The organism is Vreelandella sp. 2A-K22, from assembly GCF_054065485.1.
Genome location: NZ_JBSUGC010000008.1, coordinates 1 through 115,343, shown reverse-complemented (window position 1 = coordinate 115,343; position 115,343 = coordinate 1). Strand labels below are relative to the sequence as shown.

Below are 115,343 nucleotides of genomic sequence, written 5' to 3'. Positions count from 1 at the left end.
AGCCGAGTTGTTCAGCGACCGATGCCACGCTGCCAATCTTGTGGCCGTCTTCATCCTCAATCAGACGTTGCCGGATAATGCGACCCGGATGTGAGGGGTTATACATCGCCATGGTTTGTTCTCCCATCAGTGATAATCATCATAGTCCAGCAGGTAAACATTACCGTCTCGGAACTCGATGAACAGTCGCCAGTTACCCGACACCTTGATGGCATACTGGCCGTCCAGTTTTCCAGTTTTCCAGTTTTCCAGTTTTCCAGTTAGAGGGTGAAGATCCCAGTTGCCAGCCGCTATATCGTCGAGACTTGTGGCTGCGTCCAGTACGGTCAGGCGATCACGGAGACGGTCGACATGATCGGCACGAACGCCCTTGGTGCTGCCTTTTTCAAAAAGCAGTTTTAGTCCCTTATGCTTGATGCTTTTAATCATCTATCGTACCGGCTTATGCCTAACTGGCTTTTATTTATTGTAGTGTGTCGCGCGAGAGTGTGCAGTTCCGCCGGAACTCGCTCGGACAGCTGCATCAGTACTCGCAATACTTGTTATCAACTTTTGCGCTGTTTGATGGCTTTAGGGGCATAACCGAAGAAGCGCGTGAAGGCAGCGCTGAAGTTACTTGGGTGCCGATAGCCCGTGGCGTAGGCGGCTTGAGCGGCCTGTTGACCGCTCTCCAGCAGCGTATGGGCGCGGCGCATGCGCTGTTGATGAAGAAAGTATTGAGGCGTCGTGCCAAACATGCAACGAAATCCCTGCTTAAGCTTCTGCTCTCCTAATCCCACCCGTGCTCCCAGATAGGCCAGGGTCAAGGGGCGATCCAGTTCGCTGAGAAGTATCTCACGGGCCTGGACGATGCGCTCGGCGTCTGCGCTGGCGATGTTCCGTGTAGGGCTGGGTTCCGGCAGCAGCGTCTCGAGTTGTTCCCCCAATAAGCTCAAGGCGTGAATGTGTTGCTGGAGCCGAGCGCTGCCTGTTTGGAGGCATACCTGGAGCGCCTGCAGATGTGCCCGGCTGACCGGCGACGTAGGCTGAAAAGCCAGCGGTCGAATACCCCCAGAGGCAGGGAGTGCTGCTTGATATCGCTCGCCCAGGTAGCGCGCTAGCCAGCCAGTACTGGCGACAAGGCGTAACTGAAGCACTGTTTCCCCTTCCGGTATATGGCGCTCCCCCTGGCTGTGGTCAAAGGTGGTTACCGTGGTGTGACCGTGACCGAAATCGATGCGCGGCCCCCAGCGCTCTCGGTAATCAGAGTGGCCTTGTAGACCAAAGGTCACAATCACGCCTGCGCCCGTATGGGGTGTGCGGCTCTCTTCGACGAGCGCTTGTTTAGCACGGTAGCGGGTTAACACTACCGAGAGGCCATCATCCAGCACGCAGCATTGAGAACCTTGCAGAGAGTCGCTAATGGGAGGTGAAGCGTCGCTACGCATAAGAAGTGAATCGGTTTGCATATGAATGAGTATGATAATTGCTATCGTTTATAGCTAGCCTACTCCCTTGAATGTTCCCACGCTAGTCGGGGAGCTAGAAACAGCGCTAAGGGGGTGGGCGATGCAGAGCAAGGGGTTAAAAAGAAATGCAGCGGTGGTGCTTCTGCTGGGGGGATGCGGCGTGGGCAGCATCGCTCAAGGGGAAGCACTACCCGTGGTGAAGGTAACGGCTAACAAGGTCGCGCAGGCTGAGCAAGAGGTGCCGGCGAGCCTGGTGGTCATCTCCGGCGAGACGCTGGCGGATGCCGGTGCTTCCAGTATTGGCGACTTGGCGCGCTACGCGCCTGGGTTGAGTTTTCAGCCCTTTGGCCAGTCGGGTACCGCCCTGCCGGTAATGCGTGGGCTGACCTCAGGTGCCACCGCTTTCTCCTCATCAGTACTCATGCTGGTGGATGGGGTGCCCGTCGTGGCTGGCCAAGGGTTTGATCACAACCTGCAGGGCGTGGAACGGGTTGAGGTGCTGCGCGGGCCCCAGTCGACGCTCTATGGCCGCAACGCCGAGGCAGGCGTGGTCAGCCTGCATACTCGTCAGCCGGATGCAGGCCCTTATGCCGAACTGGAGGCTACGCTGGGCAGCCGTGATCTGAACGCGCTACGCCTCGATGCCGCTCAGGCACTCGTACCCGAGCAGCTCTATTTTGGGGTCAGCGGGGAGTGGCGCCAGCAGGATGGTTTCGTGGATAACCTGGCGCGCGCGGGTGAGGCAGATGACCGCGAGCGCAAGAACGGTCGGCTACGTCTGCTCTGGATGCCGACAGCGGAGACGGACGTTACCCTGCGCTATGGGCAGTTACACTACCGCGACGGTGCGGCTCCCTGGGGGCCTGTCGGGTCAAACGGTCACGATACGCGTCGCATTGACTCCCCCAGTCCCGGCAGTAACCGTTCCAGCGGGCGGGATATTTCCCTGGGTGTGCGTCATGCCTTAGCGCCTGATTTGACCCTGCGATCCATCACGGCGCGGCGGGAGATCCGTGATCGCGTCACCCAGGATACCGATTTAACGCCAGCTCAGCGCTTTGCCGTCGGGCGCGACCAGCGTTTGACCACCTTATCCCAGGAACTGCGTCTGGAGCGTCAGGGTGATGAGGGGCAGAGCAGTTGGGTGCTGGGCCTGTACGGTGACCGTGATGATCATCAACTGCAGTTCGAGCAACGCAACCCGATGGGCACCCAGCGCAGTGAGGCGACGCTGGAGGCTGAGAACCTCGCGCTGTTCGGGCAGTGGACGTTGCCGCTGGGCGAGTGTTGGCGCCTAACACCAGGCCTGCGCTTAGAGCAGAGCCGGGTGGCGTTGACGCCCCGAGGAGCCGGGCAGCGCAGCGAGCGCTGGGGGGATGTTACCTCGCAGTTAGCCCTGCAGTACCGCTTGGGTGACGACGACTGGCTGTATGCCCGCTATGCCGAAGGGTTTCGCGCCGGTGGCTTCAACGCCTTCTCTGCTCAGAGTGGCTATCCCGGCTACGAACCTGAGCAAGTGGCTTCCTACGAGCTGGGTATCAAGGGAACAGCGCTTTCGCAACGGCTGCGCTATGGGTTAGCCAGTTACTGGATGACCATTGACGACATGCAAGTCCAGCAAGTTATTCAGCCCGGTAGTGTGCAGATCACCAATGCTGCCGCGGCGCGCTCCCAGGGCATAGAACTGGATATTGATTACCTGCTGGGCGGACATTGGACGCTCCAGGCGGGCCTGGCCCTCAACCGTACCCGATTTCGCGAGTTCAACGATCTTAACGGTGACCACGCCGGCCACCACAATCCCTTTGCGCCCGATATCAGTGGTCGGTTGGGGCTGCGCTACGACTCACCCCAGGGCTGGTATGCCCAGGCCAACCTGAGTGGCATGAGTAAGACCTACCTGGATGCGGCCAACCGCTTCAGTCGTCCCGGTCATGCCCTGCTGGATCTGGCTGGTGGCTATCAACAGGGGCCATGGCAACTGGGGGGCTATGTGAACAACGCCACTGACCGACAATACGATGCAGTGGGCCTGCTCAACGGCACGATACGGGAGTACAGCCCGCCCCGTGAGATTGGCTTGCGTGTGGGGGTATCGTTATGAGCCGGCTCGTGGATGCGCTTCCCCATGCACTGCAGCCCTATTGGGATCTATCGCTGGCCGCTGTACAGGCCGAGGCCCTACAGCTTGCCTTAGCAGAGGATCTATTTGAGACGCTGGCGTCGCCCTGCACCCCCGAGGCCCTGGCACAAATGCATGCATGGCAGCCTGAAGCCACGCGTCACTGGTTGACGCTGTTATGGAGCATGCAACTGCTCGACCGAAGCTGCGATGCGGAGGGTGAGTGGCACTACACCAGCAGCGAGGTGGCGCGGCGCTATCTGGCGTCTTCCTCAGCGTTAGACTGTGGTGATGCTTGGCGTTTTCGGCTTGCTTCACTGCGTGATTTCGGTGCCGGGCTAGCCGATGGCCTGCGCGGACAAAGCCGGCCAGCACCGCTGGCTAACGGTGAGCGCTGGGCCGTGGCAGCGCGCGGCCATCTGGCACGCGAGCAGGCGGCGGTAACGGCGCCTGCTGCCTGTGAATTGGTGGCACAACGGAGGGCGACTGAATCAGCCTGGCGGCTGCTGGATCTAGGCGGTGGCCCGGGGCTGGTCGCCGTCGCCCTGGCGAAGGCGTTTCCACATATGCACGGCGTGGTCTTTGAACTGCCCGAAGCCGCCGATGTCGCCGCGCAACACATCGCCGAGGCTGGTTTGGCATCGCGTCTCGAAGCGCGGGGCGGCGATCTGGCGAGGGATGATATCGGCACAGAGTACGATCTGATTTGGTGCTCCTCGGTACTGCATTTCGTGCCCGAGCTTTCGGCCTGCCTGGCCAAACTGCATGCCGCACTAAAGCCCGGCGGCGAGTTGATCTGCGTGCACGCTGAAATTCCCGAAGAACCCGAGGCGGCCCGCCGCATGCTGTCCTATTACCTGCCGCTGCTGTGGCAGGGGCGTCGGGTGACCCAGGCCGGTGAGCTGCGTCAGGCATTGCTGGCGCAGGGTTTTGAGGTGTGTGAGGCGCAGCCGATTGCGCTTCCCATGGCGCCTGCCACGGCTCTGGTGGCGCGTAGGAGGACGAAATAATGCGTGCTCTGACCGCCCGGCAACTGGCGTTCGGCTGGCTCCACTTTGCTTTGGCGCTGCCCAGTATCTATCTGCTGTTGGGAATGCCGCTGGTACTGCGCGAGCAGGGCTGGAGCGGTACCCAGATTGGCCTACTGCAATTGGCGGGTCTGCCAGCGGTGCTCAAACTGGTGATGGCGGTTCCCGTTGAGCGCTGCCGCCTGGGGGGCGGAGGCTATCGTGCCTGGGCTGGTCTGCTCGGATTGCTGTTGGGCTTGGCGTTGCTAGGGTTAGCGTACGACTTCCCACTAGCGCAGCCGCCGCGTTTCTATGCCTGGGTGCTGCTGATCAGTTGGTTGGCGACTTGGGCTGATGTGCCCGTGAACGCGCTGGCGATTCGCTGCCTGCCCGCCGAAGAGCGACTACGCGCCGGGGGAATTCGTTCGGCGGCGCTGTTTCTGGCTGCGGTGGTGGGCGGTGGCCTATTGCTGGTCGTGCACGAGCGTGCAGGGGGAGCAGTGCCCTTCGTACTGATGGCGTTGCTATTGGCCGTGGGAGGAATCCTATTACGCTGGATATCGTTACCGCCAGAGACCGGCAGGCAATGGTATGTCTCGGCAGCGGAAGCGGTTCAACCTGTGAGCCATAAGGGGGCAATGGGCTTTGTCCGTCAGCCAGCCGCAGGCCTTTGGGTCGCCCTGCTGATGTTACTCTTTCCCTTCGTTGGCGCTGGTTGGGTCTATCTAAAACCGCTGTTGCTCGACCTGGGGATGCCAGCGGAGCAAGTCGCCTGGTGGGTGGGGGTTGGTGGTGGCATAGCGGGCGCCCTGGCGAGTCTGGCGGGGCAACGCATGGCACGGAGTATTGGGCTTGGCCGAGCCCTGCCGCTGTTAGCCGCTTTGGCAACGCTGGCCCTGGCGACTCTGGGGGGAGTGGGTTACATGGCTGCAGGGCATGCCCTGTGGCTGGTGGGCGCAGGACTGTTGGCTTGTGCCATGGGCGCGCTTTCGGGCGTAATGTTCGGCCTGATGATGCACTTCGCCCGGTCTGGGTATCAGGCGCTGGATTACGGTCTACAGGCCAGTCTGTTCACCCTGTCGCGTTTGGCTGTGCCTGTGCTCGCCGGTATTTTGCTAGACCGGCTGGGCTACCCGGCTATGTTTACGGCGTTGGCGCTAGGCATGGCGGCGGTGACAGTGATGGCGCTGCTGGGGGGTAGGATTTTGCAGGGTGTCATATCAAAAAATGGAGAGATTCGTTGAGCACTGTGCATTGACACTGTCTGCGAATTGAAAAAGAATAAGAATCATTTTCGTAGAAGTGGGGCACTTTTTATATGGCGGCGGCACCCCGATCAGCCGAGCCTGCGGCTTACCATACCGGCTGTCGAGACTCCCTCGGTGAGCTGTATCACCACCATCAGCCTTGGTTGCAGCAGTTGCTCAGCCAGCGGTTGGGGTGCAGTGAGTCGGCGGCGGATCTGGCGCAGGATGCGTTTGTGCGATTGATGAAAACGCCCCGCCACCTGGATAGTTTCGAAGGTGCCCGAGCCTATCTCAGCCGTATGGCCAAAGGGTTGTGCGTGGATCATTGGCGCCGCCAGGATATCGAGCGCGCCTGGCAGCAAGCCCTGGCGGCCAGCGCCGAGGCGCATTTGCCCTCTGCCGAACACCAGCAAATTGTCATCGAAACACTGTGCGAAATCGACCGCATGCTGGCGCGGTTGCCCGAGAAAGTCGCTAGCGCCTTTTTGGCCTCCCAACTGCATGGCAAACCCTATCGGCAGATTGCTGAGGAGCTGGGTGTTTCCGAACGCATGGTCAAAAAATATATGGCTCAGGCCATGCTGCAGTGCGCGTTGATCGAAGCGGGCTTTGAGGCGAGTCTCTAAATGGCCTCTGCCGCCAGCTCCGAGGAAGCCGCCAAACGTCGTGCGTTGGCGGAGGCAGCCGAGTGGTTTGCCGAGTGGCAAGCGGAGGAGTTGTCGGCAACAGAGCGTCAACGCTGGCAAGCATGGCGGGATGCCAACGACACCCATCGTTGGGCTTGGCAGCAGGTGGAGGGCGTAAGCCGCCGCTTCACCGAGCATCTAGACGAAGATGAACGCCAAACCGCTGACAGCGTGATTAGCCTGGCGCGCCAGCGACGGCGGGGGCGTCGTCACCTTTTGGGTGGGCTGGCAAGCCTTGCGCTGGTCTCTGTACTCACCGCAGCGCTCTGGCAAAGCACACCACTGCCACGACTAGTACAGCAGTGGGGCGCTGATTATCACACCGCCACCGGCGAAATCACTCACATCGTGCTGGAGGATGGCACTCAGGTCTGGCTGAGTAGCGCCTCGGCGCTGAATGTCGATTACGACCAAGAGCAGCGCCGTTTGGCGCTGGTGACCGGCGAGATACTGATAGAGACCGGCAAAGACACCGAAAGACCGTTTTACCTGGATACCCGCAGTGCGCGACTAACGCCCTTGGGCACGCGTTTTAGCGTGGGTGAGCAGCCATCAGGCGAACTGCTGGCGGTGTTTGACGGTGCCGTGGCCATCCAGACCCTGGGCGATGCTCAGCATGCGAGCCAGCGACAGGTGGTTAATGCGGGGCAGCAGGCCCACTTCGCCGCTGACCGCATCGGGGAACTCACCCCCGCCGAAGGCCGTCGGGAAGCCTGGGCCAACGGCATTCTGCTGGCCGAGAACATGTCGCTTAGAACCTTCGCCGCGGCGCTTAGCCGCCATCACCGTGGCCGCCTTGAAGTCGACCCGACGGTGGCGGATCTCACCCTGCTCGGCGCTTTCCCGCTCAATGACCTAGAGCGCACCCTGAACATGGTCGAGACCACGCTGCCGGTAAAGGTGCGCCGGGTAATGCCCTGGTGGATCAAAGTAGAGGCAGGCGAAGCAAGCTCCAGCGAGGAATAAAAAGAGAAAAAAGTGGTTTTTCTAGTTCCCCTTTTTCGCGCTGGTTCGATTCCCCTTTATAAGCACTTAAAACGTATCTGCAAGGGGAACCGATATGCTCCAACAGCGCACTGCACTTCAACCGCTTACTGCCCAGCACCAACCGACGCTTAACCGCCGCGCCTTGGCGCTGGCGGTTCATTTTGTCGCCGTCGGATTATTGGCCGTGCCGCAGCTATCGCAGCATGCCATGGCCCAGTCCACCCAGCAGCAAGCACGCCACTATGACATTGCCAGCGGCCCGTTAAGCAGCGTCATCAACCGCTTCGCCGCCGAGTCGGGTGTTTTTATCAGCGGCGCTGGCGAGCTGGGGGAAGGACGCCAAAGCCCCGGCCTGCAAGGCCAGTATCTAGTTGATGAAGGGCTTGAGCGGCTATTGGATGGAACGGGGTTAACGGCAGCCCGACAGAGTGATGGTAGTTATCGGTTGGAAGAGCGGGCGGCTGATGTGGCGTTGTCGGTTGTAGCGGTAACCGGTGAGCGCCTTCCCTACGGCATGACCGAGAACAGCAACTCTTACACAAGCGAAAGCGCTAGCATTGGCTTAGTTTCACAATCAATTAAGGAAACGCCTCAATCCGTCAGCGTTGTGACCCGAGAACGCTTGGATGACCAGGGAACTACCTCCTTGTCTGAGGCCATGCGCAACGTCACTGGTATAACCGTGAGTGAGTACGGGCCCAATCAGTACGTGATTAAGGCACGAGGCTATGATATTGACTCCTTTCTCATGGATGGTAGCCCAATTCAGGACACAGGTAGCGCTTGGGAAAGCGCAGGAGTATTCGACACAGCATTGCTCGATCGTATTGAAGTGCTGCGAGGCCCTGCGGGTATCCTTCAAGGTTCTGGTGAACCCAGCGGCACCATCAATCTGGTTCGCAAGCGTGCCTTAACCGAAAGCCAAGCCTCCATCTCTCTTTCTGCGGGTACGGATGATGCCTACCGAAGCGTTGTGGACGTTACCGGCGCACTAGACAGCGAAGGACGAGTGCGGGGGCGTTTAGTTGGCGTCTACGATGATAGAGATTCTTTTATTGACCACGTTTACTCAGAGAACCAAGTCGGCTATGGAACGCTCGAGTTTGACTTGTCTCCCGAAACGACGCTGTCAATGGGCGTTACTGTACAAGATGAAGAGTTCCGACCACACTCTGGATTACCGGCCTACAGTGATGGCGCACTGCCCAATGTTGACCGTTCCACCTATCTCGGATCTAACTGGGACAAGCAGACAGGAGACGCGCAGCGCTATTTCCTGGAACTTGAACATCTACTTACCAACGGTGGCGAGATAACATTTAAAGCGAATCGTCTGGATCGAGACGCTAGTCTGAGAAAAAGCAGTGAAGGGGTTCTTACCGTCGAAAGAGATAGCGGCGATTTTGCGATTCGTCAGATTGCTTGGGATTTGGAGAAGCAGGATGAATATATAGAGACACAGCTTAGTTCCCCATTCCAACTAGCTGGAAAAACTCATGAAGCCGTATTTGGTGCCATCTATCAGAGCAGCGAGCTAAGTAATGAATGGTCTTACGGTGATCCACAATATGTGCCCCAAAACCTGCTTAATCCAAAAAATGACCGCACTGAGTCAAATTTCGACGGTACCCCCGGCAGAACTGAGTTCAACACCGAGCAATATTCCACATACGGCCAGTTGCGCTTCAACATCGCCGATGATTTCACCGCTGCGCTTGGTGGCCGTATCAATTGGTGGGAAACCAATAACTTTCTCGGTGGAGAAGCGTCTAGTGATGATGGCACTGAATTTATCCCTTATGCTGGTTTGATCTATCGGCTCAACGAAGAACTCAATCTATACACCAGTTACACAGGCATATTTCAGCCGCAAACAGCTGTGGGTAAAAATGGTGACCCCATTGATCCGCGAGAGGGCGAGCAGTACGAAGCTGGCATTAAGGGCTCACATGCTCTGGGGGACTTGAACTGGCATGCCGCAGTTTTCCGTATTGAAGACACTAACCGGGCCTATACAGACCCTAATAACCCTGGCTTCTCAATTCCCATCGGCGAAGCAAAGAGTGAGGGTTTCGAGCTTGAAGTCAGCGGTCAGTTACTGCCTCGCTGGGATCTCAGCGCAGGTTACGCCTATACGCAAACTGAGTTCGTAAGAGATCCTAGCTCAGAAGGTCTTACTCTCTCGCCGGACACTCCGGAGCATAGCTTCAATCTGTGGTCTCGTTATCACTTTAGCGACGATCCTAATCAGGGATTGCGCCTTGGTGCTGGCGTGAGTACGGTCAGCAGTGTTTATGCCGAAAGTGCTGATACGCGTATCGAGCAGGGAGGCTATACCACCGTTTCTGCGATGGTCGGCTATCGCGTCAATGAGAACTTAGATATTTCATTAAATGGCAACAATCTGACTGATAAAGAGTATTACTCTACAGTTCAGTCGGAAGCTAAGCATAATTACTACGGCGCACCACGCAACTTTATGATGACGATGAAATATGACTTTTAGAGTTTTTATAGCAATGAACGATATTCGAATCAGTCTCTGTAAGAGGCTGATTTTTATTAAATTAAAATATTAATAATATCTTTATGTTAATTGTTATTTTAAATAATGGCCTGCCTGCTGCTATATCACGGGAGCATCAATATGCGCTTTTTTCAATCGCTGCCTAGATTTTGGCGTACTTTTTTTTTATTTCTAGGACTTTCCTTTACCGCCAGTCCAGTGATGGATGCTAAAGCATCCTCATCCATTGCCGTTTTTGAATGGACTATCGCAGAAGCACTGCTTTCGCTTGACGCTCCATCTGTTCTTATGGGCAATGTTGCTGCTTTCGATAACTGGACAGGCAATGATTACGCCGACGCGGACATCACGGATATTGGTACCCAACTATTTCCTAATATGGAGTTGCTCAGTAGCATTGCCCCCGAACATATATTTCTTGTGCCTCGTCAGACTCGATTGAAAACGGTTCTAGCTGAAATTTCAACGTCTGACATAGTCCAATCTTATCCATATACTAACAGTAGTAACAACGATCTATGGTCAAAATTTGATGCCTTTATTCTGGAGGTGGGTGATCTTTCAGGGCGAAGAGTTGCAGCAGAGCAACTGATTAAAAATACTCAATCTCACTTAGCATCGCTGAAAGATGATTTGGAGCCACAGCCACCCTTATTAGTTGTGCAGTTCATAACTGAAAAATACGTGCGAGTATATGGTGATAGCAGTGTGTTTCAGGGAGTTCTAGACCGGTTAGGCCTTCAAAATGCGTGGAAAAGAGATACTGATACATGGGGGCGCTCACTAGTAAGTATCAGAGAGCTCTTCGATATTCATCTCGAAGACGCGAGACTAGTCGTTATGGAAAGTGCATTCCCCATAGGTATAGAAAACAATATCGAAAATAGCGGTATGTGGCGTTACCTTCCTAGCGTTCAGCGGGGAGACTTTGTGGTTTTGCCATCTACTTTTTGGATTGGTGGCGTTCACCCTTCCGCCCTCCGCTTTGCCGACGCTCTTGTCGAAGCACTTGAGGAGCCAACCACCCCCTAGCACCGATCTGTCATCTGCAGGTGCTTTACATCACCATATTATTTGTAATGATAAGTATTATCACTTATTGTTTGCGTCTGGTTTTGCCCTTTTTTTGGGCAGTTGGCACAGGCACTCAATGGCAACGGGCGATGGTATCGATAAAGCAACAGGGCGGAAGCGAGGTTCCTTTCGACGCCCTCTATCACAATCATCACAGTTGGCTGCGGCGCTGGTTGGGCGCCAAGCTGGGCTGTTCCCATACTGCTGCCGATCTCGCGCACGATACCTACCTGCGCATACTGGCGCGGGGCACTACGCCAGCGCCTGAACAGTCACGGCGTTTTTTGACCCAGATCGCCAAAGGGCTGGTCGTCGATCATTACCGCCGTCGCCGAATTGAAACCGCCTATTTGGAAACCCTCAGCCTGCTTCCAGAGACACACGCGCCTTCTCCCGAGGAGCAAACACTCACTATTGAAGCGCTGGTAGAAATCGATGCGCTGCTCCATGAGCTTCCCGACAAGCCTCGCCGAGCTTTTCTTATGTGTCGCCTGGACGGCCAGAGTTATCAAGACATCGCCGAGGCGCTGAGTGTCTCGGTCTCTTCGGTAGAGAAATATATCGCCCGGGCGCTGCTGGCCTGCCACCGCGCGATAAGCGAATCTCAACCCTGAGTGAATGCCATGAGCTGCAAGCCCGCCGACGCCTTCCATGAGACCATCGATCCTGCCGTTCTAGAGCAGGCCAGCCTGTGGATGGCGCGCCTATGGAGCGACGACATCAGCGAGGCCCAGCGCGAGGCTTGCCTGGCCTGGCGACAAGCGTCGCCGGAACATGAGCGAGCCTGGCAGCAGTTGCAGGCGATTGATGGCCGGTTGGCCGCGCTGCCGCATCACGCTGCCCGTAGCGAGCTATTTTCGTCTTCCCAAGCCGTTTCGCGACGGGGCTTGCTGCAGTGGGGTGGCTTGGCCGTGCTGCTGGGCGGGCTGGGATTTGGACTACCGCGCACGCCCCAGTGGCAGCGTCAGTTCGCTGACTACGCCACCGGTATTGGTGAGAGTCGCGAACTCACGCTGAGCGATGGCACCCATCTGGTGTTGGATACCGATACCGCCATCGACATAAGGTTCGATGCCCACCAACGGCGACTCCACTTGCTACGTGGTGGAGTGTTGATTACTACAGCAAAAACACCGGACACCCGGGCGTTCAGCGTTATGACCCAGGAAGGGCTTTCTTATCCGCTGGGAACCCGCTTCAGCGTGCAGCAGCATACTGACAGCACCCAAGTGGCCGTTTATGAAGGCCGGGTGGCTCTGGAGCGGCGTGGAAGCACCGAACGGACGACGCTGGATGCTGGCCAGCAGGCTGACATGAGCGCCGATGAGGTATCGCCACCTGCGGCCTTGGAACCCGCTGGATTAGCCCGTTTTCAGGGGCGGCTGGTGGCCGAAGGCATGCGAGTTAGTGAGGTGGTCGAGATATTGGCCCGCTATCGCCATGGTGTGGTGCGCTGTGCACCAGAGGTAGCTGACCGGCGGGTGAGCGGGGTGTTTTCGCTGCAAGACACCGATCGCGCCCTGGCCAGCCTTGTCGATGCACTGTCATTAAAGGTGGTCTACCGAACGCCATTTTGGGTCACGGTCATGCCGCGCAGCGACGGCGAAAGCTAGAAAGAAAAAATTTCAGAAAACATTGAGGGATTCTCGTTCTCGTTCGGAATAGAAGATGTAGACATAAAAAATGCATCACTCAACGGGGATCTTCATGACGACGCAGCAAGCGCACTCACGCTTTATCCGAACGCCTTTGGCCCGCGCCATTCAATACAGTCTACTCGCCAGCTGTTTGGCTGGCCTACCCGCAACGGCGCTTGCCCAGCAAGAAGCAGGGCAGAGTGCCGCCGCTCAGCAACGCTATTCCATCGAAGCAGGACGACTCGATACGGCACTAAACCGTTTCGCGGTCAGTGCAGGCATCGAGATTGCCTTCGATGCCACTTTGACCGCTGGCAAGCAAACCGCAGGGCTGCAAGGTAACTATGGAATAAACGAAGGTTTGGAGCGCTTGTTGGCAGATACCGGCCTTGTACCAGTGCGCAGCGCTGAGGGTAGTTATCGGTTGGAAAAGCGGGCGGCTGATGTGGCGTTGACGACGATGCAGGTGCAAGCCGACTGGATACGTGAGACGGCCAGAGGGCCAGTAGAGGGTATTGCCGCCACTCGTAGCGCAACAGGCACCAAGACCGGTACGCCTATCATTGAGACGCCACAGTCCATCTCAGTTGTAAGTAGCGAAGAGTTTCAAAATTATGGTGCTCGAAATTTCAATGAGGCATTGAGTTACACAGCTGGTGTATCAAGGCAGGAAGGTGCTGATCGCACTACTGAATCACTAAGAGTGCGCGGGTTCACCGTTGATAGATCCTATCGTGACGGCAGCAAATACCAAGCTAATCTTTATGATGGTCAGCAAGAGCTTTATGGCCTTGAACGACTGGAGGTGTTAAAGGGCCCATCCTCTATTCTTTATGGGGTAGCTGCCCCCGGAGGCATGATCAACGCCGTCAGTAAACGCCCCACTAGCTCCTCTCTGCGCGAAGTGAATGTTGAGGCGGGCAGTTTCGACCGTCGCCAAATATCTGCTGATTTCTCCGATGCTCTGGATGAGAATGGTGTTTGGTCATATCGCCTGACCATGCTGCATCGGGATAGCGATAGTTTTATCGACCATGTGCCGGATGACCGCACCTATATTGCTCCAGCGTTGAAATGGCAGCCAAATGAGGATACCTCGCTCACTCTGCTGAGCGAGTATCAGCGCGATCAAACAATCTATGTGTATGGGCTACCCTCCAGCGGGACCATTCTTACTAACCCGAATGGTGGCATTCCCCTGGAGCTTTTCACCGGAGAGCCCGGCTATGATGAATACGATAACGAGCGCTATTCGATCGGCTACTTACTCGAGCACGACTTCTCTAACAACCTCCACCTTCGACATAGCCTCCGCACTTTCCGATCCGACCGGACTTACGATTCTATAAGTCTCGGCCAAAGTAGCGATCAGCGGATTTATGCCCGGAGCGCCCAGGATCGCCGTGATGCGTCATCGGCCTTGACCTCAGATACCTCCTTGCAATACGACTGGGAGGCTGGAAATACCACCAACACCAGCTTGATCGGAATAGACTACATACGACAACGCCACGAAACCGAGCGCTACAACCGCACAGCGCCACCGCTTAACCTCTTTGATCCTGTTTACGGCAGTGGAGATTTCGGCGAACCGGTGCCTTTTGCATGGTCATCCAAGCAACGCAGCGAGCAGGTTGGCTTGTATGCTCAAAATCAGATGAAAGTCGCCGACAAGTGGGTTCTCATGTTAGGAGGGCGTCAGGACTGGACTGAATCTGAGACCTCTCCCTACTTTGGCCCCACAGTGTGGAGTAGTGAAACGGATAATGCTTTCACTGGACGTGTAGGGGGTGTCTATCTTGCCGATAACGGTTTGGCGCCCTTCATTAGCTATAGCCAGTCGTTTGAACCTACCAGCGGCACCGACCGTAACGGCAATCAATTCGAGCCCACGCGAGGAGAGCAATATGAACTGGGCGTTCGCTTTCAGCCGGAAGGGTGGGATACCATGCTCACCGCCACCGCCTATGAGCTGACACAGGAAAACGTCAGCGTCACCGATCCGGTGGACACCAGCTTCCAGACACAGATAGGGGAAGTACGTTCACGTGGTGTCGAATTGGAAGCGAAGACGGCACTAGGCCCCAACGCCAACTTGGTAGCAGCCTACACCTACACTGATGCGCGTACAACGAAAAGCAGCCCCGTTACGCCAGATCAGGTGGGCAGGAGAACGGCCAATACACCCTATAACCAATTCTCGCTATGGAGTGATTATCGCTTTGGCGATTTCGGCCTGCCGGGGTTGAAGGTAGGAGGTGGAGTTCGCTACGTAGGCCCAACCCGGGCGACTTGGGTAGAGGGAGAAGTGCCGTCGTTTACACTTGTCGATACGCGAGTGAGTTATGAAACCGGATCTTGGGTGTATGCATTGAATGCCACCAATCTCACTGACAAAACCTATATCGAGTCCTGCACTTATGGATGCTTCTATGGTGAACCGAGAAGCATTGTAGGCTCAGTAAGTTATCAGTGGTAACGTCATTACCAAGAGTGACAATGGCAGGCGGCTTCACCGCCTGTCATTGTTTTATAAGAGCCAAAATAGAAAATATATTGATGATCTATATGGGTAATTTTCTACCATCAGGCCGTATAATTTTTCTCCTAGTTATATTTTTACCGCTACTCGTCTCATTCGCTAACGCTGAAGAGTCCAAAAAGCTGGTCGCTTTTGACTATGCCATTGCAGATACACTTTCTGCTTTGCAACAGCCTCCTTTAGCGATGGCGGGCTTGGCACAATATAGGCGCTTCTACCGAGAGCCCTTACTGCCTGACACCCGGGAGCTCGGGAATAGGTTTCAGCCCAATTTTGAATACCTAGCGTCGTTGGAGCCTGATGCTATTCTAATATCGCCACCGGCCCATTTGAATTTAGAGAATAAACTTTCCAGTATTGCTGATGTAATAAAAATCCCGCTATTTGGAGAAAACTTAAATATTTGGCAGAACCTTGAACAACTTACTAGAAAAGTAGGGGAGCTGAACGATCAGCAACAGCTGGCCCAAGAATTAATTGAGTCTGTCCAAACTAGGCTGGCAGTAATAGCGGCACAGATTGCAAGGCCTGTAGACCCCCTGTTGGTTGTAGAAATTCGAGACGACCGACATGTCCGCATTTATGGGCATGGAAGCCTGGAAGATATGGTTATCACTCAGTTGGGATTGGAAAATGCCTGGCAAGGCCCTACTAACGACTGGGGCTTCAGCACATTAACCATTTCAGAGGCGTTTCAATTAGAAGGTAGGTTCATTCTGCTTCACCCGACTTACTCTCAATACTTAACTGATTCAGCCTTGCCAACGTCGGGGCTATGGCAGCATTGGTTGGATGATACCCCGGTCAATATAGAAGTAAATTATTGGCCATGGGGAGGGTTCCCCTCAGCCCTCCGTTTCGCCGAGTCGCTTGTTGAAGCCTTGGAGGCGCAAGCGCCCCCTAATGCTGCTGGCTAATCGCACTACTAAATCATCATGTATTTAATTCATTCAATGAACCAGCGGCGGGCGTTGTGGTAACAGATATCCGCAATGATCTCATCAAGCATCTTGTGATCATTCGGTGCCAGCCCCTCAGAAACCCAACGCCCGACGATACGGCATAGCAACCTTCGGAAGTATTCATGCCGAGGAAAGGACAAGAAGGAGCGACTGTCCGTTAACATGCCGGTGAAGGTAGACAACAGGCCCATTTGCGCCAGTTGGCTCATCTGGTTTTCCATGCCGTCAAGTTGGTCATTGAACCACCATGCAGTCCCCGCCTGTACCTTGCCTGCTATGCCACCGCTTTGAAAGTTACCCGCCGTGGTGACGATGATGGGGTTTTTACTGGGATCCAGCGCATAAAGAATGGTGCGCGGCAGCTCATTGGTGCTATCCATGCGATCCAGCAATTTGTTTAACGGCTCGGCAATGGGCTTATCTTGAATGGAATCAGCACCTGAGTCGCTACCAGCCGCCGTGAATATTTGCGTACTGTTATTACGCAGTGGCCCTATGTGAAGTTGCATCACCAAATCAGCCCGCGCGTACCCACGGCCAAGTGCTACCAATACGGCCATACGGAAGCTCTCTGCTTCCTTTGGCGCTAAGGCTTTGCCTTGGCGGCCTTTTTCCAGAATGGCATCAAGCTGGCTAGCACTTAGCTCATCGGCCTGTTCTAGCTGCCCAATACCGTGGTCGGCGGCACGGCAGCCGTTGGCAATGAAGTACTCCAGGCGATCCGTGAGTGCGCTTACCAGATGCTCGAAGGTGCTGATGGGTTGTCCGGTCAGGGTCTCCAGTTTTTCAAGGTAGTTATTGAAACCTGCGCCTTCGATTGCCAGCGCGCGATCCGGGCGAAAGGTAGGCACCATGGAAAGCCCACCTTTGTGTGGCGAGGCAGCAAATGCTTGGTGGTGCTCAAGGCTGTCGAGCGGGTCATCGGTGGTGCCAATGAGTTCGACCTTCATCTTTTTTAGCAAGCCCTGGGCGCGGAACTCAGGCTGGCTCAGCATTGCTTGCGTGCTTTGCCAAATCTCCTCTGCGGTATCGCCGTTGATCAACTTGCCTTCATCACCAAAGTAGCGCCACAGTTCTAGGTGACTCCAGTGGTGCATGGGGTTGCCAATTGCCTTAGGCAGAATCTGGGCAAACGCCAGAAACTTCTCTTTATCTGTTGCGCTGCCGGTAATGTGAGATTCAGGGACGCCCGCCCAGCGCATGACACGCCACTTGTAATGGTCATGGCTCAGCCATAGATCGCCCAGGTTGTCCCAGCTGCGATTGTGAGCCACTTCTTCGGGCGGAAGATGGTTGTGGTAGTCAATAATCGGCAAGTCCGCAGCTACATCATGGTAGAGGCGGCGTGCTGTTTCTGTATCCAGCAAGAAATCAGTGTGTAGGTAATTATTCATAGAAAAGCCTTCTGGTTTACCATTTCAGCGATAGCGGCTCGTGCAAAAGCGCCAAAGTAATGTGTTATCGCTGCTCACGACGCTTCTCCCACGGTGATTAGCCCGCCATGCTCTATGACGCGACCACCGTAGTGCAAGGGGCGATTTTCACCTGCTGGTAGCACTATATTGAGCTGTTTAAATGGAAAAGGCATATCCCCAGCCTGGCTGATTTGCAGTTCCAAACTATGCTCATCGCCGGTAAGCAGCAGAGTGGTGATGCAGTGCGGGCCATCTTTGGACTCGCCGTCATCATCGTAAATCAGTGAGGTGCAGGAAAACGATCCAGGCTGTGGAAACAGTGCCAACGTTCGGCCAACTTGCGCCTCCGGCGTTGCTTTTATGGCCTCATTAGCAAGCGGCAGTATTGATCCAGCCTTAACAAACAGCGGCATATCCGCCAATGAAACCGGCTTCTCAAACCATGTTCCCGGGGCATGCAATTGGCCTGTCCAGTAGTCCCACCACCCTGCATGGTTGTCGGGCAGATAGATGCGCCGCTTATCTGCGCCTTGCTCAACTACAGACGCTACGAGTAGGTCTCGACCTAGAAGGAAATCGTCGGTGTCTGCATAGGTCTGTGCGTCATTCTCGTGATCGAGAAAAGTGGGCCGTAGCATGGGTTCATGGTTGTTGACCGCCTGCCAAAGGCAGGTATAAAAATATGGCAACAAGCGGTAACGGAATTGGATAGCGGCACGGATGCCTTCGGTAACGCTGGGGTGCGTCCAAGGCTCGGTCACAGAGCCATCGTTGTTCCAACTGTGAATGGAGAACCGGGGATGAAAGATGCCGTTCTGAACCCAACGGAGTAAAAGCTCGGGGCCAGGTTGGGGGCCAGCAAACCCACCGACATCATGCCCAATGTTGTAGATTCCCGAAAGCGACAGGCCCAGCCCCATGCGGATATTCCAACGCAGGCTCTCCCAACTGGTTTTGTTGTCTCCCGTCCAGGTCTGGGCAAACTGTTGTAGGCCAGCACAGCCTGAGCGGGTCACCACGTATGGGCGATGTTGGGGCGCATGTTGTGACTGCGCCTCCCATGAAGCATGAACCATCAACAGCGAATGCAAGGGCCGTATCAGCCCCACCTCGACCTCTTCACCAAAGCCAACGCAGCGAGCGCCATGATCCCACACTTCAAATTCGTTGTTATCATTCCAAGTGGAAGTGATGCCGAGGTTCAGCAGTTGTTGAGTGACGTTCTCTTTCCACCAACTGAGCGTATCGGGATTGGTGAAGTCGAGATGAGAGCCTTCATCGTCCCAGAAGCTTGAAAGCTCCGGTGTGTCAGATTCACTGTCTTGGATAAATAATTTATTGTTTGCCACTTCTGCGTAGCGCGGGTGGTTCCTTAACAAGCAGGGCTTGATGTTGGCGATCAATCGCACCCCGGAATCATTAAAGGCTTTCGTCAACGTGGTTGGATTGGGCACCTTGTCGTTATTCCAATGAAACACATAACGCTTATCTTCAATGGAGGTGTAACCCGAAGAAAGATGAAAGCTGTCGCAGGGGATGGCCTCGTTCTCCAGCTTTCGCAAAAAGCCGATGAGCTGATCCTGAGCGTCGGGTGCATCGGTATAGGCCATGGTTGACCCGGAATAGCCCAGTGACCAGCGCGGCGGAAATGCCATCCCACCGGTTAACGCCAACTGGCTCTTCACCAGGTCTAGAAGCTGTGGAGACCAGCGGAAGTAGTAATCCAGGTCGCCATCATCGGCCGTAAAGGAGCGATAAGGGGCGTGGTAGTTATCAAGCTCTTGCCCTATGTTCAATACACAGGTGTTCAAGGTGTCGTAGAAGATACTAAAACTACCGGTGGACGCGGTTTGGGTAAGGGTGAACGGCAGGTGTTTATACAGCGGGTCGGTGCGCTCTGCGTCATACCCCATAGCGTCTAAACTGCGCATTTCGAAACGCCGCCCCGTCCGCTCCAACAGCCCGGCTTTTTCGCCCAAGCCATAAACCCGCTCATCGGGGTGCCGACGTAAATAGTGGGCGTGGGCATGGTTCTTAACGCCCAGCATATAAGCGCCGGTGGGTCTGTCTTCAGTTAAATACTTCCAGCCCTCATCCACGAAGGCTTCCCACTTAAAATGCAGCGGCTGAGAGACGATGAGCCGTAAGGCATCGGTCTCGATCTGCAACTGCCCATCCGACCACCCAAGCTTGTACTGGGGACAACTGAACCCCGTCACCGAATCACGTGAGCGGCCCTTTGGTAAGGTGTTGCCATCCGGGTTTACCGTCCATGAGCGGTTAAGGCGCCATGCACCATCTTTTAGCAGCCGCACTCGGAACAATTTGTTGTCTAGAATGTTGATGCAGATTAAATGTCTATCGTGCACTCTCAGTTGCACTGTCGTGTCGTCGTGGTGCTCCAGGCGCCAGTTTTTTAAGGTTTTCATTGTTTATCCTTTGATTCCTGAATTCAGGATTTAACGGTGGTCATCACCTGGAACCAACTCGTTAATAACCTAAAATAAGCTGGGGCAAAAATAAGCTGATTTGTGGAACGAAGGTCACCAGTAGAACAATGGCTATCAAGACTAAATAAAATGGCAGGATGGGTTTCATCACTTGACCAATACTCACGCCACTGATGGAGCAGCCGACAAACAGTGCTGAGCCCACTGGCGGGGTACAGATACCGACGCAGAGATTGATCGTCATGATGATGCCGAAGTGAACCGGGTCTATACCGATATCCTGCATCACTGGCATAAGGATAGGGGTGAAGATAAGCAGTGCTGGTGTCATATCCATAAAAGTACCAATCACCAGCAGTACGGCGGTAATGCACAGTAGAATGATGATCGGATTATCAGATATACCGATCATAAAAGAAGAGATCGTTAAAGGTATGTCGCCGAACGCCATGGCGCGGGACATGGCAATGGAGCAGCCGATTAAAAATAATACGATAGACGTTGTGACGACCGAGTCGATAAAGATCTTGGGAAGATCCGTTACCCCTATTTCTCTGTACCAACATAAAGACAGGAACAGTGAATAAGCAACTGCGATCGCTGAGGCTTCGGTCGCCGTAAATACGCCACTAATAATACCGCCAATCACCACTACAATAAGGCCTAAAGGTAATATCGCCCGGCGTACTGCTGATTTAACTTCAGCAAGGGAGGGTTTCTCCGCGACGGGGTAGCCCTTTCTTTTAGATATGATCCCTGCCACCACCATCAGGGATAAGCCCATGATGATACCGGGGATATAACCCGCCAAAAAAAGCGCGGCTATCGACGTGCCGCCAGTAATCAGCGAGTAAACAATGAGTGTTGTGCTGGGAGGAATCAACAGGCCCGTAGGACAAGAGGTGACGTTAACGGCTGTCGAAAAAGCAGGATCATAACCCTCCCGCTTCTGGATAGGAGCCATTACGCCCCCAACGGCCGCCGCTGACGCAACGGCTGAGCCGGATAAAGCGCCGAACAGCATATTGGAAATGATATTGACGTGGGCAAGCGAGCCAGGAAGCCTTCCGGCAAGCACTTTCGCTAAATCGATAAGGCGAAGTGCGATGCCGCCTCGATTCATAATGTTGCCAGCCAAAATGAAGAAGGGGATGGCTATTAACGTAAAGCTATCAAGCCCCGACGCTATTTGCTGGGCAACAATGCTGAGGGATTGGTCGACGCTCATGAATAGCAGGAAGGTGAGTGTCGCAGATACGCCAATCGCGAACGCAATGGGTATGCCTAAGACCATTAAAAGCGCGAACGACCCAAAAAGCACCAGGACGGTTATATTCATATTAATCTCTCTCTTGTGGAGCAGGTGCTTGTTGCGGATCGATAGTGAAGCCGCCCTCCGACTTAGGGTTAAGCCAAACCCGCCCTAAAAAGATAAAACAGTAAAAAATGATGATTAGCCCGGAAGCTGGAATGGGACCATATACATAGCCCATGGGGAGTCTCAACGTGGGGGTGATTTGGCCCGATGCCAGCGTTCGGGAGACCATTTGCCAACCACCCCAAACCATTACAAAGAAGGCAAAGCCAGCCACGATTAACAGTATGAGTGTATTAAGTAACTGACGTGAGCGGCCGTTTAAGGCAAGAGGCAATATATCAATGGCGAGATGTCGAGCTTGGCCAAAGGTGTAAGCACCTCCAAGTAGCGCTAACCACATGAACAACAAGCGAGCGATTTCACTTGTCGCTGTGCTTGGGGTGCCTAGTACGTACCGGGATAATACTTGCCACGTCACACTGACGACGATGATCAACAGTATTAAAAACACAGACGTGCCAAGCACATAGTCCATTGTGCGTTTCATACGTAAGACCTCTGGTTTTATTTTTGTGTATTGGTGACTAGCTTCTTACTCCCTAGTCATTGTGCAGAGAGTCGCTTCTACTCTAAAAGATGTCAACCAATTTGTTTTATTGGTTGACATGATATAGTCGGTAAGCCATCTTGCATCTGTAACTTAGAAAGTGAGTGCCTCAATGACAGTCGGCTTTCACGACAACAATCACAACAACAAGCATAACAAGCAGGAGAAACAGCTGATGACAACAAAAGCCTTGCGACACACGGCTCTAATCAGTGCGGCGCTGTTCATGTCAGCGGCCTCAGCTCAAGCCCAGACACTGCGGCTGAACCACAATAATCCTGAAGACCATCCTACTCATGTCAGCATGCAGTACATGAGTGAACGTCTTTCAGAGCTCACCGATGGTGAACTGGATATCCGCATTTATGCCAACGCACAGCTTGGCTCGCAGCGTGAATCCATGGAGTTGGTACAAAACTGTACATTGGATATGGCGCGCAGCAATACGGCCGAACTGGAAGCATTCGAGCCAATGTACAGCGCCATGAATTTACCTTTCATTTTTGAAAGCGAAGAGCATTTTGAACGGGTCATTAACGGAGATATTGGCCAAGATATTCTTAACGCGTCACGTGATAAAGGATTCATAGGGGTTGCCTTTTTAACCGAGGGGGCTCGCTCCTTTTATGGTGACCGGGCCATTCAATCGCCAGCAGACCTAGAGGGTCTGAATGTAAGAGTACAACCAAGCCCATCAGCGGTAAGAATGGTTGAGCTGTTGGGAGGTAATCCGACACCTATTGATTGGGGCGAGCTTTACAGTGCGCTGCAGCAAGGGGTGGTCGAGATGGCAGAAAATAACCCAACGGCCCTGACGAACGCGCGTCATGGCGAGGTAGCAAGCCATTTTTCGCTTGATGAACATACCATCATCCCATCCGTGGTCGTCATCTCCAGCTGCGCCTGGGATCGTATGTCGGAGGATCAGCAAGCGGCGATGAGACAGGCGGCATCAGAGGCTCAGGCATTCCATTCCGATTCCTGGAATAAAGCGGCAATGGCAGCATTGGAAACCGCAGAGACTGAGATGGGGGTTGAGATTAATGAAGTAGATAAAGCGCCCTTTATTGAAGCGGTCATGCCTATGCACGATGAAGTGGCCAACCAATCTGCTGAATTGGCCGATCTAATCAGCCGAATCAAGGCAGAGGCTAACTAAAACCGCTGCAGGGGAGGTGGGAGATGCTAGAGCGATCATCCTTGGCTGAGAATGCCCTCACGTCGTTACATGACGAAGAGTACGACGTGCCGTTGAATCTGCAAAATCTGAATCACTCCACCATGGTGTTCACGAAAGGCCGCACGTCAACGTCGCTTAACGGCAGTTGGAATTTTTGCGTGGATTTGCTTGATACAGGTCTGCGTCAAAAATGGTATGAAATGCAGCCGGCCAACCCTGTCGATCGCGTTGAACCCTGGGACTACGACCCATTTATGGGTGAGTCCATCCCGGTGCCCTCAAACTGGGCCATGTTAAAGGAAAAATGGTACTTCTTTGAGGGCAGTGCTTGGTACACCAAAAAGCTGCCCCCAGAGCTTTTTAAAAAGCGAGAGAGTGACGCGGAATCAGACCAACGCTACATCCTTAGGGTCGGTGCGGCTCAGTACGACTGTAAAGTATTTCTTAACGGAAAATTCCTGGGCAATCACTATGGTGGCTCGACTCCCTTCTACGTTGAGCTGACGGATGACCTTGCCGAAGAAACCAATTGGCTGATGCTGTGTGTCAATAATACCCGTACGCTGGATCGCGTACCGATGCGCAATACAGACTGGTTTAATTACGGTGGCGTTTACCGCGAGGTCGAGCTCTTTAGCTTACCCAGAGAATTCATTCGCGATATGTTCATTCGCCTTTCTCAGGATGGAAGGGCGATAGAGGTTGATGTAGTTGTTGATAGAGCTGTTGATGGCCCCAGCATTCACCATGCTCACCTTGAGATACCTGAATTAGGCATTGCTCAAGAGATTAGCATTGAACAGGGCAAAGGTACTTGCCGAATAGCAGCAGAGCCAGAGCGATGGTCGCCTGAAAACCCACGCCTGTATAAAGTGGTGCTGACGGCTGGCGAAGACCGTATTACTGACAATGTCGGCTTCCGCTCCATCGTTCGCCAAGGGGTCGATATTCTCCTAAACGGTGAGCCTATCTGGCTACGTGGCATTTCTGTCCATGAAGACGATGACATCCTCGGGAAAGTGACGTCCGATGAAGACATTCGCAGACGGCTCGCACATGCGAAAGAGCTCGGGTGTAATTTTCTTCGCCTCGCGCACTACCCCCATCATGAACGTGCAGCTGAACTAGCCGATGAGATGGGCTTTTTACTGTGGCAAGAAATTCCCGTTTACTGGGCCATTGACTTTGATAATCACAACACACTTAAAGATGCTAAAAACCAACTCATTGAGTTAATAAAGCGTGACCGCAATAGAGCTAGCGTTATCATTTGGTCGATTGGCAACGAGAATCCAGATACGGATAGCCGTCTCTCTTTTATGCGTGACCTGGCTGAAACTGCACGCCTAAACGACCCCACGCGCTTAGTCGCCGCAGCGTGTCTGATTAATCATGCAAAATTGAAAATTGAGGATCGGTTAGTCGACCATTTAGACGTTATAGGCATTAATGAGTATTACGGTTGGTACGATGAAAACTTCGACGACCTGTACGCCATCGGAAAAAATTCCGACCCTGATCGTCCCGTCGTCATTTCTGAAACAGGGGCGGATGGCGATAACTCATCTCAAGGCCCGTCTGAAGGCCTGTTCAGCGAAAAATATATGGCGGATGTGTACCGGCGGCAGATCGATACGCTGCAAAAATTAGCGTACATCAAAGGCATGTCGCCTTGGATTTTATACGATTTTAGAGTTGAGCGAAGACAAAATATCTTTCAGAGAGGGTTCAACCGGAAAGGGTTGATTGCTGCTGATAAATCTACAAAAAAAGAAGCATTTAATGTTCTAGCTTCTTTTTACCACTCTATAAAAGATTAAAAATGGAAATGAAATCTAATGCATAAAGGTTTACGGCGTTACCAAGAGCTGGCTCGCGACTTAAAGATTTTGATTCAGCAGAAAGGGTATAAAGTCGGCGATCGTATTATGACTGAGCGTCAGATTTCAGAGGCTTTGAACGTGGGCAGATCCGCAGCGCGCGAAGCCATACTCATGCTTGAAATTGAAGAGCTGGTTGAAGTGAGAAAAGGGTCTGGCATCTATTTGCTTTCCGACAGTCGCTCGGTAGCACAGCCTGTTGTGGATGATATAGGACCGTTTGAACTGTTACAGGCAAGGCAGCTTTTGGAAAGCAGCATCGCCGGCTTTGCCGCGGTGTCAGTCACCAAAAACGATATTGTACGCATGCGGGAAGCGCTTGATATGGAGCGCAAGGGCATTGAAGAAAAGAATAACGACTACTCCAGTGATGAGCTATTCCATCGCCTGATAGCAGAGGCGACGCAAAACAGTGTACTGGTCGATATGGTCTCTGAACTGTGGGCCAAAAGAGACCAGAGCTTGATGTGGGCCAGACTGCATGAGCGGATATTTGATACCAACTACCGAGAAAAATGGCTAAAGGATCATCAGGATATTCTCTCTGCACTGCAGCTAAAAGATGCCGAAGGGGCGCGTAAGGCGATGTGGGTTCATTTAGATAACGTCCGAGACACCCTAATGGAGCTTTCCGACGTGGAAGACCCGAATTTTGACGGTTATCTGTTTAACAAGAGCACGATTTAATAAGAGCATTATTTAACACTAATAATACGGGGGAGAAGATTGATGAAACATACATGGCGCTGGTTTGGGCCGGACGATCCAATCAGCTTGTCGGATGTACGACAAGCGGGCTCGACTGGTGTTGTGACGGCTTTGCATCACTTACCGAACGGTTGTGTGTGGCCCTTGAGTGAAATCATGGAGCGTAAAGCTATTATCGAAGCTGCTGGGCTTGAGTGGACAGTAGCAGAAAGCATTCCAATTCATGAGGATATAAAGACTCACGCCCATGGTTGGGAAACACTGGCCGATGCCTGGGCTGAAAGTGCCATTAACCTTGCCGAGGCTGGCATAAAAACCATCTGTTACAACTTTATGCCCGTCCTTGATTGGACCCGGACGTCCTTGCGCCATGAGTTACCTGATGGGGCCTTATGCTTAAGGTATGACGCGCTTAGCGTCGTCGTTTTTGATTTGCTTATACTGCAGCGCCCCGGCGCAGCGTCAGATTATGACGAGAAAACGCAGGAATCAGCCCGGGCTCGCCTATCTGAAATGAACGCAGATCAGGTTGAGGAACTAACGAATACTATTATTGCTGGCCTACCCGGCGCTGAAGAAAGCTACAGTCTCGATAGCTTTAGCGAGCGGCTCGCTGCCTACAAAGACATTACTGCTGAGGTCTTGAGAGAAAACCTCGCTTCGTTTCTCTCAAGAGTCATTCCAAAGATAGCGCATACAGGCGTTCGATTAGCGATTCATCCAGACGATCCACCGTATTCTCTGTTCGGGCTGCCGAGAGTGGTCTCAACCGCTCAGGACTTAAGAGACATTGCGAATATGGTCGATTCGCCGGTAAATGGTTTCACGCTCTGCTCTGGATCACTGGGCGTACGAGCTGATAACGATGTGCCTGCAATATTGCAAGAACAGGCAGATAGAGTGCACTTTTTACACTTACGAAATACTACCTTGGAAGCAGATGGGGCCAGTTTCCACGAAGATGCCCATTTAGAGGGTGATACCGATATGGTTCGCCTGGTCGATATCATTCTGGACATTGAAGCAAAAAGGGGCGAACAACTTCCCTTCCGTCCAGACCATGGTCATGCGATGTTGAGTGATTTGCGCAGCGACTTTAAACCTGGCTACCCGGCAATCGGGCGTTTGCGCGGCATGGCGGAAATTCGTGGTGTTGAGCGTGCGCTTCAGTTCAAACGTTCCAACAAACCATAGCCTTGGAATCAAAATAGATAGGCTGTGTGTAAGAGGGTGAGTATAAGAAAAACTAATACCCCATTAGCAGGATGATTTTTAGCAATCAGCATTCCCGGTTACTTTATTGCCAGATTAATTAACGCGACGCTAATTCCGGCAATGGGGGCAGGGCAATGTGGGAAAGTTATATCACCGGGCTAGTGGTGTGCGGCGGGATTATCATGGCGATTGGGGCGCAAAACGCCTATATCCTAGGGCTGGCTATTCGTCGTGAGTACCACTGGTGGTCGGCAGGGTTGTGCATCAGCGCGGATATTATCCTGCTCACGGCGGGCATGTTTGGGGTGAGTGCTTTTCTGCTGACGATGCCCAACGCATTGGAGGCAATGCGCTGGGTGGGCGTAGTGTTTTTAAGCTGGCTGGCGGCTCAGGCGCTGTTTAGAGCCTTTAGCGGGCGGCAAGGGTTAAGTGCCGAAGCGGGCAAAGCGCGCAGCTTAACCAAAGTGATTTTCGCCACCCTTGCCGTCACCGTGCTTAACCCTCAGGTGTATCTGGATACGCTGCTGCTGATACCCGCCATTGGCGCCCAGCAGGAGAGCGCCGGTGTTTTTGTGGCGGGAGCCTCGACTGCCTCCATCCTCTGGTTCAGCCTGCTGGCCTGGGGCGGCGCTGCGCTTTCGCCTTGGCTTTCAAAACCCATCGCATGGCGCATTATCGATGGCCTGATTGGCTTGATGATGGCAGGCATCGCTGTACATCTTGCTTTAGGGGCGTCATCTCTTAGCTAAACTATTTACTGGTTAATGACGACTCGTTTTTAATGGCGACTAAAATAGGCCTCCATCACCGCGATGACCTTGTCGATATCTGCGTCATCAAGATCACGATGGGTAACGAAACGCGTGGCGTAAAGCAGCTCAATCAAAATGCCGTGCTCTTTTAGCCAGGCGGAGAGTGGCTTTACATGCGCATCGGGAAAATGCGCGAATACCATATTGGTTGCCTGAGCGCTGATCTCGACTCCTGGCAGCTTTGCTAAGCCCGCTGCAAGGCGCTCTGCACGGCGGTGATCGTCGGCTAAGTCTGCCACGTGGTGATCTAACGCATACTGGCAGGCGGCGGCGATAATACCTGATTGGCGCATGCCACCACCCACCACTTTACGCCAGCGCCGAGCGCGGTCGATCAATGCTTGTGGGCCTACCAGTGCCGACCCTATTGGCGTACCCAGGCCTTTTGAGAAGCACAGCGACACGCTATCGAACGGCAGGCACAGCTGCTTGAGCGAGGTGTCGGTTGCGACTGCGGCATTGAATAAGCGCGCGCCGTCTAAATGCGTTGCCAGACCACGCTCGCGGGCAAGCTCAGTGGCTTTTAATACGTACTCTGCGGGCAGCACTTTGCCGCCAATGGTGTTTTCTAATGCCAGCAGCTTAGTACGCGCAAAGTGAAAATCGTCGGCTTTAATCGCGGCACTGATTTTTTCCAGTGGCAGGCTACCGTCGGCGGCGTTTTCAATGGGCTGGGGCTGGATACTGCCCAGCACCGCGGCGCCACCGCCTTCCCAACGATAGGCGTGTGCGGACTGCCCAACAATGTACTCATCGCCGCGCTCGCAGTGGGCCATTAGCGCCACCAGGTTGCTTTGAGTCCCGCTAGGAAACAGCAGCGCCGCTTCTTTACCTGCCTGCTCGGCCAGGTTGGCTTGAAACGCGTTGACCGTTGGGTCATCGCCCCACACATCATCGCCAACCGGGGCGGCCATCATGGTGTCTTTCATGGCAGAGGTCGGACGGGTCACCGTATCACTGCGTAAATCAATCATGTGCATCTCCTTTATTGTGTGGGGCGATCACTCAGAAGCGTTTTCTCAAGCAAGTTCCGGGGAACCATCTATGGTTAACAGCATACTGCAAGTCTCTCAAGCAAAGGCAAACAGATGGATCTGAAAAGTGGTTATCCCTTTTGGGCGGTCAAAAATGGCCTGTTGAAAACCTTTCCTCAATTGACTCGCGATCACCAATGCGAGGTTGTTGTGATTGGTGGCGGTATTACGGGGGCGTTGATTGCTGATGAGCTAAGCCGCAGTGGCCACCATGTGGTGGTGCTTGAACGCCGGGATGTTGGGTGGGGCAGTTCAGCCGCCAGTACTGCTTTACTGCAGTACGAAATTGACACCCATATGACAGAGTTAGCCGAGCGCTACGGGGAAGCCGATGCAGTGCGTGCTTACCGCGCCTGTGCAGAGGCCATTGGTGAGCTTGAGTCCCTGGCGGCAGGGCTGGGCGATGTGGACTTTGAGCGTCAGCAAAGCCTTTACTATGCCAGTAGCGAAGAGGATGTCGCATCGCTTCAGGAGGAATTGGCGCTGCGCCAAAAACACGGTTTTGAAGCCGAGTGGCTTGAGCGCAAGGCTATTTTGGCGGAGTACGGCTTTGAGGCACCCGGCGCTATTCTTACTCAGCTAGCCGCCACTATTGATCCTTATCGCATGGCATATCAGCTGTTTTCCAGAGTGGTCGCGCGTGGGGGAGAAGTATATGACCGCACACAGATGGAGACGATGACGCCGGATGATCAAGGCGTCACGCTCACTCTGGCCAATGGCGCCAAGCTGCGTTGCCAGTACGTAGTGATGGCCGCAGGGTATGAGTCTCAAGCCTGGCTGCCAGAAAAGGTGGCCGTCAATCGCAGTAGCTATGCGCTGATTACCGACCCACTACCGCCAGAGGCATTGGGCAAACTGCGCCACACCATGATGTGGGAATCATCGCGCCCCTACCTGTATATGCGCACTACCTGCGATGGACGACTTCTCGTAGGGGGAGACGACGACGATGAAGATATTCCCAAGCGCCGCGATGCGAGGGTAGAAGAAAAGGCCGAAGGGCTAACAGCTAAAATAGCAACGCTATGGCCTAAGCTCGATATCAACCCAACATTCTCTTGGGGTGGCACCTTTGCTGAAACCGACGACGGTCTACCTTTTTTCGGCCCGCATGACGCCCTAGGCCCACGCGTTCATTTTGCCATGGCCTACGGCGGCAACGGCATTAGCTATAGCATGATAGGCGCCAAACTGCTGCGAGCGCTTATAGAGGGTAGAGAACACCCTTTGGCGGAGCTGTTTTCATTTAGACGCCTGGCCAAAATGGCCTAACCTAAAGGCAAGAACCGAGTGGCGGGCAAGTTTAAAACGAGTATTCTTAACGGATATTCATAAGGAAAGCGGGCAATGGGCCATACACTTTATTTGCGTGCACTGGAGCGCAACGACCTGCGCTTTGTGCATGAGCTAAATAATAACCAGAGCATTATGTCGTACTGGTTTGAAGAGCCTTACGAGTCATTTGATGAGCTGGAGGAGCTGTATAACAAGCATATCCATGACAACGCCGAACGGCGCTTTGTCGCTGAAGATAGCCATGGAAATGCCATCGGTCTGGTAGAACTGATCGAGATCGACTACATCCATCGCAGCGGCGAGTTTCAAATCATTATTACCCCGGAGCATCAGGGCAAAGGGTTTGCGCGCACGTTAATTCGCCAAGCGCTGCATTACTCGTTCACCATTCTAAACCTGCACAAGGTATATCTCATTGTGGCGGTGGATAATGTCAAAGCGATTCATCTTTACGAGGAGAGTGGCTTTATAGAAGAGGGCCACTTGGTGCAGGAGTTCTTTATCAATGGCAAATACCGCGATGTAAAGCGGATGTATATCTTGCAGGGCACTTACCTGACGCAACTGTCCGAACAGCAAGAAGAGGGTGGCGAGTGGGCTTAGTGGGGGTAAGAAAAATCGGTAAACCTAAGCAACCAATACTCCTGCCATTCATTATCAAGACTAACTTGGCAGGAGTACCAGTGCCTGAGCTTTACTGGAACGAAGCTTCTAGGCGCTCTGCACGATCACCCGCTGCTGGGTGGCTGGAGAAGACGCTGCTGTTGTTGCCGTATTTGGCTTCCATTTTGCGTAGAGCTGCAACTGAAGCCTCTGCATTCATGTCGTGGCGCTGCATTAGCTCAATGGCATAGTCATCAGCTGCACTCTCTTGGCTTTGAGAGAACTGAGCATTGATCAGTTTTTCGCCCAGGTCACCAAGCTCAGAGCTTGATAGTGCGGCGGCGGTAGTGCTGCCGCTGGCCGCAGCTGCTTCACGTGCAGCGGAAGCAGCATAGGCAACCTGGAAAGCACGCTTGGAGTGTCCTAACGAGACGTGGCCGATCTCGTGGGCGATAACGTAACGCACTTCATCGTCGGTCATCTCATCCATCAGCCCGCTATGCAGTCGAATGGATCCGTTGGGTACCGCAAAAGCATTCATTTCTTCTATTCGATAAACGTTATAGTCAAGCGTATGGCCGTCGACTGTTTCCCAGCCTTGGGTTAACTCGGCCAAGCGTTTTGCATACTGGCTATCGTCTGCAACAAGGTGGTTCTGGGAGTCAAGCTGGGCGATGGTTTGATCGCCTAGTTGTTGCATTTGCTGATCTGACATCGTGGCAGCGCCGGCTAAGCTGGAGCCCGCAGACATTAAGCCTCCGAGATCAGCGCCTGATTGACAGCCGCTAAGGGCGAGTGTCGCCACTAAACCTAAAGCATAAGATGTTTTGCGAACCAAAAAAGGTGTTTGCATCGTCCGTTCCTTCGTCAATGTGCGTGCATAACAAGAAGAGTCTGCACGTTGAGTATTGCGCCTTTATCAGCCGAATTAATATTAGACTATTTCTTTATATAACTCCATACCCAGCCGTGAAGTAAATGATTTGGGGGGACTATGTATACTGAAGCGTCGAGGTGGTTATCATTAATCCACTAGGTATTGCAATACTATTTGTTTTTTTAAAGAGGTGACAAATATAATTAAGCCTAATGGTAGCGAGCATTAAAGCGGTTCATCTGGTAAGGAGTGCGGGTAAGCAGAAGAGCGTTATCTTATACAGGCGTCTTGTGTCAAGAGACTATGTTGCAGGGTAATGCATGGCTGCGTAAAGCATAGTTATAGCCTGGAGGTCGTATATTTAGACCTGATAGTGATGCTTGTCCATTTAACTAGGTAAAAAAACGCCTCGCTGAAACGAGGCGTTGAGCGGCGTTGAACCAATATGACGTTTGGGGACTTAGCGCAGGTAAGCTTTAATAGCGTCAAGTGCCGCACGTTGTTGGCGGGCACGCTGTGCCCATACTTCCATAACATCTACTTCCAACGCTTGTGTTGGGGTGACTAAGTGTTGCATGGCGTTCACTCCTCTTTCAGGGGACAGGGAATGCGATGAGACCTTGTTGTAAAACTTATGTTGTAAAGCCTTCAAGTTGTAGAAAGCTTATGTTGTACACAGCCTGTGTTGTGCATAGCAGCAATTTAGCTGTGGTCGGATATTAAGAGCTTTTTTTACTCAGGGCTAGTCCTAACGATGTAGGTGATTTGCCATTTTTCGTAAGCCGTGGCTTACAAATATCTGTGTTTGGATATTAGGTCTTTGAATGGAAAAGGTTTTCATAGTCATAAAAAAGCCGGAAAATATTCCGGCTTCGGTGATTAGCTTTTGGTCTAAAGGGCGCAAAAGCACCTGAATTAGCCTAAATAGGCTTTCAGCGCTTCAACTGCGGCACGATGCCATTGAGCATTCAAGCTCCAGAACTCTAGAACTTCATTATCGCGTGCAGGGGGGGTTATTAAAAAAGTCATTGTGCGGTCCTCCTATTGGGACTACATCGTTATTATAGCCTATTTTTGCTGCAATGCAGCATGCCTTGACGTGACACCGATGCCCTGCGACAACGTGTCCTAGGCCGGGTAAGATCGTTTAAATAGGTATTTGTTACGAGGAGCCCTATGCGTCTGCGTATTTTGTCTGACCTGCACCTGGAGTTTTTTGACGGGAACCGCGAGCTGCCTGAGGTGGAGGCAGATGTAGTGGTTCTGGCGGGGGATATTCACCGTAAGTGCGAAGGCCTTGCCTGGGCGCGCCACCAGTTTCCAGACACGCCGATTATCTATGTACCAGGCAACCATGAGTTCTACGGTACCTGCATGCCGCTGCTGCGTGATGAGCTGGCGCTCGAAGCCGAGCGGCTCGACATTGAGCTTCTGGATAATCGTGCTGTCACCTTCAATGGCGTACGCTTTTACGGTACAACGCTATGGACTGACTTTGCGTTGTACGCCGGTGACCCAACGCAAAACCCCGCCGATACTGAGTCTAAGGCGTTGCGCTACATGCCCGACTTTAAAATCGTTCAAACCTCGCCAGGGGAGACATTCACACCTCAGGCAAGCCAGCAGGTGCATGCTGAAGCGCTTGCTTGGCTCGAAAAAGAGCTGTCCCAGCCGTTTGATGGCCCTAAGGTGGTGGTTAGCCATCATGCCCCGCTACACGACTGTATCCCAGGCCAATATCTGGGCGACGCGTTATCCCCCGCGTTTGCCTCCAATTTGCCTCATTTAATGGGCAATATGGATGTATGGGTGCACGGACATGTTCACGAACCCGTGGATATTCTGCGTAACGGCACGCGTATCATTGCCAACCCTGGTGGATACCCTGATGAGTTTACTCCAGCGATATTTAAGCCAGGCTGGGTGGTTGAAGTATAAAAATAAATAAAATCAGTTATTTAATGTCTTTTTTAGGTTGTTAATCACTTGCTGGCAGTCATGTCAGCCAGTGCTACTTTGGTTTAATTTTCACTACTGCTGCTTGCGTCTGAAAGTCATGCTACTTATCTTCTTATTTGTATGATGTATGACATATTGATCCGGATAATTAGATCGCCTATGCCAAGCAGCGAAGAGTGGGTTTGAGTTTAAAAGTCTTTGATTGACCAACAAGGGCTGCGTTTGTCCGCCTTCGTTATTTTAATGCGGCAATGAGCGGGATGCTGATCTGCGCGCTAACACCGCCTAATGGAGAATTGTTTATGTCGAGTCACGACACTCCCACGATAACCGATATGCAGGTCATTCCCGTGGCAGGGCGCGATAGCATGTTACTCAATATCGGTGGAGCGCACTCGCCGTATTTTACCCGCAACCTGGTTATTCTCAAAGATAGCCACGGTAATGTAGGGGTAGGGGAAGCCCCCGGTGGCGAGACGATTCAAACGTCTCTTGAGCAGTCACGAGAGATGGTGGTCGGTCAGTCGATCGGGAAAATGCGCTCCATGATTGCGTCGTTACACAATATCGGACGGAGTGCCGATTTTGAAGATTTCGGCAAAGGCTCCTGGACATTCGAACTGCGCATCAATGCAGTTGCCGCGCTTGAAGCGGCGTTACTTGATTTGATGGGGAAATTTCTGGGAGTGCCGGTGGCAGAGCTCCTAGGCAACGGCAAGCAGCGTGACAGCGTTGACGTGCTGGGGTACTTATTCTTTATCGGTGATGGGCACGCTACGCCGTTGGATTTTCGACGTGGCACCGGGGGCTTGGATCACGACTGGTACCGTTTGCGCGACGAGGCGGCCATGACCCCTCAGCACATTGTTGAGCTAGCTCAGGCGGCGCATGATCGATACGGCTTTAAAGACTTTAAGTTAAAGGGCGGGGCTCTGGCTGGCGAGCAAGAAATAGCGGCCGTCACGGCGCTGCACAATGCGTTTCCGGATGCGCGCACGACCATTGACCCTAACGGTGCTTGGTCGCTAGAAGAGGCGATCCGGCTGTGCAAGGATCTCCACGGTGTGATTGCCTACGCAGAGGATCCTTGCGGGGCAGAGCAGGGCTTTTCCGGTCGCGAGATTTTAGCTGAGTTTCGCCATGCCACCGGGTTGCCTGTCGCCACCAACATGGTAGCCACCAACTGGCGGGAAATGGCCCACGCGCTGATGCTGTGCTCAGTCGATATTCCATTAGCCGACCCGCACTTCTGGACACTTTCCGGTGCTGTACGTGTCTCCCAGCTCTGCCAGGATCATGGTATGACCTGGGGCTCGCACTCCAACAATCATTTCGATATTTCGCTTGCCATGTTCGCCCAGGTGGGGGCCGCCGCCGTGGGGCGCACAACCGCGCTTGATACCCACTGGATATGGCAGGAGGGCGACGCTCGCCTGACTCGCAATCCGCCGGAGATTGTGGGTGGCAAAGTGGCCGTAAACGATGCGCCGGGGCTTGGGGTCGACATCGATATGAAGGCCATAGAGGAGGCTAATAAGCTCTATCTTTCACTGCCTGCTGGCGCTCGGGATGATGCGATGGCAATGCAGTATTTGATAGATGATTGGAAGTTTGATCCGAAAAAGCCAGCGTTAGTGCGCTGAGTGAATACCCTAAACATAACAAAGAAGGACATTACAATGAAAAAGTTAGCGCTAAGCTTATCTGTGGCAACAGCAATGCTGGCCAGTGCTGGTGCATTTGCTGAATATCCTGAGCAAAACATCGATATGATCGTGCCCTTCTCAGCCGGTGGCGGCAACGACACCTTCGTCCGCGCACTACAGCCGCTTCTGGAAGAAAAACTCGATACCAACTTGGTCATTCGCAATATCTCGGGCGGCGGCGGAGCCGTGGGGCTGACACGTGCTCAGGCATCAGATTCAGATGGCTATACCTTAGCTGCCGCCAGTAATGCACTGCTGACCTTGGAGGCGTTGGGTAATGTTGACTTTACCTACGAAGATTTTGATTTTGTCGCCAAGATCCTTGAAGAGCCCTACGTCATCGCTGTTGGTGAAGACAGTGAATACGCCGACTTGGACGCTATGGTCGAGGCTGCGAAGGAAGGCACCTCGGTGCAAGTGGGGGTTTCGGGGGTAGGGTCATCAGCTCACATCGCGGCGGTGGCCTTTGCTGATACCGCTGAAGTCGATTTTAACTTCATTCCCTATCCCGGCGGTTCTGAGACTATCTCCGCTGCTATGGGCGGGCACGTAGATGCCGTGGTGCTAGGTGGAGCGGAACTTCGCTCGGCGCTAGAGTCAGGTCGTCTGAAAGCCTTGGGTATGTCCTACGCAGAGCGTAGCGAGTCGCTGCCCGATGTGCCTACTTTCCAAGAGGAGGGCTACAACCTGTCTCTGACAGTATGGCGCGGCATCGCGGGCCCTGATGGCCTACCGGAAGAGGCTAAGGAAGCGTGGGTCAGCACCATTAAAGAAATTGTAGAAGAAGGATCCTTCGAAGAGACTGCCTCGAATCTGGGCTTGGATATTGTACCGCTGTATGGAGATGAGTTAGAGGCGTTTATCGCCGAATCTGCTGAAGTGATGAAAGACAGTGCTGGCGACTTAGCTGCTAAATAAAATAAGGAGTTAGCGACTGATGGCAAAGGATATAGGTAAACCGATCTTTGATCTGTTTCTTGTGGTGGCATCGGCAATTGGGTTTTATATGGCCACTACGCTGCCAGCCGTCAGCATGGCGGGGGGGCTTTCCCCCGCTTCTTTTCCAAAGTTGATTTCTGGCTTGATTTTTGTGTGTGCTGTGCCCTGCTTAATACGTGATTCTTACGAATGGCTTGCTGCAAGGCGAGTGCGGGAAGACGCAACAGCCCTTAATGCCACTGCTCCGAAGAAAGGCATTTTGCAATGGCTGACCATCGTGGCTTTGATTATTGTTTATATCAATTCTTTCGAGCGGCTGGGGTATATCGCAAGCACAGCGATATTTTGCTTTTTAAATGTCGTTTGCCTTGTCATAACTAGCGGTGAATTTCAAAAATTAAGCAATAGTCGAAAACTTCGAAACCTAGCAGCGTATACAGTTTTTGCGTTCGCTTTATCATTGGTTATCTATTATGTATTTACCGAACTGTTCAATATCCCACTGCCGGATTGAAGAAGGAGAAGTGAGATGCTAACGGGTTATATTGATGGTTTGGGGCTGGTCTTCCAGTTGGGTACATTATTGGCGATTGCCGGTGGGACTTTCCTAGGCATTATCATGGGGGTATTGCCAGGCTTAACATCGGCCATGGCGATAGCCCTATTATTGCCGGTAACCTTTGGAATGCCGCCTGTGATGGGTATTGGTATGCTGCTGGGTACCCTGTGTGGTGCTGGTGCCAGTGGCTCGATACCCGCCATATTGTTGAATATTCCAGGAACGCCATCCTCGGTCGCGACTACGTTCGATGGCTTCCCAATGGCTCAAAAGGGGGAAGCGGGGAGAGCCCTGGGGCTGGCAATTGTTGCCTCTTTCTTTGGCGGTGTAGCAAGTATGGTGGTGTTAAGTCTTCTCGCACCACCCATCGCTGAGTTTGCATTGCGATTTGGTGCTGCGGAGTATTTTTCGCTGAGCATTTTCGGGCTAGTCATTATTGCTTCTGTTGCGGGCAAGTCCCTCCTTAAAGGTTTGATTGCAGGCCTAATAGGTTTCTTTTGCTCTACCATCGGTACAGATCCTATTGCGGGGGTCGACCGTTTTACGTTTGGACAGCTGTCTTTATTGACCGGGATTAACCTTTTACCGGCGCTGATTGGATTATTCGCTGTATCACAAGTGCTGAAAGATGCCTTCGAATATGACCCCTCCAATAAACTTCAGAATAGCCCCCATAAGGTCGATATTGCACGCCCGCGGTTTATTGAAACGCTGCGCAATTGGCGCGCCCTTCTTGTCGGGATTGTGTCTGGTTCTGTCGTGGGCCCAGTGCCTGGCGCTGGGGGCAGTATCGCCTCACTGGTAGCCTATGACCAAGCACGTCGTTTTTCTAAAACACCTGAAAAGTTTGGTAAGGGGCATGGTGCAGGCATTGTCTCCGTTGAGAGCGCGAACAATGCTTTATTAGGTGGGGCGTTAATTCCTACGCTTGCGCTGGGCATCCCCGGCGAGGCCGCGACGGCTGTTCTATTGGGTGGTTTAATGATTCAAGGCGTTACGCCGGGGCCGATGCTATTTGAAAGCCAGAGCGGCATCATTTACGGGATATTTTTAGCGTACTTAGTCGCTAACTTCTTCATGCTTATCATCATGTGTTTAGGTATCAAGCTGTTTGTTCGTGTACTGCTAGTGCCAAGAAAGCAGTTGATATCGGCTATCATTGTTTTCTGTTTCATCGGTGTTTATGGCGTTGATGGGGATGTGTTTAACCTCTACATAATGCTGGCTTTTGGATTGCTCGGCTATTTTCTCAACCGATATGGCTTTGGAACCGCTCCGGTAATACTGGGTTTAATTCTGGGGCCTATAGCGGAATCTAACCTGAGGCGGGGGCTGCAGACCTTCGGTGGTGATTGGACACCGTTTTTCACCCGGCCCATCAGCGTTACCTTTTTAGTCATCGCCTGTGGGTTGCTGGCGCTGACACTGTGGCAGAACTACCGTACTCGTCAACAAGACGCGGCGCCTGACGCTGCTTGAAGTCCATGGCCGCCATTCGAGGCGGCTGGGGTGTTGAAGCCCACTCGCGGAGTGGGCTTTTTTAATGGTGGGAAGTGATGGCTAATATCGATTTTGAGACGTTGCGCAGTACGATTGAGAAATCACTATTGAAGGCGGGGCTAAAGCCCGCTGATGCTGAGACCTGCGCGCAAATCCATGCTGAAAGTACCCGCGACGGCGTACATTCGCATGGTATCGGGCGGGTTCCACGCTTCATTGAGTACGTCGGGAAAGGCTGGGTCGATATCGACGCTAAGCCAAGCCTTGTCCAGCGATTGGGCGCGATTGAGGTGCTTGATGGAGGTTTTGGAATAGGTGTGGTCAATGCACTTCATGCCACAGAGCGTGCCATGGCGTTGGCGCGTGAACATGGTATGGGGCTGGTGGCGTTACGCGATACAACCCACTGGATGCGGGGCGGAAGCTATGGCTGGCATGCGGTTGAACAGGGGTTCGCTACGATTATGTGGACCAATACCGAGTCGTGCATGCCTGCCTGGGGTGGTGCTTCCCAATCGATTGGCAATAACCCGTTGGTGATGGCCGTACCGCATAACACCGGGCCTCTGGTGCTCGATATGGCGATGTCTCAGTTCTCCTATGGGAAGCTGCAGACGACTCAGCTGAAGGCCGAGCATTTGCCCGTTGATGGCGGTTTTGATGAGCGTGGAGAGTTGAGTCGTGATCCTGCGGCGATCGCTGCGACGCGTCGCTTGCTGCCGGCCGGGTACTGGAAAGGCTCTGGGTTGTCGATTCTACTGGATGCGTTAGCAGCACTGCTCGCTCAAGGGCGTCCTAGCCATGCTATTGATAAGGTTCAGCGTGGCAGTGGCGGCGGTTGCAGCCAGGTGTTTATGGTCTTTGACCCTGAACAGCTTGGTGGTCGCGAAGCTTGCGATAGCATTGTTGAAGGCATTCAGTCTCATCTGGCCGCAACCACTCCTGCCGAGCCGGGGCGCACAGTGCGCTGGCCGGGCGAGTCGACCGCTAATCAGCGATATGGAGAGAGGCCGATTGTTGTCGATGACATGCTATGGCGCTCTGTTTGCGAGCTGGCGGATGATTAGTTAAAGGCGTTTTAATCCTCAACAGGTTTACAGGGTATGGCTGCTACTTTGGTTTAAATTTCAATAGTTCTGCTTGCACCCTGCTAGCAGGATACTTATCTTCTAGGTTGTATGATGTATGACATAAGGTTGTTGGCTAGCAAATGATGTCTGCTCATTCAGTGGTCAACACATTTTAAAGAGGGCGCAAAGTGACGTTTTCAAGACAAGAAGTAACAAAAGCCATCGGCGATGGTCTGCTATCGTTCCCGATTACCGATTTCGATAGTCAAGGTCGTTTCGATGAAGCGAGCTACCGCAAGCGGCTTGAGTGGTTCATCAGCCACGAGATCTCGGCGGTCTTCGTCGCGGGTGGCACGGGGGAGTTTTTTAACCTGTCACTTGATGAATACCGCGAGATTGTTCGCGTCGCCGTCGAAGTAATCGACGGTCGCTTGCCCGTTATTGCTAGCGCGGGCTTAAGCGTTGAAGCCGGCAAGGCCTTTGCAAAAGCGGCCGAAGAAGCGGGCGCTGACGGCATTCTACTGATGCCGCCATACCTTACCGAGTGCCCGCAGGATGGCTTGGTGGAGTATGCCCGCCAGATTTGTGATGCCACGTCAGTCAACGTGATTTATTACAACCGCGGTAATGGCATCCTGAATGCTCATTCTGTTCAGCAGCTTGCCGACCATTGCCCTAACTTGGTGGGGCTAAAAGATGGCAAAGGCGATATTCAGGCGCTTAACAAAATCGTCAAAACTGTGGGTGACCGTTTGGTGTATATCGGCGGCGTTCCCACGGCTGAAATTTTTGCCGAGGCCTATGTCTCCATTGGCGTAAATACCTACTCATCGGCTGTTTTCAACTTCGTGCCGGAGATGGCAGTGAAGTTCTACAAGGAGTTGCGCAAAGGTAATAAAGACGTTGTGAAACAGATCACTAACGACTTTTTTATTCCTTTCGTAGACCTCCGGGATCGAAAAGCGGGCTATGCCGTTAGCCTGATCAAAGCAGGCGCAGACATTGTTGGCCGTCCCGCCGGCAGTGTTCGCGCGCCGCTGGCAATGCCAACCCAGGCGGAGTGTCAGGAGCTTAAAAAGCTGATCGATCGGGTTAAATAGTAATAAAGCGCCAACTCATTAAGCCATTAAACCACTGAGCTATAACAATTTAACAACGAGCGAAAGAGGTGAAAGTATGATCGTTTCTAATAAATTAATGACAAGTGTCGGTTCCGCAGCGCTGATGGCAGCATTGAGCGTCAGCGCTGGCGTAGCCATGGCCCAAGATGGCCCATTGCGGGGCAATATTCGTGTGGTTATCGGTTCAACGTCCACCGGCGGGGATACGTATCAAAACTCTACTATTGTGGTGGATCAGCTAGCTGAAAGGCTGGATCTCAACATGAAGGTGGATGCCGTTGGTGCAAGCTCTGCTTTTCGCACACTCGATCGGGACTCTCGTGGCAATACGCTGATGATCTTCCACGATCAGTCCTATCTTGGCCATCTGTATGGGGTTGAGGGCTACGACGATATTTTTGAGAAATATACCGTCGGGCCGACGCTTGCAATCAACCCAGGCAATGCCTACCTGGTGCCTAAAGACTCACCTTACCAAACCCTTGACGACATCATTGCTGCAGTAGGCAATGGTGAGACTGTGCGGGTCGCTATCCAGCCGGGTGGCGTATCGGAGATTGGTTTCAGTGCCCTGAAAAATGCCATCGCTATTGAGCATCCTGGTCAGGAAGACAACCTGGTCGCTGTCAATACCGGTTCTCAATCCGACAAAAACCAGCAGCTTTTTGACGGCCAAGCCGATGTAATTAATGGCACTGTGCAGGCTAACGAGCAGTACACGCGGTTACCTGAAGACGACCAGAAAGCGATGCGTTTTGTCTGGTTGACGGCCCGGCAAGATACCATTGAACAGGCCCCGGAAGAGGGGCTTGGCCAAACGTCTCGTGAGCAACTGCTGGAGTATGTAGAGCCAAACGTGCACGTCACAATGGGCGATGACGAGAGTTTTACATTCGATAAGGAGTTCTTCTTCCTCTACAACAAAGACATGGATCCAGCGATTGTTGAGCAAATCGATGAAGCGCTAACGGATATCTATGCGGAAGGTGAAATACAGGAGACTCAGAAGAACGCCTTCTTTATCCCCAACTTCAAGCCTTCTGATGAAGCCTCTGAGTATCTCGCCGATAAAATGGCTCGCTACGAAGAAATCATCAGCAACATCAAGTAAAGGTATGGCGCCCGCTGCGTGAGCGGCGGCTGCCTCTCCTATGCATGAGCCGCTATAGAACAATAGTAAGCAGGGTATCTGCTGCTAATGCCCGGAGCTGTTATGGAATCAGGTCTTTCAAGTCTGCTTAGTGTCTCCATCGATTTCGAGACCTCCCACCTGTTTTTCCCGAGGATTATTCACTGGATCATGGCGGGACTCTTTGTCTTGATTTTAATGACAAAGGTAGCTCCCTTCATGGCATCAGTGAAACGAGGAGAGCGCACACTGCCCATTGTGGGTGAGGCTCGAGATAATTTCCGTTTTATTGGCACTCTCGTCTTGATCGCGGCGTATTTTTACTTCATGGCCGTGGTGGGCGATATGTTCCCCTACACAGGCTATGGCTTCCTGCTGGTATCGATGGTTTTCGTTCTCCTGATGTCACTGCTCTATCTGCATGACTGGACGAAAAAGGCGCTTACCATCGTCGTGGTCAATGCCATCGTCGCCCCTAGTCTGGCCTGGTTCGTTCTCGCCAAGCTGTTCACTATCACCTTACCGTGACCGGAGCGAGTGCCACCATGGAATTCCTCTCACTTCTCGATATAACCTTCTTTTTACTCGCCGGGTTCGGTGCTCTGGTCGGCATCATCTTCGGCGCGATCCCCGGCATGACCGCCACCATGGCAGTCGCTGTTTGCTTACCGCTCACCTATGCCCTTGGGCTACACCACGGTCTGGCGCTGCTACTGGGGCTGTACGTGGGGGGTATCTCGGGCGGTATGGTGCCCGCCGTTCTGCTCAATATTCCCGGCACTCCCTCTTCCATTACCACCACCTTTGATGGCTACCCGATGGCTCAAAAGGGTGAGGGTGAGAAAGCGCTGAAGATCTGTGTCATCGCTTCAGTCGTCGGCGGGCTTATTAGCGCCGCTATACTGTTCTTGTTTGCGCCTCTGCTGGCCGATTTCTCGATCAAGTTCTCTTATGTAGAGAAGTTTTTGATCATTTTATTAGCGCTGAGTGTCATTGCTTCGCTGTCCAGCAGCATGCTGATTGGCATCTTTAGTGGCGTTATCGGCATCTGGTTGAGCCTGATTGGCGACTACAGCATATCTGATGGCGGAAATGGCAAGACCCGGCTGATGTTCGATTTTATGGAACCCTACTTATTTGAAGGGTTTTCCCTGCTGCCGGTGCTGATCGGTGTCTTTGGTATTTCCACGATTCTGCTTGAGGCGGAAAAGGGGGCAAAGAGCGGGCTAGTCAACGAACGCATAAAGATCAGCAAAGGAGGCGGCTTTTCGCTTTCAATCTTTAATGGACGCCTGACCAATCTGGTGCGTTCGTCGTTTATTGGCACCTTCGTTGGCATGTTGCCAGGGGTCGGTGGCAGCGCTGCCTCCGTGCTGGCGTATACCCAAGAGAAAAACTTAACCCGTGATTCATCGCAAATGGGTAAAGGGGCGCCTCAGGGGCTTATTGCCTCGGAGTCCGCTAATAATGCGTTGACCGGTGGGGCTTTGATTCCACTGCTATCGCTAGGTATTCCTGGCGACTCGACGACGGCGGTACTGATTGGTGCGTTCACCCTGCAGGGCATCCAGGTAGGGCCGCTATTTATTCCTGAGAATACCGAGACCTGGTACGTCATGATGACGGCTTTGGTGTTCGCCAATATCGTGATGTTCTTCTTAATGTTCTATGCCATTAAGTACATCGCCAAAGTGGTGATGGTGCCAAAGCATATTCTCTTCCCCATCATTGTGATGATGTGTGTAGTGGGGGCCTATGCCATCAACTACGGCATTATGTTTGACGTCTGGACGCTGCTTATTTTCGGCATTTTAGGCTACCTGGTGCAGAAAATTGGTTTGGAAGTGGCCCCGCTAATTATTGGCTTTATCTTGGGCAGCCAAGCCGAGGTCTACTTCGTCAAGAGCCTGGAGTCGTTCGGCACTTTCTCGATCTTTTTCACCAAGAGTCCCATCGCCATGGTGCTGTGGGGGTTGATTGTCGCCTCGGTAATGTTCGCCATCGTCATGGGCTTCAAATCCCGCGCCAGGCAAAAAATGGAGCTGACCCAGGTAACTGGCAGTACACGCACAGCCTCAGGAAAGGGTCATGAAACAGACAACGACTAATACGCGCGTGATTCGCATACACCCCAACGATAATGTCGCCATCGTGGTTGAACCGGGCGGTCTTGCTGAGGGTGCCGTCATTGAGGGAGGAGTTACCACCACAATGGCTGTCCCGCAGGGGCATAAGGTGGCCCTTGTCGATCTGGCGGAGGGTGAGCGCATCATTCGCTACGGTGAAGTGATCGGTACGGCAGCTACGCCTATTCCCCAAGGCGGCCACGTCAGTGAGACCAACTTGCACATGCCGACACCACCGCCACTGGCGGATCTACCGCTGGCGACCCGGCCAGCACCGAAGACCGAGCCGCTTGAAGGCTATACCTTCGAGGGCTTTCGTAACCCTGATGGCAGCGTGGGCACCAAAAATGTGCTGGGTATCACCACCAGCGTGCAGTGTGTCGCGGGTACCGTCGACTTCGTCGTGCAGCGGATCAAACGCGAGCTGCTGCCGCGATTTCCTAACGTTGATGATGTGGTGGGGCTTAATCACTCTTATGGCTGTGGGGTCGCCATTAATGCGCCTGCGGCTATTGTGCCCATTCGAACGCTTAAAAATATCGCCCTGAATCCCAACTTCGGCAACGAAATAATGATCATCGGTTTGGGGTGCGAGAAGCTGCAACCCTCGACACTGCTTTCCGATCGACCGGTGAAAATTTATGAAAACACCGAGGCGGCCGACCCGGAAGCCAACGTGTTGAGCCTTCAGGATGACTCTTTTCAGGGCTTCGGCGAGATGGTCGAGGGTATTTTGGCCATGGCCGAACGACACCTTGAGCGACTCAATCGACGCCAGCGTGAAACCTGCCCGGCGTCCGAGCTCGTCGTCGGCATGCAGTGTGGCGGCAGCGATGCCTTTTCGGGCGTGACAGCTAACCCCGCAGTGGGCTTTGCGACCGATTTGATCGTGCGAGCGGGTGGCAGTGTGATGTTCTCAGAGGTTACCGAGGTGCGCGATGCCATACATCTGTTAACCCCGCGGGCTATTGACGAAGACGTGGGTAGGGCACTGATTGAGCAGATGGCGTGGTACGACAACTACTTGGCTCAAGGCCAAGCAGACCGTAGCGCCAACACCTCACCGGGCAACAAGAAGGGGGGGCTTTCCAATATCGTTGAGAAGGCGCTGGGCTCGGTGATCAAGTCGGGCAACTCGCCGATTGTCGATGTCATCGGCCCTGGTGAAAGGCTACGCCGTAAGGGGCTGACCTTCGCCGCGACCCCGGCCAGCGATTTCATCTGTGGCACGCTTCAGTTAGCCGCAGGCATGAATCTGCAGGTATTCACCACAGGTCGGGGGACACCATATGGTCTAGCCATGGTGCCGGTGTTGAAAGTTTCCACCAACTCAGCTCTGGGAAAACGGTGGCACGACATTATCGATCTCGATGCGGGGCGCATTGCCACCGGTGATGCCAGTATCGAAGAGGTGGGCTGGGAGCTTTTCCACCTCATCCTGGACGTGGCCAGCGGCCGCCAACAGGCCGCTGCCGACCAGCTGGGAATTCATAATGATTTGGTGTTATTTAATCCTGCGCCAGTGACTTGATTCCCTAAATATTTTTTCAACTTGGGTCAATAATAAGAGAGGTGTACGACATATGTTTCCAAAAATTAAATCAATGAAAGTGGTACCAGTCGCAGGTTACGACGGTTTCTTATTAAATCTCAGTGGCGGTCATGCCCCCTGGTTTATCCGCTGTGTGGTCATCCTTGAGGATAATGCAGGTAATCAAGGCGTGGGTGAGATCCCTTCCAGTGGCGGCATTCTTAAGGGGCTGGAGCAGTGCCGTGAGCTGGTGGAAGGCTCGCAAATCAATAACATCAAGCACACCCTCAATCAGGTTCGCCTGCGATTGGCTCAGAACGGACGCGAAGAGCGGGGGCGTCAGACGTTTGATTTGCGCGTAGCGGTACACGTGATCACCGGAATTGAGTCGGCGCTGTTAGACCTCTATGGGCAAGCACTACAGCTACCCGTCGCCGACCTGCTCGGTCAGTACGGCCGTCAGCGCGATGAAGTCGAGGCATTGGGCTACCTGTTTTTACTGGGTGACCCGGGCAAGACAGACCTTCCATACCCTAACGCGTATAACCCACAGGATAGCTGGGATGAAATACGCTACCAAGAAGCGCTAACACCCGAGGCCGTGGCTCAGTTGGCCAAAGCCGCTTATGAGCGCTATGGGTTTAAAGACTTCAAGCTAAAGGGCGGTGTATTACGTGGGGAAGAGGAGGCTGATTGCATACGGGCGCTCCATGAAGCATTTCCCGATGCTCGATTGACGCTTGATCCCAACGGTGCCTGGAAACTGGATGAAGCGGTGCGCGTGTTGGAGCCTATCAAGCATCTGCTCAGCTATGCTGAAGACCCCTGTGGCCAGGAAGAGAGCTATTCAGGGCGCGAGACTATGGCCGAGTTTAAGAAGCGAACCGGCCTACCCACCGCTACCAATATGATTGCGACCGATTTTAAACAGCTGCAGTACGCCGTTCAGCTCAATTCGGTGGATATACCTTTGGCAGACTGTCATTTCTGGACCATGCAAGGTGCGGTAAAAGTGGGTGAGCTTTGCAACGAGTGGGGCATGACCTGGGGCTCTCACAGTAATAACCACTTCGATATTTCGCTCGCCATGATGACCCACGTTGCAGCGGCTTGCCCTGGTGAGATTACCGCGATTGATACCCACTGGATTTGGCAAGACGGGCAGCGAATCACTAAAGACCCATTGCTCATTCGCAATGGCAAACTCAAGGTGCCCACCACCCCAGGGCTGGGGGTTGAGCTTGACGAAGAGAAGCTTATGGAGGCGCATAGTCTTTATAAATCGTTGGATACCACACAGCGAAATGATGCCATGGCGATGCAGTTTTTGATTCCTGGGTGGGAGTTTGATCCTAAGCGTCCCGCACTCGTTCGTTAAAGCACTTTCTCGATGATGATGGACCTAGCCAGACGTATTACCGATAGAGAGATGTGGTCAGTTAGGTAAGCGCTCGACTTTGGTCTAGTTTTTACATCTCTCTATTGTAGCGCTAACAAGAACACACTAAGTTTCAAGTTGTATGATGTATGACTTGATCATAAGAAATAGTTTGCTGATAGGTTTTAAACCAAGGAGTACACAATGTATAAAAACAACAAAACCCTGCTAACCCTGACCGCTGCCGTCGCTTTATCCTCACTATCTGGCGTGGCGCTAGCTGACTACCCTGAGCGCGATATCCGCGTGATTGTGCCTTGGGGGGCCGGAGGGGGTACCGATGGTATCGTCCGGAAACTGACCACGATTGCAGAAGAAAGCCTCGATGTTTCCATGTATGCAGAAAACATCGAGGGCGGCGTGAGTGCCACCGGTATTGGCCAGCTTATGAGCGCCCGGCCCGACGGCTATACCATTGGCGCGTTAACCTACGACAGCCTGGTGACCGTGCCTTGGCAAGCCATGCTGCCCAGTTACGATATTGATAAGTTGAAGCTGATTGCACGAGTAACAAGCGAGCCCGACGCTATCGTTGTTGACGCCGATTCCGACTATCAAACGATTCATGACCTTATTGAAGCGGCTAAGGCAAATCCTGGTGAGATTCGCGTAGCCATTCAGAATCTTGGCGGGCGTATCCATCTAGCGATTCTACAGCTTCAAGAGCTGACCGGTACGGAGTTCCGAATCGTCTCTTATCCTGGCGGAGCTGCTCCTCAGAAAGAGGCCATTCTGTCCGATGAGGTCGATGTTGCACTTACCAGCCTGGGCGATTTTTCCAATCTCCTGGAAGATGGCACCGTACGCGGTCTCGTTGAGTTCTCCGATACGCAAAACCCGACGTATCCCGATGTGCCTACCACCGCTGACGAGGGGATCGACCTCCAGATTGGCAGCTTTATTGTGTTCGCCGCACCAGCAGACACCCCGGAAGAAGCCATTAACGTACTGGAAAGCGCTTACAAAACGGCTTACGACAGTGATGAGTTTCAAGAGTGGGTTGCCAACGTCGGTGTTACGCCGAACTGGCTGGGTACCGATGAGGTGACTGCCTGGGCTGATGAAACGGCCGAGTCACTGTTCAGCGAAATGGATGCTCTGGTAGAAGCAGGCGTGATGTCCAAGTAACTCGCTACTCAAAGAGCGTGGCGCCGGTTACCGGTGCCACAGCTATCTCAAGCAGAGGATTTTGAGTCAATGAACAACGTCGAACGCTTTAGAAGGTCGGCAGTACTTTTTCCTGCCTTCTTACTGATATTGACCACGATCTACCTGGCGGAAGCCTTGAGCATACGCTCTCAGTTTGGTGGTGACACCATTGTGGGGCCGCGCTTCATGCCTATCCTGATGGCGTTCATCATGTATGCAGCGCTGATAGTCGTAATCGTAGGAGAGTGGCGCAAAGAAGCAGAGGCGGCTGCTGGTGGCTCTCTGCTAAGGCCATTGCTGATTGTGGTGGCGACAGGCATCTACATCGCCTTGTTTCGTCCCTTGGGTTACGTGCCCGCTACGCTGGGTTTCGTGGTAGCCCTCTTTCTTATCTTTGACTTCGAAAAACATCGGCCCGCCTTCTTTATATTTTATGTGATCGCCGTTACAGCGCTCTTTTACGGACTATTTGCCGGTATTTTCGGGGTACGGCTGCCTCCCCTGTTAGGAGGATTCTAATGGAGACCTTTGTTAGTTTCCTGGGCGGTTTTGAAGCATTGCTGAGTTGGGAAGTGCTTGGCTTCATGATTGCCGGTTTCTTGATTGGTACCTTTTTCGGTGCCATGCCAGGCCTCACATCAGTGCTAGCCATTGCGCTGTTGTTACCTATTACCTATACGATCGACGTAGTACCTGCGCTGGTCATGTGTGCCTCGATCTTTATGGCGGGGATGTACTCCGGCAGTATCACGGCTACCACCATCAATATTCCCGGTGCGCCGTCCTCGATGATGACCGCCGTGGAAGGCAACGCCTTGATGTTAAAAGGGCAGGGCGCCAATGCGCTGGGGCACGCGGCGCTGGGCTCGATGATCGGTGGGTCAATCGGCGCGTTACTGCTCATGGCGTTCATGCCCATTGCCGGTGAGCTGGCGCTGCTGATCCGCACCCCAGGGAAGTTCTCACTGGTGCTTTTTGCGTTGGTGGTGATCATCATTGTCGATAAGGGCGCTATCGCCAAGGGAATTGTCGCTACGACGCTGGGCATCATGCTGGCTACCGTGGGAATAGATGTGCTCCAGCCAATTCCGCGCTTTGAGTTCGGCACTGAACTGCTGGTGGAAGGTATCGGTTTGATGCCGGTGGTCATCGGTGCGTTTGCGGTCAGTGAGCTGCTGGTACAGGCGCAGAACTGGAACCTCTCTCTGGAAGGCTCCCTGAATAGGGCGAAGGGCTTAAAAATACGTCGGCGCGATTTTATTCCCCCCTGGTCTGAAATCCGCGAAGTGGGCTTCTTTACCTATATTAAGAGCGCCTTTATTGGTTATGCGATTGGCATTTTACCCGGCGCGGGTGGCTCTATGGCCGCTTTTGTGGCTTATGCTGATGCCAAACGCGGTTCGAAGAAGCCTGAGGAGTATGGCAACGGCAGTCGAGAAGGTATTGCCGCGGCTGAATCGGCGAACAACTCCATGTGTGGCGGTGCTTTTGTGCCAATGCTAATGTTCGGGATTCCGGGCGACCCTACCACGGCTATTGTACTTGGCGTTTTGGTTATCAATGGTTTACAGCCAGGGCCACGTCTCATTGAACAGCAGGCTGATCTAATAGCGCCCATGTTTGCCTCTTTGTTTGTGAGCGCCTTGATCCTCATCCCGCTGACGCTGTTCCTGTTCGGGCCGTACTTTATTCGTATCGTCTCAATCTCCCGTGGTCTGCTCTACAGCGCCATCGCCGTGGTAGCGCTCGTCGGAAGTTATGTGGCGACCTACTCAATTTTTCAGATGTTTTTAGCCCTATTGTTTGGTGTGTTGGCTTTCTTCCTGCGCAAACATAACTACTCGGTTGTGGCCATGTTGCTAGGTTTCATCCTGGGGCCGGATCTGGAACAGTATTTGCGCCGCTCCTTGTCGTTCAATGACGGTAATCCGATCGTCTTTTTGACGAGTATGGACAGTCTGGCTTTCCTGGTGCTAACCGTCGTTTTCGCCTATCTAATTCTGCGCAAGAAGCCGAAGCTTGATGCCATTCCGTGATCTTAATAAACATTTGTACACAACAAGATTGGTTTCTGTTACTCGCTATGCGCCTCCTGTATTGATCATCACGAACGGCTGGGGGCGCTCTTCTCTGCCATTAGGATGCCAACATGACAACAAAAACTCGCCCACTACCGCGTACCGGGGGAAAAGTACTGGTTGACCAACTCCTGATCCACGGGGCTGATAGTGGCTACTGTGTGCCCGGAGAGAGCTACCTGGAAGTGCTTGATGCGCTTTATGATCAGCGTGAACACTTCACCCTCTACAATGCGCGGCACGAGGCCGGAGCGGCGAATATGGCCGAGGCTTATGGCAAGCTGACGGGGCGCCCTGGAATTTGCCTGGTGACACGCGGGCCTGGCGCTTGCCATGCCGCTATTGGCGTTCATATTGCCCAGCAGGATTCGACGCCAATGATTCTTTTGGTCGGCCAGGTCGACCGTCACTCTATGGATCGGGAGGCGTTTCAGGAAATCGACTACCGGGTGATGTTCGGCGGTATGGCTAAGTGGGTGGCACAGATAGAGGATGCGAGTCGAATTCCCGAATACATGGCGCGCGCCTTCCGGGTAGCGACGTCAGGCCGCCCAGGCCCGGTGGTGCTGGCGCTACCTGAGGATATGCTGACCGATATCGTCGAAGTCGAAGACGCTGTTCCCTACACGCCGTCAAGGCCGGGCGTTGCCGTGGAGGAAATCGAGAAAATCGCTGCCCTGGTCTCCCGTGCCGAACGTCCGATGATGTTGGTCGGTGGATCGGGCTGGACAGCTGAGTCCTGCGGGCAGATACGCACCTTCGCTGAAACTAACGGCATTCCAGTGGCCTGCTCCTTTCGGCGTCAGGATATTCTGGATAATGCCTCAGAATGCTATGTGGGTGATTTCGGCACCGCCGTGGTGCCGTCACTGATAAAGCGCCTAGCCGAGGCCGATCTGCTACTCGTTGTCGGAGCCCGGTTAGGCGAGATGACCACCCGAACCTACACCACGCTGACTTCACCAAACCCCAGCCAGACGCTGATACACGTGCATATTGACCCGGATGAGATAGGCCGTGTGTTTAGTCCGGCGCTGGGCGTTGTTTCGGCCCCTGATAAGCTGGCTGCAGCGTTAGCCGCTCACGACTGGGGGCAGCGCAGCCGTTGGAGTGAGTGGTGCAAAACGTTGCGAGATGAGTATCTTGCCGATATTTTGCCTCCGTCACACGATTACCCGCTCGATATGGGAGCGGCGATGCATGCGTTGCGCGCCAGTCTACCGAAGGAGTGTATCGTCACTCTGGACGCCGGAAACCATACCGGTTGGGCGCAGCGCTTTCTGGCTTACCAGCGTCCTGGTCGGATTATTGGCTCAACCTGCGGGGCAATGGGGTATTCCGTACCTGCCGCTGTGGCAGCTTCTTTACGCGAGCCCGATAAGTGTGTGCTGGCGTTTGTCGGCGACGGCGGCTTTATGATGAGCGGTATTGAGATTGCCACCGCCGTACAGCATGGTGGCCGGCCCATCGTGCTGCTATTCAACAACGGTACTTACGGCACGATTCGCATGCACCAGGAGCGTGAACATCCTAATCGCGTTTCGGGAACCGATCTGGTGAATCCAGACTTTGGCCAATTGGCAGCAGGGCTTGGCGCGCATTTCGAACGTGTTATCGATACGGCCGCTTTCAAGCCCGCTCTGGAGCGGGCCATGGCCTCGGGTCGCCCTGCCGTGATCGAGCTTGTGACTGACCCGGAACGTATTTCAACACGCACTACCGTCACAGCACTGCGTTCAGCTAAAGCTCGTTCATAAAGGAACCACTTCATGAAGAGACCTGCTAATCAAGAAATCAGTCTTTAAAGAAGGGGGCGGGGACAACAATCTTGTTTTCCTGGCTAATTAGATAACCCGCCTCGGCACTTTTCTTGAGATAGGCGGCCCATTCTGGGTCGCTCTGCATGGCGGCGCGCCGCTGGCTACGGTCAGCGGCATCTTTGAACACCCATATATGCACATAGGAGTTCACATTGCCGGTTTCTACCGGCCCGTATAGCAGAGGTTCGCCAAGGTGACGTTTTTGGATGGCCCAGCCATGCTCTTCGTAGAGCGCCATCTGTTTCTTCAACGTGCCTGGGGTGCAGGTATAGGTACGGTGGTCATACAGCATGGTGATACTCCTTGATGATTACTCTATTAAGGGCTGCGGGTTATCCACCCAAGGTGGCGCTATGCAAGTAAAGAACCTTGTGTGATCTCGCCGGTATGAGGGTTGCGTTAAGTCTTATCGCCTTTGGATCCCTCTATGAATCACATGTTGTATTACATCATACAAGACCGCAACAAAAAGCATGCACCGATTGCGCCATAAGCAAGGGGGGATAAGGTATGTGAGACCGTAATGTTGATGAGCTTGATTTTTATCAAAGTGCTACTTTAACTTTGGTTTAGATTTCGTTAGTTATGCTTGCTTGGCACAATAACCAGACCTACCTTTTTTCTTGTATGATGTGTTATATCTGGTATGAAAAAATATTTGTTATTACTCGTGATGGCATTAAAAATAGAAAACAGGCTGTCTGGGGTCATTCAGAAGCCGTTTATTGGCACTTTCAAGACCTAGGTTGTACGATATAATACAACTTGGATATTAATGAAGGATAGCTTCCATGGTCAAAACCAGCGCAGCGGCATCCGCCCTAAAACCGCTTCAAATAAGTAAAGTGACACAGCAGGGAAGCTTGTCCGTGCACGTGGCCGACCAGTTGGAAGCGTTGATCACCCAGGGGAAAGTAGGCGTGGGAGAAAAATTGCCCACTGAGAACAGTCTTTGTGACTCCTTTGGCGTTAGCCGCACAGTCATACGTGAGGCCATCACACACCTTAAATCCCTGGGGCTTGTTGAGACCCGACGTGGTGTAGGCACTTCGGTGCTGCGCTCTTCTACGGTAGAGGCGCGGCCTGCAGAGCGGATAAACCCGACCACCGTGGAAGATATCTTGCACCTGCTGGAACTGCGGCTAACCTTAGAGCCAGCGGCAGCTGAACTGGCTGCCTTACGCCATGATGATGAAGATCGTCAACGGCTCGAAGCGCAGCACCTTGCTTTTAGCAATGCGTATGCTGCAAAAACCCAAGCTCGAGAAGAGGATTATTTGTTTCACTTTGCGATTGCCACGGCGACCAAAAATCCTTTCTTTCAATCTTTCTACAAGCAGTGGAGTCAGAGCGTGATTCCCCGCGCCAAGCTGCTGAGTATTGATATTAACCCGATCTCCTCAGAGCGCTATTTAGAGCGAGTTCAGGAAGAGCACGCCTACATTCTCGAAGCTATTCTTTCTCGTGATGCTCAAGCAGCCCGCGAAACCATGTACCAGCACCTTAATCGGGCGCGCAATACATACGCCCAGTATCGCGACCAGTGATACCACTGACCCATATAAGGAGCAACATATGACGATTCGAGGCGAAATGCTGATAGGTCAACAATCAGTGACCGGCACCCAAGCCAATATTCAAGCTGTTAACCCAGCCACCGGTGAAAAACTAGAGCCTGTCTATACTGGCGGCAGTCGAGCCCATGTTGAACAAGCCTGCGAGCTGGCTGAAACGGCCTATGCCATCTACCGCGAAACGTCTCTCGAAGAGCGCGCTACGTTTTTAGAAACCATCGCCAGTGAAATAGAAGCGATCGGTAGTAAGCTGATTGAGCGCGCCATGGCTGAAACGGGCCTGCCCCAGGCACGCATCGAGGGTGAGCGAGGCAGAACCTGCGGGCAACTGCGACTGTTCGCTTCAGTAGTGCGTGCCGGTGAATGGCTTGATATACGCATCGACCCGGCCATGCCGGATCGCCAACCGCTGCCGCGTGCTGACCTGCGTCAGCGTCATATCGCCCTGGGGCCTGTCGCTGTCTTCGGTGCCAGCAATTTTCCGCTAGCATTTTCGGTTGCGGGTGGTGATACCGCTTCGGCCCTAGCGGCTGGCTGCCCAGTGGTGGTGAAAGGTCATTCTGCGCACCCAGGCACCTCTGAGCTGGTGGGCCAGGCGATTCAAAAAGCCGTAAAAGCCTGCAATTTACCGGAAGGTGTTTTCTCGCTGCTGTTTGGCGCCGGTAACGAAATTGGCCAGGCGCTGGTGGATGATCCGCGTATTCAAGCGGTTGGTTTCACCGGCTCGCGCAGTGGCGGTATGGCGTTGATGAAAACGGCGCAAGCACGCCCTCAGCCGATCCCGGTCTACGCTGAGATGAGCAGCATTAACCCTGTTTTCTTGCTACCGGCGGCACTTAAAGCGCGCGGTAAAGCGCTGGGCGAAGCCTTTGTTGGCTCACTCAATATGGGCGCGGGCCAGTTCTGTACCAACCCTGGCTTGGTCATTGCGGAAAAAGGTCCTGAGTTGGATGCCTTCATTGAGGCAGCGCGAGGCGCTGTGGAAGCCAGCGGCGCGCAGACAATGCTGACACCGGGTATCCACCGCGCCTATCAAGAGGGCGTGACCAGCCTGAGCGGCGCAGCTAAAGTGCGCGAAATCGCCCGCGGCCAGACGGGCAGCGACTATCAGTGCCAGACAGGACTGTTTGCCGCTTCAGCGAGCGATTTCCTCGCATCTGAAGCGCTGCAAGCGGAAGTGTTCGGTGCCAGCTCGTTGATTGTTGAGTGCGAAGACGCGTCGGAAGTAAAACGTGTTGCTGAACAGCTGGAAGGCCAGCTCACCGCCACACTGCATATGGACGACGCCGATTTGGATGCCGCTAAAGCGCTGCTGCCTACGCTTGAGCGCAAGGCAGGGCGTATTCTCGCCAATGGTTGGCCCACGGGTGTCGAGGTGTGCCATGCCATGGTGCACGGTGGCCCGTTCCCGGCCACCTCTGATTCGCGCTCGACCTCCGTCGGTTCGGCGGCTATTCACCGCTTCTTACGTCCGGTTTGTTACCAGTCCCTGCCAGAAGGCTTACTGCCCGATGCGCTGAAAGAGGGCAACCCGCTGAAGGTGTCGCGGTTAGTTGACGGCAAACGCGAGCTGTAATTAACGGGGGGTTACCAGCCCCCTTCAGCGATATCAGAAGGGCCGCTTTAATCCTAACTTGCCGCCTCAATAAACCCTTTGGCTCTGGGATCTTGTATATAGGCTACATTAAGCCGGAGCCAGGGTGTTGGCTGGTGATCGGCAAAAAACAGATGCCCCGGCGATAGCGTGATTTCCCACCGGTTAGCCAGTTCACTCAGGGTTTCAGGGGCGATGGCTACCGGTGGTTTTGCCCACACAAACATCCCACCAGCCGGTTGGGTATACACCTCCCAGCCGGCATTTTTCAGCATCGTTAGTGCCATTGCCATTTGATTGGCGAGCTTGATGCGCAGCCGTTCGGTAAGCTTCCGGTAGCTGCCGTTTTGTAGCAGGGTGGTGACCACTTGCTCGGCAAACCGCGAAGCGGAGATGCTGGTCAACATCTTGATATCCACAAGGCGCTGCACCCAAGCCACGGGGGCGGCGACAAAGCCTACTCGCAGTGAAGAGGAAAGGCTTTTCGAAAAGCTGCCCAGGTAGAACACCCGGCTCAAACCGTCTAGCGCTGCCAAGCGGGTGGTGGGGGTGTGCTGAAAATCCGCGTAGATATCATCTTCAATAATCTGAAAATCGTGTTGCTCGGCGAGCTGTAACACTCGGTGCGCCACCGCCGGGGTTAGCGTGCTGCCCGTGGGGTTGTGAAAAACGCTATTGATGTAGAACAGCTTTGGGCGGTGCTCGGCCAACAACACCTCCAAGCGCTCGATATCAGGCCCATCGGCTAATCGCGGCACGCCAATCACGCGGATTCGCTGTAAGTGCAGCAGGCCGAACAGATTGTAATAGCCTGGTGATTCCACGAAGACCACATCGCCAGGCTCAAGAAGCATCCGCACTAGTAGATCCAGCGAATGGCTACCGCCACCGGTCATCACGATCTGCTGGGCGTCCGCAGTAATCGCCATTGGGCGCAGGCGTTCCTGGATTAAGCCGCGTAAATCCTGCGGCCCTTGAGGAGTACTGTACTCGAAAATCCCCGAACGGCTTTTACGTGCCACTTGGCGAATGGCGTGAGTGAGGTCATCGCCTTCGCGCCAATTGCTGGGCAGCCAGCCGCAGCCCAGCTTGAGCGTGTGCTCATTGGCACTGAAAAGCCCCCATAGCCCGTTGGTGACCTCTTCCAATCCGCTCGTAGCTGCGGGTTGTGATACCAGTGCTGCCGCGCTATCCGCCACATAAAAACCTGAACCGGGTCGTGAACGCACTAAGCCAGAAGCGACAAGCCGTTCGTAGGCTTCAATCACCGCATTACGGCTGATGTGGTGGGTGGCGGCTAAGCGACGAATAGAGGGTAAACGACGGCCACCACCGGCACCGTGCGCTGCAATCCAAGCGCGAATACCCGCTTCGAGCTGCTGGGCGATGGGCGTTGTGGCGTGCCGATTAACCTCTAGTTTCATAACGTTCCCTATGGCTTTCAACTGTTCACTAAAAAGGCGGAACAGTGTCTGGAAAGTGGAGGTTAAGTGTACCTTACCGCTGTGCAGTAAGCGTGGGAGGGTAGCGGTTCAATGACTTACTTATTTAGGACTTAGCCATGAGCCGCACTGTCAATCGCGCTAACAATAAAAGGAGCGCAGCCTGCCTGGCGTTTGCGCTATGTACGATTACCACGGCGGTTAATTTACAGGCCCCTCTTTACGATGCGCTGGCGGCGCGGGATAGCTTGGGCGTTGGCGCCACCAGCATCGCTTTTGCCTGCTATGTGGTGGGCATTATACCGGTGTTGCTGGGGTTAAATGGCTTGGCCGATCGGGTAGGGCGCAAGCCACTAATTATGACTGCGCTGTTGTTATGTCTCCTGGCGACCGGGATCACCCTGATAGCGCCCGGTTTGCTGGCGCTGGGTGTTGCACGCTTTCTGCTGGGTATCAGTACGGGGCTAACGTCTGCGGTAGCTCCCGCTTATATGCAGATGCTGTTGGGTGGTGAGGACAACCGTGTGGCGACTAACTATGTAACGGCCAGTACCGCTCTCGGGTTTGGGCTAGGGGCCGCGGTGACTAGCCTGTTTGTTTTCCACACCCCAAGCGTATCGCCACCCAGCCTGTGGATTTATTTGGCTACCGCTTCGTTGGCGCTGGTGGTGGTCACCACGCTTAAGGATCGTGCACCGAGCACCACTAAAAGTCCTATGCTGCGTTTGCCCAGCTATCCCCAAGGGGCTATCTCCTATGGGTTGGCGATTTTGTTGGCCTGGGCGTTGGTGGGGCTAGTGATTGCGATTCTGCCTTCGGCATTAAGCCAACACGGTTTATCCGCCTGGAGTGGCTTCGCCACCTTCGGTATCTGCAGCTGCGGGGTGCTGTTTCAGCCCTGGGCGAGAAGACTTGCGCCGCGCAGCGCTACCCGACTGGGGCTGGTGATTTTGCCGATTGCCTATGGGTTGATCGCCTGGGGAGCAGTTCATGGTTATCTTGCGGCGGTGCTGCTGGGCACGGTAGCAGCCAGTAGCGCTTGCTATGGGTTTATCTACCTGGGGGGATTAAGCGGCGTGTTGGCGATTGCGGACGGCTCGGCTAGTCAACAAGCCACCCAAGCCAGCGCGGGCTATTTCCTGATGGCCTATCTGGGCTTCAGTATCCCGGTGATCACTACTGGGGTACTCATTGATGCTGTAGGGCATACCTTGGCGTTAACGCTATTTGGCCTTGCGCTGCTGGTTGGCGTGATCGCCACGCTAGTTCTACTGCGCAAGGCTCGGTAACTTGGACAACTGATCTATGGTTGCTTCTCTACCAATAGACCACAGGAGGGCGCTGCCCAGCGGGTGTTGGCAGTAAACACCACGTCACACACCACGGGAGAGTAGTAGCGGCGCACCTCGTCATCGACGCGTGTCCTGAGTAAATCCTGGGTGGAGACCGAAACATCGGATGCGTCGGGTAGTACCACATGCACTATCACATATAGCAGGCGCCCAGGGCGAACCATGCGCACCCGCACCTCTTGAGTGTCGGTATCAGCCAGGGCATTCGCCACGGCTTGGCGAATGGGCACCGCGATAGCCTCTTCCGGAGTTTTGTTGAGTAGCTCGTTCAAGGCTTGGGAGGCCATCCGCACCGGCACGCCTAAACACAGCACCACCACCGCAATGACTAATACTGAATCCACATAGGGCAAAATCGCTTGCCAGCCTAAGCGATCAAACACCATCACTAGGCAAAATGCCGTTAACACTGCAGCAGAAATGACGCTGTTGACCACCCAGTTGAGTTTGTCTGCCGCTATCAAAGGGCTGCTTACGTGACGCTGGCTACGGTGCATCACCCAGGCTGTCAGCGAGCAGGCAAAGGTAGCAAACAGGGCATATAGGACTGCCAAACCCGCCGCGATCACTCGGCCGCCGGTGAGCAGGGCGGCAATGGCATCGACCAAGGCAAAAATAGACACGCCTAAAATAAGCAGCCCTTTGCACAGATTCACCAGCGACTCAAAGTAGCTATAGCCGAACGGGTAGGATTCGCTATCGGGGCGGCTGGCTAACTTGCTCACCTTGATCGTCACCAGGGCAACACTGAAATAGATCAGATTAAACAGCCCATCCAGTAGGATCGCCTGGGAGTTGGAGGCGAGTGTGGCCACGATGCCTGCACAACCAATTAACAGCGCCATAAAAGCGGAGAACGCTAGAGTGCTTGATTCTGTCTTCACGAAGGTTTCTTCCAGTGTACATAGTCAAAATAGCCAATAAGCATAGCAACTTTGTTGGTCACAACGTCAGTGGCTTATTGAATGCTGGCTGCCTGTTTGATGAGTCTTCGGCCCTATTTTGTAAGAGATCTCTTACAAGCGTGTAAGACATTGACGCTTCGTGCCCTCAAGGGGTTGCCCTCTGCCCCTGGCTCGCTATCCTGACTGCCTCTCATTAGCAGTTGATGATCCAAGGAGCGGAGCGATGGCGGATAACACCGGCCTGCAATTTACCCTGACCCTACCCGGGGCCGATGACACCGCCGTGGTGCGCTTTACCCATCGTGAGGCGCTGTCTGAGCCGTTTTCGCTCTCGGTTGAGTTTGCCAGCCGCACCCACGACCTGTCGCCCAGCGACTGTTTGGATCAAAACGCTACGCTGACCATTTGGCAGGACGGCGAGCCACTACGCCGCGTGCATGGGATGATTTCAGAGCTGCACCGCGGCGATAGGGGACACCGGCGCAGCTTCTATCGGGTGGAGATTCGCCCTGCACTGTGGCGGTTATCGCTGCGCCATAATTCGCGTATCTTTCAGGACACCTCGCCGTTTGATGCCATCACCACCCTCGCTAATGAGCGTAGCCTCACCGATATCGGCTTTGCCACCACCCGCACGCCCCTTGATCGGGAGTTTCTGGTTCAGTACCGCGAGACCGATCTGGCCTTTATCGAGCGTTTAGCCGCCGAAGAGGGCTGCTTCTATTTTCATGAGTTTGAGAACACCGAGGGCGGTAAACACCAGTTGGTATTTGCCGATGCCACCGTGGTGCTGCCCAGCGTGGGCGAACGCACCTACCACAGTCGCGCCGGGGGCACACCGCCCCGACGCCACCTGCGTAAATTGCGTCAGGTTAGCCGGGTGCGCCCCGCCTCGGCGATGCTCAAGGACTACACCTTTAAGAACCCGCCCTACGCCCAGGTCCACGAACATCAGTCGCCGGGGCTGGGCGAACACGCCCAACGGGAGGATTACGAGCACTTCGACTACCCCGGCCGCTATAAGAAGGACGCTTCCGGCAAGCCGTTTACCCGCCACCGCTTAGAGTCCCTGCGCGCCGACGCCACCACCGCCGAGGCCGAGAGTGACCTGCCCGAGCTCGCCCCCGGCATCTGCTTTACCCTCACCGACCACGATATCGATAGCCTTAACCGTGCTTGGCAGGTGGTCTCGGTGGTGCACCACGGCGAGCAGCCCCAGGCGTTGGAAGAGGACGGTATGGCCCGGGGCGGTAATGGAAGTGGAGCCAGTTCAGCGCAAGCAGGCGAGCAGATGACCCGCTACTATAACGAGCTGGTGATCATGCCCAAGGATCAGACCTTCCGCCCGGTGCCCAACCCCAAGCCGCGGGTCGATGGCCCCCAGGTGGCCTTTGTGGTCGGCCCGGAAGGCGAAGAGATCTACTGCGACGAACACGGTCGGGTCAAGGTGCAGTTCCCCTGGGATCGTTATGCCGAACCCAACGAGACTGCCAGTTGCTGGGTGCGGGTGGCACAGGGCTGGGCAGGCGGTGGCTACGGCAGCATGGCGATCCCGCGGATCGGCCATGAGGTCATTGTCTCGTTTTTAGAGGGCGACCCCGATCAACCGCTGGTCACCGGTCGCACCTACCACGCGGTGAACACCCCGCCCTACCCGCTGCCGGCCAACAAGACCCGCACGGTGATCCGCACCCAGAGCCATAAGTCGGAAGGCTTTAACGAACTGCGCTTTGAGGACGCCACCGGCGAAGAGCAGATCTGGTTTCACGCCCAAAAAGATCTGGAGCTGCTCACCCTTAACGACCGCACCGAGGAGATCAAACGAGATAGCCATCTCAAAGTGCACAACGACCGCATCAGTGAGATCGACAACGACGAGCACCACACGGTGCACCGCCACCGCTTTGAGCACACCGAAGGTGCCCAGCATTTAAATGTTGAAGGCACTATGCATATGCGTGCCGGGCAGGCCTGGCTAAGCGAAAGTGGCCAGGAACTGCATATCAAGTCGGGCCAAAAAGCGGTACTCGAAGCCGGTAGCGAAATCACCCTCAAGGTGGGTGGCAGCTTTATCAAGCTGGACGCCAGCGGCATCACCATCGTCGGCCCCCAGGTCAAGATCAACGCCGGTGGCAGCCCCGGTAACGGCACCGGGCAGGCGGCTGAGCCGCCCAAACTGCCACCGGTGCTAGAAGGTAAAGATCATGACCGGGCAGAGGCGATAGGGCATTCGCCGTTGCTAAGTAGTGCTATTGAGCCAGCTACGCAATACGCCGCGCTGTTGCAAGAAAGTGCGTTATGCCCACTGTGCTCCCCTCGTAAGGAGGCGAAGTAACCATGGCCACTGTTAATCAGCCTACCCACTTGCTCAACGCCACAAGTTGGCAATGGCCGCGTAACCGAAACGTTTTTCTTATATTAGATGGCGTAAGGGTCAAAAAAATCGCACAGCGCTTATATACCTGGTCAGACGGCAACCTAAACGCTGAATTACTTTATGCAGGCACGCCCTTGTCATCATTGAATGACATTTCACCATGGCTAATCCAGCTTTCGGGGCCCCAGGATTTGGTATTGAAAAGCTATCTGGCTCAAGGAACGCTGCCTGAGTGGGGCTATTTAATCGAAAGTGACGCCTCTCTAACCGACGTGGCAAAACACTACCGCCAACTATTGGTCGTGTTACACCCCTTGGGAGCACCCATGATGCTAAGAGTGGCTGACCCCGCTGTTATTGCCGCCATGCTGCCGAATAATAGCTCAACGGCCACGGCCCCATGGGGGCCCATACAGCAATTACATTTGCCGGATGCAGTGAAGAGCGCGTGGCAGCATCCAGAGCCCGGGCACTCCGCCACGGCACCGCTAATGATTGATGTTAGCGGCTATCAATTGAGCGAAGAGCAGCACCAACGATTGCAGGCCTGCAATAGACGCCGCGACATTCGCCACCTGATGACATTTGTAGAACAGCATCATGACGGATGGCCATGTGCCGACTCAGCCCTACAGCGTTTTCGGTTACTCGCGTTATTAGTTGAGGACGCGCGTCATTACGGCTTTAACTCGCCTAAAGAGTGGGCGCTGCTGTGCACCTTAATGGCTCGTTTGAACCTCACCTCCTGGGAAGCGCTAGAACAGCATTCGGTTTATCCATTGTTAATCGACAGCAGCGATTCAGCCCTGCAGCGCCTAAAGCAAGCGCTAGCCACTACTTCACCAAAAACTGGGTCACCAAACACCGCCGCTGCGGCGATATAAGGAAGCTAACGATGTCTGCGTTTGAACGTCCCTCAGATGACCGTGACAATGCCGAATTTGCCGCCCACGAACTCTCTTCGCGGGATAGCGAAGAAGCCGCTACTTGCCCTCTTTTTACCGGCAAGGTACGGCTGGTACCGCTACGTTACGGCATTGTAGAAGAGCTTGAGCCCGAAAAAAGCATGCCTTACTCACTGACAGCTCGCCCGCTAGGGATACGCCTGCTGCGCAATGGCTTTCTCTATGTATTGGATGGCGAAAGCAACGAACTGCACGAGTACGAGTATCGCGATCAAGGGGACACCCTCAAGGGGCACAATGGCGGCAAGCTCGAATACGAGACCAACCGCACGCTTTACGTCTGCTTTTCAGAGATCCAGTGGACAGGTGCAAAACGCGCCCAGGTGCAGGAAAGCGAAGAGGATCGCGATGCCTTTATGCAAGCGGTCAATCTTGCCAGTGCCAACCCAGTCACAGGTGGCGGCAGGGATCTGATCACAACAGCCCAGGCAGAAGAGTGGGTAGCCGAGTTTGCAGAAGACGCCGAGCTAGAGGTGCCGGAAGAAGGTTACGAGCATGAGGCGGAGCCCTATCTCTGGGAAAATGATCACTACTACCACAAAACGCGTTTAGGCAAGCTGCTAGCTCAGCATGAGGTGGAGGATCGTGACGAGTGCCTCTGCCTAATCGTGCGTGATGATATTGGCGTTATGCGTGATTTGGCGCAGTTTCAGGATAACGTGGTGGATTGGCTGGACGAATGGGTTGAAGAGGATGAGGGCCGCACAGAGCGCAACTATGTGTTGGGCTGCTATATAGAGTCGATTACTCAGCTAACTGCTGAGAACATGCAGCAGCTAGCGCCTGGCGAGGAGGGTTCTCCTGAGCATGCGTTGTGGCAAGATTTGGAAGCGTTGGATGACGAAGATCGAGAGCGTACAAGAAGCGCAATACTTGATTACCTAAATGAAGATGAACAATTACCTCAGCCCTATAGCCCTGACTTACCTGAAGACCTACAAGCATCTATTGACCATATTGGGCAAAAGCCCAGTCGAACAAATGCCTATGAAATAGTGCAGCAACAGCAGGACGCTATCCGCCGCTACTACGCCAAACAAAGTATGAGTAATGGCGATCCTGATTACATTGACAAGCATTTAGATACGATAATCGACCTGAAGCGTAGCAATAATCGGCGCGTACGCGACATGTTAGAAGGGGCCTCTTTTGGACAACGAGGTATCAATGACCTAGTTAATCGTTCAGAGATGGATGCCTTCCTAGCGGAGCAGCGACCAAAGTTAGCCCGTTGGAACGAGCTGCTCGCCAAAATCAGCCAGGATCGCTCCCAAATGCTGTGCTCTAGCTATTTTCATCTCGCCGCGTGGTATTTCGATGCAGATGATGAAGCCCAGGTTGAAGCTGCCTTTTCCACTGAATACGCCTGTATCCGCGATATCTGTCGAGATGATGACGTCATCGAACAGATCCATCAGTGGTTGGCCGAAAACTCCCACTATGACCGGCCGCTATTCCATACCCGTAGCCTGCAGGAGCAGGCGACGCTGATAAAAGACTACACTGCCCTTTTTGCTGCTGGTTATGGTGTTATTTCCAATATCCAAAGCTGGATAGAAACGCTAACACAAGCCGAGCGTGGTAAGTTGCCTGATGTGGCCGAGTTGCCTGCTTCGGTGCAGGCGCTTGCCAATGCTGTTCAAGCTAACCTCTCACCTGCGATGGGTATTGGCTTTGCGAAGATCATGGAGCAGGTGACGCAAGTAACCGGTCAAAGCAGTGTTGAAATACCTCCTCTGGAAGATCTATTTCGCCAACTCAATCCACCGGCTACCTGGGCACGCATTGTGGATGCTGCCAGGGTCAACCAGGCAAGGTTTGTGGTGTCGGCCGCCAGCCTGGATGACCTAATGGCGCTTATCAAAGAAACACTTCGTATGCGCCAGCAACTGACTAGCCTAAATAATAGGCGCCAGCAGGCGTCAGGTCGTGAGCGCAGCAGGCTAAGTGCTCAACGTAGAGATCTGCAAAGCCGCCTTGCGGCGAGCGAGCATAAACTTGCCGCGGCACTCAGCCCGGTTGGCGACGCGGGTGCCAATGATCTGGTGTTATCGCAAGGTGGGGCCGGTAGCGCAGGGTTGTTACTGGAGTTTGATGACGCAGCAAATGCGGTGGCGGTGGGCAGGGTTACCAGCAACCTTCGGCAGGGCATTTATCGAGCCCCGCCCGCAGCGTTGTTGGGAGATGGCGTTGGGCTATTGGTTTTCGTTGGGCAAGCGGTAAATTTATGGGCTGCCTCCAAAGCATGGAATGACGCACGTAGTGGTGATGATAAGGAAATAAGCAAAGCGAGAATAGATTTCGCTGGAGCCTTTACTGCCACTGTCACAGCAGGCTTTATGGCAGCACAAAGTATCGGCAATACGGCGTTTGAGGCACGCGCTCAAACTCTGGCTAGAGCGCTGAGCACAAGCCAATCAAACGGGGTATATGCTCAGTTAGGTAAGATGCATTTTGGGTTTGGGTTTGTTGGTTATCTAGCTGGTTTTGCAGCAGCAGCCTTTAGCCTAAATAACAACCATAATAACTGGCAGAGTGCCGTGCGTAGCGGTAACGATAACGCTCAAATTGCAGCGGCAGTGTCTATGGTAGGCGATGCAGGGTTGATGGGAACTTACGGTTATGGGCTCTCTTCAACTCTCCGGACGGGGGCTAGCGTAATGTTAAGCAAAGCCACTACATGGTCGATGGCTGGCTCCTACCTTGGCTCGGTTTTCTGGCGCGTTAATGTCGTCGGGCTGGCCTTTACAGTTTTACAGCTTGGCGCCACTTGGTTCTATAACCGCCACAATATATCCCAACATGACCAGTGGTTGCTAAATTCACCGTGGGGCGTAGAAGGCGGCAATGAGCGCTTGGAGTACTACTTGCAAGAGTTGCAGCGAATTACCCAAGCGGCGCATATCACCTTGGAAGAAGTCTATTTAGATAGCTGGGTACCCAATTTTGTACGCGACCCAGATCACTATATTCTGGCGCTGCATTTGCCAGGGATAACCCCTGGGGCGCTGCAGCCCCCTCTAGTTGGCAAAGCCCCAGTGCGCCTGTCCCTTAAAGCATGGCAGGTACAACCTGTCAAAATAAGACCACGAGATGGCGCACTCAAAGCCACAGAACGCTGGTTAGATGCTTCAGCGGAGTTGACGCAGGCGCTAATAATAAACGCCGAGAAAGATAACCATGCCATTTTTTCGGGCAGCACGCCCGCGCACCGCCCCACGGAGCGAGGTTATACCACCGAGCACTGGGTTATCGGTATCCAGCTTGAACAACTTGATGGTGAAGGCGACTACCAAGCAAGCGAAGCATATATCTATATTGATCCCCGTGGCGGGGACGGCAGTGGCAAGCGCTACACGCCTTCCACTTTTTCGCGGCGCGGCGATCCTGGTCGCTGGCAGCTAATTGAGGTTTAAGTTTTTTATGTTAATGCAAACAGGGTATCAATTATGAGTCAGCAGGCACCGGACTTGCCTCAGCCCGATTCGAGTCAGCCCCATCAGGCGGGGGAAACCCAAGCTATCCCCGGTGGGCGTATTACCTACCTGGCCCCAAAGCCTCTGCCAACGGCGCATGAAGCGCTGGATCTAAACGGCATCATTAGCACGCTCAACGATGCCTGGTTTGACATCGGAGGAGGATATTTGCCTGTCTTTGGTTGGCAGTTAATCACGGGGGGGATATTTGGTTTTTTTCTATTACTTGGAGTCCTTGCTCCAACTATTCTTCTGTTAAATATGCTGGATGCACCCTTCGAGTTCATTTGGGAGACTTATAAATTTTTTTTATGGGCAGGGCTGGGGGGGGGAGGGGCTGGCTTACTTATTGCATTACCAACACATTACTTCAGTATTCAAAGCATAAAGAAAACGACGCCAGTACGTTTCCATCGCCAGCGCCGCGAGGTGTGCTTTGTATTAGAGGGCGCCCAAGAAACGGTGATCGTTCCTTGGGAATCACTGATGGCCTGGGTGGTAGAGGCTCGTAGCGTGACCCAATACGGCGTTCAACAACAGTTTGGCATGGGATTTGGCTACGCGCATCCGGAAACCGGCCAGTGGCTCAAACAGGAATTTATGACCATGGCTAAACCCCTGGCCATCAGCCACTGGGAAGCAGTGCGTGCCTATATGGAGTACGAGATTAATTCACTTGCCGAGGTGCAAGACCCGCAAGTGGTCAAGGGGAAAGATGACCCACTCTGGGAAGGCGTGCACACTTTGCGTAATGCACGCCGCCATATCAATCAGCGCCGGGCCAACGGTGAAATCGGTTGGTTGTACTGGAGCTGTTGGTACGCGATTGACATCATTCAGCTCTGGAATCTGCCAGGCTATCTAACGGAATGGGACAACAAGCGGCTAATGAAGGCGCGACCTAATTTATTGCCTGCCGAGATGTTGGAGTGGTCTAAACCATTGCCTGAAGAACAGTATGCCAAGCCTAGTGAGGAACTGACCAGACTTTCTGAAGAGGTGCACCGTATTCGCGAACACGACCCTGCCTTGCCTATTGAAATGGTATTCACCGAAGCCTACCGGCGTCAGGTGCTCGAAGCCTGATCATGTTAACGCGACAAGGACGTCAGAGATGAGTCAAAAGGCACCGGACTTGCCTCAGCCCGATTCGAGTCAGCCCCATCAGGCGGGGGAAACCCAAGCCATCCCCAGTGGCCGTATTACCTACCTGGCCCCAAGCCCTCTGCCAACGGCGCATGAGGCGCTGGATCAGAACGGCACTATTAGCAACCTTAACGAAGCCTATTTGGATGTGGGTGGGGGATATATGGATGCTTTTGGGTGGCAGCTATTGATCGGCGTGACGTTTAGTTTATTTCTCTTATCCGCATTATTTGCCCCAAGTTTAATTTGGCTAATGATGCCTAATGCGACATTAGATTTTAGTTTTTGGTTAGCCAAATTTGGCTTCTGGGTAGGTATAGCGGGAGGGGGAGCTGTTTTTTTAGCGATGTACTCAGGGCACTGGACAGGGCTTAGACGTTTGCGTGATACCCCGCCTGTGCGCTTTCATCGCCAGCGCCGCGAGGTGTGTTTTGTGCTGGAGGGCACCCAGGAAACCGTCATCGTTCCCTGGGAGTCGCTGATGGCCTGGGTGGTAGAAGCCCGTGGCGTAACCCAATACGGCGTTCAGCAGCAGTTCGGCATGGGATTTGGCTACGCGAATCCTGAAACCGGCCAGTGGCTCAAACAGGAATTTATGACCATGGCGAAACCCCTGGCCATCAGCCACTGGGAAGCGATCCGTGCCTATATGGAGTACGAGGTTAATTCACTTGCCGAGGTGCAAGACCCGCAAGTGGTCAGGGGCAAAAATGACCCAGCCTGGGAAGGCGTGCACACTTTGCGTAATGCACGCCGCCATATCAATCAGCGCCGGGCCAACGGTGAAATCGGTTGGTTGTACTGGAGCTGTTGGTATGCGATTGACATCATTCAGCTCTGGAATCTGCCAGACTATCTAACGGAGTGGGACAACGAGCGGTTGAGGAAAGCGCGGCCTAATTTATTGCCTGCTGAGATGTTGGAGTGGTCAAAACCACTGCCAGAAGAACAGTATGCCAAGCCCAGTGAGGAGCTGACCAGACTCTCTGATGAGGTGTGCCGTATTCGCGAATACGACCCTGCCTTGCCTATTGAAATGGTATTCACCGAAGCCTACCGGCGTCAGGGGCTCGAGGCCTGATCATGTTAACGCGACAAGGACGTCAGAGATGAGCCAAAAGGCAGCGGACTTGCCTCAGCCCGATATCCTCCAGCCCCACCGGGCTGGTGATATTGAGTCCTTTCCAGGTGGCAAGGTTATTTACCTGTCGCCGACTCCCTTGCCCACGAATTACGCACCTCTGGATTTCAACCAAGCTATTGGGGAAGTGAACGACGCTTATCTTGACTTTGGTGGAAGTCTCCCTACTCCATTTACATGGCAAGTAGTACTGGGAGGCCCTTTTATTAGTTTTTTAATGTTTGTTTTTGTTATTCCAATGTTGGGGGGAGGGCTAATGTGGTTCATTGGAAAGGATATTGCCCTATTTTATGTAGGGGTTGCCGGGCTTTTTAATGAAGCCTTTGCCAAGGCCTCTGTGATCTGCACCTTGATACTGATTCTCGCCTTGTTTATCAAAGCCCACTACCACTTCAAGTTTCGCGAGGCTGTGCCCACCCGTTTCCATCGCCAGCGTCGCGAGGTTGCTTTTGCGCCAGGTGACGGTAAGCCGCCTATCATCGTGCCCTGGGAGAGTGTGGCAGCCTGGGTGACCCAGGCGCAGGGGGTAACACAATACGGTGTGCAGCGTCAGTATGGCTTGGGGATAGGCTTTATCGAGCCTGAAACCGGGCAGCAGCACTTCCTGGAGTTATCACAGCCCGGCATGCCATTGGCATTGGAGCTTTGGGAAGCGGTGCGGGCTTATATGGAGTACGAGGTCAATACTCGCGAGGAACTCCAAGACCCGCACGGCCTGTATCGCCCCGGCGATCCGCCCTACGAGGGTGTGCATACCTTCCATAATGCCCGGCGCCGGTTGCACCGCCGTTACCGCGAGGGCGAAGTAGGCCTGTTCAAGGTCACGATGTGGTACCTGTGGCACATTATCGACCTATGGACGATTCCCTTCCATCTGGCGGAATGGGAAATACGCGTTATCCAAAAGGCCGGACAGAAGACGCTACCGGCGAGCCTTGATGAGTGGTCTCAGCCGTTACCCGAAGCGCAGTGGGCCAAACCCAGTGAAGAGCTCACGCGTCTATCAAAAGAAGTCAAACAGCGCCATGCGCAACAGCCAAGCCGGCCGATCACGGCTATCTTCGCCGAGGTTTATGCAGAGGAAACGCTACTCTCAGCCTGAAGAACCGAGAGTGGGTGCGCAACCAGGTCGCTTAGCGATAGTGTATCAATAACCCAGTATTGGAGAGTACAGCATTGAGTGAAAAAGAAGCCTGCACAAAAGAAGAGAAAGCCTTAGTTGAAAACATTGATTTCGAGTGTCCCTCATGCAGCTCTTGTTTCTGCGAAGATTCACCATGGATTGCCGACCTTTTGAAAGCCAATAAGGCTACTTGCCCAAATTGTGAAGGTGAGTTGCTGATTGGGACTGAAGACAAGGATCGCCTAGCGAGTGTTATGAAGAAAAGAGAGCGATTCGGGAAGGCGATGGTTGTTTTTATGCTGCTCTACACCCTCGGGGGACTAATCGTGTCTCTCTACTTTGGCGGACTTGGGTTTATTCTTTATATGCCCGTCGGGCTGGGGATTTTTGGTTTACTGAAGGCGCTCGTTGATAACCAGGCTGATTTGACAATTGGTCTGAATAAAGCCTGATGATGGTAATTTTGTCTATTTGGTAGAGGGTTGATCAGGATATTAGAAGTGTGGCTGGGTTTTGGAGTCAGTTTCTTAACCTATACCATATTTTAAAAAGAAGTGGTTGGATTTAAGGATGTGCTTTTACTGAGTTGTTGTTTTTGTATTTTTTGATGTTAATGTTTTCTCTCTTTTAATTTAGGACGTACTATGAATGGCCGTATGCAGGCGCAAGTCAGCGCTCTTCGAGAAATGAAAATTTCCTCATTTTCATTAAATGACAATCTTTTTTGCCTTTTAAACTATTCGCCCAGTAATAGCCATACGGATTTAAAGCATCGGCTGCGGCATAACGTTCAGCAATCCTGCTTAAATGCCGAAGAGGCCAACATGATCGAGTCTGCTCTAGTGGACTCTGCTATGCGTTTGAAAGCAGAGGTGGCGTGGTTGCCAGGTGTTGGTTTTACCCAAGCCCTCCAAGCGGTTGAGGGGCAGCTTGATGAGGATTCGCTGAGCCCACCATTTGCTAGGTTTAACTCGTCGGTTCACAATTTAACAGCCGAAAGTATATTAAAGCCTGATACGGTTAACAATGTATTATACGAGTGGCAGAAACTTAATAAATCTACCTTATTAGATAGTATTAACCAGCAGCGGCGTGCCGGGCACTTCAGTGAAGTGTCGATGATAGAGCTTGAATACGCCCTGGAATGGCATGCAAAGCGCATTGCTCATGCTGTAGTGAACGCCTTTGAACCGCACGGTGCTTCTGTGCTGGGCAGTGTCTTAATGGCAATAAGTAAAGATGAAAAAATTGATGTTGCTAACAATCAGTTAGCAGTTTTTTTATATGATACGTATCATGAAAATGTTGCTGGTTTGCTAGCAGAGTTAGAAGAAGGTCTTGAGTCTATATCTACTGAAATTTATCAAGCGGTTAGTTCAGAGAAAAGATTGTCCTATGAGGACACAATGTCGAATGAGCTAAGTGAGTCTGAAAAAGAGCTTTTTGAGTATGTCGCTACCGCTGAAAATAAAGCCCGTAACTGGGTGTCTATTGCTCAGCCATTAGTAGCATTTCATAACCGAGCGGGCAGTCGTTTTGTACCCCATGAGCATTTAATGTGGCTTGTTTCAGAGTGTTCTGCAAACCTTAGTTCATCAATCTGCACTTGTTTCAAAGAACTGAACGAGCGCTTGGTTAACCTGGCGTTAGAAGTCGCTCTGGATGCGCCTGATGCGTTGGGTCGCGCACGTTTGATACAAGAACTCTATGTGTATATGACTGCACCATTGACTAGCGATGAATATGAACCTAGCTCTATGCAAAGAGGGGGAGGGCGACAAGATTTCCTAAACGATATTAGACAACATGATGCTCGCCTTGAAAAAGCAGGCAGCCCCATGGCGCTTAGTAATAATTTCTTTAGTGAATTTATCGAATACCTGAAACAGAGCCCCTCCGAACAAGACCAATTGCAAGCGTGGCATACGCTTTTTATTATGGTAAACAGCCTTTTATTGGATCATGCAGAGTATGATCATGCTGCCTCTCAGCTGCTGTTGGTTGAACAGGCCTTTCCCTTAACCAGTGAGCCTGGGCGCCGCCTGAAGCAGTGGTGGTTAGCGTTTATTGAGGATGAAGTTATCAGCCTTCCGCCAGAGCAGGGTGGGCAGCCAATGCCTAAAACTTGCGCGGTTATTCAAGGTGAAACGTTGCTATGTCATCCTGACACTACTCAGCACTCTTCAACAACGACGCTACTCTCACGTTTTTCTTTTAAGAAAATATTAAAATGGTGCGGTATGGTAATCCCTTCAAAAAAATAACGATCGTCAAAAGTAGAGCTTCCGTCACCTAAGCGTAAGGAGATTCTGCATCAGGCAATCAGGTTTTCGATAGCCAGATGCAGTCGATTCTAAAGCAAGCTGAGATTGAGGTGTGTTTCAATAATGTTAAGAGCGGTTCTGGCCGTCCTTAACAGTGTTAAGCAACGTTATCACCCCTCAACCCACACCTCATCACCTTTAAATTCAACCTTCCAGGTACGTAGCTTAACGTCCTCATCCTCTAAACACTGGCCGTCTTCAAGACGGAAGTGCTGCTTGTAGATAGGCGAGGCGACGACCGCCGCACCTTTAAGGTCGCCAACGATGCCACGAGCGATCACGTTGGCGTTTGAGAAGGGGTCATGGTGGTCGAGAGCATAGAGTTCATCGCCCTTTCCTCGTAGCCCGGGCAAGTAGAAAATAGCTACCTGGGCGGGGCCTTCGGCGGTTTCCAGCCAGGCGGCGATGCCAGAGAACGCTACCAGATCATCTTTGGTACAAACTTTTTGCCACGCCGTGTTGTTTTCAGAAGCGTGGTTTTCAAAAGCCTCGCTATTGTGCACATCCGCCATATCCATCTCTTTTTTCAGTGCCGTTGCGGTCATGGGTTGCCTCGTTTTTATTCAGAATCAGTGTCGTTGTCAGTGTCAGGGCCCAGCGTCGCTTAAGCGGGGCGCAGCTGGCCGCGCTCGGAGGTCATAATGATTGACGGATCCGGGCGGTCGTCGTTGACGAAGCTGCGGAAGCGCTTGAGCTTCTCCGGGTCGCTGATAGCGTCGGCCCATTCACACTGGTAGGTATCCACCACGGTTTGCATCTGGCGCTCTAGCTCGTCGTTGATGCCTAAGCTGTCTTCCAGAATCACCTCTTTGAGGTACTCCAGGCCGCCGTCGAGGTTTTCGCGCCATACCGAGGTGCGCTGCAAGCGGTCAGCGGTGCGCACGTAGAACATCAAGAAGCGATCAATGGTGCGGTAGAGCTGCTCGTCATCCAGGTCAGTGGCGAACAGTTCGGCGTGGCGGGGGCGCATGCCGCCGTTACCGCAAACGTAGAGGTTCCAGCCGTTTTCGGTAGCGATAATGCCGATGTCTTTGCTCTGGGCTTCGGCGCACTCGCGGGTGCAGCCGGAAACGCCGAACTTGATCTTGTGGGGTGAGCGCAGGCCCTTGTAGCGGTTCTCTAACTGAATCGCCATGCCGACGCTGTCCTGCACACCGTAGCGGCACCAGGTGCTGCCTACGCAGGATTTTACCGTGCGCAGCGATTTACCGTAGGCGTGGCCAGTCTCGAAGCCCGCCGCAATCAGCTCGCTCCAGATATCCGGCAGGTCTTCCAGGCGGGCGCCGAACAGATCGATACGCTGGCCGCCGGTGACCTTGGAGTAGAGGCTATATTTTTTGGCCACTTCGCCCAGCACGATGAGTTTGTCTGGGGTAATCTCGCCACCGGCAACACGCGGCACTACCGAGTAGGTGCCGTTTTTCTGCATGTTGGCCATAAAGGTGTCGTTGGTATCCTGCAGAGGAATATGCGCCGCGTCGGTGATCGGCTCATTGAAGCAGGAGGCCAGAATGGACGCCACGGCGGGTTTGCAGATGTCGCAGCCCAGGCGGTGGGTGTCGGCGTTGCCGTGTTTTTCAATCAAGTCAGTGAAGGTTTTGATGCCTTCCACGCGCACAATATCGTAAAGCTCCTGACGGGTATGGGCGAAGTGTTCGCAAATCGATTTATCGACTTCGACGCCGCGGGCTTCCAGCTCATGGTCAACCACGCTTTTAAGCAGCGCCGTACAGCCGCCGCAGCCGGTGCTGGCTTTGGTATCGCCTTTCACCCCGCCTAAATCTATCGCACCCGCATCAATGGAGGCGCAAATATCGCCCTTGGAGACGTTATGGCAGGAGCAGATAGTGGCGGTTTCCGGCAGCGCACCGGGGCCGAGGGTGGGCGCTCCGCCACTGCTTTGTGGCAGTATCAGCGAGGCGGGCTCATCGGGTAGCTCAATACCGTTGGAGTAGTACTGCAACAGCGTGTCGTAAACGCCGTTGTCGCCCACCAGCATCGCGCCGAGCAGTTTTTTACCGTCGCTGGAAACCACCAGCTTGCGGTACTCCTGCTTGATCGGGTCGAGGTAGCGAAACATCCGCGCGCCGGGGTTCTGGTTGCCATGGGCGTCGCCAATTGAGCCTACGTCCACCCCCAGCAGCTTGAGCTTGGTGCTCATGTCGGCGCCGCCAAAATGGCTATCACCGCCGGTCAGGGTTGAAAGGGCGGTTTTGGCCATTTGGTAGCCGGGGGCCACCAGACCAAAAATGCTCTGGTTCCACAGTGCCACTTCGCCAATCGCCAGAATGGCCGGGTCGCTGGTCAGGCACTGGTTATCCACCACCACGCCGCCGCGTTCACCAATCTCCAGGCCGCAGTCACGGGCCAACTGGTCGCGGGGGCGGATGCCTGCTGAGAACACAATCAGGTCGGTTTCCAGCACTTTGTCGTCTTGGAAGACCATGCGGTGGCGGCTTGCCTCGCCATCTTCAATACGCTGTGTGGCCCGTTCAAGAAGCACCTGTACGCCCAGCGCTTCGATTTTTTCCCGCAGTAGCTCGCCGCCTTCGTTATCCACCTGCATCGGCATTAGGCGTGAGGCGAACTCCACCACGGCGGTATCCAGGTTCAACCCGCGCAGGGCATTTGCTGCTTCCAAACCAAGCAGACCGCCACCCACGACCACGCCGGTGGTGGCGTTTTCGGCGGCCGCCTGGATGGCGTCTAAATCGTCCAGGGTGCGGTAAACCAAGCAACCATCGCGGTCATTACCGGGAATCGGCGGCACAAAGGGGAAGGAGCCGGTAGCCAGCACCAGGCGGTCGTAAGGGTAACGGCCTTGTTCGGTGACCACCTCTTGTGAGTTGCGGTCGATCTCAATGACGGCTTCGCTTGTGCGCAGCTCCACGCCGCTGGTGGCGTAGTAATCCGCTTCGCAAAGCGCTAGCGAATCGGCATTGCGGCCGCTGAAGTATTCAGACAGATGCACCCGGTCGTAGGCGCGGTGGCGCTCTTCGCCAAACACGGTGACCTGATAGCGCTCAAGGGCGCCGTTATCGACTAACTGTTCGACCAGGTGGTGGCCGACCATGCCGTTACCAATAATAATAAGCTGCTGTTGGGTAGACATTTAAGCCGCCTCCGACGTTGTATGAGAAGAGTGTTTTGAAGAAGATTGTTTTGAAGAGAGCTCAGAAGCATCAGGGCTGTGTTGAGATGCTTCGCGGAGCACCTCGACATCAGCACCACCAAACAACAAGGCTTGGCGGTAAGCGTTGAGATCGGTACCCGCGAGCGCCTGTTCGAAGTACCAGGGGCCTTGGCTGGTGTCGCCGTAAAGCACCGCGCCTTCAATCTGGCCGTCGCGTAGCAGCAGGCGGCGGTAGTCGCCGCGTTCAAGATCGTGGTAATTCAGTACGTCATGCTCGGCGCTGGCCTCGGTGGGGCCAAAGGCGTAGAGCGCTACACCGCTAATTTTGAGTTTGGTAGCGCTGGGAGCATCCGCGTAGCCTTGGGTATGCGTGCCGCACAGCGTCGCGGCGAGCACTTCTACCTGACGCCAGATCGGCTCCACTAAGCCGTAGGTGGTGCCATCGAACTGGCAGCACTCGCCCAGTGCTGAGATCGCCGGGTCGCTGGTGGTGAGCCATTCGTCCACCACAATAGCTTGATCCGTGCGCAGACCTGCCTGGCGGCCAAGTTCCGCATTAGGGGTAATGCCCGCGGCAACGATCACACTGGAGACGTTCAACTGGCGGCCATCGGCAAGCTGCACCTTGGCGACCCGACCCTGGGCGTCACTCTCTAGCCTCGCTAACTGCGCGCCGGTGATGATCTGTAGACCGCGTTGAGTGAGGGTGTCTTTAAGCAGGTGGGCGGCGGTGGTATCCAACTGACGGTTCATCAACCGCTCGCTGCGCTGGAGCACGCTTACGTTGATGTCGCTGCCGCGTTTACGTAACCCCTCAGCCGCTTCAAGACCCAGCAGGCCGCCGCCAATCACGACAGCGTCACCGCCACGCTGGGCAATGGCTTCTAGTGATTCGGCATCTTGCAGGTTGCGAAAGCCATGTACGCCCTCAAGCTCTATCCCAGGAACATCGGGCAGCGCTGGGCGCGAGCCGGTGGCGATGACCAAATGATCGTAATCAAGCGCTCGGCCGCTATCGGTGGTCAATGTTTGGCGTGTGCGATCAAGCATCTCAACCTTTTCACCCAGTATCAGCGTAACGCCCTGTTCGGCGTACCACTGGGTATCGTGCAGGGTAAGCGCCTCCTGCTGCATCTCACCGGCCAGCAGTGGCGAAAGCAGAATACGGTTGTAGGCAGGGCTTGGCTCTGCGCCAATCACCGTGATGCGCTGGGGGCGTGTGGGCTGTTTTACCAACGCCTCAATTAGGCGGTGGCTTGCCATACCATTGCCAATGACCACCAGATGGTCGTTGGATGAGCACCGGGAAGTAGTTTCCATGGGTGGCTCCTCTGTGTCTTTGCGGCTGCTTGAGCACCAAACAAAAAAACGCCCCTGTCGCGCACCTCTTTGCAAAGAATCGCAAAAGCGTGCGTAACAGGGGCGTCGTTGCCCGATAGCGTCGTTTTAAATACGCGACAACCGCCATTGGCTGTCAGCTGATTAAAAACCTTACCCTGTAACAAGCAAGGAGCTAGCCAACTGGCCGTATAGCATATTTTTTTAAATAACTTCAGTTGCTTATGTTTAGGTGGTGGGTGAGCGGTGGCCAGGCTCTTCGGATAGACTGCACGGTGATGGTGCGAAAAGAGAGGTGGCCTGCACTCTCAAGCACCATTTAGCATGTGCACAGGGCGAAAAAGAGCGTTGCGTGATGATTTTTTATTTTTTAACTACATGTTTTTAAATGATTAAATTTTATATATCCGATTGTCGGCTTGGCTCTTGCAGTTCCCTAGGCAATAAGTAAGTTAACAAGGGATAAGCGCTCATTGTTTGGCGATGGCAACGAACAATTCCAAAGCCGTTAGAAAAATAAGTAGCCGTTAGAAAATGTGTAGCTGTTAGTAAATCTTCATTTGTTTGAAGAGACTATTGTAAAGAGTAATGCACCGATGAAGGTGCGCTGTGGCAACGACGTCCAGCCCTCTTCTCTTAATGCGTTTATATAGCGCATTAGAGAATGGGACTGGGCGTTTTTTTATGCCCGGCATTTATATACGTATATACGGCGTTCAGGTTCGACCCGAGGAGGTGTTATGCGAGGGGCAAAAGCAGGGCAGCAGTCCACAACGACGCAGCAAGCCAAAACCACCTGCCCCTATTGCGGCGTTGGCTGTGGTGTAACGGCAACCGTTGACGCGGGCACGCTGAGCGCTGTAGAAGGCGACCGCGAGCATCCGGCGAACTTCGGGCGGCTGTGTGTCAAAGGTTCTGCGCTACATGAAACTTTGGGACAACAGGGGCGGCTGACTCACCCTCGCGTTGATGGTGTTGAGGTCTCCTGGGACACCGCCCTAAGCACTACTACCGAACGCTTAAACACCCTACGGGCCGAGTATGGCAACCACAGTGTGGCAGCGTACCTATCCGGTCAGCTGCTTACCGAAGACTATTATGTCGCCAATAAGCTGTTTAAAGGCTTTTTGGGCACGCCCCATTTAGATACTAATTCGCGGCTGTGCATGGCCTCAGCGGTGGTTGGCTACAAGCGCGCCTTCGGTGCCGATGCGGTGCCGTGTAACTACGAGGATTTGGAAGAGGCGGAACTGATCGTGTTGGTGGGTTCCAACTTGGCTTGGAATCACCCGGTACTTTACCAGCGCATTAAAGTGGCCAAAGAGCGCAATCCATTGATGCGTTTGGTGGTGATCGACCCCCGCGTCACCGACAGCTGCGAAATCGCCGACCTTTACTTGGGGATTAAGCCAGGCAGCGATGCTTACCTGTTTAACGGCCTGCTAGCGTGGATGGCGAAGCGCCGCAAGCTCGATACCCTCTACCTTGAGCGCCACACTGAAGGGTTTGACGATACCCTGGCGGTGGCCCAGCAAACCGCGAACTCGGTGGCAGAGGTAGCGGTGGCCTGTGATGTCGACCCCGAGCGCCTGGAAACCTTCTACTACTGGTTCGCTAGTCAACTGCATGTGGTTACCCTCTACTCTCAGGGCGTTAATCAATCCGCCAGTGGTACCGATAAGTGCAACGCGATTATTAACTGTCACTTGGCTGGCGGCAAAATCGGTTTGCCAGGGGCAGGGCCGTTCTCGATTACCGGCCAGCCCAACGCCATGGGTGGGCGCGAAGTAGGCGGGCTGGCCAACCAGCTAGCCGCGCATATGGATTACCACACCCCAGGCGCCCTCGATCTAGTCAGCCGCTTCTGGGCCACCGATAGCCTGACGCCGACCCTGCCGGAAGGGCCCGGTTATAAAGCAGTAGAGCTATTTGAAGCCATTGAGCGTGGCGAAATAAAAGCGCTGTGGGTGATGGCCACCAATCCCGCGATTAGCCTTCCCGATGCTGCGCGGGTGCGTGCTGCGCTGGAAAAATGTCCGCTGGTGATTGTTTCCGAGTGCGCTGCCCATACCGACCTACTGCCTTATGCCGACATTGTGCTGCCCGCCTCGGGGTGGTCGGAAAAAGATGGCACCGTGACTAACTCCGAGCGACGTATTTCTCGCCAGCGGGGCATGCTGCCGCCCCCAGGTGAGGCCCGCCACGACTGGTGGATAATCTGCGAAGTGGCGAAACGGTTGGGGTTTGCCGAGGCGTTTAACTACGCGCACCCCTGGGAGATTTTCGACGAGCACGCCAAGCTCTCTGGGTTTGAAAACGGGCTTGAAAACGGTGTTGATAACAGCACGGTGCCCGGCAACCCGCAGCGGTTGTTTGATATATCGGGTTTGGTGGGCCTGGGCCGGGATGGCTACGACGCCTTAGCCCCCATTCAATGGCCGGTCACAAAGGCCGCACCCCATGGCACTGCTCGGCTGTTTGAGGATGGCGAGTTTGCCACCGCCAATGGTCGCGCCAAGCTGCTGGCGATCCATCCCAAAGGGCCTGAACAGGCGCTGAGTGCCGCCTACCCACTGCGTCTGAACACCGGCCGGATTCGTGATCAGTGGCACACCATGACCCGCACCGCTCGCTCACCGCGGTTAATGAATCACCGCGCCGAACCTTTTATGGATGTTCACCCAGAGGATGCCCACACCGCTGGTGTAACCGATCAAGGGCTGGCGGTGTTAACCGCCGAGAAAGGCGAATTTCGCGCTCGGGTGCGGGTCTCCAATGCTCAACGCCGTGGTGAGGTCTTCGTGCCCATCCACTGGACTGACTGCTTCACCCAGCAGGCCAGAAGCAGCGCGTTGATCGACAGCATTACCGATCCGCTCTCTGGGCAGCCTGAATCGAAGCACGGCGCCGTGGCGCTGGCGCCGCTTGCTACTGATTGGCAGGCCACTCTACTGATCGCCGAAGGGGCAACGGAATCAACACCTTGGTGCACCAGTGCCTACTGGACACGTATTCCCATGCGCGGCTGCCAACGCTGGCAGCTTGCCAATACGCAGTCGGTTAATGACTGGTTGGCGCAACTGAAAACGTGGCTGCCCGGCGACGTATCGGTTATCAGCCAAGACCCTACTAACGGACGTCTGCGCGCCGCCTGCGTGGAAAGAGGTCAATTGCGCTGGTGGCTGATGGTTGGCCCGCCCAAAGAGTTGCCAGGGTTGGCGTGGCTGGAAGCGCGTTTTAACGAGGCGGCGCTGAGCGATACCCACCGCCGCCGCCTATTGGCCGGCTGCGACGACGGCGCTGCGGATACCGGCCCGGTGGTATGTAGTTGCCACCAAGTAGGCCAAACCACCATCGTCAATGCGATCCGCGAGGGCGACACCAGCGTAGAAGCGTTGGGCGCCAGGCTCGCCAGCGGCACCCAGTGCGGTAGCTGTATTCCCGAATTGAAATCACTTATTGAAGAGGAACGGCCCAATGCCCGCACTAAGCAACCCCTTGCTACAGAAGTGGTTTAACGCCTTTATGCGGTTATCGCACCGCGCGCTAACGCCGTGGGTTCAGCAGGCTGTAGACATACGTTTGCCACTGCGTGGCGAGTGCCGCGCCGGGCAGGTTTACCTGGTTGGCGCAGGCAGCGGCGATGCGGAGCTGTTAACCCTCAAGGCCGCACGCTTACTTATGCAGGCGGACGCCGTGGTATATGACCGCTTGGTGGGCGATGACGTTCTGGCGCTGATTCCTAGCGGCAGCGAACGCTACTACGTTGGCAAAGCCCGCGGCCACCACAGTGTACCCCAAACGGAGATCGGCGAGCTGATGGTAAAACTCGCCCGGGAAGGTAAATCGGTGGTGCGCTTGAAAGGCGGCGACCCGGCGGTGTTTGCGCGGATGGGCGAAGAGCTGGATGCCCTGGCCACTGCCGAGATCCCCGCTGCCATTGTGCCGGGGATCACCGCTGCTTCAGCCGCCGCTGCCTGCATGGGCATTCCGCTCACCGATCGCGGTCATGCGCAGCAACTGCGCTTTGTGACTGCCCAGCTATGCCGCGAAGACGGTACGCCGGATTGGGCATCGCTGGCGCGCAAGGATGAAACCCTGGTGTTTTATATGGGGCTTTCAAAAGTGAGTGCAATTTGCCACGGCCTACGCCAAGCAGGCCTGCCGGATGAGTGGCCGATTATGCTGGTGGCTAACGCCAGCCAGAGTGAACAGCAGTCGCTGGTGGGCTCGCTGGCGGATATGCCCGAAAAACTCTCCGCAACTCCCTTACCGTCACCCTGTTTGATTGTGGTGGGCAGTGTGGTGCAAAGAGTCGCCACGACGCCCGCTAACCTAGCCACCAATTTTTGCTTTGCACAGCAAACCACGCCTTAACGGCAGGGTTTGCGGTGCGCATTTTATTCTTCTGACCCTTACAACCAGCTACCAAGGAAAAGCTCTCTATGTCCTACTTATTGCCTGCTGAATTTGCCACCAAGATGGTCGATGCTGGCGAAGCCAAGCTTCACATGTCTACCCGTGATGCGCTGATTCGCGCTTTTATGGCGGGGGCTATTTTGGCCATCGCGGCGGTGTTTGCGGTGACCGTAGCGGTGCAAACCGGCTACCCGATTATCGGCGCCATCCTGTTTCCGGTGGGTTTCTCGATACTCTATCTAATGGGCTTTGATCTGTTGACCGGGGTGTTTGTGTTAACGCCGCTGGCGTGGCTGGATAAACGGCCTGGGGTGACGATTAATCGTATTCTCAAGCACTGGGGCATTGTGTTTATCGGTAATTTTGGTGGGGCATTAACGGTCGCCTTTCTCATGGCGATTGTGTTCACCTACGGCTTTAGCACCGAACCCAGCGAAGTGGGGCGGGTCATTGGTGAAGTAGGTGAAGGACGCACGGTTGGTTATAAAGAGTATGGCGCTGGCGGCATGGCGACGATTTTTATTCGCGGCATATTGTGTAACTGGATGGTATCGCTGGGGGTTGTGGGTGCGATGATCTCAACCACGGTGAGCGGTAAGGTGATTGCCATGTGGATGCCGATTATGCTGTTCTTCGGTATGGGCTTTGAGCACTCGGTGGTCAACATGTTCCTATTCCCATCTGGGCTGATGATGGGCGGTAACTTCTCGATTATGGATTACCTGATCTGGAACGAAATTCCGGTAGTGCTGGGTAACTTGATCGGTGGCTTGGCATTAACGGGGCTCACGCTCTACACCACTCACGTGCGTACCGCGCCCCAGAAAGCCCTATGATTAACTACGGTGAGCGAGCCTTGTGCATTCAAACGGTCTGAACAACCCTATGCGGGGGCGCTGTAGACCCATCCTTGGGCGCTACTTTCTCCATCCATGGCGAAAGACCCCCGCTACGGGTTGGTTCAGACCTCGATAAAGTTGCAATAGAGTTTGTCATTAACCAAGCCTTCGCTCCGGCGGAGGCTTTTTTTAGGGGAAGCATAATGGCAGCGCTGACCATTTCGCTCGGCCAGCACTCTGATAAAGGGCGCAAGCCAAGCAATCAGGATTTTTACGGCGCTTATCTACCCAGCGACTCCCTGCGCGCCACCAAAGGGATTGCGATCGCGTTAGCGGATGGGATCAGCAGCAGCGAAGTGAGCCGGGAAGCGAGCGAAGCAGCAGTGGGCGGTTTCTTAACAGACTACTACGCCACCCCCGCCACCTGGGCGGTTAAAACCTCCGCCCAGCGGGTGCTGCAGGCCACCAATGCATGGCTTTATGCCCAAACCCGGCAGAGCCAGTATCGCTATAACCTGGATCGTGGCTATGTGTGTACCCTCAGCGCGATGGTGATTAAATCCACCACTGCGCACCTGTTTCACGTTGGCGATAGCCGTATCTATCAGCTCGCCGGCAATACGCTGGAGCCACTGACCGAGGATCATCGCTTCTGGGCATCCCGGGAAGTCAGTCATTTAAGCCGCGCCATGGGGGCCAGCCAGCACCTGGAGCTGGATTATTGCTCGGTATCGCTGAGTGAGGGCGATGTGTTTGTACTCACTACCGACGGTGTTTATGAGTGGCTAACCGGCGCTGAAATGGCCGCGCTGATTCATGCCCATTGGGGCGATCTCGATGCGGCGGCTGAGGCGCTAATCGCGGCTGCCATCGATCATGGCAGCGATGACAACCTCACCGTGCAAATTGTGCGCATTGATTCGCTGCCTGAGCGCCACGCTAATGAACTCTACGCGGCGCTGGGCACACTGCCGTCACCGTCTGAATTGCGCGCAGGAAGTGAGCTGGATGGCTACCGCATTGTGCGTCAACTGCATGCCAGCAGCCGCAGCCATGTCTACCTGGCGGAAGAGGTAGCGAGTGGCGAGAAGGTGGCACTTAAAACCCTCTCAACCGAGCTAAGCCAAGACTCGGCGAGTATCGAGCGGTTTGTGCGCGAAGAGTGGATTGCCCGACGCATCGATAATCAGCACGTGCTTAAAGCCCCCGCCCAAGAGCGCCCTCGCCGCTACCTTTACACCGTGCTGGCGTATATCGAAGGGCAAACCCTGACCCAGTGGATGCGTGACCACCCCAACGCCGAATTAGCCAGCGTTCGTCCCATCGTCGAGCAGATTGCCAAGGGGCTACGCGCCTTTCATCGCCTGGAAATGCTGCATCAGGATTTACGCCCCGATAACGTCATGATCGATAGCCACGGAACGGTGAAGCTGATCGATTTTGGCGCTGCCAAGGTGGCGGGCCTTGCCGAAGAGGTCGGGGCGGCTAGCGACGATATTCTAGGCACTGCCCAGTACACCGCGCCGGAGTATTTTCTGGGTGAAGGAGGCACGCCCCGTTCGGATCAGTACTCACTGGCAGTGATTACCTATCAGATGCTAACCGGCACGCTGCCCTATGGCACCGAGGTGGCCAAAACTCGCACTCGGGCAGCGCAGCATAAGCTTGCCTACCAATCGGCGCTTAGCGAGAACCGTGAACTGCCCGCCTGGGTGGATGAGGTGCTCAAAAAGGCATTACATCCCACTCCCCACAAACGCTTTCCGGCGCTTTCGGAGTTTATCTTCGAGCTACGCTCGCCAAGCCCAGACATGCTGAAGCGCGCCCAGTTACCGCTGCTGGAACGTGATCCGGTGCTGTTCTGGAAGGGGGTGTCGCTAGTGTTGGCGGTAGTGGTTATCGCTCTTTTATTGCGTTGATGGCACTACTGTTGATCAGGGAACAATAAACAACGGGGTTGAAGTGGGGCGGTCTCCACCCCATATTAGTTAACACGCTATCAATAGAAAAGGATGTTAATGATGCAGACTGTGATACCCAACCCCGGTTTCGGTACTTTTCGCCTGGAAGGCGATACGCTCAAGCAGAGTATCCACACAGCGCTTGAGGTCGGGTATCGACACATCGACACGGCACAGTTTTATGGCAATGAAAAAGGGGTAGGGGAGGCGATTCGCGACAGCAGCGTGCCACGCAGCGATATTTTCCTAACCACCAAGGTGTGGTTCGATAATCTTGAGCCCACAACGCTTAAAGCCAGCGTGGACGAAAGCCTGCAGAAATTAGGCACCGATTACGTTGACCTGCTGCTGATCCACTGGCCGTCCCCAGAGGATGAAGTGCCGATGGTCGATTACCTGACGGCGCTAAAAGAGGTCAAAGCCGAGGGTAAAGCGCGCAATATCGGCATTTCCAACTTTACCATCGCCCAGGTGGACGAAGCGGTTAGCATTCTGGGTAAAGGTGAAATTCTCACCAATCAGATCGAGGTTCATCCTTTCTTACAGAACCGTAAACTGGTCGATCACTGCGAGCAGCATGGCATTCAAATTACTGCCTTTATGCCCCTGGCCGTGGGTAAAGTCATGGATGACCCAACCCTTAAGCAGATCGCCGACGCGCATAACGCCACGCCCGCGCAAATTGCCCTTGCTTGGGTAAAACAGCGCAATATGATTACGATTCCTTCATCGACCAAGGCGCGAAATATTCAAAGCAACATTGCCGCCTTTGACATAGTCTTGAGCGACAGCGAGATGACGGAAATCGCCAAGTTGGATCGTAAAGAGCGTATCGCCAACCCTGAAATAGCGCCGCTCTGGGATGAGTAAGAGGAATGAATAACCAGGACTTGAAACGCTAAACGATGAACTTCAATTAATAGTATGTGTCGTAGTGGGTGCCTGCCCAGGCAGGCATCTTTAAAAGAATGGAGAAAACGATGAAACAGCGCAAGATAAAAGACAACGCTTTAAAAGCGCAGCTGCGAACGCCGATGTTTAAAATGCAGCAGCAAACCCCGAAAAAAGGTAAAGGCAGCTACTCCCGGAAAGGACGCAACTCTTTGGGAGGGCATCGCCAAGCCGCCTAACCCGGCGTTTTGGCGATGCCTTCCCCAGGCATCTCTGCACAGTATTCCCCATGCTGTGCAATATCCCATCAGCTTGGCCGATCCAATGGATCGGCTTTTTTATTGCGCGCCAGGCGTGGCACGCCACTGAAAACGCCCCGGCCACTTCCTGTGACCGGGGCGTTGGCTATGCCAACCTACTCCCACAGTGTGGACATTTTTCGTAGGCATCGCGGGTTTCAGCCTGATGGCGTTGGTTGCGCTGACTTGGTTCCTCTACACCATGAATGGATACCAGCTGGCCCTGCTCCCAGCGTAAACCGATATCTTTTAACAGGTGCGGGTCATGAAAGCGCGGGTCTTCGTAAAAGCGCCGCTGGGTACGATAGTGGGTGAAAGCGCTGAGTAGTTTGCGGGTAATGGTTGCGATTGCCATGGGGTCGGTCTCCTGGGTTAGGAGGCCGGGCAACATCGCGATCAGGGAGTCTCAAAGGTAACGATAAAACAACATGGCCGCGACACTTGCCGCGGCCAATTTCCTCTTTACATCTCTGGCGCGCGACAATAATAAGCTGATACCGCATTATTAATAATGCGATGCAGCTTATTCATTCGTGTCGCGGGGATTTGCCAGCGCATGAGAAGGTCTCTGAAAAAGTTTCGTTAATAAAAAAGAACTGCCCCTTAAAGGGGAGCTCTTATGTTTTAACCGATGCTTATATGAGCGTCAATCTATTTAGCGACTTGTTCAAGGTGGGGGGGCTGGCAAGTTTCCATGCGATACCCCGATTGGTAAACGCTACGTAGACGCAGGCCATGCCGACCATCCAGTTCCAGCTTGCGGCGTAGGCGGCTTACGTGGGTGTCAACGGTACGCGTCGAAATATCCCCTTTAATGCCCCACACCAGCTCTAGTAAGTGCGCACGGGTAATTAGCTCACCCATTTTAGAGAAAAACAGCGTGGCTAACCGGTATTCACGTTCGGTTAAATCAATGGCGTCGCCCGCCACGCTGATGTAGTGCTCATCGGTATGCAGGGTAAATATCTCGGGACAGGCCGGTGCAGGGCGCGATGTGGCATAGCCAGAGCGTCTACCTAACGCACTCACTCTGGCAATCAGCTCACTGGGGCGAAGGGGCTTGGCGAGAAAATCATCGGCGCCTCGCTCCAGGGCTTTAACAACATCGTCTTCGCCCTGGCTGGCGGTAATAAACAGGATTGGCCCATGCCAGCTGTCGTGCTGGCGAAGATGAGCAACCACATCCATGCCGTCGCTGTCGGGCAGGCGCCAATCGATAATGAGCAGGTCAAAGGTGTGCTGCTGCGTCGCCCGGCGAAGCTCGCTAGAGCGACTAAACAGCGAGACTTGGTGTTCTGCCGTTAGTAGGCACTGCTCAATAAAGGCCTGTTGGTCGAGGTCATCTTCAAGTACGCCAATATGCATGCTAATTTCCCTTATTGTCGTCTTATAAATGTCACCCGTGTAGAGGCGGCAAGCTCACGCGTTAAGTTTAGTGGATGATGATGCGTTGACACAAAGGTTCACAGTTAGCCCGCCAACGGCCGATATACAATTTCTGCACTTTCAACGGTCAGCACCGAGGTGCAGCATGATACGTCGCCCTATGGTTGTTAAATTCGTGGTTTTCATCGTCGCGGTAGGACTTGCCTTGCTGTCGACCCACACTATCGCCCTGGAAGTACCTGAAGGCCCGGTGATATTGGTGGTGAGTGGAAAGGTGGGGCAGACGAATGTGGGTGACGAAGCCCATTTTGATAAAGCGATGCTAGAAGGCTTGGCGCAGCACGAAACGATTACCCGCACGCCCTGGCACGACGGCGTGATGCGCTTCTCTGGCCCATTGGGGCGAGCTATCCTGGAAGCCGTCGGTGCCGAGGGGGAGAATATTCGTGTGGTAGCGTTGAATGAGTACGCCGCGACGGTGCCTATCAGCGATTTTGAGAATTACGATGTCATTCTGGCTATGCAGGCAAACGGCAAAGCGCTGCGAATTCGTGATCAGGGGCCGCTATTTGTCATTTATCCCTTTGACCAGCACCCCGAACTGCTAGATGAAGAGATATTTTCGCGCTCTGTGTGGCAGGTGACACGAATCGACGTTGAGTAATATAACCGAGTAGCAATCATGCTGGCTTTTTTTAAGTTCTATTTTTCCCGCCGTACCAGGGTCGCTACATTCTCGGCGATCCTTTTTTTTCTTTCAGCGCTAACCACCGGTGGGGTTATTTATAACCGTCAGCATGCGCAGGAGGAGCGGTTGCTCGAAAATGTGTTATGGGCCGGGTATCAGTTTGATCGAGAGGTGCGCGAATTGCGCTTGTCGCTATTCGAAACGAGTGCTGGGAAGGCTACGGTTGATGATGTGTTGCTGCGTTTTGAGATTCTCTTCAGCCGACAATCACTTTTTTTTCAAGGTGAAATAGGAAAAGTCGTGGCGAAACTCGAGGATATTGAGGCGGTCATTCAACAAGCTCACATCCGCATTCTAGAGATGGAAACCCTACTCGAAACGGTATGGGACCACCCTACCCAGTTAAATAGCGAGTTAACGGCTATCCTCCTGCAGCAAACGGCTGAGCTACAGCAACTCAGCGGTAACATTTTGATCGAAACCAACGCCCATGTTTCCCATATGCATAGTGAGGAACACCGCGCATTGACAAGTCTCAACGGATTGGTGCTGTTGCTTATTGTCCTGTTAATGCTTTCAGGTGGCATGTTGGTTCGCGCGCTGATTCTAGAAGGGCGCTCCAGTCATCGTAAGGCTCAGGCGTTAGAAACCAAGAGCCAAGAGCTAAATGAGGTAGCTAGGCAAGCAGAGAAAGCGAGTCTGGCAAAATCTGAGTTTATGGCGGTGATGAGTCATGAAATTCGAACCCCGTTAAATGGTGTCGTGGGTATGGCGGATTTGTTAAGCGAGGAGGTTAAAACAACAAGTGCTGAGACTTATTTAGCCGCTCTTAAGCGCAGTGCGGAGAGTCTACGCGCGGTGATCAACGATATTCTCGACTACACCAAAATTGAGTCGGGGCGCCTCGATCTGGATATCCAGCCGTTTGATCTTCACCAATGCATCGACCAGCTTTGTGAAAGCTATACCCTCCGCGAACCAAAGGCGAAGGTCTCCTTTAGTTACGCTATCGACCCGGCGCTGCCCCGTTATGTGCTGGGAGACATCGCGCGGCTGCGCCAAGTCATGATGAACTTAATCAATAATGCCTTGAAGTTCACGGAAGAGGGGTTCGTCAAATGCCAGATAAAACCTCTTGGAGACGATAATATTCTTATGGAGGTACACGATACTGGCTGTGGTATCGCGGAAGCGGATCAAGCACAGCTGTTCTCGGCGTTCTCGCAAGTGGATACCTCAATGGCGCGTCGTCACGAAGGCACGGGGCTTGGGCTCGCAATCTGTAAGCGGTTGGTCGATGCCATGCAGGGCGAGATAGGTGTTAACAGCCAGCAGGGGCTCGGCAGTCGATTCTGGTTCACCGTCAGCCTGCCGGAAACCGAACCCTTGGCCATTTACCAAAGCGGTGAACACCCGCCAGCAATGCCCTCCCATCACCATATCTTGGTGGTAGAGGATAACCCGCTAAATCAAACGGTGGCACGCGTCATGCTTGAGCGCCTTGGCCAGCAGGTATCGGTTGCAGAGAACGGCCAGGAAGCGCTCGATCAGTTGAAAGCAGACCATGGTCGATTTGATTTGGTGTTAATGGATATGCAGATGCCTAAGCTGGATGGCACGGAAACCACCCAACGCTGGCGCGATTATGAAGCTGTGCATCAACTGCCTAAGTTGCCCATAGTGGCGATGACCGCCAATGTGATGCCTGAGCACCGAGAGCGCTGCATTCAAAGCGGCATGGACGATATGATTCACAAGCCTTTTACGCGCGATGAGTTGCATCAGGTGATTGGCCGCTATCTGTTAAATGATGAAAGCGTTGAATCTGTCAGTATTCACGCTACCGTTCCTATTAAAAGCCCCGAATCGCTGGGTGATAGCGCTGGGGCAGTTCAAGTACTCGATAAGCGTCTTTGCGAAGAGCTGCAAAGTACCTTTGAACCCAAGGCACTGGATGCGCTGCTGACCACGTTTTTAACACGGCTTGGTGAGCGCATCGCTCGCTTGAATGCCTACTGGCAGTCAGAGGATCGACAAGCCTTGTGCCTAGAAGCCCATTCACTAAAGGGTGCCGCTTCCTCTCTAGGCTGTGCTGCGATTGCTGAGCAAGCAAGCCAATTGGAGCAAGCAGCGCTAGAAGCCCCATTAAGCGAATTGATGATCTATCTGGAGCGTTTAGTTGCTCTTGAGGCCACTACTAAGCTGGCTTTGGAGCAAGAAAGCATGTTCGTTTGATGCGTTATTAGGGGGCGGACGGTGAGTACTCGCGTAACCAGGTGTTGAAAGCGTCGGCGGTTAACGGGTGTGCAATACCGTAGCCTTGTCCAACAGTACACCCGGCTTCAACAAGCCGAGTGAACTGTGCCGACGTTTCGATACCTTCGGCGACAACAGTCAGTCCCAGGCGTTTGCCTAAGTCGACAATCGACTCTGTTATCACCAGTGCTTCTTTGTCCTGATCGATCAGTGAGACAAAGCTACGGTCAATTTTGAGCTCGCTGAAAGGCAACCGATAGAGCTGTGTCAGCGAAGAGTGGCCGGTACCAAAGTCATCTAACGCCAGTTTGCAGCCCCGTTGTCGCAACGCTTTGAGCACGTAGCTAGCGTAGCCCAAGCACTCAACCCCCGCTGTTTCGGTGAGTTCCAGGGTGATCTTGCTAAGCACAGCATGATGCGCTTGGGTGAGTTGATCAAACGCGTCTAGTACGCCTTCTGCTTGAATAAAGGCCGCCGGTATATTTATCGAGACGTCTAAGTCCCACCCTTGTGACAACCATTGGGCTTGCTGCTTCATGGCAAGCTCAATAACGTACCAAGTGAGTGGAAGCATCAGGTCGTTTTGCTCTGCTAGAGGTATAAAACTGTCGGGGTATAGCACGCCGCGTTGAGGGTCTTGCCAGCGTACCAGCGCTTCAACGCCAATAACCTGCCCTTGTTGAGTGCCTTGTTGCAGGCTTATTTGGGGTTGAAAAGCTAGAAAAAGCTGTTGTTCACGAATGGCCTTCGCCAATTCAACGCTTGTAGGCGCTTTGGGCGCTTTTTTTAATGGCCCCAAAAATGTCGTTAGACCGGTGAGTAGCTTGGATTTAGGTAGGAAACCTAGCATTTTCAAGCCTTTTGCTTCACCTGCAGCAAGCGCATGCGCGGCAGTTTCTTCCGTATAATTGCTAATTAATAAAATTGAAGCGTTTAAGCGTAAATCATAAAGATATTCCAGAATATCAAGGCTCGTAAATTCACCTAGCCCGAGATCAAGCAAGATCAGCTCGACATTGAGTAGGTCGGGTTGGCGCACCAGCTCGCCAAAACTGCTTGCCGTCACCACCTGATAACCGTGCTGGCGTAGTAGCATTCTGCCCAATAGTTGGACACTACAATCATCATCAATAATTAAAGCACCAGACAGCATACATATACCTTTGATGACTACGATGAGCGGCTGCGGCTAGACGAAGAGCTTGCTGAAATGGATGAGCATATAAGCCGGTAACGAAACTTCCTTGGACTCAGTATAAGTCCAAGGATACTTAGAAAACTAAGGGGGGATTGCTTAAAACGACTCCCATTCAGGCTGCTGTGAGCTCGCCAAACGACGCGGGACATTAGGCGTAGGTGAGGGCTTATTAGCTGTAGGGGCAAGCGCTGCTTTGCCAAGAGCTGGTTGCGCGTTAGCATTGCTGAGCTTGAAGCCTCCCACTAGCACGCCCAGTCGGTCGGCTTGTTCTCTTAGTTCCGCCGCCGCAGCGCTGGACTCTTCTACCATGGAGGCATTGTGCTGGGTCATGCTATCCAGCTCGTTGACTGCGTCATTTACTTGACCGATACCTACACTCTGTTCTTTAGCACCAGCACTGATCTCAGCAATCACGTCCGCCACACGCTCGATGCTTTTTACCATCTCCTGCATGGTGACGCCGGTTTGTTTCACTTGGTCAACGCCCACCTTTGTGCGGTTTAACGACGTATTGATCAGAGTGGCAATGTTTTTGGATGCATCACTTGAGCGGCTGGCCAATATACGTACCTCTTGGGCAACTACCGCAAAGCCTCGGCCATGCTCGCCTGCGCGGGCGGCCTCTACAGACGCATTCAGCGCCAGGATATTGGTTTGAAAAGCGATGCTATCAATAAGGTTGACGATGCTGCTGATTTCAGAGGAAGAGTCGTTAATCGTATCCATTGTCTGCTCAACACTGTGCATGGAGTGCAAACCCTGTTGAGCGAGATCCCGGGTTGAAAGCGCCAACTGGTCAGCCTGCTGGGCAGAATCAGAGGCGTTGTTGACCACTGCTGCGATTTGCTCCATCGAAGCAGAGGTTTGCTGTAAATTCGCAGCAGCTTGCTCAGTACGTGCCGCAAGCTCCTGACTGCCTTTGGCAATTTCAGTAGATGCATGCTGCAGGCTAACGGTACTGCTGCTAACTGACTGAAGCGTATCGTCAATGCGTTTAATAAAGGCATTGAACTGTTGTGCCAATTCACCAATTTCATCACGGCGTTGACTCTCAATCCGCGCGGTTAGATCGCCATCGCCTTCGGTAATCTCTTTAATACGTCCACTAATTTGACGGATAGCCCGAGACATCATTAGCGGCCCCAGTAGCGCAATAAGCGTTGCAGCAATAAAGATGATTAAAGCAACAATAATAGTGGATGTTTGCTGCACTTGGATTCTATCAACCACCGCTGCTTCTGCTTGATAAGTGGCTGTCTCAATATTTATTCCCGATACATCATATATATCACGCAGTGCATTAAAGTCGTCTAATGATGAACCGGATAGCATCGTTAATGCTGCTGCGGTATTACCGCTTTGGTGCAGCTCAAAAACACGTGTTGCCTCTTGTTTCCAATCGCTATACAGCGTTTCAAAGTTAGCTAGTTGCTTGGTTAGCTCTGGGTAGTTCTGCATTAGTTCGGCGTAGAGCCCCATGCGGTCATAAGCCTGCTGAGCATTCTCTTCAAACTCGGCGATTAACGCTGTTGCTCGCTCGGAGCTGGGGTCAGATAACAGATACTCAATCTCAGCAACGCGTGCTTGATAAAGGTCTCGGTCGCCGTTGAGTGTGGCTGAAGTCGCCGGAATATAGTTGGTGATAAACGTATCTAAACGGCTTTTTACCATATTAACCAGCAGTGCATCGGCTACCACAATAACCAGTAGTGCTAACGCAACGCTGATAAAGGCAAGAGCATACTTAACTCTTATCTGATGAAGACGGTTCATATGTGCCACTCCTGTAGTGTCAAACCATGAGAGCACATTACCTTTAAAGCGTTAGAACGGTCGACAGATTTGTAACGCTTGTGACGTTTGTTCACGTTCGAGGTTTTAATTAGCGTGGTAAGAGTTTAAACATAATTATAATAAGAATTATTAATATTTTAGTGGCTATTTATAACCCGCTGCCTGGAGTTGAAATAGTTTCGCATAGCGGCCTGCAGTGGCCAGGAGTTCTTCATGGGTGCCGCGTTCAACGATATGCCCTTGATCAATAACCAGAATGAGATCAGCGCTGCGTACTGTGGAAAAACGGTGAGAGATCAATATCGCCATTTTATCGCGGCTGTGCTCGCGAAAGCGGGCAAATATTTCGGCTTCTGCGGCAGCATCCATGGCAGCGGTAGGTTCATCCAGTACCAAAATGTCCGCGTTTTCGCGCATATACGCTCGGGAGAGGGCAATTTTCTGCCACTGGCCACCAGAGAGCTCTTGGCCATTTTTAAACCAGCGGCCAAGCTGGGTTTTGTAGCCGTTGGCCATGCGGGTAATAAACTCATCCGCCATACCGTGACGAGCGGCGTTCTGCCACCTTTCTTGGTCGTTAAAGGCATGAGTATCGCCGACACCAAGGTTTTCGCCCACCTGCAACTGATAGCGCACGAAGTCCTGAAAAATCACCCCGGTGCGTTCACGTAGTGCTTGGGTACTCCAATCCCGCAGGTCGCTACCATCTAACAGAATTCGGCCTTGGGTTGGGTGGTAGAGCCGCGTGAGCAGCTTGATAAGGGTCGTCTTACCCGAGCCGTTTTCGCCTACCAAAGCCAGGCTCTGCCCAGGGCAGAGGTGCAGCGAGATATCGTGAAGAACCGGATCTTGGAGAACAGAGTCGCCGCCAGGGTAGGAGAAGCTAACGTGCTCAAAGCGCAGCCCGTCACCGGGCAGTGCCCCCTGAGTGAGTGTACCGCTCTCTCCCTCCACTGGCTGTTCAAGATACTCATAAAGATTGGAGAGGTAGAGGTTATCCTCGTACATGCCGCTGATCGCGGTGAGGCTTGCGGAGAGCGCGGCCTGACCCTGCTTGAAGACCATCAGGTACATGGTCATCTGACCCAGGGTCAGCGCCCCGGCAATCGTTTCAATCACCACCCAGGCGTAGGCGGCGTAAAAGGTTAAGGTGCCAAGCAGGCCGAGCAGAAACCCCCAGCTTTCACGACGCAAAGTTAGGCGGCGATCCTCTGCAAACAATTTGGTAAAAATGTCGCGATAGCGCTTGAGAAACAGCCCTTCAAGGCCAAACAGTTTGACCTCTTTAATGCTGTCTTCCCTTGCCAGCACCGTCTCTAAATAGATCTGCATACGGGTTTGCGGCGAGCGCCAGCGAAACAGCCTGAAAGCATCGCCCGAGAATTTGGCCTCTGAGATAAATACCGGTAGGGCGCCTGCCACCAAAATCAGCAGCGCCCAAGGGGAGAACTGCACCAGTAGCACGCCGAAGCTACCCAGCGAGATAGCGTTTTGCAGCAGCCCAAAGGTTTTATTCACCAGTGCAAGCGGGCGCGTAGATGCTTCACGGCGCGCTCGCGTGAGCTGGTCGTAAAGCTCTGAATCTTCAAACTGGCTAAGTGACAGTTGTCCCGCTTTCTCCAGAATCATCACATTGACCTTCTGCCCCAGCAGCGCACGCAGCAGTGACTGTTGGGCTGAGAGGCCGCGCTGGGCCAGGGCAATGAGCGCAATAATCACGGCTTCGATCCCCACCAGCGTTAGCACCGGTGTGATGGACGCTAGTAGATTGGGATCATTGGCTGCTTGATGGGCCTCCATGGCACTTACCACCCCATCCACAATCAATTGACCCACCCAGGCCGCCACGGCAGGTAGAACCCCTGCGACCAGCGTGCACAGCGCCAGCCCAAGCATCATCCAGCGAGAGGTTTCCCAGACTAAGCCAAGTGCACGTCGGCTATAGCGAAATACGCCAAAAAAGCCGCTTAGTGGTGAGGAAGTCGATTCAGAAGGTGGTGGAGACATAGTTAGGCTGGCAAAAAGTACCGACGAATAAAAGAGTGCCATGATGCGGTGGTTGAGCGTGGATAGCCAGCTCAGCCGCCGGTTGCCTTCAACGGCAACACGGCGGAGACCCAGTTTAGTGGTGAGATATTACCAGGGGAGCACAGCCCCATCGGTGCGTGGCTCGGTGCCACCTTGGAGTACGCCGGTGTCAGGATCGCGCAGAATGATTTGGCCACGGCCAAAGCTGATTGAATCGGCGACTTTAACGATGTCGTGGCCGCGGCGTGCCAGGGCAAGCGCTAAGTGATTGGGGAAGTCGGCTTCAACTTCGATGGTTTTGCCTTTGGTCCATTTCCAACGTGGCATATCGAGCGCTGCCTGAGGATTCAGTTGATCCTCAAGCATCGCCGTTACCACCTGCACATGGCCCTGGGGCTGCATATAGCCACCCATCACACCGAACGGCCCAACGGCTTGGTTATCTTTGGTGATAAAGCCTGGGATGATGGTGTGGTAGGTGCGCTTGCCAGGGGCTAGTGCGTTGGGGTGCTGCGGGTCGAGGGAGAACGACCAGCCACGGTTTTGCAGGCTAATGCCGGTGCCCGGTACTACGATGCCAGAGCCAAAGCCTTCAAAGTTGCTTTGAATGAATGACACCATATTACCTTCATCATCAGCGGTTGCCAGGTAAACGGTGCCCCCCCTTAATGGATTGCCATGAATGGGGTCAATGGCGTCTTGGCCAATAAGCTCTGCGCGTTGCGAAAGGTACTCATTCGATAGCATCTGCTCAACGCTCGGCTGCATAGATGAGCGTTCAGTAATGTAGTTTAAGCCGTCTACGTAACCAAGTTTTGTAGCCTCTATCCGGCGGTGGATAGTGTCTATCTGATCATTTGACTGTTCGCCTAAAGATTCAAGAATACCCAAGGCTTGAAGCACAATTAATCCGCTGCCGTTGGGAGGAATTTCCCAAATATCATGGCCGCGATATCGGACACTTATGGGTTTGACCCATTCTGGTTTGAAAGCTTGTAAATCTTCTTTGCGTAAGAAGCCGCCATGCTGACGTGAAAAGGCATCCATCGCATCCGCTAGGCTGCCTTGATAAAACGCATCCGCATGGCTATTGGCAATTTCACGCAGCGTTTTTGCCATATCAGGAGAGCGCCAAATGTCACCTGCTTTGGGAGCCTGCCCATTGGGAGTGAAGTGCGTAAACCAGGAGGCAAATTCATCTGTCCCGTATTTTCCATAACGCTCTTCTGCACTTTTCCAGAGTTGGCTGGCTACTGCTGATACAGCAAAACCTTCGTCAGCTAATTCTATTGCTGGCGCTAACAGCTGCTCAAAAGGCAGTTTACCAAAACGCTCTGAAAGCGCAGCCCAGGCGCCTGGCGCACCGGGTACTGTGATTGGCACTAATCCATGGGCGGGCATTTCCTCATGACCCAGGGCCTTGACGGCATCACATGAAATACTCTTTGGCGCAGGGCCGCTAGCATTGAGGCCATGTAGCTCACCTTTTACCCACACAAGAGCAAAAGCATCGCTACCAATACCATTAGAGGTTGGCTCAACGACGGTTAAAGCAGCAGCTGTAGCAATGGCAGCATCAATGGCATTGCCACCTTTTCGTAACATATCTATGCCGACTTGTGCAGCAAGCGACTGAGACGTAGCGACCATTCCACGTTTTCCAAACGTGACCATACGGCGTGAGGCGGAGGGGTAATAGTGTGGGTCAGTATGCATTGTGATTCCTATTTAGATGTAGCATCTAGACGGTGAGCCATTAGACGGCGCTGTTTCATATAGCTATAAATACTGTAAATCACAGAAACAACCGCCAGTGTAAGCAGCAGCGCTGATATTGGCCGAGTGAAGAAAAGCGTCCAATCAGTGCTTGTCTGGAAGGCCCGTCTTAAGTTGGTTTCTGCTATAGGGCCCAATACAACGCCAAGTACAAGAGGTGCTAGCGGGTAATCCAGTTTTTTAAGCAGGTATCCCACTGCACCAATGCAGGCAAGTAGATAAAGGTCAGATAAGCGGTTGTTCAGGGTGTAAGTGCCAATTGCACAGCAGGCTAATACAACGGGCACAACAATATACTTAGGTACATTTAATAGGCGTAAAAAAGCCCTCATTAAAATAACGCCTATTAACAGCATGAAGACAGAAGCTATCGCCATGGCAATAAACATGCTGTAAACCAAGTCGGGATGGTCAAGTATTAAGCGCGGGCCAATGCTGATGCCGTGTACCATGATGGCTGCCATGAGAACTGCATCGGCGGGAGACCCTGGTATGCCTAACGCTATCAATGGTATTAAGCTGCCGCCTACCGTTGATGAGTTGCCTGACTCAGAAGCAACAACGCCCTGTGGTTCACCCTTACCAAAAGTTTCTGGGTGCTTAGATGCTCGTTTAGCTTGGTCGTAAGCTAATAGATTAGAAATTGAGCTACCTGCACCGGGTACTGCACCAATAAACACACCGAGCAATGATGAGCGTATAACATTGGCGGGCTTCAATAAGATGTCTTTTATGGTTTGCCAAAGGTGAGGGCGCATATCTCCACTGATTAATGCGCCAGAAGAGGGCTGTTTGTCTCCGGCGGCAGGCTCTAATTCGGAGAGTAGCTGGCTCATGGCGTACATGCCTATTAATACAACCAGGAACGGTATGCCCGCGGTCAGGATTTCATAGCCAAAGGTAAAACGCTCGCGCCCCATGAGTGGGTCAGGTCCAATAGTGGCGATGCCGATCCCGATTAGACCCGCGATTAGCCCCCTGATAAGAGAGTCACCCACTAGGCTTGCTATGACAGTCAAAGCAAAAATAATAAGCGCAAAATATTCCCAGGGTCCTAACTTAACCGCTAGAAGTGCGAGTGGAGGCGCGGCCACGATCAGCACAGCAATAGAAATAATAGAGCCCACGAATGAAGCAAATAATCCCAAGGATAGTGCTTTCCCAGGATGACCTTGTCGAGCCATAGGGAAGGCATCAAAGGTGGTTGCAACTGATGAGGGCGTGCCTGGGATGCCCAGCAGAGCGGCACTAAATAAGCCACCGCTTAGTCCACCTACGTAGACAGATAGCATGACCGCAATGCCCTGCATGGGGGGCATGGCAAATGTAAGAGGCAACGTAAGGACTATGGCCATGGTAATCGTAAAGCCGGGTATTGCGGCGGCAACAATACCTGCAAAAGTCGCTACTGCCATGAGTAATAGCGTATAGGGCTCGGTCACGCCCCCTAGCGCTACGAGGAAAGCATCAGTCATAGGTTACGTTACCATTGAGCACGAGGAAGATAGATGTTGAAGGCCTCAGAAAATAAATAGTAAGGCCCAGCAGAAAAGAGAATGGCGACGAAGATGGCAATCGCTACGGTAGTAGCCTTCCTGGGGGCTAGGTAAAGCTGTGTAGTAAGCAGATATACAAAAGTGCTGATAATAAATCCCGCAATAGGCATTGCTATCATATACACAGTAAATAGCACCAGGTTGATGATGACGGCTTTAAGTGCGGTTAGTCTTCTCCAGGCAATGCAAAAGGTTGTACGCGGTAAGCCGTGTTTGGAGAGTTCAAAGATAACTGCCATGCCGCATAAAATTGCAATACTGAAAAAGATAATTTGTGGGAAAGTACCTGCACTCATGGGTTCCCAACGGGAGGCCGGCAATGAGCCGGCCTTGAAGGCCATGAATAAAGCACCGAGGGCGATGATAAGGTAAGACAGCACTTGTAACGCCGGGATTAGAGCTGTCTCTGCGCTTCTGCGCTCCATAAAAACCTCCTAAAGCACAACGTTACCTTAATTAAGGAGGTGGGCGTTGTTTTCAATGAACTCGTTATTACGCTCTAAATAAGCGGTATAGTCTTCTCTGTTAAGGTAACGCACTGTGCCGCCTACATTCTCAATGTCGGTTTTAAACCCTTCACTATTAGCGACTTTTTTAAGCGCACTTTCCAGTGTTGAAACGACCGACTCGGATGTTCCTTTGGGCACAACAACCCCACGAGTAACTAAAAACTCAAGATCATGCCCCAGTTCTTTAAGTGTGGGTGTATCAGGTAGTTCTTCAATGCGTTCAGAAGTAGCCGCTGCTAACACGTTCAAATCGCCATTTTCTACGAAGGCGCGTGCTGAGTAATAGTCCTCTATAGCCACTGTGATATGCCCACCCGCGAGCGCACGTAACCTTTCTCCAGTCCCTTCATACCCCACATAGCCAAACTGAGTGCCTGTGGATTCTTCAAATTGCACTGCCCATAAGTGTGGAATACCACCTAATGTAACGCCCATCCGATACTCACCTGGGTTTGAGGTGACATCTTCGAGCATGTCTTCGAGTGTTTCCCAACCAGTATCGGCATTTACTACGATGACCGAGTTATCGCTGGTCATCATGGAAACGACATCAAAATCGTCCCAGTTGAGGTCTGTCACCCCCGAATGGTGCGCGATCAGCAAACCTTCATGTATTTGCGAAATAGTGTATCCATCGCTATCTCGGCGTGAGGCTTCACGCAGTCCTACCGTTCCACTTGCTCCAGGCATATTAATCACAGGCACCGCTTGGCCTAACTCTGTTTCAAGATGTTTGCTTACCAAACGCATTAGCAAGTCGCTGCCGCCACCTGGCCCCCAGGGCACAATAAATTCGATTGGCTTTTCAGGATAATTATCAGCAGCTGTTGCAAAGGCGGGTATAGAAAGTGCTGCTGCTAAGGCGGTGGTAGTGAATAGCGATTTAAGTGTCATTGTTTACCCCATTGATCCATGAATTGTTGTGAGTTTTGGCGTGTTGAGTGGTGTTACTTATAAGTTTTTGTAAAGTTTGAGTTATCTTTACGGAATAATAAGCCCTCCATAAACCAGGGCGCCCATAACCACAAAGGCGGGGTGCGTGTTAAAACGAATCAGTGCTATAGCGGCGACTATGCCAATGATCAGGGTATGAATCGCCCCGCTGGTATTAAGGCTTTCGAGCAGAAACCCCAAGGTCAGCCAGGCCATCATCATGGCGATGACTGGGCGCACCCATTGGCTCATGCGCTTAACCCGGGGGGAATCACGATGACGGTAGAGCAACCCTAACGCGCCTAACATGAGTAGCAGCGTAGGGATCACTGTGGCAGCTACGGCAATGAAGGCACCGCCAGTACCCGCTACTTCATAGCCCACATAGCCGGCCATTTTGGTCGCGATAGGGCTAGGTAATGCGTTGCCGAGGGCTAATGTTTCCGCGAAGGTTTGTGCGGTCATCCAGCCATAACGGCCAACCACTTCGGCTTCGATCAGTGGAATAATGGCCGGGCCGCCGCCATAGCCGATAATGTTTGGGATAAAAAAGGCTAGGAAGAGATCCCAATAAATCATGCCGCTCCCTCCGCTTTTTTCTTACCGGCAGGGCGCAGGAGGGCGGCAAGTAGAATGGCGCCAATCACCCAGCCTGGGTGAATGCCAAGCCAGTAGATCAGCCCGGCGGCAATGATGGCCATGGTAATGCTGACCAGCCAGCCAAGAGCGGCCTGGGATTTATCAAAAAAGTCCCAGGTGAGCTGCGCCATCATCACCATGACCACCGGCACCACGGCTTGGCCCATGCCGCGAATCCAAGCCACATCGCGGTAGCGGCTGAAAATGCCTAACATGACAATCATCGCCACAATCATTGGGACGATAATAGCAATGACGGCCGCAATACAGCCGACGACTCCCCCTACACGATAGCCAATATAGCCGGGCATCTTGGTGGCAATGGGGCCGGGTAAGGTATTGCCAATCGCCAGTACATCGGCAAACTCTTCGTCGGTTAACCAATGGTGACGGGTGACGACCTCGGCGCGCACTAATGGGATCATGGCGGGGCCGCCACCGAAACCAAAGATGCCGATGCGGAAAAAGGCCCAGAAAAGTTGCCAGGAGGTGGCGGGTGGTGTCATTGATGCATATCCCGCGAAGCCAAAGAGGAGATCAGAAGCATACCTAGACCTTATTTATCGTTTGTAGGTTAAAAAATCGATTATCTCGTCTAAAATAGAATATAGGTAGTGCCCGACCCAACGTCAACAGTCAAAACAGAATGGACAGCGGGAACTGAGATGAACAAAGGACATCGTGATGAATAATTCTCTACCTACGTCAGCCAAGTCAGTAGGGCCAGTGGGGCCAGCAGGTACCGCATCAAGTCGCGTGTTTGATCATTTACGCAAGGATTTGGTGGGTGGGCGTTTTGTGGCCGGTGAAAAGCTCGCTATCAATGCCCTCAAAGAGCGCTATCAAGTCGGTTTGAGCCCGCTGCGAGAAGCGCTCAATAGATTGGCGGCTTATGGGTTGCTGGTGCAGGAAAACCAGCGCGGCTTTCGGGTGCCGAAGCTATCGCGGGATGAGCTGGACGATATTGCTCAAATGCGCCTGGAAATGGAGGGGATGGCGCTAGAGCGAGCTATTGCTAACGGTGACTCGCTTTGGGAGGCCGATTTGCTTGCCGCCGCACATCGCCTGAAACGGGCCGATATAACCCTGGATAAAGGCGAAGAGTGGGAGCATCTGCATACACAGTTTCACCGCACCCTGGTGGCGCCGTGTGGGTCAGTCTGGTTATTGCGTTTTATTGAGCAGTTACACGACCAGTTCGATCGCTACCGACGTTTGGGGCCAAAAATGCCGACGATACGTCAAGAGCTGGACGAGCAGCATCATCAGCTGGTGGAGCTGGCGCTACAGCGGGATGCTAAAGCAGCGCGTGAATTAATGGACGACCATATCCATAAATCCTATGAAGTCGCCCTGAAGCGCTACCAAGAGCACGTGTAGTTGGTCATGAACAGTTGGTAAACTGCTGCGCATAAAGCGTCGGCCATCGCCGACCTAACCATGATCATGAGGGTGCTATGCACACAGATAACCAACACGCAGATGACCAAGTAGCCGCGCAAACGCTGAACTGGGTGCGCACCTTCATTGTCGCCCACGATATTTGCCCGTTCGCTCAGCGGGAGCTAGCGCGTGAAGCCATCCGCGTTGAGGTTGTGCGCTCTAAAAAAATTGAAGTGGCGCTTGAAGAGCTGATGGTCGAGGTAGCGTGGCTGGACGAACACCCTGAAACTGAAACGACGCTGCTGGTATTTCCTACGCTTTTTAAAAGCTTTGATCACTACCTGGATTTTGTTGAGCTGGCCGAAAGTATCTTGGTCGATCAGGGATATGAAGGGGTCTATCAGCTCGCTACTTTTCATCCCGATTACTGCTTCGACGGGGCTGAGCCCGATGACGCTGCCAACTATACCAATCGCTCTCCCTATGCCATGGTGCATCTGCTACGTGAAGAGAGTGTTGAAAAGGCGATCGAGTTTTACGGCGATACCGACGCGATTCCTGAGCGCAATATCGCTAAGTTAACGGCGATGGGCAGCGACGTCGCTGAGCAGCAGTTGCAGCACTGTTTTGACGTGAGCGACTAAGGTTTGTGAATCGCTCGCTGATGCTTGCCTTTGCTTTTAGCGGCATACAGGGCGCCATCCGCAAGTTGTATTATGTCGATATTCGCATTTAACGAGCCGCTAATTTTTATGACCTGAAGCGGAAGACCAATGGAAAAAGGGCCAGTCAAGCTGGCCCAAAAACATGAATTAAAACTCTTCCCAATCAGGTGTGGCATTGGGCAGTTTTCTAGTTGAGTAAGCGTTAGACGCTGCAAGTGCCTGCGGTGATGAAGAGGCGGTGGGGGATTCCGAGCCACCGTGCGTTACGCGCTTAAGTTTGAAGGTCGTGACTAATTCGGCCAAACGAGTAGCTTCATCCTGGAGTGAGGCTGACGCGGTGCTGGTCTCTTCAACCAGCGATACATTTTCCTGGGTCGCCGAGTCCATCTGGGATACCGCTGTGCTGACTTGGCTAATGCCCGACTCCTGCTCCTTTGCGGCGAGAGCAAGCTCTTGCATCATTTCCGTCACTTTACGAATAGCTTCGTTGATCTCCGCCATATCATGGCCATTTTTCGCTGCTTGTTCCGCACCGACAACAATACGCTGTGAGATATCTTCAATCATGGTGCGTATTTCTTTCGATGAGGTGGAGGTCTTGGTGGCTAAGGAACGAACTTCGCTGGCCACCACCGCAAAGCCTCTACCGTGCTCGCCAGCCCGGGCAGCTTCTACCGATGCATTCAACGCCAGGATATTGGTTTGAAAGGCGATTGAGTCAATCACCTGGATAATGTCATGGACTTTGTGCGAGGTCTCTTCTAATTCCCGCATCAGTAGGCTGGTGCGTTCAGATGCCTGCTTACCACTATTCGCCTGTTGCGCGGCGTCCTGGGTCAATTGCTGTGCTTGACCGGCAGTATCTGCGTTTTGCCGCACAATCGATGAAATTTCATCCATACTCGCGGCGGTTTGCTGCAAAGCTGCGGCTTGTTGCTCTGTACGTGAAGCGAGGTCTTGGCTGCCGCTAGCGATTTGCGTAGAGCTGGAGGCGACGGCTTCGCTACTTTGATTGAGCGTACCGATTATCTCTTCCAGGCGCTCCTGCATATCCTCCATGGCACTATAAAGGCGGCCAATCTCGTTACGCCCTAGGGCATCGATATGGCTGGTCAAATCCCCCTTTGCAATGTTTTCGCAAATGCTGACTGCCCGCTGTAGGGGACTGATGACGAGCCGATTAATCATTATTTGTACCACAATATAGAGTACAATCGCGGTTAAAATGAGAACGCCTACGGTGATACCAAAAATGACGCTGTCGCGCTGCGCTTCCGAGTGAACTTGGTTGCCTCTGCTCAATGCATAATCATTGAAATTACTGATCGCAGTGCTAAAGCCAGAGAACTTCTGATTAATGGGATCACGGTATTCGTCCAGTGTCTCATAGCGCTCGTTGGCTAAATCACTTCTTAAGGTGTCAGTGACAATAAGGTGGTAACTATCGACAATTGCATCGATTAGTGGGCGACGCTCGGAATCAATCGGGAGTTCAAGGCGAGTGAGTTCTGCAATACGCTGGTCAGATTTCTCCAGGCTCACCAGCGCTTCTCCCAGCGCCCGCTCAGCGTAACTTTCGTTGCCATTGCGGTAGTGCTGTGACATGCGCTCTAGCCTGACCCGCACCTCCATTAGATTTGTTTCTGCACGGTTAGCAGCACTCGCTTGTTGAGCACTGATTTCATTAATTTCTGCCAGCAGCTGTGCACCTTCGCGTTCTGCCATGACACCCATGCTACCCAAAATGATAAGCATGGCTAAAAGCACAATCAGTGCGCCAGCAATCACTCTCTTAACTGATATGTTTTGCATTGATACTTCTCCTAATACTCCCCGCACCTGAATTGGTGCATAGGGGAGTTTTAAAAGGTATCAATTTTCCGTTAAAATAATAATTTGATTAAGTTGGTGTTAGTTTTCTATATTGTTAAATGCTAAATCATAATAAAGCCGTATAATTAAATGTTTTTTTAAACTTGTTTGAGAGTTGTTTGGAAAATAATTGTTTGATAAAGAGTTGCTTAGTAAATAGTCGTCTGGTAAAGAACCCTTTGGTAAATGGATGATTGTTAAAGCGTCTTATGCATCACATGCGTATCGACAAAACCGAAGCGCGCATGGCGGTAGGCGTTAGGAACGGTACCCACAATACTAAACCCAAGCTTCTGCCATAACGCGACAGCCACCTCATTGGTGGCCACCACGGCGTTGTACTGCATGGCCAGAAACCCTAGTTCCCGGGCCTGTTGCTGGGAGTGCTCACACATGGCTCGCGCTACGCCTTTGCCCCGTGCGGCGGGGGTCACCATATAACCACAGTTACATATATGATCGCCGGGGCCAGCCGCGTTGGTTTTTAAGTAGTAAGCGCCCAGCATTTGTCCGTTTTCATCTTTGGCAACCACACTGGCGTTAGGCGTTTTACACCATAACTGACGGGCAGCTTCAAAACTGATATCGGGATCAAACGCATAGGTCTCTTGCGCTGCAACAATGGCTTGGAAGGTGGGCCAGAAAGCAGCAAAATCGTCATCCGTTATTGGAGAGAAAGCGAGTGTGGTCATAACTATCCTGTTCAGCTAAGCGCTTATCGAGCGACCTCAGCCACAATTTCGTAGCTGCGTAGACGGTCGGCGTGGCTGTAAAAATCGCTATTAATCATCAGTTCATCGGCACCAGTGCGTGTTTGGAATTCCTCAAGCTCGGCTTTAACTGTCTCGGGCCCACCAATAATCGCCGCGCCTAAAAATTGGCTGACTTGGGCCTGTTCCATCGGCGACCAATCCAACTGCTCAACCGGCGGTTGTGACTGAGTCGGCTTGCCGCGAATAAGGTTTAAAAACTTCTGCTGCGCTGTCGTGGCCAAGTAGTGAGCCATCGCGTCACTCTCTGCGGCCATCACGGGAAGGCCGACCATCGCATGGGGCTTATCCAGGTGCTCCGAAGGGCGGAAGTTATCACGGTACAAACGCAGCGCTTCAAATAAATAGCCCGGCGCGAACTGAGCCGCAAACGCGAAGGGTAAGCCCAGTTTGGCTGCCAGCTGCGCGCTGTAACCGCTGGAACCCAGCAACCAAATAGGCACATGGGTACCTTGGCCAGGCACCGCTTTCACTCGCTGCTGGGGCTCTGCATCGGCTAAGTAGCTGCGCAGCTCATTCAGCAGTTGTGGAAAATCATCGACCCCGGCGTGGGCGTTGCGGCGCATAGCCTGCATGGTGGCACCATCCGAGCCAGGCGCACGGCCTAATCCCAGATCAATACGGCCAGGGTAGAGCGTTTCCAGTGTGCCGAACTGCTCGGCAATCACCAGCGGTGGATGGTTAGGCAGCATAATGCCGCCGCTACCCACGCGGATGGTGGACGTTTGCCCGGCTATATGACCAATCAACACGGCGGTTGCGGCACTGGCGATACCGGCAATATTGTGGTGCTCGGCAAGCCAGTAACGGGTATAGCCTAGCCGCTCGGTTAATTGCGCCAGGGCAACACTATCGCGAAAGGTCTCTGCGGCACTGCCGCCCTGGCGAATAGGTGCCAGATCAAGAACGGAAAGTGCCGTGGAAGCGAGTTGGCTCATGGATCACCTGCAAATTAATTCGTGGGCGCGTCGGGTGAAAAATTACTTAGCGCGCTTGGTAATTACACGTTATGCGGCCATTGCAGATGAATTGCAAGGTGTCGACTATCCAGGTGGCGGATATACAGGTTCGTTGGCTCCTCACTCCTCACTTAAAGGTGGAGTGGGGCGAATAAGAATTTCATTCACATCTACATGGGCAGGTTGCGCTAGTGCGTAAATTACCGCATTGGCGATATCGCGATCTTCTAAGGCATGAGTTGGCGGCTCATCAAAAAAGGGGGTGTCGACCATTCCAGGTTCAATTAGCGTCACACGCATGCCGGTGCCACGTAACTCTTCACGTAAGTTGTAGCCAATTCCGGTGACCGCCCACTTGGTCGCGCTATACATCGAGCCTGGAATAGTCGTGCGGCCTGCGGCTGAGCCGGTGAGCAATACATGGCCTTTGCTGCGTTTAAGGGCGGGCAAACAGGCTTGAATAGTGAGGCCCACTCCATAGATATTGGTGAGAATCATCTCACGCCATGCGTCGTGGTCGGCTTCACTAAAGCCGCCGGGTGAACCGCCACGGCCAGCGTTGGCAAAGACGCCATCCAGGCGGCCAAAGGTTTCCAGCGCCTGCTCAACCATGGCCTGCTGCTGTTCCATGTTAATCACGTCCAGCTCACAGGTCAGTACGTTTTCCGGCCCCAGCTCTTGCGCCAGTGCGGTGAGCTTGTCGCTAGAACGTGCAGCGAGTACTAACTTATAGCCTTCACGTGCAGCTGCGCGAGCGGTGGCCGCACCGATGCCGCTAGATGCGCCGGTAATTAATAGCACGCGGTGTTGCATGGGGTGCGCTCCTTGCTTGGTCAGTCAAGTGAGCTTTTAGCATGGCTAAGGTGACAGCATCCTGCAAATATAGGCTTAAGCAGCTTGGTATTGTGCTGCTAACTGACTGCTAACGAGGAGCCCATCTACTTTACGTTTTAGCATCGTTGCGTTTTAGCATCGCTGAGAGATCCAGTATCGCTTGAGCCATATCTGCCATGCTTTTGCTTTGATCCATTGAGGTTTTCCGCAGAAAGCGGTAGGCCTCCTCTTCGTTCATCTCCTGGTGGGCCATGATGAGACCTTTGGCGCGTTCAATCAGTTTGCGTTCTCGTAGCGCTTTGCGGGTATTTTCAAGCTCATCGCTGAGCCCTTGTAAGCGGCTGGCCTGGGCTTGGGTGAGCTCGATCAGCGAGCGGCCCAGGGGGGAGGTGAGAGCGTTGGCGGTCAGGTCACCTAATGGTTGCGCTCTATTCAGCGCCAACAGCTGCTCGCAGGGGGCGGATGTTGGGCGACAGGGATCCGCCTTGGTTTTTTCTAAAGCCTCCTCGGCCTGGGCGATTTTGCGGTGGCAAAGCACACTCAGTTGTTCAATCAGCGCATCTTCAACTGTTTTCATTGAGTCGATGCGCAGCGTGGTGAGTTCATACCAGGTTTCACCCAGCTTATCGGGTGTCTCTTTGGGTGGTGATTGTTTTGCCGACGAGCGTTGGCAGGCGATATCGCGTAGATGGCAAATACCCGACAGCGTGCGCGGTGAAAGCTCCTTCTGCCATGCCTGCTGCGCTTCGGGTGTCGCAAACTCTACAAAGGTGTCGAAACAGCGCTGTTGATCCGACATTAGCTGGTTGAGCAGGGCACGGTGAGGCTCGTCGAAGTGGCCATGGGTAAAGCCAAAGGCGCCGCAGGCGCGCTCCTGGCCCGCCAGCTCTTTGCCTTGCATTAAGTGGAAAATCGCTACTAGCGTGCGGGTAATATCGGGATCGATAGAGGTATCGGCGGCCTCAAACACAATGGCTAGTAGGCCACTGGTCAACTGGTTAAACGCCTGGGTCGCTGCATCGGGGGTGATAGCAAAGGTATCAATGGCCTGGCGAAGCGCGCCAAGTTCGTCAAGCGCGTACCAGACGGCGGCAATCCGGCGCAGTAAGCGCGCGGCGGCCTGGGGGCGGGCCTCCTCACTGAGCGCTTCCAGCCGTTGGCGCATTAGTGTTTCGGCCTGCTGACTGTGTTGCCGGTAGGTGTCGCGGCGGGTTTTGAAGCGCTGCCCCTGGGAAACAAGGTAAATCGTCGATGCGCCCCGTTCACGCTGGAGCATATGAATAAAGCGGCTGATGTCGCCGACAATATCGGCGGTGGTGGCAAGGTGGGTAAGGTTGTCGATATCGCAACGGATGGCGGTTAAGAGCAGTTGCTGCGCTGAAGACATAGAAATTTCCTTGGTGACTCGCCGCCTAAATGTGAACACTCCCATACCGTTATTCTCCCATACCATGCCGAAGCGTATGGGAGTGAACAGGAACGTTATGGAAGTATGAGTGTACTGGAAAGCGCTTAGCGTAACGACAGAGCGCCCGCGCCTACATCATCACCTACTGCGTCGCTATACGCTTTGGCCTCTTCTGCTTCGGTAGCATCGCTAAAGCGTACCACCAACACACATGAAGCCAGGATCAGTACAGTGAGGCCTAAATAGAACAGGCCTTGCTGATAGGTCAGGCTTTCGCTGCGGAACAGAAAGGCAGCGCCTACCGCGCCCACATTACCGCCAGCGCCGACTATGCCCGCCACGGCACCCAGCGCCTTTTTGTTGATAAACGGCACCACGCCAAAAGTAGCGCCTTCCGCCATCTGCACAAACAGGCTGAACACCAGCATGATACCTATCGCTAGGCTTAATACGTGCATCTGCGAAAACGCTACCAACGCAATACCTTCGCAAACCAAGGCAATAAACAGCCAGCGAACGCGCCCTTTCAAGCCCCCTTGCTTAGCGAAAAGATCCGAGAAGACGCCGCCTAAAGTACGCGCAAAAATATTCATTAAACCAAACAGACCGGCAATCAGACCCGCGGTGGCCAGGGTAAGATCAAACTTATCAAAGAAGTAGATGGCGGCAATATTGTTGATCGTCAGTTCCACGCCAAAGCAGAGGCCATAGACAACGAACAGCGCCCAAACACGAATATCCTTGGCGGCGGCTAGAAAGCTTTGCGCGGCACCATTTTCGCCAGAAGCTTCAGGCAGTTCACCCCGTGCGCGCAGGTCGCTGAAGTTGCCGTTGGGGGCATCCTGGGTAAAGAACCAGTAGCCAATGCCGGTAAAGAACATCACTACACCAGGCACCATCATCGCTAAACGCCAGCCAAAGGCTTCGTTAACGCCCAGCATCAGCATGCCCGAGAAGATTAGTGGCATCAGTATCTGCGTGGTGCCACCACCCAGGTTTCCCCAACCTGCGCTAGTAGCGTTGGCGGTACCGACCACATTGGGGGCGAACATCATCGAGGTGTGGTACTGGGTAATCACGAAGGAGGCACCAATGGCCCCAATGGCTAAGCGCGCCAATAGAAAGGTTTCAAAGCTATCGGCCAAGCCAATGCCCATCACCGGAATAGCGCCTAATATTAGTAGCCCGGTATAGGTTTTACGCGGGCCGATGCGGTCACACAGTACGCCAATTGCAAGGCGCACAATGACCGTAATCGCTACCGAAGCGATAATCGTATTGCCGATTTGTGTTTGAGTCAGTGAAAGGTCTTCTCGAACAATCGCCATAAGAGGGGCGATGCCGAACCAGCCGAAGAAACAGATATGAAACGCGAACCATGAAAAGTGGAAAGCGCGCATCTGAGGAGTCGAGAAGTTAAGCAGCCGAATGCGGTTGGCTTTGTTGCGTATGTCCATGGGATGGCCTCACGGGGCATAAAACGAGTTAGTCGCTACGCAACGCAAACAAGTTAGCGCGTTACGCAAACAATTGACGAGAACATGCCTTCACCGTTGAAGGTCAGGTTCGACGCACTCGTACCCGACTGGGCCTGGTCCACGCCTACCACCACTGGTAGGAGTTATGCAGGTAGTTTGCCAGTTGAATATTTATTGCTAAAAATCAATATCTTAATTTATTTTTGTTGTGCGTGTTAGAGGTGAGTGATCAAGTCTATGCTGCATGATTGGGCATGCAACGCCGATTTTGCGGCATCTTGGTGCTAGAAGGGTGCAATGGGCGGACTGAACGTGCAGCCATTATTCATGTAAATAGACGGCATCAATATCCAGTGTGGAGTGGCTACCAATCGCTTCAAAGTGTTCGCTTAACCAACGTTCAGCGGCAGCTTGTCCCTGCTCGAAAAGATGGCATAGAAAAGGCCACTCAGAATTGGATTTGCTGGAGACAGAGAGGCCCTCAAGTGCCTGCTCGCCGCTAATGCGGTGGAACAACGCCTGCTGGTAGCAGTTTTCAATGCCTTGCTCATCGAGGGTATGCTTAAGCAGCGCAATCATACGGATCTCTTTAATCAGTGCTGAGTTAAAGGTGATCTCGTTGAGGCGATTCATAATGGCCGATGCCGAGGTGGGGACTTCGTTACGGCTGATTGGGTTGATTTGTATCAGCAGAATATCCCGTGCGCTGCACTCCTCCATGAGAGGAAACAGGGCGGGGTTACCCATGTAGCCACCATCCCAATACGCTTCGCCGTCGATCTCCACTGCTTGGAATATAAAGGGCAAGCAAGCGGAGGCCATCACCGCGTTAACGCTCATCTCTTCACGGCGGAACACCCGCTGTTTACCCGTGCGTACGTTAGTGGCCGCGACAAACAGCTTAAGCTGTTGGCATTGCCTAACCCGCTCGAAATCAATATGTTCGGCCACGATATCGCGCAGCGGATTTATATTGAGTGGGTTGAGTTGATAGGGGGAGGCCACACGGCTTAATAGATCCATCGCAATAAAACCGGGCGAGTGATCCAGGCTCCAGTTGCCGGTCAATATGTCCAAGGGAGAGCGGCGGATGGGGCTGGCCATACCCGCGCGACTCACCGCTTGCCAAAAGTCGTGCAGTGCTTGCCGAGCGGTCTCTTTATCGCCTCTTGTGAGCGCATCGGCCATTACCACGCCATTCATTGCCCCGGCGCTGGTGCCGCTGATGCCCTCAATCTCAATGCGGTCATCTGCCAGTAGGCGATCAATGACACCCCAGGTATAAGCCCCGTGGGCGCCACCGCCTTGTAACGCGAGATCTAGCTTTTTGACCTGTGCCATATGCTTTTTCCCATTGCTGCTGGTGAGGAAAGTGGTTTTATTGCAACCAGCATGGCATAGGCGGCTAGATAAGACGAAAGGCTATTTAGCGTACAACGGCTATTTAAGGTGCGCCCGCAAGCGGTGAGTGATGATTGGTTGAATAGGGTGCCTCATACATGGCGTGCTCCATGAGGTTGTCCAACTGCAGGGCGAGCTGCTGGCTGGCTTCTTCCATGACTCCCAAGGCGGCCAGTTGACCATTGCGGTCGCCCAGGCGGGCAAACTTAAGTGCTTCCGCGCCACTGTCATGCATACGGCGATGGGGTGCCGCCAGCGCTCGATAGGCCTCAGTGCGGGCGTAACGTTGGTGACCTTCTCCATGTTGATGCCAGCGCCCTAAACGGCATTGGTGATGGTCTTCTAGGGGAGTGTCTGTGTTGGCAGAGAGGAGCTGCTTATAAAGCCGACACTTCCACACCGCATGATCAAGCTTCGCGGAGTGTAAAAACGCAGCGGTGGCATTGTGATGAATCACCTTGTGCATATGCTGAGCTTGGTCAGCAAGCTGATGCACTGCCTGATTGGCTGCTTGCGCGGAATGGGTAATCTCCTCGTCGGCCAGACGTTTTTTCACTACGGCCTGCGAGTGTTCTCTTACCTGGCTATTAATTTGCTCCACCAGTAGGCTGAGCTGATGGCTCAAGCTGTGCATAGTCAACGCTAAGCGGTGGACATCGTCTGCAATGGCTGCCAATCCTGGAGATTGCTGGCTAGCGGCATCGGTGCTGCCAAGCAGACCTTGGCTATGGGCCGTTTCAAGGGCCGTACTTACCGCTAACGCCTGGGCGTGGCCTGCACTACGGGCGAGAGCGACCTGTAGCTGGCTTAAGGCGTGCAGAGTTTTAGCTAACACTAATGGGGGTAACGCTTCGGTACGTTCAGTGTCGTGGCAACGTTGGTCAAGGCTACTGACCGCCTGTTCAGCGGTGGCAATTAAATTAACCGTTTCCGTTAGGGTGGCCCGCTCGCCGGCAAGCTGATCCGCGTACTCCTGTATGCCACTATTGAGAGAAGCCAGCATATCCGCGCCTCTTGCCTGCAGCATGCCGATGGATTGTGCCGGTTTCATCAGGCTCAATAATCGGCAACTGGGGGAGGGGGTAGCAGCGTCAAGCTGAGTGCGTAACTCGGCAACTTCCTGTTCCAGGCGGCGAATTTTTTGGTACGGGTGCATAAAGGTGAACATGGCAGAGACACCTACGGCAGATAGCAATATTTTGTGTTAATTTGTCACAAAGTATTGCAGAGGGTTCCCCTGTGCGCCTGATTTAGCGGCCGAAAATGATAAAATTCAGCTACTGATTGCCTGTAAGGCTGAGGTTGTTAACGTTCCCCTCATTAAGATTCTGGGTAACATTAGCGCCGGGCTAGCTGTGCGGCGGTGGCCGTGCAGCCTAAAAACGCGGAGGTGGCCAGCCACTCGGCATCGGGATAATAAGCGAACACATACTGATCCTCTTTTAGACTGTCGATCAGCGGGTAAGTGACGTCTTCGCGTACCGCCGGGCAGCCATGGCTGCGACCGAGCCGCCCCGTTTGGGTGATAAAGGCGTCGCTTACATAGTCCGCGCCGTGGATCACAATAGCGCGCTCAAACGCCAAGTCATTGACGTTGGGTTCCAGACCCTCCAGGCGCAGTGAATAGCCGTTGCGCCCATAGTAGCTGTTCATAGTGCGAAATAGGCCAATGCTGGATTGATGGCTATCGGGGGTATTGGAAAACGTCTCTGCTTGGGCGTCGCCAGACCCCTGGCCGTGGGAGACCAGCTCTTCGAAGAGTAGCTTATGCTGGCGCAAATCAAATACCCACAAGCGTGGCTCGGTAGATGGCAGCGAGTAATCGATCACTGCCAAGCGCTCGGCATTAGGCTCGGCGCAGTTAAGCGCTTGGGCGGCTAAACGCAGCGCATCGGGCGAGGCCTGGGGGGCGAGCTGCAGCAACTGATGGTGTAAAGGCAGTATGCCGCGAGGTGGCGTTGAATCAACTTGGGCGAAGAAACTGGCAGCGTGGAGCGGTAATGTAAATAATGTAAAAGGGAGAGAAAATAATAACGTGGCAACATTTAAACGAAGAGCCATAAAAGTCGATCCTACGAGCAATATAAGTCATTATAAAGATTAGCCGACTAATATAAAAAACAGGGTCGGCGATGTGGAAGACTATAGTAACGCAAGGAGAGGGCGATGAACGAGATACAGCCACTAAGACAATGGGCGATAGGGGTCGCTCTTTGTCTCACGCTTACCCACAGCCCTTTAGGCATTAGCTATGCGAATGCGGATTCAGCGCCGTTACAACAGGCGTTAGCCCAGCAATTAAGCGCGGTGGAGGTGCAGCGGCTACCCGTTGCTGAGTTTTATCAACTGCGCGAGGGGCTGCCCGCCTGGCAGGCAGCCGTGGCGGTTGAGTCACTGGTGGCTGCGTTGAATAGCTTGGAAACCGATGGTCTAACACCCGAGGATTACCACGCTGATACACTGATTGATGAGTTCCAGCGCAGTCAGGCAAGCAGTCAAGCCGCTCAGGCGTCGTTTGATATTAAAGCAACTCGAGCGTTGCTGCTGGCGCTGGATCATTTAGAGCGCGGTAAGGTGAACCCGCGCGATGTCGAACCCCAGTGGGATGCGCCGCGCCCTGAACGTCGCTACTCACTGCTGCGTGTGGTGCATGCCGTCGATGACCGCTCGCTTGATAACGCGATCGCGCTGGCTCGGCCCTCGTCTGCTGAATATCAGCAACTGCGCGATGCCTTGAAGCAGCATTATCAGCTGGCTAACCTGGGCAGCGTGCCCTACTTGGCTGCGCGGGAAGAGTCGTTGCGGCCAGGCGATGAAGCCGACGATGTGAGCGTGCTGCGCCAGCGCCTGGCACTATGGGGAGAGGCTGAGTTACAGGTGGCGGATAGCAGCGCCTATCCATTAATCGGTGTACAAGCCGGGTCGAATCGGCGTGCCTTTGATGCACCGCTGGAAGCCGCGGTGAGGCGTTTCCAGCGCCGTCATTTGCTGCAGGAAGATGGTGTAGTGGGCGAACAAACTCGCTTGGCGTTGAACACCTCAGTGGCGTCGCGAATCGACCAGCTGCGGGTCAATTTAGAGCGCGCGCGGTGGATCCGTCCGATGCAATCTGCTGAGCCACGAGTATGGGTTGATATTGCAGGCTACCGGATGCACTACGTGCGCCCTAACGGCCAGCACTGGGACGCCCGTGTGGTGGTAGGAACCCCGCGGCGCGAGACGCCGATTATCCACTCTACGATCAGCCATTTAACCATTAATCCTTCCTGGACAATCCCGCCGACGATCATGCGCGAGGATGTGTTGCCCCAGGTGCGTGCCGATATCGACTACTTGGCGCGTAAAAACATCCAGGTGATTAGCCCCATGGGCGAACCGCTTGCTGCGGAGGAGATCGACTGGCAGCGTCCTGGCGGCGTTATGTTGCGTCAGGTAGCGGGTACAGGTAACCCGCTAGGTCGCGTCGTGGTACGGTTTCCCAACGATGAAATGATCTATTTGCACGATACCCCCGCGCGTGGATTGTTCCGGCGTGATCAGCGTGCACTGAGTTCAGGCTGTATTCGGGTTGAAGGTGTGACTGAGCTGGCGCAAATGCTGCTGCAAGACACCGGCAGTCGTTATCAAATGAGTACGCTGTTAAAAGGAGGGAGTGATCGCAATGTGAGCTTATCTCAGCGTATTCCCATTGCGCTGCATTATTTGACCGCGTGGCCAAATGCCGAAGGCGAGGTGGAGTTTAGACCTGATATCTACCGCCGGGATGCAACGCTACTGGCCGCGCTGCAGCGGTCAGTCTAGACAGTTGAAAATACGTAAGCCAACGCAAAACACCGCCCAGTGGCGGTGTTTTGCGTTTGAGTACACGGTAGCTATATAGCGGTCGCTAGTCGTCGCTCTCCTGCCGATAATTAGCCACGCTAACCGGGCCTGTTTCGCCGCTTTCCAGCGCCGCCAATATGGGTGCTGCCTGATTCTGGAACGCAATAAGCGTATCGCCGCTCAAGCTGGTGTTTTCGGGTAGGGGAACCGTCATCGCATTGACCGGTGAGTTGTTGACGATGACTTCGTAGTGCAGGTGAGGGCCGGTGCTGCGGCCTGTATTGCCTGATAGCGCGATACGCTCGCCCATTGTTACACGTTCACCTTGCTTCACCAGCGGCCGGGAGAGGTGCAGGTAGCGCGTCCGGTAGCCATTGTCATGACGGATGACGACATAGCGTCCTGCGGCGCGATGGTTGCTCACTCGTTCCACAACACCGTTAGCGGGAGCCGTTACCGGCGTGCCAATCGGCATAGCAAAATCGGTACCGTTATGCGGGCTAGTGCGGCCGGTTACTGGATGCTTACGGCGCGGATTGAAGCTGGAGCTTAAACGGTAGTTGCCTTCAAACGGGTGGCGCGCAAAGGCAGGATCCAGGCTACCACCCTCAGGTGTATAGAAGTTATCGTCGCTGGCATTACGCACAACGGTTAAGTCCATGCGTTCGCCGTTGTAATGAACAGCCAATACACGGGAATCTAAAGTTTCACCATCGATCATGTCTGACTCGACCAGTACCTGGAAACGATCGCCGCGGCGGCTGTCACGCCGAAAATCGAGTTTCTTTTCGAGTAGTTTCGTCAGTTCTGTTACCGAGCCGCTGTTCAAACCTGTCGCCTGGGCGGAGCGCGCAAAGCTACCGCTGACGCTACCGGCATAGAGGCGCTGAACAGGTTCTCCTTGGCGTTCAATCGTGGTGATGGCGAAGTGGTCTGCGTCCTTCTCCAGCAGTATGCCGTCACGGGTGTTTTTCATCATGCGTAGCGACAATAAACGCCCATCTTCATCCAGCTGATAATCAAAGCTGTGCCCGGCGCGCCAATTGGTTAGCATGCGCGGGTCAGGTAAATCCTCCAGCAGAGCCATCACTTCGCTATAGCCTAGGCCTAATTCGTTTTGTGCCAGTACGGCAAAAGTTTCGCCGGATTCAACAATGTGGGTTTCCCACTCAGGTACAAAGGGCTCTTCAGCTGCCAGCTCTAAATCCAGAAAGGAGATATCATCGAATAGCTCAACGCCATAATCCTCATAAGAGGTAGCGTCGGCAATTTCGACGGAAGAGCTGTTGTCTACATTATTATCCAGCATGCCGCTAGCCAATGTGCCTAGCACAATTGCCATATGCAGCGCACCGTCATCGAGACCACCGCTTTCCAGTGCTGCGGTATTCGGTACCGTGACGTCGCCGCCCAAAGCCGGCTGGTTCGCCATGTCGGCCTCTGCGCTGGCAATGACGTCAAGATCAACGATCTCGGTTGCGGTGAGTTCACTGAGGGGGATATTTTCGCGGGTCGCGTCGAGGGCGCGCGAGGCGCGATCGATCGCATCTGCTACCGGGGTGCGTTCTTGATGCAGGGAAGGGACACCCGGAGTAGAGTCGCTTGGGAGCGGTACTAGCACGCTTTCAAGCGGTGTGTTTAGTTGAGTTAAATCTTGGTATGTCGTCAATAACTTTTGTGTGCCCAGCACGGTGACCATTGTGGCCACGGGTAACAGTAATAATTTGTGCGTACGGGGCAGCGAATGGAGGATTCGCAACATGGGTAAATGGACCGCCGAGTTCGTGATTAAAAGTAACTCCTGATTCCGTGAAGCCAGCGCCGACACTTCCCCTATCACCGCCAGCGAGCATTTTCTGACCGCCGATTCCGTCTCAACCGCTGAACGCATACCGGGGAGGACCAACCATGGCGACGCTGACCGACG

General features: G+C 53.6%; 92 protein-coding genes (1 of these 92 running past the window's edge). 56 read left to right on the top strand and 36 right to left on the bottom strand.

Annotated elements, in window-relative coordinates; genetic code table 11:
* The 3 genes from ACW17M_RS12595 to ACW17M_RS12585 form a co-directional block, all read right to left on the bottom strand.
* Nucleotides 1–127, bottom strand: partial view of a HigA family addiction module antitoxin gene (locus ACW17M_RS12595; protein WP_457547551.1) — the start only. 164 nt of this gene lie to the left of the window's left edge; 127 of the gene's 291 nt are visible here — the first part of the coding sequence; its start codon is at nt 125–127; its stop codon lies off the left edge, out of view.
* On the bottom strand, nt 127–429 hold the full coding sequence (locus tag ACW17M_RS12590) for a type II toxin-antitoxin system RelE/ParE family toxin (RefSeq protein WP_457547550.1): 303 nt from the start codon (nt 427–429) through the stop codon (nt 127–129). The genes ACW17M_RS12595 and ACW17M_RS12590 overlap by 1 nt, the downstream gene beginning before the upstream one ends.
* Nucleotides 430–545: 116 nt before the next feature.
* Nucleotides 546–1,427, bottom strand: coding sequence for a helix-turn-helix domain-containing protein (locus ACW17M_RS12585; RefSeq protein WP_457547549.1), 882 nt, complete (start codon nt 1,425–1,427; stop codon nt 546–548).
* A 121-nt stretch (nt 1,428–1,548) separates the two neighbouring features.
* On the opposite strand from ACW17M_RS12585, the gene ACW17M_RS12580 reads away from it, so the two are divergent.
* The 11 genes from ACW17M_RS12580 to ACW17M_RS12530 all read left to right on the top strand — a co-directional run bounded on the left by ACW17M_RS12580 (nt 1,549) and on the right by ACW17M_RS12530 (nt 16,194).
* Nucleotides 1,549–3,552, top strand: a complete 2,004-nt coding sequence (locus ACW17M_RS12580; protein WP_457547548.1) for a TonB-dependent receptor — start codon at nt 1,549–1,551, stop codon at nt 3,550–3,552.
* A complete protein-coding gene (locus ACW17M_RS12575; RefSeq protein ID WP_457547547.1) occupies nt 3,549–4,580 on the top strand; it encodes a methyltransferase in 1,032 nt (343 codons plus the stop codon). The genes ACW17M_RS12580 and ACW17M_RS12575 overlap by 4 nt, the downstream gene beginning before the upstream one ends.
* On the top strand, nt 4,580–5,821 hold the full coding sequence (locus ACW17M_RS12570; RefSeq protein ID WP_457547546.1) for an MFS transporter: 1,242 nt from the start codon (nt 4,580–4,582) through the stop codon (nt 5,819–5,821). The genes ACW17M_RS12575 and ACW17M_RS12570 overlap by 1 nt, the downstream gene beginning before the upstream one ends.
* A 74-nt stretch (nt 5,822–5,895) precedes the next feature.
* Entirely contained in the window at nt 5,896–6,450 is a 555-nt protein-coding gene (locus tag ACW17M_RS12565; RefSeq protein ID WP_427768443.1) for a sigma-70 family RNA polymerase sigma factor, read from the top strand.
* A complete protein-coding gene (locus tag ACW17M_RS12560; protein WP_427768445.1) occupies nt 6,451–7,476 on the top strand; it encodes a FecR domain-containing protein in 1,026 nt (341 codons plus the stop codon).
* 94 nt (nt 7,477–7,570) lie between these two features.
* Complete coding sequence (locus ACW17M_RS12555; protein WP_457547545.1) at nt 7,571–10,003, top strand: TonB-dependent siderophore receptor; 2,433 nt, start codon at nt 7,571–7,573, stop codon at nt 10,001–10,003.
* Between the two features lie 141 nt (nt 10,004–10,144).
* Nucleotides 10,145–11,056 (top strand): ABC transporter substrate-binding protein, encoded by a 912-nt coding sequence (locus tag ACW17M_RS12550; protein ID WP_457547544.1) that lies wholly within the window; start codon nt 10,145–10,147, stop codon nt 11,054–11,056.
* Between the two features lie 131 nt (nt 11,057–11,187).
* The gene (locus ACW17M_RS12545) at nt 11,188–11,712 is read left to right on the top strand and encodes a sigma-70 family RNA polymerase sigma factor (protein WP_457547543.1); all 525 of its coding nucleotides are present in this window, start codon (nt 11,188–11,190) and stop codon (nt 11,710–11,712) included.
* A 9-nt stretch (nt 11,713–11,721) separates the two neighbouring features.
* Nucleotides 11,722–12,711 carry a FecR domain-containing protein gene (locus tag ACW17M_RS12540; protein ID WP_457547542.1) on the top strand — a complete coding sequence of 330 codons (990 nt, stop codon included), beginning with the start codon at nt 11,722–11,724 and terminating at the stop codon, nt 12,709–12,711.
* Nucleotides 12,712–12,805: 94 nt separating this feature from the next.
* Nucleotides 12,806–15,214 (top strand): TonB-dependent siderophore receptor, encoded by a 2,409-nt coding sequence (locus tag ACW17M_RS12535; RefSeq protein ID WP_457547541.1) that lies wholly within the window; start codon nt 12,806–12,808, stop codon nt 15,212–15,214.
* 20 nt (nt 15,215–15,234) lie between these two features.
* Nucleotides 15,235–16,194: an ABC transporter substrate-binding protein gene (locus ACW17M_RS12530; protein WP_443603784.1), complete on the top strand. Its 960-nt coding sequence runs from the start codon at nt 15,235–15,237 to the stop codon at nt 16,192–16,194.
* Nucleotides 16,195–16,223: 29 nt separating this feature from the next.
* Here ACW17M_RS12530 and uxaC read toward each other — a convergent pair whose 3' ends face one another.
* The 4 genes from uxaC to ACW17M_RS12510 all read right to left on the bottom strand — a co-directional run bounded on the left by uxaC (nt 16,224) and on the right by ACW17M_RS12510 (nt 21,969).
* Complete coding sequence (gene uxaC / locus ACW17M_RS12525; protein WP_233973825.1) at nt 16,224–17,633, bottom strand: glucuronate isomerase; 1,410 nt, start codon at nt 17,631–17,633, stop codon at nt 16,224–16,226.
* 74 nt (nt 17,634–17,707) lie between these two features.
* Nucleotides 17,708–20,083: a glycoside hydrolase family 31 protein gene (locus ACW17M_RS12520; protein WP_457547540.1), complete on the bottom strand. Its 2,376-nt coding sequence runs from the start codon at nt 20,081–20,083 to the stop codon at nt 17,708–17,710.
* A 61-nt stretch (nt 20,084–20,144) separates the two neighbouring features.
* The gene (locus ACW17M_RS12515; RefSeq protein ID WP_009287127.1) at nt 20,145–21,443 is read right to left on the bottom strand and encodes a TRAP transporter large permease; all 1,299 of its coding nucleotides are present in this window, start codon (nt 21,441–21,443) and stop codon (nt 20,145–20,147) included.
* A gap of 1 nt (nt 21,444) precedes the next feature.
* Nucleotides 21,445–21,969, bottom strand: a complete 525-nt coding sequence (locus ACW17M_RS12510; RefSeq protein WP_009287128.1) for a TRAP transporter small permease — start codon at nt 21,967–21,969, stop codon at nt 21,445–21,447.
* A gap of 172 nt (nt 21,970–22,141) precedes the next feature.
* Between ACW17M_RS12510 and ACW17M_RS12505 the strand changes: the two genes are divergently transcribed.
* From ACW17M_RS12505 to ACW17M_RS12485, 5 genes are all read left to right on the top strand, one after another.
* Entirely contained in the window at nt 22,142–23,188 is a 1,047-nt protein-coding gene (locus ACW17M_RS12505) for a TRAP transporter substrate-binding protein (RefSeq protein ID WP_200890223.1), read from the top strand.
* Nucleotides 23,189–23,211: 23 nt separating this feature from the next.
* Nucleotides 23,212–25,029, top strand: coding sequence for a glycoside hydrolase family 2 protein (locus tag ACW17M_RS12500; RefSeq protein WP_457547539.1), 1,818 nt, complete (start codon nt 23,212–23,214; stop codon nt 25,027–25,029).
* Between the two features lie 18 nt (nt 25,030–25,047).
* Nucleotides 25,048–25,776, top strand: coding sequence for an FCD domain-containing protein (locus ACW17M_RS12495; RefSeq protein ID WP_027959959.1), 729 nt, complete (start codon nt 25,048–25,050; stop codon nt 25,774–25,776).
* Between the two features lie 42 nt (nt 25,777–25,818).
* Complete coding sequence (gene uxuA / locus ACW17M_RS12490) at nt 25,819–26,991, top strand: mannonate dehydratase (protein WP_022521793.1); 1,173 nt, start codon at nt 25,819–25,821, stop codon at nt 26,989–26,991.
* A 155-nt stretch (nt 26,992–27,146) separates the two neighbouring features.
* Nucleotides 27,147–27,761, top strand: coding sequence for a LysE/ArgO family amino acid transporter (locus ACW17M_RS12485; RefSeq protein ID WP_022521792.1), 615 nt, complete (start codon nt 27,147–27,149; stop codon nt 27,759–27,761).
* A gap of 29 nt (nt 27,762–27,790) precedes the next feature.
* Here the strand turns inward: ACW17M_RS12485 and ltaE are convergent, their stop codons facing one another.
* A complete protein-coding gene (ltaE, locus tag ACW17M_RS12480; protein WP_457547538.1) occupies nt 27,791–28,798 on the bottom strand; it encodes a low-specificity L-threonine aldolase in 1,008 nt (335 codons plus the stop codon).
* 114 nt (nt 28,799–28,912) lie between these two features.
* Between ltaE and ACW17M_RS12475 the strand changes: the two genes are divergently transcribed.
* Nucleotides 28,913–30,133, top strand: a complete 1,221-nt coding sequence (locus ACW17M_RS12475; RefSeq protein ID WP_141439774.1) for an NAD(P)/FAD-dependent oxidoreductase — start codon at nt 28,913–28,915, stop codon at nt 30,131–30,133.
* 75 nt (nt 30,134–30,208) lie between these two features.
* Nucleotides 30,209–30,760: a spermidine N1-acetyltransferase gene (speG, locus tag ACW17M_RS12470; RefSeq protein WP_009287135.1), complete on the top strand. Its 552-nt coding sequence runs from the start codon at nt 30,209–30,211 to the stop codon at nt 30,758–30,760.
* A gap of 91 nt (nt 30,761–30,851) precedes the next feature.
* On the opposite strand, the gene ACW17M_RS12465 is transcribed toward speG, so the two are convergent.
* The gene (locus ACW17M_RS12465) at nt 30,852–31,613 is read right to left on the bottom strand and encodes a M48 family metalloprotease (protein WP_022521788.1); all 762 of its coding nucleotides are present in this window, start codon (nt 31,611–31,613) and stop codon (nt 30,852–30,854) included.
* 1,200 nt (nt 31,614–32,813) lie between these two features.
* On the opposite strand from ACW17M_RS12465, the gene ACW17M_RS12460 reads away from it, so the two are divergent.
* The 16 genes from ACW17M_RS12460 (at nt 32,814) to ACW17M_RS12385 (ending at nt 51,699) form a co-directional block, all read left to right on the top strand.
* A complete protein-coding gene (locus ACW17M_RS12460) occupies nt 32,814–33,575 on the top strand; it encodes a metallophosphoesterase (protein WP_422156339.1) in 762 nt (253 codons plus the stop codon).
* Nucleotides 33,576–33,898: 323 nt separating this feature from the next.
* Nucleotides 33,899–35,239 (top strand): enolase C-terminal domain-like protein, encoded by a 1,341-nt coding sequence (locus ACW17M_RS12455; RefSeq protein WP_457547537.1) that lies wholly within the window; start codon nt 33,899–33,901, stop codon nt 35,237–35,239.
* Between the two features lie 36 nt (nt 35,240–35,275).
* On the top strand, nt 35,276–36,220 hold the full coding sequence (locus ACW17M_RS12450; protein ID WP_457547536.1) for a Bug family tripartite tricarboxylate transporter substrate binding protein: 945 nt from the start codon (nt 35,276–35,278) through the stop codon (nt 36,218–36,220).
* Nucleotides 36,221–36,239: 19 nt separating this feature from the next.
* On the top strand, nt 36,240–36,755 hold the full coding sequence (locus ACW17M_RS12445; RefSeq protein ID WP_053856858.1) for a tripartite tricarboxylate transporter TctB family protein: 516 nt from the start codon (nt 36,240–36,242) through the stop codon (nt 36,753–36,755).
* 15 nt (nt 36,756–36,770) lie between these two features.
* The gene (locus ACW17M_RS12440) at nt 36,771–38,279 is read left to right on the top strand and encodes a tripartite tricarboxylate transporter permease (RefSeq protein WP_009287141.1); all 1,509 of its coding nucleotides are present in this window, start codon (nt 36,771–36,773) and stop codon (nt 38,277–38,279) included.
* Nucleotides 38,280–38,356: 77 nt separating this feature from the next.
* On the top strand, nt 38,357–39,367 hold the full coding sequence (gene yiaK / locus ACW17M_RS12435) for a 3-dehydro-L-gulonate 2-dehydrogenase (RefSeq protein WP_457547535.1): 1,011 nt from the start codon (nt 38,357–38,359) through the stop codon (nt 39,365–39,367).
* 191 nt (nt 39,368–39,558) lie between these two features.
* Nucleotides 39,559–40,470, top strand: a complete 912-nt coding sequence (kdgD, locus tag ACW17M_RS12430) for a 5-dehydro-4-deoxyglucarate dehydratase (RefSeq protein WP_342583920.1) — start codon at nt 39,559–39,561, stop codon at nt 40,468–40,470.
* Between the two features lie 76 nt (nt 40,471–40,546).
* Nucleotides 40,547–41,602: an ABC transporter substrate-binding protein gene (locus ACW17M_RS12425; RefSeq protein WP_457547534.1), complete on the top strand. Its 1,056-nt coding sequence runs from the start codon at nt 40,547–40,549 to the stop codon at nt 41,600–41,602.
* A 102-nt stretch (nt 41,603–41,704) separates the two neighbouring features.
* Nucleotides 41,705–42,148 carry a hypothetical protein gene (locus ACW17M_RS12420; protein ID WP_022521782.1) on the top strand — a complete coding sequence of 148 codons (444 nt, stop codon included), beginning with the start codon at nt 41,705–41,707 and terminating at the stop codon, nt 42,146–42,148.
* Between the two features lie 17 nt (nt 42,149–42,165).
* Complete coding sequence (locus ACW17M_RS12415) at nt 42,166–43,728, top strand: tripartite tricarboxylate transporter permease (protein ID WP_051051997.1); 1,563 nt, start codon at nt 42,166–42,168, stop codon at nt 43,726–43,728.
* A complete protein-coding gene (gene garD, locus ACW17M_RS12410) occupies nt 43,709–45,277 on the top strand; it encodes a galactarate dehydratase (protein ID WP_457547533.1) in 1,569 nt (522 codons plus the stop codon). The genes ACW17M_RS12415 and garD overlap by 20 nt, the downstream gene beginning before the upstream one ends.
* A gap of 52 nt (nt 45,278–45,329) precedes the next feature.
* Nucleotides 45,330–46,655, top strand: coding sequence for an enolase C-terminal domain-like protein (locus ACW17M_RS12405; RefSeq protein WP_457547532.1), 1,326 nt, complete (start codon nt 45,330–45,332; stop codon nt 46,653–46,655).
* A 204-nt stretch (nt 46,656–46,859) separates the two neighbouring features.
* Complete coding sequence (locus ACW17M_RS12400; RefSeq protein WP_457547531.1) at nt 46,860–47,843, top strand: Bug family tripartite tricarboxylate transporter substrate binding protein; 984 nt, start codon at nt 46,860–46,862, stop codon at nt 47,841–47,843.
* A 69-nt stretch (nt 47,844–47,912) separates the two neighbouring features.
* Complete coding sequence (locus ACW17M_RS12395; RefSeq protein ID WP_027959946.1) at nt 47,913–48,383, top strand: tripartite tricarboxylate transporter TctB family protein; 471 nt, start codon at nt 47,913–47,915, stop codon at nt 48,381–48,383.
* Complete coding sequence (locus ACW17M_RS12390; RefSeq protein ID WP_457547530.1) at nt 48,383–49,900, top strand: tripartite tricarboxylate transporter permease; 1,518 nt, start codon at nt 48,383–48,385, stop codon at nt 49,898–49,900. Before ACW17M_RS12395 ends, ACW17M_RS12390 begins: the two co-directional genes overlap by 1 nt.
* Nucleotides 49,901–50,013: 113 nt before the next feature.
* Nucleotides 50,014–51,699 carry a thiamine pyrophosphate-binding protein gene (locus ACW17M_RS12385; RefSeq protein ID WP_457547529.1) on the top strand — a complete coding sequence of 562 codons (1,686 nt, stop codon included), beginning with the start codon at nt 50,014–50,016 and terminating at the stop codon, nt 51,697–51,699.
* A 37-nt stretch (nt 51,700–51,736) separates the two neighbouring features.
* Here the strand turns inward: ACW17M_RS12385 and ACW17M_RS12380 are convergent, their stop codons facing one another.
* Nucleotides 51,737–52,054: an NIPSNAP family protein gene (locus ACW17M_RS12380; protein ID WP_144810367.1), complete on the bottom strand. Its 318-nt coding sequence runs from the start codon at nt 52,052–52,054 to the stop codon at nt 51,737–51,739.
* Between the two features lie 499 nt (nt 52,055–52,553).
* On the opposite strand from ACW17M_RS12380, the gene ACW17M_RS12375 reads away from it, so the two are divergent.
* Together ACW17M_RS12375 and ACW17M_RS12370 are read left to right on the top strand one after the other, a co-directional pair.
* On the top strand, nt 52,554–53,309 hold the full coding sequence (locus ACW17M_RS12375; protein ID WP_022521772.1) for a FadR/GntR family transcriptional regulator: 756 nt from the start codon (nt 52,554–52,556) through the stop codon (nt 53,307–53,309).
* A 28-nt stretch (nt 53,310–53,337) separates the two neighbouring features.
* Complete coding sequence (locus tag ACW17M_RS12370; RefSeq protein ID WP_342583913.1) at nt 53,338–54,912, top strand: aldehyde dehydrogenase (NADP(+)); 1,575 nt, start codon at nt 53,338–53,340, stop codon at nt 54,910–54,912.
* Nucleotides 54,913–54,965: 53 nt separating this feature from the next.
* Here the strand turns inward: ACW17M_RS12370 and ACW17M_RS12365 are convergent, their stop codons facing one another.
* Complete coding sequence (locus tag ACW17M_RS12365; RefSeq protein ID WP_039859242.1) at nt 54,966–56,354, bottom strand: aminotransferase-like domain-containing protein; 1,389 nt, start codon at nt 56,352–56,354, stop codon at nt 54,966–54,968.
* Nucleotides 56,355–56,491: 137 nt separating this feature from the next.
* On the opposite strand from ACW17M_RS12365, the gene ACW17M_RS12360 reads away from it, so the two are divergent.
* Nucleotides 56,492–57,661: an MFS transporter gene (locus ACW17M_RS12360; RefSeq protein WP_457547528.1), complete on the top strand. Its 1,170-nt coding sequence runs from the start codon at nt 56,492–56,494 to the stop codon at nt 57,659–57,661.
* A gap of 14 nt (nt 57,662–57,675) precedes the next feature.
* Here ACW17M_RS12360 and ACW17M_RS12355 read toward each other — a convergent pair whose 3' ends face one another.
* Nucleotides 57,676–58,608: a cation diffusion facilitator family transporter gene (locus ACW17M_RS12355; RefSeq protein ID WP_342583911.1), complete on the bottom strand. Its 933-nt coding sequence runs from the start codon at nt 58,606–58,608 to the stop codon at nt 57,676–57,678.
* A gap of 244 nt (nt 58,609–58,852) precedes the next feature.
* Between ACW17M_RS12355 and ACW17M_RS12350 the strand changes: the two genes are divergently transcribed.
* From ACW17M_RS12350 to ACW17M_RS12315, 8 genes are all read left to right on the top strand, one after another.
* A complete protein-coding gene (locus ACW17M_RS12350; RefSeq protein ID WP_457547527.1) occupies nt 58,853–60,964 on the top strand; it encodes a type VI secretion system Vgr family protein in 2,112 nt (703 codons plus the stop codon).
* 2 nt (nt 60,965–60,966) lie between these two features.
* A complete protein-coding gene (locus ACW17M_RS12345; protein ID WP_457547526.1) occupies nt 60,967–61,890 on the top strand; it encodes a DUF4123 domain-containing protein in 924 nt (307 codons plus the stop codon).
* 11 nt (nt 61,891–61,901) lie between these two features.
* Complete coding sequence (locus tag ACW17M_RS12340; RefSeq protein ID WP_457547525.1) at nt 61,902–65,387, top strand: toxin VasX; 3,486 nt, start codon at nt 61,902–61,904, stop codon at nt 65,385–65,387.
* 33 nt (nt 65,388–65,420) lie between these two features.
* A complete protein-coding gene (locus ACW17M_RS12335) occupies nt 65,421–66,533 on the top strand; it encodes a hypothetical protein (protein WP_457547524.1) in 1,113 nt (370 codons plus the stop codon).
* 28 nt (nt 66,534–66,561) lie between these two features.
* Nucleotides 66,562–67,674, top strand: a complete 1,113-nt coding sequence (locus ACW17M_RS12330) for a hypothetical protein (protein ID WP_457547523.1) — start codon at nt 66,562–66,564, stop codon at nt 67,672–67,674.
* Between the two features lie 28 nt (nt 67,675–67,702).
* Nucleotides 67,703–68,836, top strand: coding sequence for a hypothetical protein (locus tag ACW17M_RS12325; RefSeq protein ID WP_457547522.1), 1,134 nt, complete (start codon nt 67,703–67,705; stop codon nt 68,834–68,836).
* Nucleotides 68,837–68,910: 74 nt separating this feature from the next.
* A complete protein-coding gene (locus ACW17M_RS12320) occupies nt 68,911–69,309 on the top strand; it encodes a hypothetical protein (protein ID WP_039859246.1) in 399 nt (132 codons plus the stop codon).
* Nucleotides 69,310–69,501: 192 nt separating this feature from the next.
* Complete coding sequence (locus ACW17M_RS12315) at nt 69,502–71,121, top strand: hypothetical protein (protein WP_009287160.1); 1,620 nt, start codon at nt 69,502–69,504, stop codon at nt 71,119–71,121.
* A 170-nt stretch (nt 71,122–71,291) separates the two neighbouring features.
* Here ACW17M_RS12315 and nirD read toward each other — a convergent pair whose 3' ends face one another.
* The 3 genes from nirD to ACW17M_RS12300 are packed head-to-tail and all read right to left on the bottom strand — an operon-like array spanning nt 71,292 to nt 75,634.
* Nucleotides 71,292–71,726 (bottom strand): nitrite reductase small subunit NirD, encoded by a 435-nt coding sequence (nirD, locus tag ACW17M_RS12310; RefSeq protein ID WP_027959929.1) that lies wholly within the window; start codon nt 71,724–71,726, stop codon nt 71,292–71,294.
* Nucleotides 71,727–71,785: 59 nt separating this feature from the next.
* Nucleotides 71,786–74,293, bottom strand: a complete 2,508-nt coding sequence (gene nirB / locus ACW17M_RS12305; RefSeq protein WP_457547521.1) for a nitrite reductase large subunit NirB — start codon at nt 74,291–74,293, stop codon at nt 71,786–71,788.
* Nucleotides 74,294–75,634 carry an NAD(P)/FAD-dependent oxidoreductase gene (locus ACW17M_RS12300; protein ID WP_457547520.1) on the bottom strand — a complete coding sequence of 447 codons (1,341 nt, stop codon included), beginning with the start codon at nt 75,632–75,634 and terminating at the stop codon, nt 74,294–74,296.
* A gap of 758 nt (nt 75,635–76,392) precedes the next feature.
* Between ACW17M_RS12300 and ACW17M_RS12295 the strand changes: the two genes are divergently transcribed.
* The 6 genes from ACW17M_RS12295 to arfA all read left to right on the top strand — a co-directional run bounded on the left by ACW17M_RS12295 (nt 76,393) and on the right by arfA (nt 84,001).
* Complete coding sequence (locus ACW17M_RS12295) at nt 76,393–79,170, top strand: nitrate reductase (RefSeq protein ID WP_457547519.1); 2,778 nt, start codon at nt 76,393–76,395, stop codon at nt 79,168–79,170.
* Nucleotides 79,130–80,029, top strand: coding sequence for a uroporphyrinogen-III C-methyltransferase (gene cobA, locus ACW17M_RS12290; RefSeq protein ID WP_039859250.1), 900 nt, complete (start codon nt 79,130–79,132; stop codon nt 80,027–80,029). The genes ACW17M_RS12295 and cobA overlap by 41 nt, the downstream gene beginning before the upstream one ends.
* A gap of 68 nt (nt 80,030–80,097) precedes the next feature.
* On the top strand, nt 80,098–80,907 hold the full coding sequence (locus ACW17M_RS12285) for a formate/nitrite transporter family protein (RefSeq protein ID WP_008957727.1): 810 nt from the start codon (nt 80,098–80,100) through the stop codon (nt 80,905–80,907).
* Between the two features lie 206 nt (nt 80,908–81,113).
* Nucleotides 81,114–82,829, top strand: a complete 1,716-nt coding sequence (locus ACW17M_RS12280) for a bifunctional protein-serine/threonine kinase/phosphatase (protein ID WP_278371067.1) — start codon at nt 81,114–81,116, stop codon at nt 82,827–82,829.
* 93 nt (nt 82,830–82,922) lie between these two features.
* Nucleotides 82,923–83,741, top strand: a complete 819-nt coding sequence (gene dkgB, locus ACW17M_RS12275) for a 2,5-didehydrogluconate reductase DkgB (protein ID WP_457547518.1) — start codon at nt 82,923–82,925, stop codon at nt 83,739–83,741.
* Between the two features lie 110 nt (nt 83,742–83,851).
* Nucleotides 83,852–84,001: an alternative ribosome rescue factor ArfA gene (gene arfA / locus ACW17M_RS12270; protein WP_008957724.1), complete on the top strand. Its 150-nt coding sequence runs from the start codon at nt 83,852–83,854 to the stop codon at nt 83,999–84,001.
* Nucleotides 84,002–84,167: 166 nt separating this feature from the next.
* Here arfA and ACW17M_RS12265 read toward each other — a convergent pair whose 3' ends face one another.
* Entirely contained in the window at nt 84,168–84,416 is a 249-nt protein-coding gene (locus tag ACW17M_RS12265; protein WP_008957723.1) for a hypothetical protein, read from the bottom strand.
* A 296-nt stretch (nt 84,417–84,712) separates the two neighbouring features.
* Nucleotides 84,713–85,426: a response regulator transcription factor gene (locus tag ACW17M_RS12260; RefSeq protein ID WP_009287164.1), complete on the bottom strand. Its 714-nt coding sequence runs from the start codon at nt 85,424–85,426 to the stop codon at nt 84,713–84,715.
* Nucleotides 85,427–85,592: 166 nt separating this feature from the next.
* Between ACW17M_RS12260 and ACW17M_RS12255 the strand changes: the two genes are divergently transcribed.
* The gene (locus tag ACW17M_RS12255; protein ID WP_223828005.1) at nt 85,593–86,111 is read left to right on the top strand and encodes a molybdopterin-dependent oxidoreductase; all 519 of its coding nucleotides are present in this window, start codon (nt 85,593–85,595) and stop codon (nt 86,109–86,111) included.
* A gap of 18 nt (nt 86,112–86,129) precedes the next feature.
* Complete coding sequence (locus tag ACW17M_RS12250) at nt 86,130–88,370, top strand: ATP-binding protein (RefSeq protein ID WP_041157779.1); 2,241 nt, start codon at nt 86,130–86,132, stop codon at nt 88,368–88,370.
* A gap of 7 nt (nt 88,371–88,377) precedes the next feature.
* Here the strand turns inward: ACW17M_RS12250 and ACW17M_RS12245 are convergent, their stop codons facing one another.
* The 9 genes from ACW17M_RS12245 to ACW17M_RS12205 all read right to left on the bottom strand — a co-directional run bounded on the left by ACW17M_RS12245 (nt 88,378) and on the right by ACW17M_RS12205 (nt 99,330).
* Nucleotides 88,378–89,544: an EAL domain-containing response regulator gene (locus tag ACW17M_RS12245; RefSeq protein WP_041157780.1), complete on the bottom strand. Its 1,167-nt coding sequence runs from the start codon at nt 89,542–89,544 to the stop codon at nt 88,378–88,380.
* Between the two features lie 141 nt (nt 89,545–89,685).
* Nucleotides 89,686–91,362, bottom strand: coding sequence for a methyl-accepting chemotaxis protein (locus ACW17M_RS12240; protein ID WP_035538592.1), 1,677 nt, complete (start codon nt 91,360–91,362; stop codon nt 89,686–89,688).
* Nucleotides 91,363–91,527: 165 nt separating this feature from the next.
* A complete protein-coding gene (locus ACW17M_RS12235) occupies nt 91,528–93,390 on the bottom strand; it encodes an ABC transporter ATP-binding protein (RefSeq protein ID WP_457547517.1) in 1,863 nt (620 codons plus the stop codon).
* 129 nt (nt 93,391–93,519) lie between these two features.
* On the bottom strand, nt 93,520–95,127 hold the full coding sequence (locus ACW17M_RS12230; RefSeq protein WP_027959916.1) for a gamma-glutamyltransferase family protein: 1,608 nt from the start codon (nt 95,125–95,127) through the stop codon (nt 93,520–93,522).
* A gap of 8 nt (nt 95,128–95,135) precedes the next feature.
* Entirely contained in the window at nt 95,136–96,662 is a 1,527-nt protein-coding gene (locus ACW17M_RS12225; protein WP_141439741.1) for a tripartite tricarboxylate transporter permease, read from the bottom strand.
* A gap of 8 nt (nt 96,663–96,670) precedes the next feature.
* Nucleotides 96,671–97,168, bottom strand: a complete 498-nt coding sequence (locus ACW17M_RS12220; RefSeq protein ID WP_027959914.1) for a tripartite tricarboxylate transporter TctB family protein — start codon at nt 97,166–97,168, stop codon at nt 96,671–96,673.
* 27 nt (nt 97,169–97,195) lie between these two features.
* The gene (locus tag ACW17M_RS12215) at nt 97,196–98,146 is read right to left on the bottom strand and encodes a Bug family tripartite tricarboxylate transporter substrate binding protein (protein WP_457547516.1); all 951 of its coding nucleotides are present in this window, start codon (nt 98,144–98,146) and stop codon (nt 97,196–97,198) included.
* 87 nt (nt 98,147–98,233) lie between these two features.
* A complete protein-coding gene (locus ACW17M_RS12210; protein WP_457547515.1) occupies nt 98,234–98,764 on the bottom strand; it encodes a chromate transporter in 531 nt (176 codons plus the stop codon).
* A complete protein-coding gene (locus ACW17M_RS12205; RefSeq protein WP_141439739.1) occupies nt 98,761–99,330 on the bottom strand; it encodes a chromate transporter in 570 nt (189 codons plus the stop codon). Before ACW17M_RS12205 ends, ACW17M_RS12210 begins: the two co-directional genes overlap by 4 nt.
* 178 nt (nt 99,331–99,508) lie before the next feature.
* Between ACW17M_RS12205 and ACW17M_RS12200 the strand changes: the two genes are divergently transcribed.
* Both ACW17M_RS12200 and ACW17M_RS12195 read left to right on the top strand, forming a co-directional pair.
* Nucleotides 99,509–100,204, top strand: coding sequence for a GntR family transcriptional regulator (locus ACW17M_RS12200; RefSeq protein ID WP_022520673.1), 696 nt, complete (start codon nt 99,509–99,511; stop codon nt 100,202–100,204).
* Between the two features lie 77 nt (nt 100,205–100,281).
* Entirely contained in the window at nt 100,282–100,851 is a 570-nt protein-coding gene (locus tag ACW17M_RS12195; protein ID WP_027959910.1) for a DUF1415 domain-containing protein, read from the top strand.
* 168 nt (nt 100,852–101,019) lie between these two features.
* On the opposite strand, the gene ACW17M_RS12190 is transcribed toward ACW17M_RS12195, so the two are convergent.
* The 9 genes from ACW17M_RS12190 to ACW17M_RS12150 form a co-directional block, all read right to left on the bottom strand.
* Nucleotides 101,020–102,684, bottom strand: a complete 1,665-nt coding sequence (locus ACW17M_RS12190; protein WP_457547514.1) for a methyl-accepting chemotaxis protein — start codon at nt 102,682–102,684, stop codon at nt 101,020–101,022.
* A gap of 257 nt (nt 102,685–102,941) precedes the next feature.
* On the bottom strand, nt 102,942–103,436 hold the full coding sequence (locus ACW17M_RS12185) for a GNAT family N-acetyltransferase (protein WP_039859253.1): 495 nt from the start codon (nt 103,434–103,436) through the stop codon (nt 102,942–102,944).
* Between the two features lie 23 nt (nt 103,437–103,459).
* Nucleotides 103,460–104,452, bottom strand: coding sequence for an LLM class flavin-dependent oxidoreductase (locus ACW17M_RS12180; protein WP_009287176.1), 993 nt, complete (start codon nt 104,450–104,452; stop codon nt 103,460–103,462).
* A 141-nt stretch (nt 104,453–104,593) separates the two neighbouring features.
* A complete protein-coding gene (locus tag ACW17M_RS12175) occupies nt 104,594–105,286 on the bottom strand; it encodes an SDR family oxidoreductase (protein WP_022520668.1) in 693 nt (230 codons plus the stop codon).
* A gap of 130 nt (nt 105,287–105,416) precedes the next feature.
* Nucleotides 105,417–106,694 (bottom strand): nitrate regulatory protein, encoded by a 1,278-nt coding sequence (locus ACW17M_RS12170; protein ID WP_039859255.1) that lies wholly within the window; start codon nt 106,692–106,694, stop codon nt 105,417–105,419.
* Between the two features lie 125 nt (nt 106,695–106,819).
* The gene (locus ACW17M_RS12165; RefSeq protein ID WP_009287177.1) at nt 106,820–108,172 is read right to left on the bottom strand and encodes a NarK family nitrate/nitrite MFS transporter; all 1,353 of its coding nucleotides are present in this window, start codon (nt 108,170–108,172) and stop codon (nt 106,820–106,822) included.
* Between the two features lie 342 nt (nt 108,173–108,514).
* Nucleotides 108,515–109,534 (bottom strand): patatin-like phospholipase family protein, encoded by a 1,020-nt coding sequence (locus tag ACW17M_RS12160; RefSeq protein ID WP_457547513.1) that lies wholly within the window; start codon nt 109,532–109,534, stop codon nt 108,515–108,517.
* A gap of 103 nt (nt 109,535–109,637) precedes the next feature.
* The gene (locus tag ACW17M_RS12155) at nt 109,638–110,762 is read right to left on the bottom strand and encodes a CZB domain-containing protein (RefSeq protein WP_457547512.1); all 1,125 of its coding nucleotides are present in this window, start codon (nt 110,760–110,762) and stop codon (nt 109,638–109,640) included.
* 170 nt (nt 110,763–110,932) lie between these two features.
* Entirely contained in the window at nt 110,933–111,655 is a 723-nt protein-coding gene (locus tag ACW17M_RS12150; protein WP_027959903.1) for a murein L,D-transpeptidase catalytic domain family protein, read from the bottom strand.
* Nucleotides 111,656–111,760: 105 nt separating this feature from the next.
* On the opposite strand from ACW17M_RS12150, the gene ACW17M_RS12145 reads away from it, so the two are divergent.
* Nucleotides 111,761–113,395 (top strand): L,D-transpeptidase family protein, encoded by a 1,635-nt coding sequence (locus tag ACW17M_RS12145; RefSeq protein WP_457547511.1) that lies wholly within the window; start codon nt 111,761–111,763, stop codon nt 113,393–113,395.
* 85 nt (nt 113,396–113,480) lie between these two features.
* On the opposite strand, the gene ACW17M_RS12140 is transcribed toward ACW17M_RS12145, so the two are convergent.
* Nucleotides 113,481–115,178: a peptidoglycan DD-metalloendopeptidase family protein gene (locus tag ACW17M_RS12140; RefSeq protein WP_022520662.1), complete on the bottom strand. Its 1,698-nt coding sequence runs from the start codon at nt 115,176–115,178 to the stop codon at nt 113,481–113,483.
* Nucleotides 115,179–115,343: the final 165 nt, after the last annotated feature.

Coding starts and splice junctions, on each gene's coding strand:
- ACW17M_RS12590 (WP_457547550.1), bottom strand. CDS start 429: ATGATTAAAAGCATCAAGCATAAGGGACTAAAACTGCTTTTTGAAAAA.
- ACW17M_RS12585 (WP_457547549.1), bottom strand. CDS start 1,427: ATGCGTAGCGACGCTTCACCTCCCATTAGCGACTCTCTGCAAGGTTCT.
- ACW17M_RS12580 (WP_457547548.1), top strand. CDS start 1,549: ATGCAGAGCAAGGGGTTAAAAAGAAATGCAGCGGTGGTGCTTCTGCTG.
- ACW17M_RS12575 (WP_457547547.1), top strand. CDS start 3,549: ATGAGCCGGCTCGTGGATGCGCTTCCCCATGCACTGCAGCCCTATTGG.
- ACW17M_RS12570 (WP_457547546.1), top strand. CDS start 4,580: ATGCGTGCTCTGACCGCCCGGCAACTGGCGTTCGGCTGGCTCCACTTT.
- ACW17M_RS12565 (WP_427768443.1), top strand. CDS start 5,896: ATGGCGGCGGCACCCCGATCAGCCGAGCCTGCGGCTTACCATACCGGC.
- ACW17M_RS12560 (WP_427768445.1), top strand. CDS start 6,451: ATGGCCTCTGCCGCCAGCTCCGAGGAAGCCGCCAAACGTCGTGCGTTG.
- ACW17M_RS12555 (WP_457547545.1), top strand. CDS start 7,571: ATGCTCCAACAGCGCACTGCACTTCAACCGCTTACTGCCCAGCACCAA.
- ACW17M_RS12550 (WP_457547544.1), top strand. CDS start 10,145: ATGCGCTTTTTTCAATCGCTGCCTAGATTTTGGCGTACTTTTTTTTTA.
- ACW17M_RS12545 (WP_457547543.1), top strand. CDS start 11,188: ATGGTATCGATAAAGCAACAGGGCGGAAGCGAGGTTCCTTTCGACGCC.
- ACW17M_RS12540 (WP_457547542.1), top strand. CDS start 11,722: ATGAGCTGCAAGCCCGCCGACGCCTTCCATGAGACCATCGATCCTGCC.
- ACW17M_RS12535 (WP_457547541.1), top strand. CDS start 12,806: ATGACGACGCAGCAAGCGCACTCACGCTTTATCCGAACGCCTTTGGCC.
- ACW17M_RS12530 (WP_443603784.1), top strand. CDS start 15,235: ATGGCAGGCGGCTTCACCGCCTGTCATTGTTTTATAAGAGCCAAAATA.
- uxaC (WP_233973825.1), bottom strand. CDS start 17,633: ATGAATAATTACCTACACACTGATTTCTTGCTGGATACAGAAACAGCA.
- ACW17M_RS12520 (WP_457547540.1), bottom strand. CDS start 20,083: ATGAAAACCTTAAAAAACTGGCGCCTGGAGCACCACGACGACACGACA.
- ACW17M_RS12515 (WP_009287127.1), bottom strand. CDS start 21,443: ATGAATATAACCGTCCTGGTGCTTTTTGGGTCGTTCGCGCTTTTAATG.
- ACW17M_RS12510 (WP_009287128.1), bottom strand. CDS start 21,969: ATGAAACGCACAATGGACTATGTGCTTGGCACGTCTGTGTTTTTAATA.
- ACW17M_RS12505 (WP_200890223.1), top strand. CDS start 22,142: ATGACAGTCGGCTTTCACGACAACAATCACAACAACAAGCATAACAAG.
- ACW17M_RS12500 (WP_457547539.1), top strand. CDS start 23,212: ATGCTAGAGCGATCATCCTTGGCTGAGAATGCCCTCACGTCGTTACAT.
- ACW17M_RS12495 (WP_027959959.1), top strand. CDS start 25,048: ATGCATAAAGGTTTACGGCGTTACCAAGAGCTGGCTCGCGACTTAAAG.
- uxuA (WP_022521793.1), top strand. CDS start 25,819: ATGAAACATACATGGCGCTGGTTTGGGCCGGACGATCCAATCAGCTTG.
- ACW17M_RS12485 (WP_022521792.1), top strand. CDS start 27,147: ATGTGGGAAAGTTATATCACCGGGCTAGTGGTGTGCGGCGGGATTATC.
- ltaE (WP_457547538.1), bottom strand. CDS start 28,798: ATGATTGATTTACGCAGTGATACGGTGACCCGTCCGACCTCTGCCATG.
- ACW17M_RS12475 (WP_141439774.1), top strand. CDS start 28,913: ATGGATCTGAAAAGTGGTTATCCCTTTTGGGCGGTCAAAAATGGCCTG.
- speG (WP_009287135.1), top strand. CDS start 30,209: ATGGGCCATACACTTTATTTGCGTGCACTGGAGCGCAACGACCTGCGC.
- ACW17M_RS12465 (WP_022521788.1), bottom strand. CDS start 31,613: ATGCAAACACCTTTTTTGGTTCGCAAAACATCTTATGCTTTAGGTTTA.
- ACW17M_RS12460 (WP_422156339.1), top strand. CDS start 32,814: ATGCGTCTGCGTATTTTGTCTGACCTGCACCTGGAGTTTTTTGACGGG.
- ACW17M_RS12455 (WP_457547537.1), top strand. CDS start 33,899: ATGTCGAGTCACGACACTCCCACGATAACCGATATGCAGGTCATTCCC.
- ACW17M_RS12450 (WP_457547536.1), top strand. CDS start 35,276: ATGAAAAAGTTAGCGCTAAGCTTATCTGTGGCAACAGCAATGCTGGCC.
- ACW17M_RS12445 (WP_053856858.1), top strand. CDS start 36,240: ATGGCAAAGGATATAGGTAAACCGATCTTTGATCTGTTTCTTGTGGTG.
- ACW17M_RS12440 (WP_009287141.1), top strand. CDS start 36,771: ATGCTAACGGGTTATATTGATGGTTTGGGGCTGGTCTTCCAGTTGGGT.
- yiaK (WP_457547535.1), top strand. CDS start 38,357: ATGGCTAATATCGATTTTGAGACGTTGCGCAGTACGATTGAGAAATCA.
- ACW17M_RS12425 (WP_457547534.1), top strand. CDS start 40,547: ATGATCGTTTCTAATAAATTAATGACAAGTGTCGGTTCCGCAGCGCTG.
- ACW17M_RS12420 (WP_022521782.1), top strand. CDS start 41,705: ATGGAATCAGGTCTTTCAAGTCTGCTTAGTGTCTCCATCGATTTCGAG.
- ACW17M_RS12415 (WP_051051997.1), top strand. CDS start 42,166: ATGGAATTCCTCTCACTTCTCGATATAACCTTCTTTTTACTCGCCGGG.
- garD (WP_457547533.1), top strand. CDS start 43,709: ATGAAACAGACAACGACTAATACGCGCGTGATTCGCATACACCCCAAC.
- ACW17M_RS12405 (WP_457547532.1), top strand. CDS start 45,330: ATGTTTCCAAAAATTAAATCAATGAAAGTGGTACCAGTCGCAGGTTAC.
- ACW17M_RS12400 (WP_457547531.1), top strand. CDS start 46,860: ATGTATAAAAACAACAAAACCCTGCTAACCCTGACCGCTGCCGTCGCT.
- ACW17M_RS12395 (WP_027959946.1), top strand. CDS start 47,913: ATGAACAACGTCGAACGCTTTAGAAGGTCGGCAGTACTTTTTCCTGCC.
- ACW17M_RS12390 (WP_457547530.1), top strand. CDS start 48,383: ATGGAGACCTTTGTTAGTTTCCTGGGCGGTTTTGAAGCATTGCTGAGT.
- ACW17M_RS12385 (WP_457547529.1), top strand. CDS start 50,014: ATGACAACAAAAACTCGCCCACTACCGCGTACCGGGGGAAAAGTACTG.
- ACW17M_RS12380 (WP_144810367.1), bottom strand. CDS start 52,054: ATGCTGTATGACCACCGTACCTATACCTGCACCCCAGGCACGTTGAAG.
- ACW17M_RS12375 (WP_022521772.1), top strand. CDS start 52,554: ATGGTCAAAACCAGCGCAGCGGCATCCGCCCTAAAACCGCTTCAAATA.
- ACW17M_RS12370 (WP_342583913.1), top strand. CDS start 53,338: ATGACGATTCGAGGCGAAATGCTGATAGGTCAACAATCAGTGACCGGC.
- ACW17M_RS12365 (WP_039859242.1), bottom strand. CDS start 56,354: ATGAAACTAGAGGTTAATCGGCACGCCACAACGCCCATCGCCCAGCAG.
- ACW17M_RS12360 (WP_457547528.1), top strand. CDS start 56,492: ATGAGCCGCACTGTCAATCGCGCTAACAATAAAAGGAGCGCAGCCTGC.
- ACW17M_RS12350 (WP_457547527.1), top strand. CDS start 58,853: ATGGCGGATAACACCGGCCTGCAATTTACCCTGACCCTACCCGGGGCC.
- ACW17M_RS12345 (WP_457547526.1), top strand. CDS start 60,967: ATGGCCACTGTTAATCAGCCTACCCACTTGCTCAACGCCACAAGTTGG.
- ACW17M_RS12340 (WP_457547525.1), top strand. CDS start 61,902: ATGTCTGCGTTTGAACGTCCCTCAGATGACCGTGACAATGCCGAATTT.
- ACW17M_RS12335 (WP_457547524.1), top strand. CDS start 65,421: ATGAGTCAGCAGGCACCGGACTTGCCTCAGCCCGATTCGAGTCAGCCC.
- ACW17M_RS12330 (WP_457547523.1), top strand. CDS start 66,562: ATGAGTCAAAAGGCACCGGACTTGCCTCAGCCCGATTCGAGTCAGCCC.
- ACW17M_RS12325 (WP_457547522.1), top strand. CDS start 67,703: ATGAGCCAAAAGGCAGCGGACTTGCCTCAGCCCGATATCCTCCAGCCC.
- ACW17M_RS12315 (WP_009287160.1), top strand. CDS start 69,502: ATGAATGGCCGTATGCAGGCGCAAGTCAGCGCTCTTCGAGAAATGAAA.
- nirD (WP_027959929.1), bottom strand. CDS start 71,726: ATGACCGCAACGGCACTGAAAAAAGAGATGGATATGGCGGATGTGCAC.
- nirB (WP_457547521.1), bottom strand. CDS start 74,293: ATGTCTACCCAACAGCAGCTTATTATTATTGGTAACGGCATGGTCGGC.
- ACW17M_RS12300 (WP_457547520.1), bottom strand. CDS start 75,634: ATGGAAACTACTTCCCGGTGCTCATCCAACGACCATCTGGTGGTCATT.
- ACW17M_RS12295 (WP_457547519.1), top strand. CDS start 76,393: ATGCGAGGGGCAAAAGCAGGGCAGCAGTCCACAACGACGCAGCAAGCC.
- cobA (WP_039859250.1), top strand. CDS start 79,130: ATGCCCGCACTAAGCAACCCCTTGCTACAGAAGTGGTTTAACGCCTTT.
- ACW17M_RS12285 (WP_008957727.1), top strand. CDS start 80,098: ATGTCCTACTTATTGCCTGCTGAATTTGCCACCAAGATGGTCGATGCT.
- ACW17M_RS12280 (WP_278371067.1), top strand. CDS start 81,114: ATGGCAGCGCTGACCATTTCGCTCGGCCAGCACTCTGATAAAGGGCGC.
- dkgB (WP_457547518.1), top strand. CDS start 82,923: ATGTTAATGATGCAGACTGTGATACCCAACCCCGGTTTCGGTACTTTT.
- arfA (WP_008957724.1), top strand. CDS start 83,852: ATGAAACAGCGCAAGATAAAAGACAACGCTTTAAAAGCGCAGCTGCGA.
- ACW17M_RS12265 (WP_008957723.1), bottom strand. CDS start 84,416: ATGGCAATCGCAACCATTACCCGCAAACTACTCAGCGCTTTCACCCAC.
- ACW17M_RS12260 (WP_009287164.1), bottom strand. CDS start 85,426: ATGCATATTGGCGTACTTGAAGATGACCTCGACCAACAGGCCTTTATT.
- ACW17M_RS12255 (WP_223828005.1), top strand. CDS start 85,593: ATGATACGTCGCCCTATGGTTGTTAAATTCGTGGTTTTCATCGTCGCG.
- ACW17M_RS12250 (WP_041157779.1), top strand. CDS start 86,130: ATGCTGGCTTTTTTTAAGTTCTATTTTTCCCGCCGTACCAGGGTCGCT.
- ACW17M_RS12245 (WP_041157780.1), bottom strand. CDS start 89,544: ATGCTGTCTGGTGCTTTAATTATTGATGATGATTGTAGTGTCCAACTA.
- ACW17M_RS12240 (WP_035538592.1), bottom strand. CDS start 91,362: ATGAACCGTCTTCATCAGATAAGAGTTAAGTATGCTCTTGCCTTTATC.
- ACW17M_RS12235 (WP_457547517.1), bottom strand. CDS start 93,390: ATGTCTCCACCACCTTCTGAATCGACTTCCTCACCACTAAGCGGCTTT.
- ACW17M_RS12230 (WP_027959916.1), bottom strand. CDS start 95,127: ATGCATACTGACCCACACTATTACCCCTCCGCCTCACGCCGTATGGTC.
- ACW17M_RS12225 (WP_141439741.1), bottom strand. CDS start 96,662: ATGACTGATGCTTTCCTCGTAGCGCTAGGGGGCGTGACCGAGCCCTAT.
- ACW17M_RS12220 (WP_027959914.1), bottom strand. CDS start 97,168: ATGGAGCGCAGAAGCGCAGAGACAGCTCTAATCCCGGCGTTACAAGTG.
- ACW17M_RS12215 (WP_457547516.1), bottom strand. CDS start 98,146: ATGACACTTAAATCGCTATTCACTACCACCGCCTTAGCAGCAGCACTT.
- ACW17M_RS12210 (WP_457547515.1), bottom strand. CDS start 98,764: ATGATTTATTGGGATCTCTTCCTAGCCTTTTTTATCCCAAACATTATC.
- ACW17M_RS12205 (WP_141439739.1), bottom strand. CDS start 99,330: ATGACACCACCCGCCACCTCCTGGCAACTTTTCTGGGCCTTTTTCCGC.
- ACW17M_RS12200 (WP_022520673.1), top strand. CDS start 99,509: ATGAATAATTCTCTACCTACGTCAGCCAAGTCAGTAGGGCCAGTGGGG.
- ACW17M_RS12195 (WP_027959910.1), top strand. CDS start 100,282: ATGCACACAGATAACCAACACGCAGATGACCAAGTAGCCGCGCAAACG.
- ACW17M_RS12190 (WP_457547514.1), bottom strand. CDS start 102,684: ATGCAAAACATATCAGTTAAGAGAGTGATTGCTGGCGCACTGATTGTG.
- ACW17M_RS12185 (WP_039859253.1), bottom strand. CDS start 103,436: ATGACCACACTCGCTTTCTCTCCAATAACGGATGACGATTTTGCTGCT.
- ACW17M_RS12180 (WP_009287176.1), bottom strand. CDS start 104,452: ATGAGCCAACTCGCTTCCACGGCACTTTCCGTTCTTGATCTGGCACCT.
- ACW17M_RS12175 (WP_022520668.1), bottom strand. CDS start 105,286: ATGCAACACCGCGTGCTATTAATTACCGGCGCATCTAGCGGCATCGGT.
- ACW17M_RS12170 (WP_039859255.1), bottom strand. CDS start 106,694: ATGTCTTCAGCGCAGCAACTGCTCTTAACCGCCATCCGTTGCGATATC.
- ACW17M_RS12165 (WP_009287177.1), bottom strand. CDS start 108,172: ATGGACATACGCAACAAAGCCAACCGCATTCGGCTGCTTAACTTCTCG.
- ACW17M_RS12160 (WP_457547513.1), bottom strand. CDS start 109,534: ATGGCACAGGTCAAAAAGCTAGATCTCGCGTTACAAGGCGGTGGCGCC.
- ACW17M_RS12155 (WP_457547512.1), bottom strand. CDS start 110,762: ATGTTCACCTTTATGCACCCGTACCAAAAAATTCGCCGCCTGGAACAG.
- ACW17M_RS12150 (WP_027959903.1), bottom strand. CDS start 111,655: ATGGCTCTTCGTTTAAATGTTGCCACGTTATTATTTTCTCTCCCTTTT.
- ACW17M_RS12145 (WP_457547511.1), top strand. CDS start 111,761: ATGAACGAGATACAGCCACTAAGACAATGGGCGATAGGGGTCGCTCTT.
- ACW17M_RS12140 (WP_022520662.1), bottom strand. CDS start 115,178: ATGTTGCGAATCCTCCATTCGCTGCCCCGTACGCACAAATTATTACTG.